The sequence below is a fragment of the Asticcacaulis endophyticus genome, assembly GCF_014652575.1.
Classification (GTDB): Bacteria; Pseudomonadota; Alphaproteobacteria; order Caulobacterales; family Caulobacteraceae; genus Asticcacaulis; species Asticcacaulis endophyticus.
Map to the genome: position 1 here is coordinate 169647 of NZ_BMZB01000002.1, position 115343 is coordinate 284989.

88 protein-coding genes, 1 pseudogene and 1 CRISPR repeat array (2 of these 90 cut by a window edge) are annotated in these 115343 nt (G+C 57.7%); of the genes and pseudogenes, 44 read left to right on the forward strand and 45 right to left on the reverse strand.

Features of this window, described 5'->3' with window-relative positions:
• Positions 1–288, reverse strand: the 5' end (the start) of a protein-coding gene (locus IE102_RS09260; RefSeq protein ID WP_189486223.1) for a hypothetical protein. The gene continues 495 nt to the left of window position 1, outside the view; 288 of the gene's 783 nt are visible here — the first part of the coding sequence; the start codon lies at positions 286–288; the stop codon falls past the left edge of the window.
• 133 nt (positions 289–421) lie between these two features.
• On the opposite strand from IE102_RS09260, the gene IE102_RS09265 reads away from it, so the two are divergent.
• On the forward strand, positions 422–673 hold the full coding sequence (locus IE102_RS09265; protein WP_189486224.1) for a hypothetical protein: 252 nt from the start codon (positions 422–424) through the stop codon (positions 671–673).
• Positions 674–686: 13 nt separating this feature from the next.
• On the opposite strand, the gene IE102_RS09270 is transcribed toward IE102_RS09265, so the two are convergent.
• Together IE102_RS09270 and IE102_RS09275 are read right to left on the reverse strand one after the other, a co-directional pair.
• On the reverse strand, positions 687–1484 hold the full coding sequence (locus IE102_RS09270) for an endonuclease (protein WP_189486225.1): 798 nt from the start codon (positions 1482–1484) through the stop codon (positions 687–689).
• Positions 1477–2844: a DNA cytosine methyltransferase gene (locus tag IE102_RS09275; protein ID WP_189486226.1), complete on the reverse strand. Its 1368-nt coding sequence runs from the start codon at positions 2842–2844 to the stop codon at positions 1477–1479. The genes IE102_RS09270 and IE102_RS09275 overlap by 8 nt, the downstream gene beginning before the upstream one ends.
• 219 nt (positions 2845–3063) lie before the next feature.
• Between IE102_RS09275 and IE102_RS09280 the strand changes: the two genes are divergently transcribed.
• A complete protein-coding gene (locus IE102_RS09280; RefSeq protein ID WP_189486227.1) occupies positions 3064–3717 on the forward strand; it encodes a hypothetical protein in 654 nt (217 codons plus the stop codon).
• A 111-nt stretch (positions 3718–3828) separates the two neighbouring features.
• A CRISPR array of direct repeats spans positions 3829–4788; the repeat unit is 36 nt; unit sequence GTTGCGGTTGGGCCTCGACGTTATTTCTGCTAAGAC.
• A 72-nt stretch (positions 4789–4860) separates the two neighbouring features.
• On the opposite strand, the gene cas2 is transcribed toward IE102_RS09280, so the two are convergent.
• The 4 genes from cas2 to cas9 (IE102_RS09300) all read right to left on the reverse strand — a co-directional run bounded on the left by cas2 (position 4861) and on the right by cas9 (IE102_RS09300) (position 9614).
• Positions 4861–5193 (reverse strand): CRISPR-associated endonuclease Cas2, encoded by a 333-nt coding sequence (gene cas2, locus IE102_RS09285; RefSeq protein WP_229807668.1) that lies wholly within the window; start codon positions 5191–5193, stop codon positions 4861–4863.
• Positions 5190–6095, reverse strand: coding sequence for a type II CRISPR-associated endonuclease Cas1 (gene cas1 / locus IE102_RS09290; protein ID WP_189486228.1), 906 nt, complete (start codon positions 6093–6095; stop codon positions 5190–5192). Before cas1 ends, cas2 begins: the two co-directional genes overlap by 4 nt.
• Positions 6096–6486: 391 nt before the next feature.
• Positions 6487–8454, reverse strand: a complete 1968-nt coding sequence (cas9, locus tag IE102_RS09295) for a type II CRISPR RNA-guided endonuclease Cas9 (protein WP_189486229.1) — start codon at positions 8452–8454, stop codon at positions 6487–6489.
• Between the two features lie 11 nt (positions 8455–8465).
• The gene (gene cas9 / locus IE102_RS09300; protein WP_189486230.1) at positions 8466–9614 is read right to left on the reverse strand and encodes a type II CRISPR RNA-guided endonuclease Cas9; all 1149 of its coding nucleotides are present in this window, start codon (positions 9612–9614) and stop codon (positions 8466–8468) included.
• A gap of 601 nt (positions 9615–10215) precedes the next feature.
• On the opposite strand from cas9 (IE102_RS09300), the gene IE102_RS09305 reads away from it, so the two are divergent.
• Both IE102_RS09305 and agaR read left to right on the forward strand, forming a co-directional pair.
• Positions 10216–13035, forward strand: coding sequence for a TonB-dependent receptor (locus IE102_RS09305; protein ID WP_189486231.1), 2820 nt, complete (start codon positions 10216–10218; stop codon positions 13033–13035).
• A gap of 373 nt (positions 13036–13408) precedes the next feature.
• Complete coding sequence (agaR, locus tag IE102_RS09310) at positions 13409–14203, forward strand: transcriptional repressor AgaR (RefSeq protein ID WP_189486232.1); 795 nt, start codon at positions 13409–13411, stop codon at positions 14201–14203.
• Positions 14204–14259: 56 nt separating this feature from the next.
• On the opposite strand, the gene IE102_RS09315 is transcribed toward agaR, so the two are convergent.
• Together IE102_RS09315 and IE102_RS09320 are read right to left on the reverse strand one after the other, a co-directional pair.
• Positions 14260–16218, reverse strand: coding sequence for an NPCBM/NEW2 domain-containing protein (locus tag IE102_RS09315; RefSeq protein ID WP_229807669.1), 1959 nt, complete (start codon positions 16216–16218; stop codon positions 14260–14262).
• A gap of 23 nt (positions 16219–16241) precedes the next feature.
• Entirely contained in the window at positions 16242–17339 is a 1098-nt protein-coding gene (locus tag IE102_RS09320; protein ID WP_189486233.1) for an amidohydrolase family protein, read from the reverse strand.
• 155 nt (positions 17340–17494) lie between these two features.
• Between IE102_RS09320 and IE102_RS09325 the strand changes: the two genes are divergently transcribed.
• The 6 genes from IE102_RS09325 to IE102_RS09350 all read left to right on the forward strand — a co-directional run bounded on the left by IE102_RS09325 (position 17495) and on the right by IE102_RS09350 (position 26056).
• Positions 17495–19606, forward strand: coding sequence for a glycoside hydrolase family 36 protein (locus IE102_RS09325; RefSeq protein WP_189486234.1), 2112 nt, complete (start codon positions 17495–17497; stop codon positions 19604–19606).
• Positions 19603–20502, forward strand: coding sequence for an EamA family transporter (locus IE102_RS09330; protein ID WP_189486235.1), 900 nt, complete (start codon positions 19603–19605; stop codon positions 20500–20502). Before IE102_RS09325 ends, IE102_RS09330 begins: the two co-directional genes overlap by 4 nt.
• A gap of 226 nt (positions 20503–20728) precedes the next feature.
• The gene (locus tag IE102_RS09335) at positions 20729–22027 is read left to right on the forward strand and encodes a D-tagatose-bisphosphate aldolase, class II, non-catalytic subunit (protein WP_189486236.1); all 1299 of its coding nucleotides are present in this window, start codon (positions 20729–20731) and stop codon (positions 22025–22027) included.
• Complete coding sequence (locus tag IE102_RS09340) at positions 22020–23186, forward strand: SIS domain-containing protein (RefSeq protein ID WP_189486237.1); 1167 nt, start codon at positions 22020–22022, stop codon at positions 23184–23186. Before IE102_RS09335 ends, IE102_RS09340 begins: the two co-directional genes overlap by 8 nt.
• 3 nt (positions 23187–23189) lie before the next feature.
• Positions 23190–24149 carry an N-acetylglucosamine kinase gene (locus IE102_RS09345; RefSeq protein ID WP_189486238.1) on the forward strand — a complete coding sequence of 320 codons (960 nt, stop codon included), beginning with the start codon at positions 23190–23192 and terminating at the stop codon, positions 24147–24149.
• Between the two features lie 86 nt (positions 24150–24235).
• Positions 24236–26056, forward strand: coding sequence for a DUF885 domain-containing protein (locus IE102_RS09350; protein ID WP_189486239.1), 1821 nt, complete (start codon positions 24236–24238; stop codon positions 26054–26056).
• A 69-nt stretch (positions 26057–26125) separates the two neighbouring features.
• Here IE102_RS09350 and IE102_RS09355 read toward each other — a convergent pair whose 3' ends face one another.
• The 8 genes from IE102_RS09355 to IE102_RS09390 form a co-directional block, all read right to left on the reverse strand.
• On the reverse strand, positions 26126–27244 hold the full coding sequence (locus IE102_RS09355; RefSeq protein WP_189486240.1) for an endo-1,4-beta-xylanase: 1119 nt from the start codon (positions 27242–27244) through the stop codon (positions 26126–26128).
• The gene (locus tag IE102_RS09360; RefSeq protein ID WP_189486241.1) at positions 27241–28794 is read right to left on the reverse strand and encodes an MGH1-like glycoside hydrolase domain-containing protein; all 1554 of its coding nucleotides are present in this window, start codon (positions 28792–28794) and stop codon (positions 27241–27243) included. Before IE102_RS09360 ends, IE102_RS09355 begins: the two co-directional genes overlap by 4 nt.
• Positions 28791–30383: a glycoside hydrolase family 43 protein gene (locus IE102_RS09365; protein WP_189486543.1), complete on the reverse strand. Its 1593-nt coding sequence runs from the start codon at positions 30381–30383 to the stop codon at positions 28791–28793. The genes IE102_RS09360 and IE102_RS09365 overlap by 4 nt, the downstream gene beginning before the upstream one ends.
• 5 nt (positions 30384–30388) lie before the next feature.
• Complete coding sequence (locus IE102_RS09370) at positions 30389–31879, reverse strand: glycoside hydrolase family 28 protein (RefSeq protein WP_189486242.1); 1491 nt, start codon at positions 31877–31879, stop codon at positions 30389–30391.
• A 211-nt stretch (positions 31880–32090) separates the two neighbouring features.
• The gene (locus tag IE102_RS09375; RefSeq protein ID WP_189486243.1) at positions 32091–35423 is read right to left on the reverse strand and encodes a TonB-dependent receptor; all 3333 of its coding nucleotides are present in this window, start codon (positions 35421–35423) and stop codon (positions 32091–32093) included.
• A gap of 133 nt (positions 35424–35556) precedes the next feature.
• The gene (locus tag IE102_RS09380; protein ID WP_189486244.1) at positions 35557–36513 is read right to left on the reverse strand and encodes a FecR family protein; all 957 of its coding nucleotides are present in this window, start codon (positions 36511–36513) and stop codon (positions 35557–35559) included.
• Positions 36491–37090 carry an RNA polymerase sigma factor gene (locus IE102_RS09385; RefSeq protein ID WP_189486245.1) on the reverse strand — a complete coding sequence of 200 codons (600 nt, stop codon included), beginning with the start codon at positions 37088–37090 and terminating at the stop codon, positions 36491–36493. The genes IE102_RS09380 and IE102_RS09385 overlap by 23 nt, the downstream gene beginning before the upstream one ends.
• Positions 37091–37416: 326 nt before the next feature.
• Entirely contained in the window at positions 37417–38397 is a 981-nt protein-coding gene (locus IE102_RS09390; RefSeq protein ID WP_189486246.1) for an alpha/beta hydrolase fold domain-containing protein, read from the reverse strand.
• Positions 38398–38491: 94 nt separating this feature from the next.
• Here IE102_RS09390 and IE102_RS09395 point away from each other — a divergent pair, with 94 nt between their 5' ends.
• A complete protein-coding gene (locus IE102_RS09395; protein ID WP_189486544.1) occupies positions 38492–39301 on the forward strand; it encodes an AraC family transcriptional regulator in 810 nt (269 codons plus the stop codon).
• Here the strand turns inward: IE102_RS09395 and IE102_RS09400 are convergent.
• From IE102_RS09400 to IE102_RS09410, 3 genes are read right to left on the reverse strand one after another with little or no spacing between them, the layout of a single operon-like run.
• Positions 39298–39924, reverse strand: coding sequence for an FMN-binding negative transcriptional regulator (locus IE102_RS09400; protein ID WP_189486247.1), 627 nt, complete (start codon positions 39922–39924; stop codon positions 39298–39300). The two genes, IE102_RS09395 and IE102_RS09400, sit on opposite strands and share 4 nt — an antisense overlap.
• The gene (locus tag IE102_RS09405) at positions 39921–42065 is read right to left on the reverse strand and encodes a S9 family peptidase (protein WP_189486248.1); all 2145 of its coding nucleotides are present in this window, start codon (positions 42063–42065) and stop codon (positions 39921–39923) included. The genes IE102_RS09400 and IE102_RS09405 overlap by 4 nt, the downstream gene beginning before the upstream one ends.
• Before the next feature lie 32 nt (positions 42066–42097).
• A complete protein-coding gene (locus IE102_RS09410) occupies positions 42098–44332 on the reverse strand; it encodes a TonB-dependent receptor (RefSeq protein ID WP_189486249.1) in 2235 nt (744 codons plus the stop codon).
• Positions 44333–44574: 242 nt separating this feature from the next.
• Here IE102_RS09410 and IE102_RS09415 point away from each other — a divergent pair, with 242 nt between their 5' ends.
• From IE102_RS09415 to IE102_RS09465, 12 genes are all read left to right on the forward strand, one after another.
• A complete protein-coding gene (locus IE102_RS09415; RefSeq protein ID WP_189486250.1) occupies positions 44575–45582 on the forward strand; it encodes a histone deacetylase family protein in 1008 nt (335 codons plus the stop codon).
• Between the two features lie 44 nt (positions 45583–45626).
• Complete coding sequence (locus IE102_RS09420; protein WP_229807670.1) at positions 45627–46052, forward strand: RNA polymerase sigma factor; 426 nt, start codon at positions 45627–45629, stop codon at positions 46050–46052.
• Complete coding sequence (locus IE102_RS17870) at positions 46049–46147, forward strand: sigma factor-like helix-turn-helix DNA-binding protein (protein ID WP_229807671.1); 99 nt, start codon at positions 46049–46051, stop codon at positions 46145–46147. Before IE102_RS09420 ends, IE102_RS17870 begins: the two co-directional genes overlap by 4 nt.
• Before the next feature lie 12 nt (positions 46148–46159).
• On the forward strand, positions 46160–47104 hold the full coding sequence (locus IE102_RS09425; protein ID WP_189486251.1) for a FecR family protein: 945 nt from the start codon (positions 46160–46162) through the stop codon (positions 47102–47104).
• A gap of 108 nt (positions 47105–47212) precedes the next feature.
• Positions 47213–49693, forward strand: a complete 2481-nt coding sequence (locus IE102_RS09430) for a TonB-dependent receptor (protein ID WP_189486252.1) — start codon at positions 47213–47215, stop codon at positions 49691–49693.
• A 77-nt stretch (positions 49694–49770) separates the two neighbouring features.
• Positions 49771–51183, forward strand: coding sequence for an alkaline phosphatase D family protein (locus IE102_RS09435; protein WP_189486253.1), 1413 nt, complete (start codon positions 49771–49773; stop codon positions 51181–51183).
• Positions 51184–51253: 70 nt separating this feature from the next.
• On the forward strand, positions 51254–51832 hold the full coding sequence (locus IE102_RS09440; protein ID WP_189486254.1) for an RNA polymerase sigma factor: 579 nt from the start codon (positions 51254–51256) through the stop codon (positions 51830–51832).
• Positions 51829–52794: a FecR family protein gene (locus tag IE102_RS09445; protein WP_189486255.1), complete on the forward strand. Its 966-nt coding sequence runs from the start codon at positions 51829–51831 to the stop codon at positions 52792–52794. The genes IE102_RS09440 and IE102_RS09445 overlap by 4 nt, the downstream gene beginning before the upstream one ends.
• 130 nt (positions 52795–52924) lie before the next feature.
• On the forward strand, positions 52925–56149 hold the full coding sequence (locus IE102_RS09450) for a TonB-dependent receptor (RefSeq protein ID WP_229807672.1): 3225 nt from the start codon (positions 52925–52927) through the stop codon (positions 56147–56149).
• Positions 56150–56223: 74 nt separating this feature from the next.
• On the forward strand, positions 56224–57612 hold the full coding sequence (locus tag IE102_RS09455; protein ID WP_189486256.1) for a purple acid phosphatase family protein: 1389 nt from the start codon (positions 56224–56226) through the stop codon (positions 57610–57612).
• Positions 57613–57800: 188 nt separating this feature from the next.
• Positions 57801–58766 carry a GNAT family protein gene (locus IE102_RS09460; protein ID WP_189486257.1) on the forward strand — a complete coding sequence of 322 codons (966 nt, stop codon included), beginning with the start codon at positions 57801–57803 and terminating at the stop codon, positions 58764–58766.
• Positions 58763–59755, forward strand: a complete 993-nt coding sequence (locus IE102_RS09465) for a Rieske 2Fe-2S domain-containing protein (RefSeq protein WP_189486258.1) — start codon at positions 58763–58765, stop codon at positions 59753–59755. The genes IE102_RS09460 and IE102_RS09465 overlap by 4 nt, the downstream gene beginning before the upstream one ends.
• Here IE102_RS09465 and IE102_RS09470 read toward each other — a convergent pair.
• The 6 genes from IE102_RS09470 to IE102_RS09495 form a co-directional block, all read right to left on the reverse strand.
• A complete protein-coding gene (locus IE102_RS09470) occupies positions 59750–60892 on the reverse strand; it encodes an ATP-grasp domain-containing protein (protein ID WP_189486259.1) in 1143 nt (380 codons plus the stop codon). The genes IE102_RS09465 and IE102_RS09470 overlap by 6 nt on opposite strands.
• A gap of 2 nt (positions 60893–60894) precedes the next feature.
• The gene (locus IE102_RS09475; protein WP_189486260.1) at positions 60895–62136 is read right to left on the reverse strand and encodes a F390 synthetase-related protein; all 1242 of its coding nucleotides are present in this window, start codon (positions 62134–62136) and stop codon (positions 60895–60897) included.
• Entirely contained in the window at positions 62120–62887 is a 768-nt protein-coding gene (locus IE102_RS09480) for an MBL fold metallo-hydrolase (RefSeq protein WP_189486261.1), read from the reverse strand. Before IE102_RS09480 ends, IE102_RS09475 begins: the two co-directional genes overlap by 17 nt.
• The gene (locus tag IE102_RS09485; protein WP_189486262.1) at positions 62884–63843 is read right to left on the reverse strand and encodes an NAD-dependent epimerase/dehydratase family protein; all 960 of its coding nucleotides are present in this window, start codon (positions 63841–63843) and stop codon (positions 62884–62886) included. Before IE102_RS09485 ends, IE102_RS09480 begins: the two co-directional genes overlap by 4 nt.
• On the reverse strand, positions 63840–64781 hold the full coding sequence (locus tag IE102_RS09490; protein WP_189486263.1) for a 3-oxoacyl-ACP synthase III family protein: 942 nt from the start codon (positions 64779–64781) through the stop codon (positions 63840–63842). Before IE102_RS09490 ends, IE102_RS09485 begins: the two co-directional genes overlap by 4 nt.
• Positions 64782–64993: 212 nt before the next feature.
• Positions 64994–65479 (reverse strand): Lrp/AsnC family transcriptional regulator, encoded by a 486-nt coding sequence (locus IE102_RS09495; RefSeq protein WP_189486264.1) that lies wholly within the window; start codon positions 65477–65479, stop codon positions 64994–64996.
• A gap of 186 nt (positions 65480–65665) precedes the next feature.
• Between IE102_RS09495 and IE102_RS09500 the strand changes: the two genes are divergently transcribed.
• The 4 genes from IE102_RS09500 to IE102_RS09515 all read left to right on the forward strand — a co-directional run bounded on the left by IE102_RS09500 (position 65666) and on the right by IE102_RS09515 (position 74423).
• Positions 65666–68476, forward strand: coding sequence for a TonB-dependent receptor plug domain-containing protein (locus IE102_RS09500; protein ID WP_189486265.1), 2811 nt, complete (start codon positions 65666–65668; stop codon positions 68474–68476).
• 105 nt (positions 68477–68581) lie between these two features.
• Positions 68582–70186, forward strand: coding sequence for an amidohydrolase (locus tag IE102_RS09505; protein ID WP_189486266.1), 1605 nt, complete (start codon positions 68582–68584; stop codon positions 70184–70186).
• Positions 70187–70214: 28 nt separating this feature from the next.
• The gene (locus IE102_RS09510) at positions 70215–71813 is read left to right on the forward strand and encodes an amidohydrolase (RefSeq protein ID WP_189486267.1); all 1599 of its coding nucleotides are present in this window, start codon (positions 70215–70217) and stop codon (positions 71811–71813) included.
• Positions 71814–71924: 111 nt separating this feature from the next.
• Entirely contained in the window at positions 71925–74423 is a 2499-nt protein-coding gene (locus IE102_RS09515; protein WP_229807673.1) for a zinc-dependent metalloprotease, read from the forward strand.
• Positions 74424–74499: 76 nt separating this feature from the next.
• On the opposite strand, the gene cyoD is transcribed toward IE102_RS09515, so the two are convergent.
• From cyoD to cyoA, 4 genes are all read right to left on the reverse strand, one after another.
• The gene (cyoD, locus tag IE102_RS09520; protein ID WP_189486269.1) at positions 74500–74937 is read right to left on the reverse strand and encodes a cytochrome o ubiquinol oxidase subunit IV; all 438 of its coding nucleotides are present in this window, start codon (positions 74935–74937) and stop codon (positions 74500–74502) included.
• Positions 74937–75602 (reverse strand): cytochrome o ubiquinol oxidase subunit III, encoded by a 666-nt coding sequence (gene cyoC, locus IE102_RS09525; RefSeq protein WP_189486270.1) that lies wholly within the window; start codon positions 75600–75602, stop codon positions 74937–74939. The genes cyoD and cyoC overlap by 1 nt, the downstream gene beginning before the upstream one ends.
• 3 nt (positions 75603–75605) lie before the next feature.
• On the reverse strand, positions 75606–77630 hold the full coding sequence (gene cyoB / locus IE102_RS09530) for a cytochrome o ubiquinol oxidase subunit I (protein ID WP_229807674.1): 2025 nt from the start codon (positions 77628–77630) through the stop codon (positions 75606–75608).
• 81 nt (positions 77631–77711) lie between these two features.
• Positions 77712–78773 carry a ubiquinol oxidase subunit II gene (gene cyoA, locus IE102_RS09535; protein WP_229807675.1) on the reverse strand — a complete coding sequence of 354 codons (1062 nt, stop codon included), beginning with the start codon at positions 78771–78773 and terminating at the stop codon, positions 77712–77714.
• 306 nt (positions 78774–79079) lie between these two features.
• Between cyoA and IE102_RS09540 the strand changes: the two genes are divergently transcribed.
• The gene (locus IE102_RS09540; RefSeq protein WP_189486271.1) at positions 79080–79514 is read left to right on the forward strand and encodes a hypothetical protein; all 435 of its coding nucleotides are present in this window, start codon (positions 79080–79082) and stop codon (positions 79512–79514) included.
• Here the strand turns inward: IE102_RS09540 and IE102_RS09545 are convergent.
• The 3 genes from IE102_RS09545 to IE102_RS09555 form a co-directional block, all read right to left on the reverse strand.
• Positions 79511–80230: an SURF1 family protein gene (locus IE102_RS09545; protein WP_189486272.1), complete on the reverse strand. Its 720-nt coding sequence runs from the start codon at positions 80228–80230 to the stop codon at positions 79511–79513. The two genes, IE102_RS09540 and IE102_RS09545, sit on opposite strands and share 4 nt — an antisense overlap.
• A 69-nt stretch (positions 80231–80299) precedes the next feature.
• Positions 80300–81004, reverse strand: coding sequence for a TorF family putative porin (locus tag IE102_RS09550; RefSeq protein WP_189486273.1), 705 nt, complete (start codon positions 81002–81004; stop codon positions 80300–80302).
• A 50-nt stretch (positions 81005–81054) separates the two neighbouring features.
• Positions 81055–82437, reverse strand: a complete 1383-nt coding sequence (locus IE102_RS09555) for a dicarboxylate/amino acid:cation symporter (RefSeq protein ID WP_189486274.1) — start codon at positions 82435–82437, stop codon at positions 81055–81057.
• Positions 82438–82641: 204 nt separating this feature from the next.
• Between IE102_RS09555 and IE102_RS09560 the strand changes: the two genes are divergently transcribed.
• Entirely contained in the window at positions 82642–84363 is a 1722-nt protein-coding gene (locus IE102_RS09560; RefSeq protein ID WP_229807676.1) for a sensor histidine kinase, read from the forward strand.
• Positions 84360–85697, forward strand: coding sequence for a sigma-54-dependent transcriptional regulator (locus IE102_RS09565; protein WP_189486275.1), 1338 nt, complete (start codon positions 84360–84362; stop codon positions 85695–85697). Before IE102_RS09560 ends, IE102_RS09565 begins: the two co-directional genes overlap by 4 nt.
• Here the strand turns inward: IE102_RS09565 and IE102_RS09570 are convergent, their stop codons facing one another.
• Positions 85698–87173: an alkaline phosphatase gene (locus IE102_RS09570; protein ID WP_189486276.1), complete on the reverse strand. Its 1476-nt coding sequence runs from the start codon at positions 87171–87173 to the stop codon at positions 85698–85700.
• A gap of 244 nt (positions 87174–87417) precedes the next feature.
• Here IE102_RS09570 and IE102_RS09575 point away from each other — a divergent pair, with 244 nt between their 5' ends.
• Together IE102_RS09575 and IE102_RS09580 are read left to right on the forward strand one after the other, a co-directional pair.
• On the forward strand, positions 87418–90564 hold the full coding sequence (locus IE102_RS09575; protein ID WP_189486277.1) for an autotransporter outer membrane beta-barrel domain-containing protein: 3147 nt from the start codon (positions 87418–87420) through the stop codon (positions 90562–90564).
• A 63-nt stretch (positions 90565–90627) separates the two neighbouring features.
• Entirely contained in the window at positions 90628–91251 is a 624-nt protein-coding gene (locus IE102_RS09580) for an alpha-ketoglutarate-dependent dioxygenase AlkB (RefSeq protein WP_189486278.1), read from the forward strand.
• Here IE102_RS09580 and IE102_RS09585 read toward each other — a convergent pair.
• On the reverse strand, positions 91248–91637 hold the full coding sequence (locus IE102_RS09585) for an OsmC family protein (RefSeq protein ID WP_189486279.1): 390 nt from the start codon (positions 91635–91637) through the stop codon (positions 91248–91250). The genes IE102_RS09580 and IE102_RS09585 overlap by 4 nt on opposite strands.
• A gap of 132 nt (positions 91638–91769) precedes the next feature.
• Here IE102_RS09585 and IE102_RS09590 point away from each other — a divergent pair, with 132 nt between their 5' ends.
• Together IE102_RS09590 and IE102_RS09595 are read left to right on the forward strand one after the other, a co-directional pair.
• Positions 91770–92450, forward strand: coding sequence for a peptidoglycan DD-metalloendopeptidase family protein (locus IE102_RS09590; RefSeq protein WP_229807677.1), 681 nt, complete (start codon positions 91770–91772; stop codon positions 92448–92450).
• A 96-nt stretch (positions 92451–92546) separates the two neighbouring features.
• Entirely contained in the window at positions 92547–93137 is a 591-nt protein-coding gene (locus tag IE102_RS09595; RefSeq protein ID WP_229807678.1) for a lipid-binding SYLF domain-containing protein, read from the forward strand.
• 89 nt (positions 93138–93226) lie between these two features.
• Here IE102_RS09595 and sodC read toward each other — a convergent pair whose 3' ends face one another.
• The 3 genes and pseudogenes from sodC to IE102_RS09610 form a co-directional block, all read right to left on the reverse strand.
• Positions 93227–93745 (reverse strand): superoxide dismutase[Cu-Zn], encoded by a 519-nt coding sequence (sodC, locus tag IE102_RS09600; RefSeq protein ID WP_189486281.1) that lies wholly within the window; start codon positions 93743–93745, stop codon positions 93227–93229.
• 258 nt (positions 93746–94003) lie between these two features.
• On the reverse strand, positions 94004–95584 hold the full coding sequence (locus IE102_RS09605) for an alpha-N-arabinofuranosidase (RefSeq protein WP_189486550.1): 1581 nt from the start codon (positions 95582–95584) through the stop codon (positions 94004–94006).
• Positions 95585–95653: 69 nt separating this feature from the next.
• A pseudogene (locus tag IE102_RS09610) lies at positions 95654–98059 on the reverse strand (beta-L-arabinofuranosidase domain-containing protein); the annotation flags it as partial.
• Positions 98060–98321: 262 nt separating this feature from the next.
• On the opposite strand from IE102_RS09610, the gene fumC reads away from it, so the two are divergent.
• The 3 genes from fumC to IE102_RS09625 all read left to right on the forward strand — a co-directional run bounded on the left by fumC (position 98322) and on the right by IE102_RS09625 (position 103851).
• Complete coding sequence (fumC, locus tag IE102_RS09615; RefSeq protein WP_189486551.1) at positions 98322–99716, forward strand: class II fumarate hydratase; 1395 nt, start codon at positions 98322–98324, stop codon at positions 99714–99716.
• A gap of 138 nt (positions 99717–99854) precedes the next feature.
• Positions 99855–103229, forward strand: coding sequence for a class I SAM-dependent DNA methyltransferase (locus IE102_RS09620; RefSeq protein WP_373295598.1), 3375 nt, complete (start codon positions 99855–99857; stop codon positions 103227–103229).
• Between the two features lie 61 nt (positions 103230–103290).
• Complete coding sequence (locus IE102_RS09625; protein WP_189486283.1) at positions 103291–103851, forward strand: PH domain-containing protein; 561 nt, start codon at positions 103291–103293, stop codon at positions 103849–103851.
• On the opposite strand, the gene IE102_RS09630 is transcribed toward IE102_RS09625, so the two are convergent.
• The 4 genes from IE102_RS09630 to IE102_RS09645 all read right to left on the reverse strand — a co-directional run bounded on the left by IE102_RS09630 (position 103848) and on the right by IE102_RS09645 (position 106600).
• Positions 103848–104843 carry a GIN domain-containing protein gene (locus IE102_RS09630; RefSeq protein WP_189486284.1) on the reverse strand — a complete coding sequence of 332 codons (996 nt, stop codon included), beginning with the start codon at positions 104841–104843 and terminating at the stop codon, positions 103848–103850. The genes IE102_RS09625 and IE102_RS09630 overlap by 4 nt on opposite strands.
• Before the next feature lie 31 nt (positions 104844–104874).
• Positions 104875–105015: a hypothetical protein gene (locus IE102_RS09635; RefSeq protein WP_189486285.1), complete on the reverse strand. Its 141-nt coding sequence runs from the start codon at positions 105013–105015 to the stop codon at positions 104875–104877.
• 194 nt (positions 105016–105209) lie between these two features.
• Positions 105210–106157, reverse strand: a complete 948-nt coding sequence (locus IE102_RS09640; protein WP_189486286.1) for an alpha/beta hydrolase — start codon at positions 106155–106157, stop codon at positions 105210–105212.
• A 44-nt stretch (positions 106158–106201) separates the two neighbouring features.
• Positions 106202–106600, reverse strand: a complete 399-nt coding sequence (locus tag IE102_RS09645) for a YccF domain-containing protein (RefSeq protein WP_189486287.1) — start codon at positions 106598–106600, stop codon at positions 106202–106204.
• A 338-nt stretch (positions 106601–106938) separates the two neighbouring features.
• Between IE102_RS09645 and IE102_RS09650 the strand changes: the two genes are divergently transcribed.
• The 7 genes from IE102_RS09650 (at position 106939) to IE102_RS09680 (ending at position 112132) form a co-directional block, all read left to right on the forward strand.
• A complete protein-coding gene (locus IE102_RS09650) occupies positions 106939–107142 on the forward strand; it encodes a DUF4169 family protein (protein WP_189486288.1) in 204 nt (67 codons plus the stop codon).
• 151 nt (positions 107143–107293) lie between these two features.
• Positions 107294–107533, forward strand: a complete 240-nt coding sequence (locus IE102_RS09655; RefSeq protein WP_189486289.1) for a ribbon-helix-helix domain-containing protein — start codon at positions 107294–107296, stop codon at positions 107531–107533.
• A gap of 306 nt (positions 107534–107839) precedes the next feature.
• Entirely contained in the window at positions 107840–110149 is a 2310-nt protein-coding gene (locus IE102_RS09660; protein WP_189486290.1) for an ATP-dependent helicase, read from the forward strand.
• A gap of 17 nt (positions 110150–110166) precedes the next feature.
• Positions 110167–110949 (forward strand): peptidylprolyl isomerase, encoded by a 783-nt coding sequence (locus IE102_RS09665; protein WP_229807679.1) that lies wholly within the window; start codon positions 110167–110169, stop codon positions 110947–110949.
• A 53-nt stretch (positions 110950–111002) separates the two neighbouring features.
• Complete coding sequence (locus IE102_RS09670; RefSeq protein ID WP_189486291.1) at positions 111003–111170, forward strand: hypothetical protein; 168 nt, start codon at positions 111003–111005, stop codon at positions 111168–111170.
• Positions 111171–111173: 3 nt separating this feature from the next.
• A complete protein-coding gene (locus tag IE102_RS09675) occupies positions 111174–111779 on the forward strand; it encodes a hypothetical protein (RefSeq protein WP_189486292.1) in 606 nt (201 codons plus the stop codon).
• Positions 111776–112132, forward strand: a complete 357-nt coding sequence (locus IE102_RS09680) for a RusA family crossover junction endodeoxyribonuclease (RefSeq protein WP_189486293.1) — start codon at positions 111776–111778, stop codon at positions 112130–112132. The genes IE102_RS09675 and IE102_RS09680 overlap by 4 nt, the downstream gene beginning before the upstream one ends.
• A 4-nt stretch (positions 112133–112136) precedes the next feature.
• On the opposite strand, the gene IE102_RS09685 is transcribed toward IE102_RS09680, so the two are convergent.
• From IE102_RS09685 to IE102_RS09695, 3 genes are all read right to left on the reverse strand, one after another.
• Positions 112137–114293 (reverse strand): serine hydrolase domain-containing protein, encoded by a 2157-nt coding sequence (locus IE102_RS09685; RefSeq protein WP_229807680.1) that lies wholly within the window; start codon positions 114291–114293, stop codon positions 112137–112139.
• A 54-nt stretch (positions 114294–114347) separates the two neighbouring features.
• Entirely contained in the window at positions 114348–114854 is a 507-nt protein-coding gene (locus IE102_RS09690; RefSeq protein WP_189486294.1) for an SspB family protein, read from the reverse strand.
• A 187-nt stretch (positions 114855–115041) separates the two neighbouring features.
• Positions 115042–115343: the end of an alpha/beta hydrolase family protein gene (locus IE102_RS09695; RefSeq protein ID WP_189486295.1), read on the reverse strand. The gene runs 952 nt beyond the window's last position; 302 of the gene's 1254 nt are visible here — the last part of the coding sequence; the start codon falls outside the window, past its right edge; it ends in the stop codon at positions 115042–115044.

Genomic DNA, 115343 nt, shown 5'->3' on the forward strand with positions numbered 1-115343 from the left:
ATTGCGCCGGTCCTCAGAATTGAGCGACGCCAAAAGGTTCTTGATTTCTTTGTGGTACTGGTTCGCCATGCTCGGATGGAACGCAATCGGCTCCTCCTTCATATCGACCAGAAACCGTTCGACTTCTTCCCGACGGGTTTCAATGCGAATGGCCCTGTCCTTCAAAGACGCACCTGGAATACCGTCCAGCACGGCCTTGACGATCTGTTCCCGTTCACGGTCGAGCTTTATCAGTTCCGCCCGATAGCCCGCAATGTTGCCGTTATGGTTACGGCGCAGTAGGTTCATATGGCGCGTGTATTCCTTACAGAAGACTTCGCATATGGGCCTCAGTCTCCATTGAATTAATGTTTGGACTTGAGACCCACCGTTGGCGGCGTTACTGTATTAATTGAAAACCTGTTTCGTAGAGGAGGCGTGCATGCCCATCGTAGTGGATATAGCGGATAGACTATATGATTACACGGATGAGGAAAAAGCAGCCGAAGCTATAGAGCAATTTCGGATTGCCTCCGGCCTAGATGCCAAAGCAGTTTTGGCAATTTGGGAGGATAAAAACGATCCACGTCGCCAGCAACTCGAAAAGGCGATGTTCGATGCCGTTGATTTGAATGGAAGCGTCAAACGAGCACAGACCAGCGTACCAGACGGCATAACTCTATCTATGGACTAGATTGTTATCCACCCTAGTTGCGATAGTTTCGAGCTGCCTTCGCATCGATTTGGTCTGCTGGAATGAGTTTGTAATGCCGTTCTTCGACGACCTTTACTTGTTCGTCATCGATTGTGAGTTCGAACAATGCAACAACGCCACCAGGCATAAATTGAGCGGCTATTGGGCGGCAGCGCATCTCTGGAAATTTCTCGTTGGAGAATGCCAGGTCTTGCGCGATCTGTACGACGCCAATCTGGTCCTTTCCACCTTTGGCCTGGACTGGAATGACATAGTGACATCCGTATTTATCGAGGCCAACATACAACTCGTCAATTTCAATCTGCCCTAGCTGCTTAACCGTTGTCCGCAGGTGGTTTTGAAGACTGTAAGTCGTAAGCCCCAGAAAGGTATCGACCAGACGGTTATATCTCACGATTGCTAAAAGTGCCTGCTCGTCGTCAAGTGCATAAGCACGAATGACTTCCGGTGTTGCATCAGGAATTGGTATACTGATGAGAGTGGTGCTTGGAACAATGCGCGTAAATTTGACAAGGCGGAAGCGATACAGCCCCTTTCCAGCACCCTGAATTACCCATTCAAGCCCTTCTGGTTGGGTCTTCAAAATTGCATCCGGAAAAGGATTTCTATACCTAAAGTAATAGGGCACATCGCCTAAATTTCTAGGAAGAACGATTTTAAGCTCAGCGGCGACAGTCTCCAGTTCCCGCCGGTCAAACGCAAACTCAGTGATGCCTTCTTTCCAGTGGTTGAAGAACAGCTTCTCTATAAGAACCTTGTACCGATTTTCTGCTGGATCAGGTTTAGCCATTTACAGCACACAACCGAATTCTATCGGCCTCGATTTCAGACTGTTTTCTTTTCTTAGCGCCACTTTTCTTGTCCCGTCTTGAATTTGGCTTTTTAACCCCAAACTGTTCCGCAGCCTCCGACATCTCCATGTACAGCAAGGCCGCGTCACCCAACTCCAGTGCTTTCGAAACCATTTTAGGATTAAGCTTCAGGGCTTCGACCACCTTTGCTGCTACGGCTCGCGCTAAGGGCGGGGGCACGGCGTTTCCAATCTGACGTGCACCGTGCCATTTAGTTGAGTGAAATCGAAACCAATCTGGAAAGCCGTGCAGTCGAGCCATTTCGCGAACCGTAATGCATCTAGCAAAATTGTAATGAATAGGACGCGGGCTAGTAAACGCACCTCTAGCGCCATCTGTTCCGGCGCGAAGAGTATTGGATAAGCCCTGTGGGGCCAGTTTAAAAAAGCGACTAATAGGCTCAACCATACCTTGATCGGTTGACCGAAAGCGGCCCTTTGAGATTTGTGTATGCACCGTTCGCGCACTCGACGTCAAAATATTAGGGTTCCAATTGCGCACGTAGCCTAAATGCCAAGAGTCATTTGTTAAGCAGCGCATTTCAGCGGCATAGGGAGACGGCTTCTTGTATGAAGAAGTTTTCACTGCGTCTATGTCACTTAAAGTTTCAAACCGCTCTGCGTCCGGAATATCCTCCAGTGCATCTTCGCAGTTCGGGCCGAAAGGCAGGCCAGGAACCATACGCTTCCGATCAGCAGGATTGGTGGTCGCCAACGGGTAGTCTGGTAGTTCAGTCCCCTTTTTTGAACCAAAAAGTATCAGCCGTTCTCTATGCTGAGGCACACCATAGCTGGAAGCATTCAATACGCGCCACGGCAACCGGACATCATATCCTTTAGCCGCAAAGGCTTCGACAAGCTCTTCTAAAAATGCGCGGTGCTTTCCAACCGTTAACCCTTTGACATTTTCAAAAACGAATGTTTTGGCATCTAACTCCGATACAAGCCTAACGAAATCCATAACGAGGCTGTTTCGAGGGTCGTCTAGTACGCGATGCCCAATCAATGAAAAGCCTTGGCAAGGCGCACCGCCGAACACACAGTCAATCTCTTCATTTTTCAGTCCAGCGGCGCGCCGAATATCAACGCCGGTTAGTTCCGCAACTGAGTGCGGAATAACTGCCGTATTTGGGAAATTGAATTTGTGGGCGGCGCAATGGATAGGATCGATTTCTACGGCTGCTACCACATCAAAACCGGCCTGCTCAAAACCGAGGCTCATGCCCCCTGCTCCAGCAAAAAGGTCTATGCCTATCGGTCGTCGCTTTTTATTGGTCGTCTTAATCGGATGATTCGTCATACCAAAAGCTTATCTGTTGTATTCAGTTTTGTCGATCGAATTTTTAGCCCCGTCCTCCCACCTTTTAAAGCGCCACGACCAGCGTTTCCATATTATCGAGACTAAGGTTGCACGCCGCTGACCAATGGAGGTGGCAAGCCTTCCGGCAATACAATTTGCCGGATTTTATTTGTTAAAAAACAATGCTAGCTTGTGTTAGATCCAATAAAGCGGCGCAAAATGACAGACCATAAGGCGAGACCACTACAGTTACATACAATCGAAAGCTTATGTGTCGATTTAATAAATGGTCACGAGATTGAGCTTACTGACGGCGAACTATTTAGTCTTAATAACCTTGATACTCGTTCGATCCTGAAATGGTACTACGGAAACAAACCTAAATGGACGGCTCGAAATTCAGAAGCCGACATTGAATCCCTTGCCGATCAGGTCGGCAAAACAGTCGCCCCCCTACCAACGGTTGGGGCGCCTGTGCAATCTGTAAAAAAGTATTTGAGGCTAGTTAAAATTGAAGCGCATCGCTTTGCTGGAATCCATTCATATGGATCTCGTGAAATTGCGCCAGAGAACTTTGTATTTGAACCGCAACACAAATTCTTCTTTGCCTTCTTATGGTGGCTTTGCGTCGATACATTTCCTGAAGGCAGAAATGCACCGGCAGCTTCCTCAAATGGAAGCCGTGGTTGGTCGTTTGCCATGCTGGATTTCCGAAGCTGGAAACCAAACCTAGCCTTGCTAAAGTTTCAACGAATTCTTATGTTTGATCGTCTGCAAGGGTGGTTCGATATCCCATACTGCGTGCATCAAGCGGCGACTAAATCCAGCCCCCGCAACCATTACTGTTATAACTCACTCGTTATAACGATCTGAGACATGAAGAAATTACACAAAAGGCCGCCCAACAAAGGCGGCCTTTTGTGCGTCTAGTGGCTTATTTTAAAGCCTGTTAAGTAAGATTTTCCATTGACACACCTGACACGTAATGCGGTTGGGCCTCGACGTTATTTCTGCTAAGACTTGCCGGGAATTGTGGGGAAGCCTATAGCAGTTGCGGTTGGGCCTCGACGTTATTTCTGCTAAGACAATTTCTGAATGCCAGTTTAAGGCGTGCGGGTTGCGGTTGGGCCTCGACGTTATTTCTGCTAAGACTGAACCGCCACTCCGGCGTCGATCAGAGGCGTTGCGGTTGGGCCTCGACGTTATTTCTGCTAAGACAGAAGCCGTCTTATATTCGACTTCAATTGAGTTGCGGTTGGGCCTCGACGTTATTTCTGCTAAGACGGGTATTTCGATCTTGCGTGTCTCGTGCTGGTTGCGGTTGGGCCTCGACGTTATTTCTGCTAAGACAAGTTTTGGGTCACGCCGATCAGCGCGGCCGTTGCGGTTGGGCCTCGACGTTATTTCTGCTAAGACGCTGGAGAACACGCCCGGCACCGTGATGACGTTGCGGTTGGGCCTCGACGTTATTTCTGCTAAGACTCAGTGATCACGCGCTGCCGGGTAAGTACGGTTGCGGTTGGGCCTCGACGTTATTTCTGCTAAGACGCTGCTGATTTCATGCAGCGGTATTTCGATGTTGCGGTTGGGCCTCGACGTTATTTCTGCTAAGACACGCGTGCCATTGCCTCAGCCGCAAGGCCAGTTGCGGTTGGGCCTCGACGTTATTTCTGCTAAGACGAAGCGGATGGTATTGAAAATTCAGCCGCTGTTGCGGTTGGGCCTCGACGTTATTTCTGCTAAGACTCATTATTGGCCGACAGCGGATCAGCATAGGTTGCGGTTGGGCCTCGACGTTATTTCTGCTAAGACCATATCGTTTCTATCAAGGCAACCGACATAGTTGCGGTTGGGCCTCGACGTTATTTCTGCTAAGACGTGTTTCATGCGGGCGATCGCATCTTGTATGTTGCGGTTGGGCCTCGACGTTATTTCTGCTAAGACAGCCCTTGTGGAACGCTTTGTTCTGCAAGGGTTTTTCTTAGGTTTAGCTCGCGAAAAGTGCCCATAAATCTCTCAAAATAGTGCCAGTTGTTCGGGATTTTTTGGCAGAAACGATTCGTTTTTGCCCCGGAAGCTGACAATCTGCTGATATTGTTTGTCGGTAAAATATAAAATATCGACCTTACCGTGAGCAGGAACAGCTTTTCCCACCTTGCGAGTGATGACTTCCGCTTTTTCTTTTGAAAATGAAAACCGTGCATAGACAGAAAACTGCACCATTTCAAAGCCTTGATCCAGCAAAAAATTCCGAAAGGCCGTTGCGCGTTTGCGTTCGGGCTTTGTGACCACAGGCAGGTCAAAAAGGGCCATAATCCACATGATTCTATACGCCGATAAATGGGTCATTGGCCACTATCCTTGATGGGTATCAAGGGCTTAGGCAGGTCGAGCTTGTCAGTTTCTTTCAGATACACGCGCGCCAGAGAATTACATAAACGCGACAGGCAAACCGACAAGGGGGTGCGGCCATTGGTGGTCTGGTAGTCCAACTGCAATACCTTAGCCAATGTCAGTTTGACCTGCGGTGTCAGTTCGTTTTCCCCCGCCGCCCAAAGGTTCTTGGCGACATAGTCTACCGCCGGGCGGAAGGGTTCCATAATGTCGTCGGCAAGTCGCAGTGCCTCTCCCCGGCTTTGATGATGGATAGAGAGGGACGGGTGTAGACCTGATCCGGCTATTGCGCGGGCAGAAGCGGCGCGTAAAACAGCATAGCCATAGTTCAGGAAGGTGTTGATGTCAGACCCGTCACGGTTTCGTCTGAAATCCTTGCCCAGCAGAAGCGGCCAGTAAGCTTGGGCCGCCTGGGCTTCCAGATTATCGGGATCGCCGGATTTGACCTGATCGGCCAGTCGATCCAGCCGCGCCGTATTTTCGCCAAAGCGTGCCAGCATCAAAGATTGCGCAACGATCTTGGCGCGCACCAACTGAGCCCATAATTGCTTGGAAACGGGTTTTGAAGCTGTGGCTTGCGCGGCTATGCGGTGGCCTTGTTCATAGTGGCCGTCGAGCGACAGAAGGACGGCCGTTGGGGCATAGTTTTTGCCGCATATGACCAGAGGTGCGCCACGTTCCGCCAATGCGGCCAAAATGGCATTGGAATAGGTCAGGCCCTGTGCTGAGGCGATAACGGCCTCTACATCGTCGATCGCGACCCTGCCCACGCCCATGTCGGAAGTGACTGTAAGAAAGCCACGCTCCAGCCCAATGCGCCGGCCTTCGGACGCCAGTTCAACAATCTGTCCAACCATAGCTTTCTGCCTGTGAAGTTACGCACATACTTATACACAGGTTGATTTAATGGAATGAGAACGAGATTCAATTTATAGGTGCAAAACACTCCTTATGCGTAAACATAAGGAGCGTCTTAGCAGAAATAACGGGAGAGGCCCAACCGCAACACAATCATATTGTTCCCAAGAAACATGATTGTAAGAGAGATAACATCCTCGTGGTGAAGTTGTTATCTCTCCTTGTTTTATCAGGCGTATTGGATCAAAATCCATACGACTGCATGTCCCCCATAGGGTGGCATGCGGTTGCACTTAGCAATAGGCGCTGTTGTGCCCGGAGTCTTCGTCTTCCAAACACCCGACTCTGAGCATAACTCACCCGTCTTAGCTTCGGTTCCAATTGGCTTTTTCAATAATCTCTTAGCTTGCCAATTTCGTTAATGGCATAAAGGCGGCATTCACGCTCTTTAAGCTTTGAAATGGTTGCTAAATCCCAACGGAAAGGATCATCAATATCCTCGTGCCGTTTTTGCAGCTCTCCACTTTCTTTATGTTCGGCTAAACGTATACGACCTGCGGACAGATCTAAAACGACCACACGTTTGATTCGCTTAATTCCATCTGAGTCCAAAAGTTCTATCAAATCGCCTTTGTGAACACGCATCATAAGTTTAGCGTCAGGATAGGTAACCTTCCATTTAGGTTCATAATTTTTCTGATTAATTTCAAATATAGATACGGAAAACCCACGCCATTTTCCAGACGCATCCTCAATGATGTCTGCATGATGATTTTCACCCGCAATCACCGTGCGGTAAGGCGCGCCCGTTTTCCGGTCTTTGATCGGAATAAAGTCTTCCTGTTTTTTCAGGATGCGCACCCGGCGTATCGGGGGGGACTGGGCTTCGCCGAATTCGGCTAATTTCTTGGCCAGAGTCTTGGCGTCCTTGCCAACCTCAGCCTTAATAGCCTGTAGTTGAGCGCGCAGATGAAGATCGCGGACCTTATCGACTTCGTTGGGGGTTAGGGCATCAATCGCCTTACGTGTGATCAGCTCCCCATCCAGTTTGTCGGCGGTGTTGTTAATCCCGTAGTTGGTATCGTTATGCAAAGCGCCGCCGGTGCCATGTTCCGGTTTGTGCGACACGATAATGGCGTCGATCTTGGCCTTGACGCGCTCGCGGAAGTCACCTCTCGGCTGGCCACGGAAGGGTTCGGGGAAACGTGTGGTGATCTTGCTGAGTTCGTTTTTGTTCTCAAAATCGGCGGCGTTAGCCGCAATTTCGTGCAGAATCCACGGATCAATGACACCAATGACGCAGGCATCTATGGCATGATGGCGGTGATCTGTGCGGTTTTTGTGATTGTCATCGCTCAGGATACCGTTCAGGCCAAAGCGCTGCCGCAGCAGGGCTGTCATCTGGCCCGTGACAATCCGAACGCCGTTTTCGCTGTTGCAGACGCTGACAAGATATTTTCGTGCCAGCACCGCCAGATGCTTGGTTTCATTAAGTTGACGCGCAGCAAAACCACTGCCCTCTTTTTCATATTTTTCCATGGCGTCTTTTTCAAAACGCCAGCGCTTATTTGGCGGTAAAACCTGAGCACGCAGCCGTATTGCCTCGTACTCATCGCCGGAAAAAGCCTCAGCCGGCGCCTTATTACGCTTGAGACGGTTGTGCATCCGGTACGAGAGCGTCTTATTGGCCATGGTATCGTCAAGCGTGCGCGAATAGGGCAAGATATGCTCAATCTCGACATCGCCGCTGAACAGATTTTCAATGCCAATGGTTTCACCAGAATAGACACAAAGTTTTGGGAAGCCCAGTTCTTCCCATAGGCGCAGCAAGCGCAGATTGGCGGAACTGTAGTCGAAACTTTCAGACTCGAGCAGGGCCTTGCGGGCCTTGTTGTCGTCTTCGAAGCCCTTTTGCTTCTTGGCCAGTTCGTCTTTTTGTTTCTGCGACATCTTCAGATCGCGCGCCAGTTCGACCAAGATCTGCTCAGGATTGCCGTAAAGCCTGATCAGGGCGTTCACCACGCGCCGAAGCTGGTTTAAGCCGACATGAACGGTCGGATTAGCGATGCGGCCATAGCGTTTTTCGTCGCTGTCTTTCGGATCGCCGGAGCCGCCCAGGGTGTGACGCTCCAGAATCTCACCATAAAAAGGTAAGCTGTCATGGACCACGCCGTCGCGCTCATCGGAATGAGATCGGCCAAGGCCACGTTCAACCGCTACATTATAAGGGACGACCTCTTTCTTAAGGTGTTCCAAAACCTTGGTCGTGGCGGTCAGGCCCAGCATGTCATGCCCATCGGGCAGGCGTATATTCGCCGTGGCCTTGGCGGCGTCTTCGCTCAGGCCATAGGTCGCCATAAGATAAGCGATCAGGGAGGTTCGCTTTGCTCGGTATTAAGTTTCAACGTGATGTCGGCACGCTGGTCGAGCGTTAGGTTTCCCCAAAGTTGCTTCAGGGGCCCTTTTTTGCTCAAGCGCGCGACCAGTTGATCACCGACCAAGCGATCAACTTTGCCGCTTTCCTCAAGCGAGGTCGTCGTATTGGCGGGTAGCTTCAAAAGTCTCCGCAAGCCGGTCTTGAAGGTAACATCTTCACCGGAAAGTAAGACAAAAGCTAGCGTGTCGCGCTCATCGAGCGTCAGGTTGCGGGGAGGGGCCTCGCCTTCTTTCAGGCGCAGGTGGTTCAGATCCTGATAGATGCGCCGGGCTTGCGATAAGGGGTGCGATTTGGCGAGGCGGGGCTCTTCGGGATAAAATGTGCACTTGCCGATAACCGGGTCTTTGAGCGGGCGCTGAAAGAACATTGTGTTATAAAGCTTATCGTGCAGCGCGTCGTTAAGGGCGGCATGGTGCACCGCTTGCGCCGCCCAAAGCGCATCGAATTCGTGCTTTAAAATATCACGGGTGGGATAAAAATCGTAAAGCGCCTTGGCGCCTACACCCTTCAGGCGGATGCGAACAGCTTCACGCTCACGCACTTTGGGCGCGGACTGACGTTTGGCGAGAAATTCGCCGTAGGTGCGGCAGCCTTGTTCTGCCAAGGCCGCGATCAGCTTTTTCTCGGCAGTTTTAATCTTGCCGCTGTCTTCGTCATTGCCCGCATCGGCGATCCGGTTGGATTGAAAGCCCCGGCGCTGATTCAGATGAAAGATCACCCGGCCAAGCTCATGCAGGCTCAGAGGCTCATCAAGGCCTTTGGAGCGCAACCCATAGGGATCGAGTTTTTCCAGCGCTTTACGCGCAGCCTCATCATCGGGCATCAGCCCTGCCCTGATCAGCAAGTCCATAAGGTAGCTGCGGCGTTGAAGGAAGCGATCACGGCGTCGTCGCATAGACCGTGGGCCGCGGCGGGCGATAGCCAGAGATTCCTTGCTTTTAGGGTCACGGCCATCTGAGAAAATCCGCACACCGGCATCGGCCAGGTCGATGGGGTTATTTTTCTGATCAAGCTCAAAAACCGCCCAGCCGAGTGAGTTTGTGCCGACGTCAAACGCGAATCTGTAGTTTTTGCCGCTCATAGCCCTGCCCATTTATAGTTGCATTTGCGAAACTTGACACAGTTTGCGCATCGTGTTCAATAGGCATTGTCTTAGCAGAGACAACGTCGAGGTCTCTCCGTTAACAAGAGAGAATTCTCACCAGATAGAGGGCGATCTACGGGTCGCCCTTTTTCATGTTCAAAGCCCTATGGCTTCAAAAGCCAATAATTAAACTGGTGCTTGGCAGGTCGCAGAATCAGTGCCGTTTTCTGATGGTTCAGAACCGGGAATTTGCCCGTATTGACATTTGAAGCTCAGGGCAAAGATCCGGAGGCCTTCGTAAAGTTCCACGTCCACAGTCTGGAGGCCTTGCGCCGCGGGGACATCCCTGATCGGTCATCTGATGTCAGCGCGCGTCGTGCTTAGATAAGGATGCGGGTTCTTATGAGTGACATTTGAGACATCTTCGCAACGAAATATCACTTTCAAATTCTTTCGTTAAGTTTCGATTTGACAGTTTTGCGAAACGGTAGTTAGCTGTTTTTTGAAATAAGGCTGCAAATCGAAAGATGTGTGACGCTTTCGGTTTCCATCGCGAGCCATGTTGTCATCTAAACGGGTTGAAATAGGGGATATCCATATGAAATGTCGTCAAACTTTTCGCAGAGCTGCACTGGCCAGCGCGGGCATTGCGGCCCTCCTGACCGCAGGGGCAGGCTTTGCCCAGAATGCAGAGCCCGCGGCCGTTCCGGCAGAAGAGGCTGATGAGGTCATTCAGGAAGTGACCATTGTCGGTGTGCGCGGTAGTATCGCGCGTGCGGTCAAGCTTAAGCGCGATGCGGCCACGGTTCAGGATTCGATCAGTGCGCTGGAACTGGGCATGTTCCCGGATGACAATGTCGCCGATTCTTTAAGCCACATCACCGGGGTATCGATTTCGCGCACGGCTGGCGGCGAAGGCCAGAGCGTGAGCGTACGTGGCCTTGGGCCGGAATATACCCTGTCGACATTCAACGGCCGTATACTGGCGACCGATGGTGCGGGGCGTGATTTTGCCTATGACGTGTTGCCGGCAGATGTCATCAGCGGCGCGGATGTTATCAAGGGCGCGGAGGCGGCCAATACCGAAGGTGCCATCGGTGGCCTGATCAATCTGCGTTCGGCCAGCCCCTTCGATAAGCGTGGCCAGCAAGGCATTCTGCGCGTCGAAGGCGACTACAACCAGATGTCCGAACTGGATGGACGCAAATTCTCCGGCGTCTACAGCAACACGTTTGGCGGTGACAAATTCGGCGTCCTGTTCGGTGTTGTGCTCGAAGAACGCGACAGCCGTACTGATGTGGCTGGTAATGACGGCGGCTGGACACGCAATGCCGACCCGACCGACGAAAGCTGGCTGTGGGGCAATGCCTGGGGTGGCAGCATTGACCCTAATGAAAACGGCGTACTCGATCCTGAAGAATATGGCCTGATCGGGCCGGGCCAGTTCCGTGTCGGCTCTATCCTTGAGAAGAAAAAACGTACCGCCTATACCGCCAAATTTGAATGGCGGCCCAATGAAGATTTCACCCTGGTCGTTGATGGGTTGAAGACTAAGCTTGATTCACCGCAGGTCGGATATCAGCAGTCGTTCTATCCGCTGTATGCGCCGGGCCGCTGGTCAAACATGGTGATCGAAGACGGTATCGTCACCAGTTTTGACATGACGAATCCTGATCCGGAGATGCGCCTTAACCCGGAACTGCTCAACCAGACGACATTCCGGGTAGTCGATACCGATCTTTATGGTGTCAACGCCAAGTGGCGCGTGAGCGATAGCCTGACCCTGACAGGCGATGTTTATAAGTCAACTTCATCGCGCAAATCAGGCGGGCAGGATAGCTATGTCGTGTTGCGCATGAACCAGCCGAACTCCGCCAGCATTTCACTGAGCGGGGCGCGTGTGCCGAATGTTGATGTCAATTTCGATGACGGCCGTGATCTGGCGACCGGACTGGCCAATGGCGCGTTCAGCGATTCTGACTTCAACACCCATTATTTCTCGCTATCCGGCGACAATATTGAGGATGAAATCACCGGCACGACCTTTGCCGCGGACTGGACGGTCGGCCGAGGCTGGATCGAAAGTGTCGAGTTTGGCGTCAGCCGTACAGACCGCAAAAAATCGCGCGATCTGGTCAATAACTCGCTGACTGGTGGTGCTGACTACTATTCCGGCAACTATGCTATCAATGTCGGCGATCTGGGCGGTGGTGTTGTGTCGCAAAGCTTTGCCTTGCCGAATTTCATGGATGAGGTGAGTTCCGATTTCCCGCGCACCTTCCTGGCGTTTGACGTCCCGGCCTATCAGGCGGCGCTGGCGGCCTATAACGGCAATGCGCGTCCGGGCGGCGGCACCTATGACTACGCGGCGGCAGCCCCTGTTTGGAACCCACTGCAAAGCTACCGCGTATCCGAGGAAACCTGGTCGGGCTTTATGCAGGCCAATCTGGCGGGCGACCGCTGGAGTGGTAATGTCGGCGTGCGCGTCGTACAGACCAACACCAGTTCTCAGGCTTGGGATGCGAAAATTCTCAACATCATCGAAAACGGCGCGTTCAACTATACGGCCGTCTATGCTGATCCAACGTCCGTTACTCAGGATAATGAATATACCTACTGGCTGCCCTCCGCTAACCTGAGCTTCAGCCTGACCGAGACCTTGCGTCTGCGTCTGGGGGCCGCGCGCACAATGGCGCGTCCGTCGGTTGAGACGCTGGCACCGACCAACACGACTGAGAGCGTATCCTGGGGGGAATTTACCCAGATCTACGGCGGTAACGCTGACCTGAAACCCTATTCCGCTGATCAGGTTGATGTGTCACTGGAATGGTACTTTGGGCCAAACTCGATCTTCAACTTTGCGGCCTTCCGCAAGCATATCGAAAACCAGATCACCTCAAGCTGGGAACCGGGTCAGGATATCGGCGTACCGGGCTACCTGTTTAACATCAGCCGGCCTATCAATGGCGATTATGCCAGAGTTCGCGGCATCGAAGTCGGTTTGCAGCACTTTATGGACAACGGCTTTGGTCTGAGGGCGCAATACACGCGCAACTGGTCGAATAGCTGGGTCGGCGGCGAAGAGCGCCCGCTCGAAGGCATTGCGCCGTCGGTTTATTCGCTGGGGCTGTTCTATGATCGCGGTCCGATCTCAGTGGGCATGAACGCTGACTATACGGATGGCTATGTCACAGCGATCAATGTGCTGGGCGGCGGCTATAACGAAGTGGCCGACGACATCACCTGGGTGACGGCCCATGCTTCGTACAAGGTAAATGACAAGATCAATATCAGTCTGGAAGGTCGTAATCTTCTCGATGAAGCCCAGACCTACAGCATCAATGGTAATCCGCTGCTGTCACAGGGCTACTATCGTTACGGACGGTCGATGAAGCTGGGTCTCAGCTACCGGTTCTGATCCGGATATACGGGCGTCGTTGCCAGAGCGCTTTTTAGTGACGACGCCCTTTTTATACCTATGCCGCACTCAAGCAGCTTCGTTAGATTATGAGCTCTCCCGTTAGGGAGAGCTTTGCTTATTGTAAAACGGCGCCAAAAACATCCCTTTATCTTTCGATTTGCAGGCATTTTTACAGGCTTGGTGTCAAAACGAAATATATCCGACATATTTACGCGTTATGTCGTGCGGTTTGGGTGGGGGGCAAAGTCTAATTAAGTTGAATTTAAAGCGCGTCATGGTAGAGAAACGAAACATACGGCGGATATCTGTTGTCCTTAGCCGGCAGGGTTTACGCTAAAACGATAAACTTAACTTAAGGCAAGGCGCTGACATGGCCGAAGGCTCTATCAAGGTTACACGCGACACCAGTGAGCGCCGCCGTCAGATTACGGCGATGCTCAAGGAGCGCGGCAGCGTCCAGGTTGTGGCCCTGTCGGATATGTTCAGCGTCTCCATGCAGACGATCCGCAAAGACCTGCATTACCTTGAGGAACACGGTATCGCGACGCGCGCCTATGGTGGCGCCATTTCGTCAGATGTGGTCAATGTCGGCGCAGAGCCTGCGATCGAGGTCAAGCAGGTCATCCATACCCAGGAAAAAGAGCGCATCGGCCAACTGGCGGCGGCCATGGTCAAGCCCGGCGACTCGATCATGCTCGATTCCGGCACCACAGCCTTGCAGATCGCGCGCTTTTTGCCGGATGATGAGGACATCACCGTTGTCACCAATGATTTCGGCGTCCTGTCGGCGCTGGTGCAGAAACAAAAGATCAAGATCATGATGCTGGGTGGGGAACTGCGCCGCAAGAACATGGCCTTTTACGGGGCGCAAACCGTGGCGTCGCTCGATGATCTGCTGCTGGATAAGCTGTTTTTAGGCGTCGATGGTTTTGATGTCGAACGCGGCATTACCACCCACCATGAGGCTGAAGCCCAACTGAACCGTAAGATGGTCGAGACTGCCCGTCAGGTGATTGCGATTACCGATTCGTCTAAATTCGGTAAGGTCTGCCTGCACCGCATCATCGACATCAGTGAAATTGATGATCTGATCACCGATGCCGATGCGCCGGACTTTATCCGCGAAGCTGCGGAAAAGACCGGCATTAAGCTGCATCTGGCTTAAGCAACGTGCAGAAAAGTGTGAGCGGTTTTCTGCACTAACGTTGCGACACCTAAAAGTTATTTCAAAAGGGCCGCGTCGCCCCAGGTAACCACCAGCGGCAGATCGCTGGTGGTGGCGCTTTTGGCGATCAGTTCAACGATTTTAACGCCCGACAGATCAGCGCTCAGGCTTTGAGCCGGTTGTCCGAAACTGGCTGTGGTTTGCGCCAGCAACTTACCGTCACCATAGACCAAGAAGGTGACTGTGTCCTTGAGGTTGCGGGTCGAATCGTCGATGCCGACCGTGGCCTCAAAGCGTTTGCCGCCAGTGCTGTTGCGCACTTCAAGCCGCGAATTGGCCAGTATGCCAATGCCGGTATCAAAGGTTTGGCCCGCAATCTGGAGGGTCTGATCATACGGTGTCGCGTCGGCCTGCGCGCCGCCCCAGCCGGTATAGGTCGGACGCTCACCGCTATTGAGCGTCTTGCCCCACTGATTGGTCATGCGGTGCACGACCGGATCGGGCTCAGGGGCGATAACGCCGTCATCCGCGACATTGATGCGGCCCGGAATTTCCGACAAAAATTCGCCGTCTGTAAGGCGGCGCTGACCGCTCGCCTCAAAGATCAGGGTCTCGCGCGGGGCCAGACTAAAGGTCGTATCCCCGGTAAAATGCGGCGCCGACTTATCCCACAGGTTTTTAAGCTGAACCGGTGCCGTATCTGAGAACTTCAAATGACCGGCGGTTAAGGTAACGTCAGCCTTGGCGAGGCCACGGTTGAACAGGGCGACCGCCTTCTTGCCGTTTGATAAGGTTTTGACAATGATCTGCACATCGTCGGAAGCATAGGCAATGACGCCCTGATGGCCGGCGGGGTCCTGATTGACGCGCACGATATCGGCATTGCCCCAGATGTTGAGCAGGCTTTGCGGAGCCTCGCGCAGGTCATAGCCGATCATCAGGGGCGCATTGATGATGGCCCACAGGGCGAAATGCGACTTGGCTTCGGTCAGGTGGTTTGCGTCGAAATCGCCGTGACCAATGAACAGCATGTCCGGGTCATTCCACCCGCCCGGCCCGGCATAGAGTGCGCGGGTCGAGGCACTATCAAAATTGTGCAGCATCCGTGTCCAGTTCGGGGTGATGTCGCCGCTAGTGCGCCACATATGGCCGACATCCTTGCCCCAGGTGCGGACATCGGCACTGCCCCAGTTACAGAGCGACAGGATGTAGTCGCCGTCCGGATTGGCGCTTTTCAGGGCCGCATCGACCTTTTCATACATGGCCCGCACGGCGGGGATATTGGTACGGGAAATGGTTGCCTGATCGATCAGGGGCGGGAAGGCGGTGTAGTCATTATCGCGCACCACAGCCGTGCCCGGCCCATAGACATTGATTCCGCAAGCATCGACCTTGATGTAATCAAAGCCCCAGTCCTTGAAATAAAGGTCAATGTCCTGCTGCTCATGGCCATAAAGGCCGACTTCACGCTCCGCCGTTGTACCTTCGGGCAGGTTGGGCGAGTGCAGGTCGTAGGCCTGCGAGCAGGCATTGCGGCCGACATCGGTATAGATACCGGCCTTCAGGCCCATGGCGTGCACCTTATCGACATAGGCCCGGAAACTGGGGTCCTTACCCGGCACGGCGGCAGACGGGAAAATCTGGGTTCTGATCTGCATCCGGCCATCGCTGGTGCGGCGCTTCAGCCACCAGCCGTCGTCGATATTAACATAGACATAGCCAAGCTTAGACAGACCACTGTCGACCAGTTTTTGCGCCGCCCCCATCACCTTGGCCTCATCGACCTCGGTGCGAAATGCATTCCAGGAGTTCCAGCCCATAGGCGGGGTTTTGGCCTGCTGACGCTCCGGCAGCGACCAGCGACCTGACGGGGCGAGGCTGTCGCGGGTGGCGCCTGCCTGAGTGGTGGCCGGTGAAGGTGCGGTCTGGGCGGTGGCGCAAACCGGCATCAGCACAAGCGCGCAGCCCAACGTGCAGCCAAGGGCCGTGGACATCAGATAGTGGCGAACGGACATGGAAGTCTCCCCTTGAATTTATTTTAGTTAGATTTCGCGCTCAGAAAGACGCGGCGCGCATTGCTGTAAAAGATCTTGTCGATGACGGATTTGGGCAGGGCCAGTCCCTTGGCGTCAGCGCTGATGTCAGCGACAGTCTGGGTTTCACCGGTCGCCAGATATGTCCAGTTCGACAGCCAGTAGTCGTGGGCGGTGGCCTTAAAGGCTTCGGCATCATCGCCGGGGTTATAGGTCAGGTCGGTGCCGTACAGGATGCGATCCTGATATTTGATAAAGAAATCGCGCACCTTGTCGTAGTCGCGAACTGATTGGTACTGGATCTGGGTCATGCGGGCGGCCAACTCAATATTGGCATTGGGATGGGCGTCCAGGAATTTGGCGGCTTCATCGACGCTCCACTCCAGGCTGGCCACGTGGGCGCCTAATACGCTGAGTTTCGGGTGGGCCTTTACCATCCGGTCGCGCGCGGCCATCAGTTCTTCATAGCGCGGCATCTCAGGGTGCAGATACATGTGGTATTCGGGATGGTTTTTGAAATATTCCCGGTCGTTATTGGTGGTCATTTCCTCCAGCGGCAGCCAGCAGTTGCGCGGTTCTCCCTGATGGGCAATCAGCGGGATATGCCTGGCCTCCAGATGGTTCAGGACGGGGTCAAAGCGCTTATCGTCGATAAAGATCAGCTTGCCGTCCACATCACGCTCGACCATGCCGATGTTTTTCCAGACCTTGACCGCCAGAGCGCCCTGCTTGAACTCAGAATCAAGATAGGCCTTGGTGGTGTCGGCCCAGCCGGGCTCGGTAAAGCCCTTCATGGTAAAGGTGGCCGCATAGTGAAAATGCTTCGGGTCGGCAGTGTGGAACTTATGGGACGCTTCGGCCTGGGAGGCGATGGACGGAAAAGCCGGGTAATCGACATTGATCGACAATATCTCGAAATTGTCGGCCTTGGCCTGCTCGACAAAGGCCGGGTCGGTGACATTAACATGGACGTGGGCGTCGAATTTGCGCACCTTGGCAAAATCCGCCACCGTATAGGTGGGACCAGCAATCGCACAGCCGGCGATCATGGTGCTTAAGGTGAGGCCCAGCAGGGTCGAAGATACACGGGTTTGAGACACCATAACAACCGATCCTTGTTCAAAAGCAAACAAAACGAAATATAAAGTTTCGTTATTCTGTCTTTTTGTTTGCCTTCTTAAAATGATTTATGCAAGACTAAAAATCCACAGCTTTGTGACGGCTGATATTTTGACCACTTTGCAGGGAAGGTGACCAGATGATTCCACACGCACATATCCAAAGGCGCAGCTTGCTTAAGCTGATGACGGGTACAATTGTGGCGTCAGGTCTGGGCCATGCCGGTCTGGCCTTTGGGGCGGACATGGTGGCGGCCAGCGCCGGTGATAAGGTGATGACGCTGGAATTTGATCAGCGCCTGTTTGGCCGGATCGTGTCGCGCCTGAACGGGCAGGCGGTGGCGTTGAGCGATTTTGCGCCGTCTGAAACCGTCACCCTGAATGTCAGTACTGACCCCAAGGTACCCGCCACCAAAACCATCGACAGCTTCAGCTTTACCGGCAAATCTCAGGCCGCCGTTCGCGATGTCCACGGTAAGGGCGTTAAACACACCATCTCCGGCGCATCGGCCGAAGGTGTGGAAAAAACACTCAATATTACTTTCTATGATCGCTATCCCGGTTTTGCGCTGATTAGCGCCACCTATCGCAACCGCACGGAGGCGCCCCTTGAGATCGCGGGCTGGCGGCTGGGTGGCCATACCCTGAAACCGACCGGGACAGGCTTCTGGTCATGGTCGGGCTCGTCCCATGCCGATCGCCGCGACTGGGTGCAGCCGGTCGGGCTTGAGTTCAATCAGCCGAATTTCATGGGCATGAATGCGTCAGACTATGGTTCCGGCACGCCGGTGGTCGATGTCTGGCGCCCGGATGCCGGCATTGCGGTCGGCCATATCGAATTGACGCCCAAGCTGATCTCTCTGCCTTTGCTGGCGACCTCAGCCGGTGCAGCCATTGCGCTCGATAGCGCCGACGCTCAGATCCTTATGCCAGGCGACAGCTTCACGACGCTGGACGGGTTTGTGACCGTGCACCGCCGCGACTATTACGCCACCCTCGATACCTACCGTAAGGTCATGGCTGATCGCGGGCTGGCAGCACCCAAGCCGACCGAGGGTTGCTATGAGGCTATATGGTGCGCGTGGGGTTATGACCGCAATTTCACCATTGCGGAGATCGAGGGCACGCTGGCCAAGGTCAAGGATATGGGGCTTAAATGGGCGGTCATAGACGACGGCTGGCAAACCTCAGAGGGCGACTGGTACATCGACGCCAAGAAGTTCCCGCGCAGCGATGACGACATGCGCGCTCTGGTCAAATCGATCCGGGCGGCGGGCCTGAAGCCCAAACTATGGATCGCCCCGCTGGCGGTCGATCCGGGCACAGACCTGTTGCGTGACCACACCGACATGCTGTTGCTGGACGCCAATGGCGCGGTGCAGAACGTGACCTGGTGGAATGCCTTTTACCTGTGTCCGGCCTATGGCCCGACGCGCGACTATACCCAAAAGCTGGTCCATAAGATCATTGCCGACTGGGGCTATGAGGGCCTTAAGCTGGACGGGCAGCACATGAACGGCGTCGCTCCCTGCCATAACCCGGCCCATAACCATAAGCACCCGAACGAGTCGGTTGAGCAAACGCAGGACTTCTGGAAGATGGTGTTTGATACGGCCATCGCCGCCAATCCCAACGCCGTGGTCGAGTTCTGCCCGTGCGGCACGTCCTACGCTTTCCACAATCTGCCCTATACCAATCAGGTGCCGGCGTCCGATCCGCTGACCTCGTGGCAGGTGCGCCTGAAGGGTAAGTCGCTCAAGGCCCTGATGGGGGCGGATGCCGCCTATGCCGGCGATCACGTCGAATTGAGCGACAAGGGGCGCGATTTCGCCTCATCGGTCGGTATCGGGGCAGTGATTTCGACCAAGTTCACCTGGCCGCATGAGGGCCGCGGCAAGGACGCCAACTTCCGGCTGACGGCTGAGCGCGAGACCGAGTGGCGCAAGTGGATCGACATCTATAACGCCCGCATGTTGCCCAAGGGGCAGTACCGCGGCGAGCTATATGACACCGGCTTTGATAAACCCGAAGCCCACGCCGTTGAAAAAGACGGTAAGCTCTATTACGCCTTCTATGCTGACACTTGGCGCGGGCCGGTTGAGTTGCGTGGTTTGGGCAAGGGGACGTACCGGGTCCATGATTATGTCAATGACAAAGCCTTGGGCACGGTGACGGCGTCTACCAACCGGATTGAGGTCGCCTTTCAGCAATCCCTGCTGATCGAAGCCATTCCGGCGGGAGCGAAAGTATGACTGACGCTGTAATCTCACCGGGAAAGCCCGCCTCAAAACGCTGGCTTTGGTTTGCGGTCGCCACCGTTGTCCTGTGGGGCGTATGGGGCGCATTTGCCGGTATCTCCGCCCAGCGCGGCTTCCCCGAAACCCTGACCTATTGTGTCTGGGCCCTGACCATGATTCTGCCAGCAGTCTTCGTCATGGCGCGCACCGGTTGGGCGCTGGACCGTGATCCGCGCTCTATCCTGTATGGCCTGATTATCGGCCTGTTGGGGGCAGGCGGCCAGATGGTGCTGTTTTACGCGGTCACGACCGGCCCGGCCTATCTGATCTTTCCGGTCATATCCTTATCGCCACTGGTGACCATACTGATGTCGCTGGCGTTCCTGAAAGAACGCACGACCTGGGTCGGCTGGCTGGGGGTGGCATTGGCCCTGATTGCCCTGCCGATGTTTGATTTTTCGCCGGAGCAGGGCTTTGCCTCGCTGCAGGGCGGAAGCTGGTTCCCGCTGGCCCTGATCATCATGGCGTGCTGGGGCGTGCAAGCTTATTTCATGAAGCTGGCCAATAACCGCATGAGTGCTGAGAGCATCTTTTTTTACATGATGCTGACGGGGCTGATGCTGATCCCGGTGGCGATTGGCATGACGGATTTCAGTAAGCCGATCAACTGGGGCTTTGACGGGCCTTATCTGGCGGCAGGGATTCAGCTTCTGAACGCCATAGGTGCGCTCTGTCTGGTGTTTGCGTTTCGTTACGGCAAGGCGATCGTGGTGTCACCGCTCACCAATGCGGGCGGGCCGCTGGTGACTGCTGTCATTTCTCTGGCGGTGGCCGGCGTTATTCCGGGGCAGCTTAAGATCATCGGCCTTATTCTGGCGTTCATAGCCTCGGCGCTTTTGGCCTTGGTGTAGCGCATCCTGCCCTGGATGACTCAGGTGGCCTGTCTTTCGGGATGGGTCGCTTTTTTTGTTTCGTATTGTTTCGTTTATTTAGATGAAATCGTAACCATCTGGTTTATATTGCCATTTATCATACAAAATCGAAATTTATTATGTTTCGTTTTCATTGTTTTCGTTGCGTTGTTCCGGGTTCTGCGTTAGGGTGAGTCCGTAATCAAGAGGCATAAGGGAGCTTTCCATGAAAGCCATGCTGGATCTGGTGGCGCGCCATAAGGCGGGTGCCCCTTACGGCATATATTCGGTCTGTTCGGCCCACCCGCTGGTGATCGAGGCGACCTTTCGGCACGCGCTGAAAACCAAAAGCGATGTGGTTCTGATCGAAGCGACTTGCAATCAGGTCAATCAGGACGGCGGTTATACCGGCATGACACCGGACGCCTTTCGTGATTTCGTCTTTGCCATTGCCGAGCGGGCGGGGCTTGAGCGCTCGCGCATCCTGCTGGGCGGCGACCATCTGGGTCCAAACCCGTGGACGAAACTGACCGCCGATGAAGCCATGACCAAGGCCGAAGTGCTGATTGAGCAATATGTCGCGGCCGGTTTTCGTAAAATCCACGCTGACTGCTCTATGTCGTGCGCTGACGACCCAATGCCTTTGCCCGAAGACACAATTGCCCACCGGGCCGCGCGCCTGATCGCCATTGCTGAGGCGACCCAAGCCCGCGTCGGCGGTGAGCCGTGCGTCTATGTCATTGGCACCGAAGTGCCGGTGCCGGGTGGGGCCTCCGAAGACCTGCCAGAGCTTGAGGTCACCACACCTGACGCTGCCTTGGCCACGATTGAGACCCACCGAGCGATCTTTGAGGAAACCGGTATCAGCGCCGCCTGGCCGCGGGTTGTGGCCGCCGTGGTGCAGCCCGGTGTCGAGTTCGATCACCATAAGGTCATCGACTATGATCGCCCCAAGGCCGTCAAGCTTAGCCGCGCCATCGAGGCCGTGCCGACCATGGTGTTTGAGGCTCACTCCACCGATTATCAGACCGCTAAAGCGCTGAAGGCACTGGTTGAGGATCATTTCGCGATCCTGAAAGTCGGTCCCGGCGTGACCTTTGCGCTACGCGAAGCCTTCTGGGCGCTGGATGCCATTGAACGCGAATGGATCGGTGAGGATGCCGAGTCGCATTTCCGTCAGGTGACGATTGAGCGCATGAAGGCCGAACCCGGCAACTGGGCGAAATATTATCATGCGACGGGGACTGAACTTCAGTTCGACTTGCAGTATAGTTTGTCGGACCGCATTCGCTATTACTGGCCCGATGCCAAAATCAGCGCGGCGCAGGAAGTGATGTTTGCTAATCTGACCCGTAATCCGCCGCCTTTGGCGCTGATCAGTCAGTATTTGCCGGAAGCCTATGCGGCGATCCGTAATGATGGTTTGAGTTTTACCCCCGCTAATCTGGTCATGGCGCATATTGGTGCGGCCCTTGACGGATATTATGCGGCCTGTACCCCGGTTCCGGAGTTGATTGATGCCTGAGAATATTACCCGACTGGGGATTAGTGAGGCCGAACTGGAACGCTTAGGCGGCCTGTGGACGGCGCGTGAAATCGTCCAGCAGCCGCACATGCTGCGTAAGACCCAAACCATTCTGATGGCCCATAAGGCTCAGATTGAAGCATTTTTAGCGCCGATCCTGTCTAAGCCCGGCGTGCGGGTTATACTGACCGGTGCGGGGACTTCGGCCTTTATCGGCGAGTGTCTGGCACCCTATCTGGCCGCAAAGCTAAAGGTGCGCGTAGAGGCGATTCCGACCACTGATCTATCGTGCGCACCGCAGCTTTATTTTGGCCCCGATACGCCGACACTTTTGGTGTCGTTTGGCCGATCCGGCAACAGCCCCGAAAGCGTGGCGGCGGTTGAGTTGGCTGACCGCTTCGTCAAGGATCTGCACCATCTGGTTATTACCTGCAATGCGGACGGCGCGTTAGCCGGCTACGGGCAGGGCACTAAGGGCCTGACCATTCAGTTGCCCGAAGAGACCCACGACCGCAGTTTTGCCATGACGTCGAGTTTCAGTTGCATGACCTATGCGGCTCTGGCCAGCCTGTCGGGCATTGAGGCGATGAATGGCCGGGTAGACGCTATTGCGAGCGCCACGGAGGCTGTTATTGCCGACTATACCGCCATGATGAAATCGGTCGCGTCCGAAGGCTATGAGCGGATCGTCTATCTGGGCAGCCATATTTTTCAGGGACTGGCGCGCGAAGCGGGTCTCAAGCTGCTGGAACTGACCAATGGCGGACTGGTGACCATGTTCGATTCACCGCTCGGCTTCCGGCACGGGCCGAAAACCATTGTCAACAACAAGACTTTGGTCGTCGTATTTTTCTCCAACAATGCCTATACCCGCGGCTATGATACCGACCTGCTGGATGAGTTGCGCCGGGATAACGACGCCGCCCGCGTCATTGCCATAACCGCACAGGGCGGGGTCAGCCTTGACGCTGCCGATCAGGTGCGCCTGAAAGGGCTTGAAGGGGCCGACGATGTCGATTTGTTGTTCCCTTATATTGCCGCCCCGCAGATTTTTGCGTTCTTTGAGGCCCTGCGTCATAATCTGACGCCGGATAAGCCCAACACCTCCGGCACGGTCAACCGGGTGGTGCAGGGCGTGCGCATTCATGAACTGGGGTAGAGCGTGGCCGCATCCTATTTTCTCGGCGTCGATGGCGGCGGCACCAAGACCGAATTTGTCCTGACCGATCAGGCGGGCACGGTTCTGGCGACTCATCAGGGCGGCCCCAGCTACTACATCCAGATCGGCTTTGAAGGTCTGCATCATCTGCTGGCCGAAGGCGTGTCTGCGGTTCTAAAAAAGGTGGGCGCGACGACCGCCGATATCGACTATGCCTTCTTTGGCCTGCCGGCTTATGGCGAGGACTCCTCAGCCCAGACCTTTCTGGATGTAATCCCCGAAGCCGTTTTAGGTCACCATCGCTATGCCTGCGGCAACGATATGATCTGCGGCTGGGCCGGGTCTCTGGGGGGGCGTGACGGCATCAATATCGTCGCGGGTACCGGCTCGATCGGCTATGGCGAACGCCAAGGCATTGCGGCGCGCGGTGGCGGTTGGGGCGAGGTCTTTTCCGACGAAGGCTCGGCCCACTGGATCGCCATTCAGGGCCTAAACGTCTTTTCGCGCATGGGCGATGGCCGTCTGCCCAAGGGGCCGCTCTATGAAATTTTCATGACTGAGCTTGACCTGAAACATGACCTCGATGTGTGTGGCTATGTGTTCGGCCGCGAAGGCCACGGCCCGTCGCGGGACAAGATCGCGGCCCTGTCCAAACTGGTCGCCCGCGCGTGTGTCCAAGGGGACACCGAGGCTAAGCGCATTTTCGACCGGGCCGGCTATGAACTGGCGCTGATCATCGACGCCATCCGGGTAAGCTTAGGTTTTACGGGCGAAGAAGAGGTGCCGCTCTCCTATTCCGGCGGGGTGTTCCGCGGTGAGGGCCTGATCCTTGAGCCGCTGAAACGCTATCTTTCGGCCCTTTATCCGCGCTATAGTCTGGTGACACCGGTCATGTCGCCCAGTCTTGGGGCTGCCCTCTATGCCGCCCGTTTGGCGGGGACACTGGCTAAGGTCTCGCAATAGGCCGACGTGGCTTAGTATCATTCACAACTTGACAGGGGTAATGCCTGTGGCAACGAATGAGGGATACCATTTGCGGGGCCATACACATGTTCGATCGCCGTCAGTTGCTTATTTCCGCCGCCGCCGTAGCGGGCGCGTCTAGCCTGCCGCTCAGGGCAAATGCCGCAGCGACAGTGAACGACACTGTAGGCGCCATGAACGCCCTATTCGACCGGATCATGCAGCATCGGTTGCAGCGCTTTCCTGAAGAGGCGACCTCTCTGGGATTGGACAAGGGGGCTCTGGCGGGGAGCAAACGCCGGCTGTCGGAGGTGTCGCTGAAGGCGCTGGAGGCAGACCGCGCTACCACGGTCGGTTTCCTGAGCGAGCTACGCGCCATCAACCGCACGGCCCTGAGCGGGATGGACGTTGTCAACTACGACACGGTCGCGTTCACGCTGGCAACCGCGGCTGAGGGGGATCGCCAATTCAATTATGGGGCTGCCTCGTCGGGGGAGCCCTATGTCATCAGCCAGTTGACCGGTTCCTATCAGCAAACCCCGGACTTTCTCGATTCTCAGCACGTGATCGCGGACAAGGCCGACGCGGACGCCTACATCGCCCGTCTGGACCAACTGGCCGGGGTGATGGACGGTGAGCTTGAGATCGCGCGCCATGACGCGGGTCTGGGCGTCACGCCGCCTGACTTCGCCATCGATAAGGCATTGGGTATGCTCAAGGGGCTGGCCGCCACGCCCGCCGCCCAATCGGTTCTGGTGCAGTCGGTGGCCGGCCGCGCCCACGATAAGGGCATAGCCGGCAACTATGCCGCTCAGGCGACAGCGATCTATGAGCAGAAGATCCAGCCAGCAATGGCCCGCCAGATCACCTTTCTGGAAAGCGTTCGGCCTGCGGCGTCGCACGAGGCGGGTGTCTGGCGTCTGCCAAAGGGCGACGAATACTATGCCGTGTCGTTGAAGGACGCGACGACAACTGACATGACAGGGGAGGAGATTCACGGTCAAGGTTTGGCGCTGGTGCAAGAAATCTCAGCCCAGATCGATGCAATCTTTAAGGCCAACGGCCTGACGCAAGGCTCGGTCGGTGCACGGCTGAAGGCGCTGGGTGCGCGTCCCGACCAGCTTTACGCCGATACGGATGAGGCCAAGGTTCAGTTGATCGCAGACCTGAACGCCAAGGTCGAAGCGATCCGCCCCAGACTGCCGCCATATTTCGGGCAACTGCCCCAGGCACCGGTCGAAATCCGCCGTGTGCCCAAGGCCATTCAGGACGGCGCGCCGCGCGGGTACTATAACTCACCGACTCTGGACGGATCGCGTCCCGGCATCTACTGGATCAACCTGCGCAACGCCGCCGAAGTGGCGAAGTTCACCCTGACGTCGCTGACCTATCACGAAGCCATTCCGGGCCATCATCTGCAACTGGCCCTGAGCGGTGAGAGCGATGCTATACCGCTCATCCGCAAGGCCGCGGGCTTTTCGGCCTATATCGAAGGGTGGGCGCTCTATGCCGAACAGTTGGCGGTTGAGATGGGCATGTATGCCGACGATCCGTTCGGCCATGTGGGCCAACTGCAAGGCAGTCTTTTCCGCGCTGTGCGCATGGTCGTCGACAGCGGCATGCACCATAAGCGCTGGAGCCGCGAGAAAGCCATCGCCTATTTTGTCGAAACTCTGGGCTGGCCGCAGACCCGCGGCGCCACCGAGATTGAGCGTTACGCCGTTTGGCCGGGGCAGGCGTGCAGCTACATGGTCGGCAAGATCACCTGGCTGAAGATCCGTGAGGCTCAGAAGCGCAAACAGGGCGGAGCGTTTGACATCAAGACCTTTCACGATACCGGTTTACTGGCCGGATCGGTGCCGCTGGCGGTGCTGGAACAATTGTATCAGAGTAAGGGTTTGATTTGATTTGGCAGGTTTCCGGCGGCCTTCGGGCATAAGGCGCACGCCCCCTCCGTAAGTTTACCGCCTGTAGGTTTAGGTTCGATCCGGCGCGCTTTGAAATGAACGGCTCATCGCATCCCACAGCGGTTTTTTGCGGAACTGATCATCGTAAGGTGTTGGCCGCAGGGGCAGGCGGTCCTCACGCGGCGTGGTGGTTTGCAGCCAGCTATATTTATCGTCCATCCCCCAGCACAGCACGTCCTTAACCGCCGTATTGGACAAGGTGAGATCGAGATAGTCTTTGGCCGTTTGAGCCACGACCTGATCGCGTTTATTGATGTCACCCAAAACCCGGCGGTCATTGACATCAAATTCGGTGACCATCAGGCCGTAACCCAGACCGGCCGCCTCCTCCAAAAACGCTGTCCATTCGGCATATTGCGGGGCATTATCGTCGGCGGTGGCGTCCCAGCCTGCGCCCTGATCGGTGCCGAGATGGCCTTGAATCCCCAGAGCATCGACCGGGATGTTGTGATCTCGGAACCAGCGCAGCAGACGGATCGCGCCTTTGCGGTGCAGGCCGTCCTTGACGCGCCAGCTCATGTAATCGTTATACACCAGCTCCATTTTCGGCAGATGTTCGCGCGCCGCCTCAAAGCAAATCCGTAGAGTATCTTCGCCCAGTATGCGGGTGAAAACATTGGCGCGGATATCGCCGGTTTTCTCATCAATGGCTTCGTTAATGACGTCCCATGAGGTCAGCCGATCACCATAGTGCGTGGTGACCTTGGCGATATAGTCCCGCAGCAGTTTTTCGGCGGCCCGTTTGGGGTTTGTCCCAAAATCGTGGGTCAGCAGCCATTTGGGCGTAAATTCATCCTTGGCCCAGAACAGGGTGTGGCCACGCAGGGGCAGTTTGTGCTTTTCACAAAAAGCCAGCATCTCATCGCCCAGTGAAAAGTCATAAACCTCCGCCGGGGTATTGCGGATGGTGTACATTTTCATCTCGTTTTTAGCGACGATGATCCGGCAGTCACGCTTAAGGATTTCAGCCACCTGTGGGTCGTGCAGACCGCCCTTAATGATCCCCGCCGCCGAGCCGAACCGGATGCCCTTGGTGGCGGCGATATCACCCAGAGACGGTGTTTGGGCTTGGGCGGGGATGGCCACCGCCGTCGCTGTTAGGCCCGCTAAAACCTCACGCCGGTTCATAGCGATATCCTCTCGTTGGCTTTGATCATCACGTTACGGGCAGGTCGGCCCGTCAGGCGCAAAGTGACCTTTTGCGGGGCCTCCGAAACCCCCAGCAGGGCCGTGGGCGCACCGGATTTATCGGTAATTAGCCGCGCCAACCCTTCAATTCGACCAAGTTTTTTGCCACCAAGGGTAAGGTCGGCCCCGCGTCCGCTGTAGCGCACCTCGGCGGTCGATTTGGCATCGGTCGGCAGGCGGAACTGCGCCCCTTTTGACGCCGCATGGTTGGGGCGGATATTCCATTCCAGCCGGTCAACCTCTTCGACCACGCCTGCCAGCCGCCAGGTGTAGTCCATCATTACAAGTGCTGCCGGTGAATAGTCCGGCTCATCGCCGTCGCGGGTAAATTCGGCGGTTAGCGGGTTCATCTGCTGACGGAAGGTCATGTCGGTGATCAGTCCCTCGCACCAGCGCTCCATCATGACGGTGAACTCAGCCGACCGGCCATAATGCCCGAACCAGCGCGGGGCACGCAGGGCGGTCAGCGCCTGCGACGGGCCGCCCCAGGTATTGGCTGTGATGGGGCGCACAAAGGAGGGGTCATCGAGCGCGATCGAGGGCAGGGGATAGGGCGCCCAGAATGCCGCAGGATTATGGATTTGCCGCGTCCACAGACCATCAAACAGGGCCTGATCCGGGACGTGCTCCCCGCACACACGGCTTAAAATGTCGCTGCGGATGCGGATGAACTGGCGGCCTGCGTCTTCGTCATAAAAGGCGGCGTCTTCGGCGACATATAGCCGTTTCAGGATCAGGTCACGGATCGTGGCGGCGCGCTCTGCCCACATATCGGCCTCTGATGTTTTACCCAAGGCGCGCGCCATCTCCGACAGGGCCTTGCGTGCGCCGTATGTGGTGGCCGACAGGTCGGGACAGAGGCGTGGCAGTTTAAAGCCTTCGGGGTAGTATTTGGCGTCTTTGTTGGGGCATTGCGGCGGGATGCCCTGCCATCTGGGGCTGTTGTCGTGGCCGGTATCGTAGGTGCAAAAGCCCTCAGTTAAGCCCGTGCCGCGGGTGTTGCGGTACTTTAAAAGCCAGCCGTCCCACATCGATGCGCCGCGATAGGCGGTCTCCAGCAATTCCTGATCGCCGGTCGCGCGCGCCAGTTCCAACGCGGTGGCGGCAATCGGCACGACCATCTGGATCTGGCCAAAGCCAGTTTCGGTCACCTTATTGTTACACGGCAATTGTCCGTCGGCGCGTTGCAACTCAAAGAAACACATATGGCTGTTGCGGGCGACATCAGGCCGAAATTTGCGGTAGACCAGCGCTTCATGCGGGCCGCATTCCATCCAGATGCCCTGATAGACCGAACCTTCGATCAGCACCGGCTTGGAATAGCGCGGCATAACTTGCGTGTTTTTAACAAGGATCGACAAGGCCTTATCATAGGCCGCCTGCCATGCGGCATTAGTCGTCGTATATTCAGGTTGCGAGGCGGATTGCGCGATTGCTGGGGCCGCCATCAGGGCGGCGGTGCTGGTCGTAATAAAGGTGCGCCGTCTCATTTGGCCACCTCATGGTCAACGCGGAACGAGTCGATATCGACATGGCCGCTCGCGCTATCTTTGTTGAAGGTGAATACCCCCGGTCGTGAGCCTTTCCACCATGAGAATTTGGCCAAGGCCGTGGGTTTGCCCAAAGCTGTAAACGCCTTGCCATCGAGGCTGTAGGCAAGGTGCGCCACCTGATCTTCACCAACCTCAGCGCGTAACATCACTGTGTCGCCGGTCAATACCGGGCCTGTGGTCTCGATCCCGGCGGAGGTAAAGGTGATCCGGTTGATGCCATTCTCACGCACCGCGCCGATCCACACCGGCTTAACGCCAAACAGGGTAAGCCCCGCCCGCTGACCGTCCGTCATGCCGGAGATATCCAGCCGTGCGGTCGAGCGCATAAACGGCCCGGTCAGCATCTGGGTCAGGGTATTGCGCGAGGTCGTCAGATGATCGGCCTGACCGGCCTTAAGGCGCAGGTATCCGGGCCGCTCGCTCAACGACCAGCGGGTGTTGTCGGGATTGTGGTTCCATTGCCATTGCAGGCCGAGTGTGGTCGAACTAAATTCATCGGACGCCTGCATCTTATCACGCCCCAGCACGCCGGTATCTGGCCGTGGATAGGTCATGACCGGCTGACCTGAGACCTTGCCCGCAATCGGCTCCCCCATGACCGGCCAGTCATCGACCCAGCGCACGGGTTGCAGATGGTTTATCCGCCCGAACGCGCCGGTCGAATTAAAATGCAGGAACCAGCCTTCGCCGGACGGCGTTTCAACATAGCCGCCCTGATGAGGGCCTTGCACCGCGGTCGTGCCGGGTTCCAGAACGACCCGCCATTCGTAGGGGCCGTAGATATCCTTGGCGCGGCCTACCGCCTGCGGGCCTTTGTCGACGCCGCCAATGGGCGCGAAGATGTAGTAAAAGCCGTTACGTTTGATGAATTTCGGGCCTTCTAAGACCGGCAGATTGACCTTATCTTCGGCGATTACCACCCCGTCATCCAGCGCGCTCAGGCCATCGGGGGCCATTTTTCGTAAAATGAGCGGCCCGGCCCCGACGCGACCGTGAACCAGATAGGCCTGACCGTCATCATCCCAGATCGGGCAGGGGTCCTCAAGGCGGGCTTGCTTAATGACATGCACAGGCTCAGACCACGGGCCTTCAGGCGTGGCGGCGGTTGACATAAACACACCCTCATCAGGTGTCGCCCAATAGACGTAGAACAGGCCGTTATGATGACGGATCGACGGCGCCCACACCCCGCTGGCGTAACGGGTACCGGTGACCGGCTTTGACTTGGTGTCGTCGATCTCAAACGGCCCCGGCATGTCGTATTCGGGCGCGAAAGGTAATTTCGGCAGCACATGGCCGATGATCGTCCAGTTGATCAGGTCGAGCGATTTGAGCACCGGTATCCCTGGCGACAGGTGAAAGCTGGACGAGACATGATAATAATCTTCGCCCACGCGGATCACGTCCGGATCGGAATAGTCGGCATAGAGGACGGGATTGGCATAGGTCGCCGTTTCAGGTGTGACGGTCGCACAGCCTGTGAGCAGCGGAAGCGTGATTAGCGCGGCGATCAGGGCGGGGACCATGCGGTTCACAGGCACACTCCGCTGACATTAGTTTTGAGGACATATTCAGGGCGTGGGTCGGTTCCGGTCGGCGTGACCTTATAGTCGATCAGGGTCAGGCCCTTGATATGGCGCGCCCACAGCCCGTAGGCCGGCGCATCACCGATACCGTCGATCATATGCGGGTCAGGGTATTGCCCGTACATTTCGCCAATCGCCGTCTCAGCCAGTACCGGTTTGGTGCTGGGGTTCTGGGTGACCTTAAAATCGCGGATGACGACATCTTCGATGCTCTTTTCGGGGATGCCGATAAAGTACGACCCGCGCGGGCCGTTATCTTCGCCGATGATACGTTCAAACAGCACGCGCCGCAAAGTCCCGATCGGGGCCGGAGGATCGCCCGGCTTGACCCGCCCGCGTTTTTCCAACCGCATGAAGATCGGGCTGCGGGCGCGGATGATTTTGACATCACTGATCAGCAGGTTCTCGGCCGTGCCGCCATCGACCATCTTCCAGGCCACGCCGGAGTCCGCGCCCACCACCTTGACGCGGCGCATGTCCTCAGACACCCCGCCGATAAGGCAATGCCGCACAAAGACATTGCGGAATAGGCTTTGGCTATCCGTACCCAGTTTTACCGCGTTGCAGGACGTAAAGAACGTGCAGTGCTCGACCAGAATGTTCTCACCGGGGCTTTGGGCCGCACCCTTAAAGCACATGGCGTCGTCGCCAGAGCTTATATAGCAATGGCGCACGATGACATGCCGGCAGCCGTCGATATCAAGGCCGTCATTGTTGAAATTGACCTGATTTTCGACCTTGATATGCTCGATCAGCAGGTCGTCGCAGTTGAGGTAGTTCTGCATCCAGCACGGCGAATCTTTTAAGGCAATGTCGCGGATATGGATGCGCTGGCAGTCGATGATGCGGATGACAAACGGCCGTCCCGGCGTGCCGTGAATGGTCTCCAGCCCCGGAAAGTTTTCTTTTGAGCCCCGTCCGTCGATTTCGCCGTGGCCGCAGATCGAGATATTGGTCAGGCCCTCACCAAAGATCAGCGACTGATGCATGCCCATATTGGTGTCCTGCACGGTCAGCCGTTTGGCGATCCGCTCAGGATAGTTGTTGAGGTCGAGGCTGCCCAGCAGGCGTGCACCCTTGGCCACTTCAAACCGGATATTGGATTTCAGGTCGATCGTGCCGGACACATAATCGCCCTTAGACAGCCTGACCGTGCCGCCGCCGCGCCGTGCCACATCATCAATCGCGGCCTGAATGGCCTGTGTGGCCAGCCCTGTGGTGTAGCCATGATCTTCGGGGGTAGCGACCAGATCCGGCCCCGACCACGGCTTCAGTCGCGCCGTCAGGTCGGTCGCCATCTGTTCAAGATCCGCGCGCAGTTTTAACGCCCAGTCGGGCATGGCACAGGCGGCGGCATGGCTTAAACCGGGCAGGGAAAGCGCCCCCGCCATAGCGGCCGCACCGGCACCAAAGCGGCGTCTTGAAACTTGTGTCATTGGGGTTTCCTCTTATTTTTATGCTGTCACTATCCCGCAAGATCGGCCGTTAAACCAAATGAAAAAAATCCGGCAGGCACCGCCCGCCGGATGTATGAGTTTACGCAGAACCGCGGGAGGACCCGGCTCTGGCGGGTGGGTGTTTTCAAAAGTAAGACGCGGAAGGCGAGCACAGGGAGTAAAGGGGTATCCCACCTTCCGCTTATCGGGATTAAAAGCGCAAATTCATCCCGAGGTAATAGACCCGGCCTTCGACATCATAGGTCGCCGTCCAGGTATTGGCATTGGCCTGAGCGCTGCCGGTCACCGGCGGGCTCTCATCGCTCAGGTTGTTGATGCCGCCGTAGACTTCAATGTTTTTCGGCAGCTTATAGGCGAACGACAGGTCAAGATAATGCTGCGCGTCCAGCACCGGATTGGTGATGGTGTTGAGTGCCGGCGGGGTGCCGCCGGAACGGAGCGGTAACAGGTAGTTATCGCGCGTAACCTCACCGATGTAGCGGTCACGCAAACTTAAGGTCAGCGGGCCGTTGCGCCAGGTGACGCGCGACACGCCTTTCCATTCCGGGATCGGCTGGCCACAGGTCGGGCCATAGGCGCCGACACATTCGTTGGTCAGGTTGGGCAGGGCCTGAAGCGGGGTGCCGGTGAATTCTTCGGTGTAGGTCCAGTTGGCGCTTAGCTCAATCCGGCTGCCGCCGTCGAACAGGCCCCAGTCGATACCAAAGCCATAGCGGCCGTTGAGGTCGATACCGGAGGTTTTAAGCCCGCCGGTATTGGCATTAGTGGTCGCCACATAGTTCGGGCCGGTGATTTCGCCGGTGACCGAGTTGCGGGTAATGCCCTGACAGAACTCGCTCGAAGCGTCACCGATGATGCGGTAACACAGATCCAGCGTGTTTTGCAGACCGCCACCCAGAGGTGCTATGGCCCCCTCAAGCTCGATGCTGAACCAGTCGACGCTGACCGCCAGACCGGGCACGGCCCGCGGTGTGAAGATCAGGCCGAAAGTATAGGTATCGGACTCTTCTTCCCCGACCAGCGGGCTACCGCCGACCGTATTGCCGATGATGGTGTTGGGCTGAACGCCGGTGCCGAACACGGCCGAGACCGGCACGCCGGTGGCAACACAAACATCGCGCACGGCCTGAGTTTGCTGGGCCACAGGCGCGCGGCTGGAGCACGGATCGGTGGCGGAAGCGAAATTCAGCGACTGACCGCCGTACAGTTCACCCACGTTCGGCGCGCGGATGGCGTGCTGGAATTGGCTTCTGAACGCGACATCATCAATCGGTTGCCATTCGGCCCCGACCGAATATGTCCATACACCGCCAACCCCTTCGAGGGTGTAATCCGAATAACGGAAGGCGCCGTTGACGTTCAGGCGTTTGGCAAAGGGCACATCCGCCAGAATGGGGGCGCGCACTTCGCCGTAGATTTCACGCACAATCGTGCTGCCCGACGTGGGTTTGGCGGCATTGAAGCCGGACACATCGCCTGAGGACAGGAAGGTATCCGGGGTATATTTGGCGTAGTTATAGCGCCATTCAAAACCGGCGTTGAAATCGACCGGCCCGGCGGGTAGGTCAAAGGCTTCGCCAGCGATATTAGCGGCAATCACCTGCTGTTCGGCGATCTGGACGTTGGTCGAATTGACCGCAATCGCGGCGGCGGCGGTGGGCGTGATATTCGGGCCGAACGGGTTCAGCACGGGGGCGGCACCGCCGACGGACAGAAGGGCCTGAGCAAAACGGCTGCGTGAGGCGCTGCCGCGCTGGCTGTCGGTGTTCTGAGTGCGGGCGTAGGAATAATAGGCATCATAGCTGAGGTTTCGTAAGAAACCCTCAGACACGCTGCCCAGATCGCCGCGCAGACCAAACGCCGTGCGGAACACGTTGCGCTCGGATGAGTTGAAGCGATTGCCGACCTCAGCCAGACGCCGCCCGATCCCAAGCACAGCCAGACCATCGCCCGGTGTGGTCGAAAAGCTGGCTGTCCCTTGCGTGATATTGGTCGTGCCGGTTTCACGCAGGTCAAGCTGGCGCACCACTTCCTGCATCTGCGTCGACAGGTAAGGATTGTTGGCGTTGATCAGGAAGTTGCCGTTCACATTGGTCGGCGCCAGCTGCATATTGACGACGTTGTTCGAGAAGTGGGCCTCGATATAGCCGGTGACTTTCTCGTTGAACTCATAGTCGATGAAGCTGTTGACCATCCAGCGGCGCTGCGGAATGATCAGGTAGTTGGCGGGACCGAGGTTGAAATCATCCTGCGGGGAGACGGCGGCGCGGGCTTGGGTACCGGTGTCGCCAAAGGTAAAGCCGCGTGAGGTGGCGCTTTGTAAGCCCGCAGCCAAAAGGGCCGCATCAAGACCGGCATTGGACTGGGCCGAACCATAGGTCGGGATGCCAAAGAAGCGGCCATTGGGGATATCACCGGAACCACCGGCGATCAGGCCGGGTCGGCCACCCGCGCTCAGGCAGGTCTGGCCGCCGGGCACGCTAAGCGGTGTACCGGCCTGACTGTCGCTCCAGCTATCGGCAGTGACACAACCATCCGACAGCGAAAAGAACGCAAAGTCACCGCGTTCACCGCGTGTGATCGAGCCACGGTTGAGGTAGTTGAGCGACACGACCGCATTGCCTTTATCATCAGCGAAATTGCCGCCTAAGGTCAGGTCAACCGTGTTGGTCGGGGTATTGGTTGGCTGATCCCAGCGCGTCTGGGCGCTGATTTCAACGCCTTCAAAATCGTCGCGCATTATGAAGTTGACGACGCCGGTGATGGCGTCCGAGCCATAAACCGCCGAAGAGCCGCCAGTGACGACTTCGGTGCGCTTAATCAGGGCGGCGGGGATGGTGTTGATGTCGGTGACCTGATCGGTGCCGGAAATCGCAAAGCGGCGGCCATTGACCAGCACCAGATTACGCTGAGCGCCAAACCCGCGCATATTGAGCGTGGCCGTACCGCCCGGCACCGTATTGGCGGTCGGGCCGTTATTTTGTGAGCCGATGAACTGCGGCGTGGAATTGAGCAGGGTTTCAATGTTCTGGGTGCCGGTCAGCTTGACCTCTTCGGCATCGACGACCGTGACCGGGGTTGGGGCCTTAAAGCCGCGGTTGGCCAGACGTGAGCCGGTAACCACAACGGTCTGAGGCTCGGCCTCCGGTTCTTCGGCGGTATCGCCTGCGCTTTGGGCCAGGGCGGGTGTGGCGGCGGTGGTGACGCTTGCGGCGTCCCGCGCCCGCAGGGATATCACCTTGCCATTGTCTGAGGCGACTTCGAGGCCGGTATTGGCGATCAGTTGATTAAGCGCTGCGCGGGGTTCCAGATTGCCGGACACGGCGCGGGTCTGGATGCCTTTCAGGCGACCGGCGGGGGCGATGATCTGTACGCCGGCTTGACGGGCAAATTCCGGAATGGTCTTGACCGCGTCTTCGGCCGGGACGTTGAAGGTTTTGGCTTGGGCATAGGCACCGGTAGCAAACACCAGTCCCAGAGTGGCCGCTCCGACAAGGAGCAGCGACTTTCTCGAATGTCTCATCCTAGGTTTTCCTCTTTTTCAGTTCGCTTGTTGAAAGGCTCGCGAACTTCTGAAACCTAGACGCAGGGGGCGAATTATTTCCGCTATGCTGATGCGCAACTTTTTTAACCCTGTTGCGCAGGGCCTTATCCGGTCAGGATTTGCGGCTGAGGCGCACCTGATTTTCGCTAACCTCAGCCGTGAGGCCAAAGCTTAAAGCCACGGCTTGCGCAAAGCCCACCGGGTCAGTCGATTGGAACAGGCCGGTGATTTCTTCGCGTGCCAGCGCCGGATCATCAATCACAATGCGGGTGTCGCTATAGCGGGCGAAGGTCGATATGGCCTCGCTTAATGTCTGGCCTTCAAACGCGATGCGCCCCTCGCGCCAGGCCAGTGCCCGCTCAACCTTATCGGCGGGCAGGGGGGCGGTGGTCAGGGTCAGGGCCTCGGCGCGGGCCAGGGTATTGGCGGTCAGCCGTAAAGTGCCGGACTGGCGGTCGCTGAGTTCGACCACGCCTTCGCGCACCATGACCAACAGCGGGGTGGCCGCAAGATTTTGCACGGTAAAGCTGGTGCCAATGGCGCGGATGGTGGCGTCACCGGCCTTGACGATAAACGGACGGGCGGCGTCCCTGGCGACATCGAACAGGGCTTCGCCATCGATCAGGTGCACAAGGCGCTGGGCGGCACTGAAACTGACCTTGACCTTTGACGCGGTGTTCAGACTGATGACCGAACCATCAGACAAGGGAATGACCTTCATCTCACCGCGGCGGGTTTCAAAAATCTGACCGTGATTCAGGGCAACGGCCCCAATACCAGCCGCGGCCAAACCCGCCGCCAGCCCGCCGCCCCACATCACCTGACGGCGCGAAACGGCCGGGGGCGGGGCAAATTTGGCGGCGTCAAAGCCGGTTCCCAGCGCCTGAGCGCGTTCGGACGACATTGAGATGGCCTGGGCACGCGCAAACGCCCCCACGCGGCGGGGATCGCCCCCCAGCCACGTCTCAAGCGCACGATCCTCCTGCGGTGATAAGGCACCCCGATCCAGCCGCGCGACCCAATCGGCCGCCGTTCTGTCGATATCCTTAGCTGTCTCGTTTGCGCTCACGCCGGGCCTGATCTTTGTTCAACTTACTACCCCATGCCCTTGACGCACGGGCACTGTCATTTCCGCCATGTGAAATCATTTTCATGAGCATGTAAATGCTGCGGCTCATGTGTTTCTCAACCGTGCTTTCGGATAAACCCAGCGTTTTGGCGACATCGCGCTGCGACAGGCCATGGACCCGGCGCAGGATAAAGACCTCACGGATCTTGCCGGGCAGGGTGGCGATGACGCCTGCCAGACGGCGCAGTTCGTCACGATCGGCGACCTGATCTTCGGGGGAAAATTCAAGGGCGGCGGCTTCGAAATAATCCAGATCGCTGACCGCCTGAAACGGCACGACCTTGGCGCGGCGGATGTGGCTGACCATGACGGAATAGGCCGTCTGGAACATGTAATTGCGCACATTGGTGATGGCCGTCACCGACTCGACCGTGATCAGACGGGCATAGGTTTCCTGCACGATGTCGTCGATTTCCAGCCCGGCAATCTTACGCCCGCTCAGCCAGCCGCGCAGGGCCGGTTCATGCGGCAGGACATGTCGCGATAACCACAGGGCACGCTCCGTAGAGACCCGCATGGCCGGGGCTCACCCAAACCAATCGATTGAAACACAAACCTGCGTCATAAATCTCATCTCCCCGTCAAGGTCCGCCGTTAGCCGGCCGGACTGGTGTCTTCCCGAAGTGATCCTGATCGGATCTTATGCTTTTTTGGCGACACCGGTGTCATGTTGCGATGATCGATGCCGACGTTTTGTTAGCGGTAACATGCGTTTTGTGATCTGTCAATTTCATATGTGATCGATTTTGATTTGTGGCTTTCCAGTACAAAAAGGGCATTCCGAAGTCGGCTAAGATCTTCGCGATCCGGGCTTCGATCGACTTACAGCCGTAAATTAAGCGATCAAAGGGCAAAAATCTTACGAAGCCACTGCGACCCGTCTTCCAGAGCTTGCGCCGCCAAAGGGGCGATGGAGACGGCCTCAAGGAAACTATGGGACGCGCCGGGGTAGATGATGGTGTGGGTATCGCCCCCGGCGGCCTGCATTTTTTCGGCCAGTTTCAGGCTCTGTCCACGCAGGACATCGCACTGGGCCACCGCGAAAAAAGCCGGCGGCAGACCGGCCATATCGCCGCGCATCGGCACGACGAACGGGTTTTGGCGCTCAGTGTCGCTGTTAAGGTAATTGTCCCAGAACACGACCATTTCTTCGGCGGTCAGCATATAGCCGTCGCCGCCGTAGCGTTCGACATCCTCCGGGGCGCAGGTGTCATCAAAGGCACCGTAATTGAGCACCAGACCTTTGAGGAGATTGCCTTCACCGCTATCGCGCAGGCTCAAAGCCGCCGCCACCGACATATTGCCGCCGACCGAATCCCCGCCGATAGCGATACGATCCGCATCGACGCCCAAGGCTTTGGCATGGTCGCGCACCCAATGAATAGTGGCCAAGACTTCGTTCAGAGCCACCGGAAAACGGGCGGCCGGGGCGTGGCTGTAGTCCACGCCGATGACCACAAAACCGCCGCGGGCGGCATATTCGCGCATCAGCCGGTCATGGGTATCAATGGAAAACAGCATCCAGCCGCCACCGTGGACATAGATCAAAACCGGCTTTGGGGTGTCTGAGGGCGGCAGGGGATCATGCAACCGTACCCTCACCTCACCATACGGCGTCGGCACACTATGTTCTTCGGTGCGCACCATGACCGGGCCGCCCTTCACCCACGGTTCGCGCACCGCTTCGGCCACGGCGCGGATCTCGGTGGGTGACAGGGTCTCAAACGGCGGATGGCTGCGGTAGGCCTCAGAGGTGATGGCGATGAAGCGCGCAATATCCGGGTCTAAATCGGTCCCTGCCAAGGTCAATGTCTGCGCCGTCATAGTGTCTGCTTTCCGTGAACTGAAGGTATATTTCTAATCAACTGTGTCTGGCGCGCTATAGAAAATAGCGCGAAAATCGTCTAATTTGGGCCATATGGTTCTTAAGGCATCGCGCAGCACCCACGGCGAAGATTATCAGCACGTCAATCGCCCGATTGCGGTGCTGATCGACGAATATCCGACGGGCTTCGTCGATCCGCCCCACGCCCATGAACGCGCCCAGCTTTTGTACGCCACCGAAGGCGTGATGACGGTGATCACCGATGCGGTCAGCTTCACCATCCCGCCCCAGCGCGGGGTGTGGATGCCGGCCGGTGTGCGTCACGAAGCCCATTGTCGTGGCCATGTGTCCTTAAAAACCCTTTATGTCGCCTCTGAAACCGATCCGCGTTTGCCGACCCGGTGCCAGAGCCTGAAGATTTCCCCGTTGCTCAGGGAACTGATTATCGAAGCCAGCCACCTGCCGATCGAATATGCCCTGACCGGACGCGATGCGCGGATCATGGAACTGATCCTGGATGAGATTGCCGAGGCGGTTGAACATCCGGTGTCGGCGCTCAATGTGCCCATGCCGTCCGATCCGCGTCTGGTGCGCATCTGCCGGGCGATCATGGACGATCCCTCAAGCGAAGATGACCTCGATCACTGGGCCGATATCGCCTGCATGGGCCGCCGTACCTTTACCCGTGCCTTTCGCCGTGAAACCGGCGTCAGCTTTTCCGAGTGGCGCCAGCAGGTCAGATTGGCCGAAGCCATCTCCATGCTGTCGCAGGGCAAGTCGGTCACTTCGGTTGCCTATGATGTCGGCTACAACAGCCCGTCAGCCTTTACCGCCATGTTCCAGCGCGCGTTCGGTGCCTCGCCCAGCCAATATTTCGACCCCAAAGGGCAACCCAGAAGCTAGGCGCGGTCGGTATTGTAGGTGCGCATGTGCTGAGTCAGGCCGTGCTCTCCTTCCTGTGCTAAACCGTTCAGAATATCCGTGAATACATCGTCGCGCTCATCCTGCCCCAGCTTGAAGGCGGCGTTTTGGGAAACGATATCGGCGCGAAAGCCGATGATGCCGCGCGCCAGCCGGTGAGCGCGCTCACCCATCTCCGCCATCGACCAGCCATTGGACCGGTCAGTTTCCATCGCGGCAATCAGGTCATTAAGATCGGCTTCGATCTCGTCGGCATCCTCAATAAAGCTCAGGTCACATTCAAATGCCGCCGACATGTAATTCCAGGTCGGAGCCTGCGTGCGGTCGGCCATCCATGACGGCGACATATAGGCGTGCGGGCCCATAAACAGGATCAGGGCGCGCGGGTGCGATTTGAGCCGTTCGACCTGCGCATTTGAACGCGCAAAGTGGCCCGCAAAGGCGATCAGCTTACCGTCAGTGTCACAACGCGGACGTAAGGGTAACGGCGTGGCGCCAAACCCGCTGCCCGCCGACACGATCCAGGCGAACGGGTGAGCTTCGATCAGGCTGACAATATCCGCATCACTGTGCGGCGCGTATTTAGACGGTTTCGGGTCCATCATGCGTCATACACACTCAGTTGCGCGAAGGCCCAGAAGGTTGCCATCTGGGCATAGATATCCGACAGGCCCGACGCGCTTTGGTGACCGGCGGTCATGTTGATCTTGAACAGGATGGGTTTATCCGAGGTCGTGTGGACGCGCAGATTAGCGACCCACTTGGCGGCTTCCCAATAGCTGACGCGGTCATCACGCACGCCGGCGGTGGCCAGCACCATCGGATAGGCGGCTTTGCGGACATTCTCATAGGGCGAGATCGAGGCGATATAGTCATAGGCGACCGGATCAGCCAGCGGATCGCCCCAGTCCGGCCGGAAGGCGGGCACCAGCGGGTGGGTGTCGTCGGACATGGTGTTGAGCATATCAACAAACGGCACCTGCGCGATCACCCCGGCATAAAGATCAGGTCGCAGGTTCATGGCCCCGCCGACCAAAAGACCGCCCGCCGACAGACCATAGGCCACGATCTTACGTTTGCGGGTATATTTGTGTTTGATCAGATAGTCGGCGCAGGCATTGAAATCGGTAAAGCTGTTGGCCTTTTTGAAGCGCCGTCCGTTCAGGAACCAGTTGCGGCCTTTTTCGGAACCACCGCGGACATGGGCGATGGCATAGATAAAGCCCTCGTTGACCAGGGCGAGGGCGGGGATCGAAAACTCCGCCTCCGATGACAGCCCGTAGGCGCCGTAGCCGTAGATCAGCAGGGGCGACTGACCGTTAAGTTTGGTGCCTGTCGGCATCAGCACGGTCAGCGGCACGGTCTCGCCATCGGGGGCGGGGGCCATCAGGCGGCGCACCTCATAGTTGGCGGGATCGAAATTGGCGATGGTCTGGCGCACCACAACGGTCTGGGTGCCAGTCGCCATGTCGTAATCAATATGTTGCGGGGGGGTGCGTGGCGATTGATAGATCAGGCGCAAAATGTGGCCGTCAAACACCTGCCCTTCGGCCACCGTCACATCATAGGCCGGTTCGTCAAACGCGACATTCGCGGTTTGACCGTCCTTAGCGACCACCACGATCTCCAGCTTGCCGTCGCGGCGCTGACGGATCACCATATGATCCTTAAACGGCGTAACGCTGAGGATATGGGTGCCTGGCGCATAGGGCCGCAGCGGCTGCCAGTCGGTGGCCGATTGACCCGGCAGGGCGGTCATCAGCTTGCCATCGACCGCACCGTCAGCATCGGTTGTAATGACCAGCCTGCCGTTCCAGTCGCACACTTCGTAATGCAGACCAACCGTGCGCGCCTGCATCAGTTGCGGCTGGGCGGTCGGCGCATCCGCCGGGATCAGCCTCCATTCATCGACATCGGGGCCTGAAATATGAATGAAGTTATAGGCATCTGACGCCATCCGCCCGATCGAGACGAACAGGGCCGGATCTTTTTCTTCGTAAATCAGGGCTTGCGCGACCGGCCCGCGGGCATTGGCGCGGTAGACCTTGGCGGGGCGGCCATATTGATCGCGCCATATCCAGAATACCCATTGCGAGTCCGACGATATGGTCAATCCCGACCAGCCATAGCCGTCTTCCCATGACCGGATGTCTCCGGTTTTGAGGTCATGGACACAGATGCGGTGCCTGTCGGAACCTTTCAGGTCTTCGGCCCAGACAAACAGGCTATGGTCGGGTGAGACTTGCGCCTCAATGACGCGGTAATAGCTTTGGCCGCGTGACCGTGCCTGTTCATCAAGCAGCACCTGCTCATCGCCGCCGCCTGCGGGTTTGCGGGCATGCACCAGATGGTCTTCGCCGGGGCGGATATAGGTGTAATAGATAAATCCGCCTTTGGGCGCGGACGGGATCGGGTCTGACGCCGCCGTCATGGCCATCATATTGACGGCAAAGGTGCCTTCCCACGCCTGAGCCGCGATCATCACCTGATCGGCATAGGCGTTTTCGGCGTTCAGATGGGCTTCGATCTCAGGGTCGAGCGGCCGCTCACCTTTCAGGAAGGCGCTGTAATTGGGGTCGCGCAGCCAGGCGTAGTTGTCGATACGCACCCGCCCAAGCTGCTCGATCCGTTTTGGCCGTATCGCGGGCAGGGGCGGGTTAAGTGCCCCCGCCTGAGCCGCGAACACAGGCAGACCCGACATGAACGCGGCGGCAGAGGCTGATACTAAAAACTGTCGCCGGTTCATGTCGGTTATCCTTGTTACGCTATCTAACTAAATCAGTACGCCCACGACAGCGAGACGCCAACCATGCGCGGACGCACGATGCCTTCGCCGATACCGTTGATTTCGGCGACGGTGCGGGTAACGCCGCGCTCATCCGAGATGTTGTTGGCAAAGACCGCAACCGTGGTCTTACCCAAGGTGGCGCGCAGACGGGCATTGATCAGGTTATAGTCGCCCTGAAGGTTTGGCGTCGCCCCCGGAATGGACGAGTTCATGTCGCTATAGCCTTCGGACACAAACTGATGGGTCAGCATCAGCACCGGGTTATAGCTGCCACCAAAACGATAGGTGGCGGTGTTGGCGACCGTCCATTCCGACGACCCGGCCAGACGCGAGCCCTTGGGCGCCGTACCTGACCACAGGATGAACAGGTCTTCGGTCAGGACCGCATCCGTGTAGGTGATGGCGGTCGACAGATCGAGGTTTTCGGTCGGCCGGAAGGTGATCGAGGTTTCCACCCCTTGCGACTTGGCCGAACCGCCATTGGCCGCATAGTTGAAGAAGTCCGGCGTTTGCAGGCGAAGCTGGATATCCTGCCAGTCCACATAGAACAGGGTCGCATCGACCAGCAGCTTATTGCCCAGCCAGTTCGTGCGCATACCCAGTTCATAGTTGACCAGTTCGTCCGACGTCGAACCCGACGGGATCGGGAAGGCGCTTAAGCCCGCCGTATTGGGCGTGCCAAACCGGAAGCCCTTGGAGACCAGACCGTAAACCATCAGGTCGTCGGATGGCTTATAGGTCAACGATGCCTTGGGCGAGAAGCCTTCTTCGGTGGTTTTCGACGTCACCGGCGTGGACGCAGGCGCGCCATAAACGCCAAAGCCAGCCGAGGTCGGTGTATCGGATACGGTCGTCTTGAACAGACGGCCACCGAAGGTCAGTTTCCATTTCGGGGCGAAGTAGTAGTTGGCTTCCCCGAACAGAGCGGTCTCGGAGCCTTCGACGCGACTATAGAAGGCGTTGAAGATGTCGTCATTAGGCGCGATGACGGCACCTGCCCCCGGCCCGAACAGCGGCGAGGCGTCAAACTGCGCAGCCGCACCAACCGAGCCCAGTTGCTCATAAAGGTCTTTGTCAGAACGGAAATAGCTGGCCCCGATCAGCCATTCAAACGTATCGCTGGGCGCAGAGGCCAGGCGGGTTTCAATGGAGCGACCCTCCGAGCGGCCACCGCTTTGGATATAGAGCGGATTGGTCAGGTTGAGGCCCAGATCAGCATTATAGATCGCGCGCAGGCCGTCGAAATCGAACTGCCAGTCCTGCGCCTTTTTTTGGTAGGAGGCCAGCCCCGTAAAGGTCGCCCAGCCCAGATCATGATCAACGCGAAGGCTGTGGATCTGAATGTCGGTATTGACGGGCTCGTCTATGGCGGTGGAGCGCTTAAGATCGCCCAGCGCCGGGATCTGATAGGACGAATCCTCGGCATCAATGGTCTGGAACAGGCTGAGCCAGGTGACGGTCGTGTCGGCGGTCGGCGTAAAGGTCAATGAGACCCGTCCTCCCGACGTGGTGATGTCGTTGGAACCGTCTTTACCTAAGCCAATATTGTCGAGATAGCCCGATTGCTTATCGTAATTGCCGACGATGCGGATGGCCAGCTTATCGTCGATGATCGGAATATTGGTCATGGCCTTAAGGCCGGGGCTGAGTTCGGCGTTTTCGGTCTGCGAAAGCGTGGCCTCAATGGCGGCGTCATAGCCGCTGGTGTTGGCGGTATTGACGATATAGTTGACCGCACCGCCCAAGGAGGCCGCGCCAAACAGCGAGCCTTGCGGGCCGCGCAGCACTTCGACGCGGTTGACATCAAAGGTGTCGATATCGGGTACAGCGATGGTCCAGCCGGGCTCGGTCAACGGCACGTCATTGAGGAAATAACCGGTGGTGCCTTGCCCCTGTGCGTTGCCGGAGGTGGTGGCAATACCGCGCAGAGTGACGTGGGAGACGCCCGGCAGGTATTTGTTAAACGTCACACCCGGCACGCGGCCGATATAGTCCTCAAGGCTCTGGGCGCCGAGGGCTTTGAGTTCATCAGAGCCTACCGCGCTGACCGAACCTGACACGGCCCGCACGCGCTCGGAGCGCTTGGAGGCGGTGACGATCACTTCGACGGTCTCTTCGGCAGCGGTGGTCTCTTGGGCCGTCGCGGCGACAGGCACGATGAAAGCGGCGGTAGCCAAAGACGCGCCGGCGAGCAGATATGTTTTTAAGTCACTCAGTTTTTTCATGATTAATCCCCTAACATGAAACGCCGTCGGGGGTGGCCCGCCGGTAGATACCGCCTTAGACTCTCCACAAATGCGAGCGCGTCTTAAGTGCGTGTGTGACGACTGTATGACGGCCCTATGAACCTGACTCAGCATGTGGGGCCAATTATTAACGCAAACGGGCCACCGCATAAGGTCGTGGTTTTCTGTGGCAAAAAGGCGCGTTACTAATATCAGGCGCTTTAATTTCAGGGTTTTTGTTCATGATCTGCATCCATTCGCCCGCAAGTACAGGCCAGAACCCGCAAAGCTTTTTCCGGCATGGCAATCTGCGCGATCATCCGGAAACGTCTGAGCGTTATCGCATTTTGCTTAAGGCCATAACAGGCCATGAGATCATTGATGCGACCGATCACGGTACGGCCCCGATCACGGCGGTGCATAGCCCTGACTATGTCGAGTTCCTGATGACGGCGTGGGGGCGGCGTCAGGAACTGGCGGGCATCACCGATCAGCTTGTCGCCACTCAGTTTCCGCGGGTCGGCATGAATGCCCGCCCTACCGGATTGCAGGGCCAGCTTGGGTTTTATCTGGGGGATACCTCAACCTCAATCCGTGACGATACGTGGTCGGCCATTGCAGGCTCGGCCCATGCCGCAGTGGATGCCGCCGATTATGCGCTTAAAGCCGGTAAGGCCTACGCCCTGTGCCGACCGCCGGGGCATCATGCCTACGGCGGCTACGGCAGCGGGTTTTGTTACCTTAACAATGCCGCCATCGCCGCCCAGAGACTGCGCGATGCAGGCGCAAAGGTCGCCGTGCTCGACATCGATGTCCACCACGGCAACGGCACCCAAGGCATATTTTATGGCCGTGACGATGTGCTGACGGTCTCCATTCATGCCGAAACTTCAGCCTATTTCCCGTTCTATTCCGGCTATGAGACAGAAACGGGAACCGGTGCGGGTGAGGGGTTCAATATCAATCTGGCCCTCGATCATGGTCTGGGCGATGAGCCTTGGCTGGCGGCCATTGCGCACGGGCTTGAGGCGATCCACGCCTACGGGGGCACGGCGCTTGTGGTGTCGCTGGGGCTTGATGCCTCTGAGCACGACCCGATCGGCGTGCTTAAGGTCACAACATCAGGCTTTGAACGTGCGGGGGCGCTGATCGCCTCAGCCGCCCTTCCGATGGCGATCATTCAGGAAGGCGGCTATATTTGTGACGCCCTGCCGCACAATCTGGCGGCATTCCTGAACGGCGCGGATTAGGCACCTCACGCAGAACTGTCACAAAATTTTGCTAAGCCCGCCGCATGGCGGATACCTGTGCAATGACGATGGCTTACGGAGGCGGCAGCTTTGATGCCTTGTCCCGCCGTCTGCGCACACCGCTGATGCAGTTCTTTATGCGCCGCACAGGCTCGCAGGCGGATGCCGAGGAACTGGTTCAGGAGTTGTTTTTGCGTCTGCTACGCCGCAAGGATCTGTTCAGTCTGCAAAATCTCGACGGTTATGTGTTTGAAACCGCCTCGAACCTGATCCGCGATAAGGTGCGGCGTGATACGGCGCGATCTAAGGATCGCCACGATGATGTCAGCGATCTCGACATTGCTGCCGACGCGCCATCAGCCGAGCAAAGCCTTGAGTCGCGCCAACGCCTGAACCGGATGCTGGCGGCCCTGGATACCTTACCTGCCCGCGCGCAAACCATTGTATCCTGCGCCGGTTTGAGGATATGAGCTATGCTCAGATCGCCAAACGGCTTGGGATCTCGATCAGCGCCGTCGAAAAACACATGGTCAGGGCGATGGACGCCCTCAAGCAAATCGACTAATCACAGGGCGTTATGGATATACCTAAAACCGCTGACGAATGGTTCGTCCGCCTGCATTCAGGCCACCCGGTGTCACCGCAGGACGACGCCGAATTTCGGGCGTGGCTGGCACAAAATCCTGACCATGAGGCTCAGTTGCGTCAGTGCGAGACCCGCTGGGCGCAACTGTCAGCGCTGTCGCTGTCGCCGGAAGTTCTGGCGCGGCGGGCGCGGGCGTTGCGTGAGACGTCGCCAATGGGGCGGCGCGGTCTGTTTAAAATGGCCGGCGGCGGTATGGCTGCCGCCCTTGTGCTTGGTATGGGGTGGACTGCCCTGACGCCCGGTGGGGCGCAGGCGGCCTATGTCACGGCCGCCGGAGAGAGACTGACCACCCAACTGCCGGACGGTTCTGAACTGACGCTGGCCCCATTGAGTGAAGCGCGTGTCGCGTTCATGGGCGGTAAGCGCGAAATAAGTCTTTTGTCGGGTCAGGCGTTCATTACGGCCGTCCGTAAGGGAGAACCGTTATCGTTCAAAGCCGGAAACTGCACCGTCGAAGGCTCAGGCTGTCAGTTTCAGGTCACGCTGGAGGACGGGCGCGCCCATGTCGTCATGGTTGGCGGGGGGGCTAAGGTCACGTCCTCCGACGGCGGCGCGCACCATCTCTGGTCAGGCCAGAAGCTTTACGACGCAGGTGAGAAAACATCGCGGGTCAGTGTTACGGATGTCCGCACAGAAACGGAATGGCGTCTGGGTCGGCTAGTGTTTCGTGATCAACCCTTGTCCGAAGTGGTTGCCGATTTCAACCGCTATTCCTCCGATCAGTTTGTGGTCGAAGATCCGGATTTGGGATCGCTTAGGTTATCGGGCTCATTTCGTTACGACGGCGTTGAGGATTTTCCCGCAGCGCTCGAAACCGTTCTGGGGCTTAGGGTTGAAGCCAACGGCCCACATCGCTGGGCCATTCGTAAAGGCTAATTACACATCCTGAGAATGTGAATTTTTTGCGACGTAGTGTGGATTGGTTAATCGGGTGCGTTCCTGAAGATGGGCCGGGTTGATTGCCCTGTATCAGGAAAGACCACGATGACTTCTAACCGTTTCAAGCCGTTTCTCATGACGTTCTGCGCGGCTGCCGCCTGTATGGTGGCGCCTATGTCGATGGCGCAGGCGCAAAGCCCGGTGGCCTTTGCCATTCAGGATCAGCCCCTTGATCAGGCCCTCATCGAATTCGCCCGCGTCGCCAATGTGCAGGTTCTGTTTACACCGGATATGGTGCGCGGTAAGCGCGCTAACCGGGTCAGTGGTACCTTGCCGGCCGATAAGGCCCTGAACGCCCTGCTTAACGGCACTGGGGTGGGCATCAAGAGCATCAGCGCCGATGGCCGCACCTTCTCACTGGGGGCCACGGCCATTGCCGAAGACGAGCCGGAACTGGTCGTCGTCACCGCGTTAAAGCGCTCATCCGCCATCGCCAGAGTTCCGGCGGCTGTGGTCGCCATGAATGCCAGTGAAATTCGTGAGCGCGGCATCAACGGCGCGGACGGTCTGGTCGACGAAGTGCCGGGTGTCTCCATCAACTATTCGACCGGTGGCACCGGCTATGGCCTTTTGAGCATCCGCGGCATCGGCGGGGCGGACGACTATAAGCCCAATGGCTCGCCTTCGGTGGCTTTGCATGTTGATGGCATCTATCAGACCTCGAACGCCTATGTCGGCATGCCGTTATTTGACCTTGACCGCATCGAGGTTCTGAAAGGCCCACAAGGCACGCTCTATGGCCGTAACACGACCGCAGGCGTCATTAACGCCCTGACCAAAGGCCCATCGGAAAGCTTTGAGGGCTACGCCGATGTTCGCGCCGGCAATTATGACTATACCCGCTTTGAAACCGCATTTGGCGGCAAGGTCAGCGAAAACTTCGGCGTGCGTCTGGCGGTCATGGCTGAGAACGGCGGCGGCTTCATGGACGGCGAAGGGGCGGGCACCCTGGCCGGTTTTCGCCCCAGCATTAGCGGCGTGGTGCAAACCCAGGTGCCTGCGGTCACCGATCCGGGTAAGCGCGAAGGCTTTGGCGATAAGGATCTGGTGGCCGCCCGCGCCACCTTTTCGTTTGATTTCGCGCCTGAGACCAATCTGACACTTAAAACCTTTGCCAGCCGCGACCGGGGCGACAGCCGCCAATATGACCGTCTGGCCCGCACTCAGGACAATACCCAGTTCAACGCCGGTGAGAATGCTGACCCCTACAGCTTCTATTCGCAGAAATACTTTACCCATGCCTATGATATCCGCGGCCTGTCGGGCACGCTGACGCACCGCCTGAAGGACAACCTCAACCTGACGGTTGTGGGCGGTGTTCAATCGACCGATCGCACCGACGGCGGCAATGGCGACGGCTCACCCTATCCCGGTTATGAGTACGCCTTTGACGAAACCTTGTCGCAGGCTTCGCTGGAAATGCGCCTGAGTGACGATAACGGCGGCAAGTTCGACTGGATTTTGGGGGCGTTTTACCTAAGCGACTCGGCTGATTTCGACTCGACCTGGACCAGCTTTACCGTGCGCTCAGTCTACGACAACAATCACGAGCAGCGCCGTAACTCCTTCGCTCTTTTCGGTCAGGGCGATTACAATGTCACCGATAAGCTGCGTCTGTCGGCGGGCCTGCGCTATACCCGCGACACGGTCGATTACAAAGGCCAGAACATCGACCATAATCCATGGGGCATCTCGATCTACAACACGACCTTTGCCACGGTCAGCGGTTTTAGCTGGGACCAGAATTTTGAGGACGACAATCTGTCGGGCCGCCTGACGGCGCAATATTTCATCAGCGATAATCTGAATATCTTCGCGTCGGCCTCTACCGGCTATCGCGGCGGCGGATTTGACGGCACCTCGATCATGACGCTGGAAGAAACCCTGCCGTTTGATTCAGAAACCGTCACCGCCTATGAAGCCGGGGCGCGCTGGTATAAGGGCCGCTTCCGGGCGTCGGCAGATGTCTTTGGTTATAAATTCAAGAACCTTCAGGCGACGACCCGTCTGGCCAACGACACCAATGGCCGTACCAACGTCGGTAAGGCGGAAACGTCGGGTATCGATCTGGCGGTTGGGGCGCGTCTGTTTAACGGCGAGACCCAAAAGCTGGATGTCGACCTGTCGGCCGCCTTCCTGGAGTCGGAAATCACCGAATACATCTCCCGTCGTGCGGCAGATGTGACGGCGACCTTGGGCGATCCCTTGCCGGGCGCGCCGGATGTTACGGCTAACCTCAGCCTGACGCACCGGGTGGCTTTCAGCGGTGGCTGGGATCTGACCTCGCGTCTGACGGTCGCGCATCACGGCGAAGAGTCTAATCGCCTGAACGCCCTGCCGAATAATACGGCTGAAGCCTATACCCTGACCAATATCCATATTGATCTGGCTTCGCCCGCCGCATGGTCGGTCTATGCCTATGGTAAGAACGTCACGGATGAGGTCTATTTCCCCGAAATGAACGGTGCGTCGCGTCTGGTGGGCGCGCCGGCGACCTATGGCCTGGGGCTGCGTTACAGTTTCTAAACTTAGTATAGTAAGCGTTGCGTAACGGCGTCCTCTCCTGATGGAGAGGGCGCCATCGCTGTTTTCAGGAGAGGCTCATGTCTGTGGATCGCCGTACCGTTATTGCGAGCGGGCTTTTTGCCGCCTCGCCCTTCAAGGCCCTGGCGCAGTCCAATGTGCATTGGGACGGAATACCGCGTCTGATGCAGGGGCCTGTGCTGGGGTGGTGCGCCAGTACGGAAGCTACGGTCTGGACGCGCGCCAGCGGGGCCTATGCCGTATCCATTCAGTACGACAAAGACCCGCGTTTTTCGTTGGCAACGACCACACCGGCCCTGACGGCGGCTGCGAGCGATGACTTTACGCAGGTGCACAGGCTGAGCGGCCTCACGCCCGGTGAGACCTATGCTTACCGTGTGCTGATCAATGGCAAACCCAACCCCGATGAGGTGGGGTTTGAGCCGCATCGTTTGCGGGCCGCCTCAGTGGGCCCCAGCCGGTTTAGGATGGCTTTTGGCTCATGTGCCAGACGGGCGCGCTATCCGGTGCAACCGATCTGGAAGGCGGTTGAACAGGCGCAGCCGGATCTGTTTATCTGGGCCGGTGATGCGGTCTATGCTGACAGTCCCGATCCGGCGGTGGTGGCCGAAGAATACCGCCGTCAGCGCGATCTGCCTGAAATCCGGCCGTTCATGGCGTCAGTGCCGCAACTGGCGATCTGGGATGATCATGATTACGGCCTGAACGACCATGACCGCAGACATCCGCACAAGGAGGGGGCGCTGCGGGTATTTAAGCAGTACTGGCCAAATCCGGTGGCGGGCTTATCCGGCGTGCCGGGCACGTTTTTTAAGCATAGTCAGGGCGGCGTCGATTTTTTCTTTCTGGATGTACGCTATAACCGCGACCCCAATATGGACCCGGACACGCCGCGGAAAACCATGCTGGGTAAGGCGCAGTTCGACTGGCTGATGGCGGGGCTGCGCGCCTCAAAAGCGCCGTTCAAGGTGCTGGTTTCGGGGTCTGGCTGGAGCGACGCCAAGGTGGTGGGGGCGGATTCGTGGGCCTCATTTACCCATGAACGTGACCGCCTGTTTAGCCTGATCATGAAAGAGGCTATCACCGGCGTGATCCTGCTGTCCGGCGATACCCATTTTGGTGAGATGAACTGCCTGCCGTGGTCAGATAAGGGCGGTTATGACCTTTATGAATTTGTAAGCTCACCTCTGGCGCAGGACACCGAAGATCTGTTTTTGGATTATCGGCCCATTCTGCGCGTCCGGCAGGCTTACCCCAAGGATGTCAATTTTGGCGTGGTCGATTTTGATTTAACCCTGTCCGATCCAACAGTGACCTTTGACCTGCGCGACGAAGGCGGTCAATCGGTATGGGCACCGGTGACAGTGCGGGCCTCAGACCTCACGCCGGGCCGGATATCGTGGCCCAAAACACTGGATACGGTGTCTAAGTTGCGCTGGGAGCGCTTTGTCGCCACGGGGCGGTATTATTAAATGTCGGGTTTTGGCTACCTTGCGCATCATCTCATGAGTCTGTCACAAAAGGCGGCTAAAGCGAGGCGGTGTGAGTATTGGCTGGAGACGCGGCGTGGAGCCTCAGCGGCATGACGATGAATGGGCGGCCATCCGCCTGATTGTGCGCCGCTATGCCCTAAGCCGGACCCGCCAGCCTGATCTGGCCGACGATATTGCGCAGCAAGCTGTGCTGAACGCCATTGAATATCAGCAAAATCATATTGTTATCAGCCTTCACGCTTTGGCGTTTCGTATCGCGGATAACCTGATCAAGGGTCATTACCGGCGGCTTAAACCCATTTCGGACATTAGTGAAATTGACGGTATGGCTTGCGCGCGCCCCTTGCCGGACCGGATCACCGAGGATCGCGCTGAAACGCGGGCCATGCTGGAGGCGCTGAATAAGATGCCGCCGCTCAGGCGCGATGTGTTTATGCGAAGGCGCCTTGATGGCCAAAGCTGCGAAGATATCGGCCGGGCCCTCAATCTTAACCCCAAGGCGATCGAAAAACATATTACGCGGGCGCTGGTCGATCTGCATGCCGCGCGCCGCAAATGGCGAGAGGTTGAAACGCCCGACAAAACTATAAAACCAGATAACGATATAGAAGAAGGGTGGGCGTCATGATCAAGGTTGTGAACGAGCCAAGCCTTTTGTCGGTTGAAGATGAGGCTGCGGCGTGGGTTGTGGCCATGATGGCGGAGACGGTGCCGGCCCATACCGAGCGTCAGTTTGAACTATGGATCAAGGCCCATCCCGATCATGCGCAGGCCTATGCGGATATGTGCGCAAGCTGGCAGGCCGCCCCGGTTGAGGACGCCCTGACGTTTAAGCGACGTCAGGGGGCCTCGCGCCAATTTATAAGCGTGGTAGTTGGTGGGGCGCTGGCCGCCTGTCTGGTGCTGGGGTTTGTGGGCGTGAATACGAGATCGGTAATGTTGCCGTCCTTTAAGCCGCAGCCGACCTATAGCGCCAGCCTGATGACCGGGCCGGGCGACATTCAGGATGTGGCCTTGCCCGATGGCACACGCATCGCCCTCAGCGGCAATTCAGCACTGACGGTGCGTTACGAAGGCCGTCGTCGTCAGGTCAATCTGACGCGCGGTGAAGCCTGGTTCGATGTCGCCCATGACGAAAGCCGCGCCTTCCATGTGGCGGCGGGCGAGGCTGAGGTCAAGGTGGTCGGTACGGCCTTTAATATCGATCTTCTGGATGCCGTAACCACCGAGGTTTCGGTCTATCGCGGTAAGGTGCAGGTGGCGGCGGGTGAGCGGTCCGTGGATCTGACTTTGGGGCAAAAGGCGATCAGTCAGAATGGCCGGATCGCGCGGTCGATGTTTGATGCGCAGGCCATACCGGACTGGCGCGAGGGCTGGTTTGAGGCCGAGGATATTGAACTGGGGCGATTGATTGCCGAGGTTAATCGCTTTGCCAAAACGCCGGTCAGGATAGCTGATCCGGACCTTGCGGCAAAAACCGTGTCCGGACGTTTCAAGGTCTCTGATCCGGCGCTGGTGTTAAGCGGGCTGAAGCAGGTCTACGGCATTGAGGTCAGGCAGGGAAAAACCGTCACGGTACTGACGAAATAAAGGGTGGGTGAGAAAATGTGTCTGATTTCATTCATAAAACATTCATAATAAATTTTGTCGGGAGCCGGGACCCGCGCGCATCTCCCCTCATGCGAGGCCGATGGGGGCCGCGTTTACCGGAGATTTAAACGTGACGACGAAATTCAGACTTGTGCAGGGACTGTCCGTGCTGGCGCTTATGGCTGGGGGGATGGCCGCGCCGCTGATGGTTCAGGCCCAGACCCAGGTTACCGCCACCCAATCCTTCAAAATTGCGTCCAAAGACCTGTCGGCAGCTTTGAAAGACTATTCAAAGGCCACCGGCCTTCAGGTCATGGTCGATCCCGATCTGGTGCGCGGGAAACGCTCGGCAGGCGTGTCGGGATCGCTGACGGCGCGTGATGCCCTGACGCAGCTTCTTAAGGGCACCGGCCTGAGCGCCGATATCTCTGGCGGCTCAGTTGTGGTACGGGCCGTGCCTGTTGTAACGGCGGCGACCTCTGGGACGGCCACTGCGGCACCGGTCGCGGATGCTGAGATCGAAACCGTCGTTGTGCGCGGTTATGCCGCCGCTATGCGCGAATCCCTCGATAACAAGCGCAAGAACAAGAACATCTCCGACCGCGTCAGCGCCGACGACATGGGCAATCTGCCGGTCGCCAACGTCGCTGAAGCCTTGGCCAAAGTGCCCGGCGTCAATGCTGTGCGCGACAGCCGCACCGGCGAAGGCGACCGCATCACCGTGCGCGGCCTGTCGACTGAACTTAACAACTACACCATGAACGGCGTGAAAATGTCGGGCGCTGGCTCGCGCGACGCTCAGTTTTACCGTGGTGTGCGCCTAAGCTTCCTGCCGCCGGAAGGCATTTCTGGCATTACGGTTCATAAGACCATCATGCCGAACATGGACGGCGATGCCCTGGGCGGCACGGTCGAAATCGACACCCCGACCGCGTTCAGCTTCAAGAAAGACACCCATATCGGCCTGTCGGTTCAGGGCGGGGTGATGGATAAGTTCGATAATCCGACCTCATCCAAGGCAGCGATTTCCTTTGCGCGTAAATTCTCGGATCGTCTGGGCGTGTTCGTGACGGCGTCCTATTCCAAGCGCAATACGCAGTTTGAGGAAAACGGCGGTGACGGCGACAGTCAGCCGCGCACCTGGTATTCCAACTCTGAGACACTGGATGTCGATTTGAACGACTTCGTGTTCCGCGGCATGCAAATCGCCACCGGCGAAACCGAAGTTGAGCGCAAAGGCCTTAACGGTTCGCTCGACTGGCGCGGTGATGACCATGAGTTCCACCTGCGCGGGACCTATAACGAATATAACGAAAAAGAGTTCTCGACGCGTCTGAACTTTCGTAACGACACGGGCCAATTCTCGCGTCGCCTGACGCAGGTCAATCTTGGCGATACGACTCTGAAATCCCCCGATCAGATGATTATCGGCAGCGATAGCCGTGGCAATATCTATGGCTACACCACGGCGCAGATCATCGACCGCCCGACGGTTAAAGTCATCATTGATGGTAAAGAGACGATGGTCGGTGATGGCGTTATCACTGATCAGGACATGACCAGCACTGCAAATGCCAACTCGCTGTATTCGCTGAATGGCGCATCCGGTGTGTGGGACCCGCAGGGCTTTCGTCTGCGCAGGTTCTGGGAAGGCAGCTATTCGACCGGGCTTTTATCGTCGCTGAACTTTGGCGGTAAGAGCCGCTTCGGTCAGTTGACGGTCGATTATGATCTGTCGGTATCAAAATCCGAAGATGAATCCGACGGCGACTACGAACTGGAATTCCGTTCAAACAAGTATCGCTGGCTGGGCAATGAAGGCGTGGGCGTCGATAGCTCCGGCGACAGCCGTTACCCGAAGTGGGTGCTGAACGATGCGGGCCTGAAGGCCGTTCATGATCCGGCGAACTATGCCTTTTCCGGTCTCGAAGCCGGGGTGTCATCGGTCAGGGAAGACCTGAAGCAGGCCCAGTTTAACCTCAACTATGAGTTCAACCATGACTGGCTGCGTAACTTCAAGGCCGGTGCCAAGTATTATAAGTCCGACCGTACCAAGTTCGAAGGCTCATTCCTGAACCTTGATATGGACGGCACTCTGGCCGATTTTGCACCGTTCTACGGCGATCCGGTCAATAGCTTGTTTGACGGGGAATATAGCGGGGATTACCGCCTCGGCATCGTGCTGGATAACGATAAGATGCTGGCGGAATTGGCGCGCGCGACGGCCGGCACCAGCACGTTCTTTGACGGTGAGGCCTTAACCCCCGATGCTGCCACCATCTCTGATGAAGACAGCTTTGGCTTTGAGGAGCAGGTGACGGCCCTTTATGCGATGGGCGAAGCCGAGTTCGGCAAGCTTCAGGTCATCGCCGGGGCCCGTATCGAAAAAACGGAAAACACGGTCCGCGCCTGGACCATGGACCCTAAGATCGGCAACGAATATAACCTGACCCAAAGTGATTTCACCAACGTCCTGCCGTCGATCCACGCCACCTATAAATTCCGCCCGGATCTGTTCCTGCGCGGCGCTATCTGGACCAGCTTTGCCCGTCCGGACATCGCCCGCATGAGTTCGGCCAACGAATATGGCTATAATGTCGATCCCGATGGTGATGGTGATGAAAACCCGACAGCGGACTGGGAACTGGTGTCGATCGCCAAGGGTAACCCTGACCTGAAGCCGATGGAAGCGATCAATTACGACCTGTCGCTGGAGTGGTATAACGGCAAGACCGGCGCCTATTCGGTCGCGGTATATTATAAGGACATCGAGAACTTCCTGTTCCGTTCGTCATCCTCCAATATCCGCAACGGTACGACCGGTGAAAACGAAGACCCGAACGGCGTGGTCATCTCCATGCCGAACAACGGCAAGAAGGCGACCGTCGAGGGCATGGAAGTCAGCGCCCGTCAGATTTTCCACTGGCTGCCGTCACCGCTGGATGGCTTTGGTATCGGCTTCAACGGCACTTTCCAGACCTCAGAAGCGGTTACCGGCCTGAGCTGGCACCCGGATGGCTATACCTTGCCGCTGATGGAGACGCCGGAGCGGGTCTTAAACCTTGAACTGTTCTACGAAAAGCATGGCTGGGAAGGCTATATCGCCGTCAATCACCAGTCTGAAATGCTCAACGGCATTCAGGATTTCGGCAACAATCCCTATGAGCAGGACTATACCTTTGTTGACATGAAGGTGCGTAAGGCCCTGACCCAAAAGGCCACCGTCAGCCTCGATGTTCAGAACATGTTCGATGAACATACCTACTGGATTTCCTACGGCCCGACCGAAGCCTCCAGCCGCGCGTTCATCAAAAACGGACGCACGATCAATCTGAGCTTCAGCTACGTCTATTAATTCCCTTATCCCCTAAACTTGCGGAGTTTCCGGCCAACCGGAGACTCCGCCTTTTGCTTTTTAAAGGCAGCTTCATGACCTCATCTGCGAAATATCTGGCCGTGCGGGCCCTGCTGACGGCGGCGGGGCTGGCCATCAGCGTGCTGGCAACGGCGCAAACCGTGCCTGCGCCTGCGCCCCCTCTGGCGGCGGCGACGGTTGAACCGGAACGGATTATCCTCAATCTCACCGGCGATCCACAGCATGAGATGGCCATCACCTGGCGCTCAGCCGCCGGATCGGCTCCGGGTAAGGTGCAGTTTGCAATATCGGAACCCGGCCCGAATTTTGTGGCCCGCACTACCGAAGTGGCTGCAAAGACCGAGGCCCTGACCCTCGATGTGCAGGAGCAGGCAGGTTTTCAGGCGACCTATAATTCGGTGGTGCTGACGGGACTGAAACCGGCCACCCGCTATGTCTACCGTGTCGGTGATGGCACGAACTGGTCGGAATGGTTTCAGTTTTCGACGGCGGGTGCGCCTGGCGATAAGTTCACCTTCATCTATCTGGGGGATGCCCAGAACAATGTCAAAGAGCACTGGTCGCGGGTATTGCGCGAAGCCTTGCGCGAAGACGGCAAGGCGTCATTTATGCTGCACGCCGGTGACCTGATCAACCGCCACGCCAGCGACCGGGAATGGGGCGAATGGTTCTCGGCCGGTGGGTTTATCCATGCGCAAACCCCGTCGATCATGACGCCGGGCAATCACGAATATGGCCGCCCGATTGATGACTCTGGGGCACGGTTGTCGCCTCAGTGGCGGGCGCAATATACCTTGCCCGAAAATGGGCCGGAAGGCCGTGACAAGCTGAAAGAAACGGCATTCTACGTCGATTATCAGGGCGTGCGAGTGATCTCGGTCGATGCGCCGCTGCTGCATGGCGATGAAGCTGAGCGGGCCGCCCAGGTTGCGTGGCTGGATAAGATTCTGGCCAATAATCCCAACACCTGGACGGTTATCAGCCTGCATTTTCCACTCTATTCGTCTGAGCCTGACCGCGATAATCCGCGCGTGCGTGAGGCGCTTAAACCGCTGATCGATAAATACAAAGTTGATCTGCTGCTGCAAGGCCATGACCACGGCTATGCCCGCGGGGCGGCACCTACGGCGCGGTCAAAGCAACACCCAAAGGATGATGCCACGGTCTATGTGGTCTCGGTCGCGGGGCCTAAGATGTATGCCGTCTCGGATCTTGCGTGGGCCGACCGCAAGGCCTCACAGACCCAATTGTTTCAGGTGCTGACCGTTGAGGGTAAGTCCCTGAACTATAAGGCGTTCACTGCCAATGGTGAGCTTTATGATGCGTTCTCGCTAACCAAGGACGCTAAGGGCCGCAAAACGCGCAAAGACCTGAAACCGGCAACCCCGGAATTGTGGACGCCGGGTAAAAAACCGCCAAAAAACGGCGACCTGTCCCAATAGTTACAGCAAAGGCGGCATATTATTTGCCGCCTTTTTTGTTGCCAATTTATAGGCTAAGTTCATGCCCGAAAAGACCAGAGGGGGATGGGCGTCAATTGAGCGGTTTTCAGTCCCCTGCGGTCTCAAGCTTAATAAGTAATCTCCAAACCGAATGTACGACCGTGAATGTGGGGGGGCATGACCTGCCTGTGACGCGCAATGACGGCGGCGACGTGACCAACTATCTGTGCTGCCCCAGTGCGGCCTATATCGATTATGCGATTGATGAGCTGCGGCATTTTTCGGCCAAACCGTGGCTTAAGGGGCTGTTGCGCGGCCTGATCGAATGTGCCCGTCCGCTGATGACGGCGTCACGGCTGGATCGGCAGGTCCAGCCCAATAATGGCCTTGTGGCCACCAACCTTTTTCCCGATCTGTCGCAGGCCGATATTGCGCAAGCCACCCGCGCCCTGACGGCCTTATATCCGAGCCATAGCCTAATCTGGCGGTCAGTCAATGATCAGTCCATGGCTCAATTAAAGGCGCGGTTTGAGGCCGCAGGATATCACGCTTTTCCCTCGCGGCAGATATATTTGTTCGATGCGCGGGCGGTGGCACCAAAGGTCAGCCGTGACGAAGCGCGCGACATAAAGCTGCTGGCCCGTGGCGACTATAACTGGACGCAAGGGCCATGGCGGCCCCAAGATTTCGACCGCATGGCTGACCTGTACCGGCAGCTTTATCTCGATAAATATACCTGGCTGAACCCGGTCTATACGCCTGTGTTCTTAGAGCAAGGCCACGCGACGCGGACGCTTGATCTGCACGCCCTGCGCAATCATGACGGACGGATCGACGGGGTTGTTGGCTTTATCGACCATGGCGATTCCATGGCAGCCCCTGTGGTTGGCTATGATACGGAACTGCCCGCCGAACGGGGCCTATACCGGCGGTTAATGGGGATTGCGATGACGCGGGCGCGTGAACGGCGGCTGTTATACAATATGAGCGCGGGGGCGGCGGGTTTTAAGCGCAATCGCGGTGGCACGCCTGCGCTGGAATATCTTATGGTCTATAATCGCCACTTGGGTCTTGGCCCGCGTCTGGCAGCGTATCTGGTGCGCAGCATTCTCAACACCATAGGTGTGCCCATTCTCAAAAGGTTTGAACTGTGACCCCGGTAACGCCCTCTTCGTGGATAGCGGTGTGTGCAGCCCGTGATCTGAAACGCACGCCGCGCCGCTTTGTCATTGCGGGGCAGGCGGTGGTGGTTTTCCGCTCCGGTCGGGACATAGCGGTCTTTGCCGACATATGCCCCCATCGTCTGGCGCCGCTGTCCGAAGGCCGTGTGATCGACGGAGGCATTGAGTGTCCCTATCATGGCTGGCAATTCGATGGCACCGGTTTGTGCCGGATGATACCGGGAGCGGTCGGGCCCGTACCGCGGGTACGTCTCGCTCCCATGGCCGTGTGTGAACATGACGATCTGATTTTCGTATCATTGACGCCTACTGAGGCCCCACCCTATTCGGGGCGTCTTAGTGGGGCGGGGAATGTCTCCGCTCTGGTCGAAAGCCGCGTACAATCAACCCTGATCGATGTCGCCGAAAACATTCTGGACGCCAGCCATACTCACTTTACGCACAAGGGGCTGCTGCGGGGGCTTAGCGCACGCAGGCACAGGGTTCGCGTCGACATTACCGGCGGCCTTGGCTGGGTTGAGGCGCGGTATGAAGGCGAGCCGCGTCAGGAGGGCCTGATCAGCCGACTGCTGGAGGGCGGGCGTGGCATCAGCATAGGCCGCTTCATGGCGCCGGGTATTGCTGAGATCGAGTTCTGGGGGCCGCAGCGCCTCAATCTGGTGACCACGTTTCACCTGCGTCAGGAGGTGGACGGGCAGGTCGCGGGCCTGGGTATCCTGTCGGGGCCAACCGAATACGGGCTGGGTTATGTTAAGGCGGCGATTTTCAAGCCCCTGTTTGCGGTGGCGCTGGCGCAGGATCGCCATATCCTTCAGGCCGCGTCGGGCAACCGGAAAGTGTTCGGTGACCCTAAGCCGGTGATCGGGCCTCTGGATATATTGCGCTCATCAATTGAGGCGATTTTGAAAGGCGAGCTTCCGCCGGTGACGCATCAGCCCGTCCGTATGATTATGGAGCTATAGCAGCGGCGTGCCGTTCCATTCGATATCAGCGGTGGCGGCGGCCTTAAGGCCTTGGCCGCTTCGGACGGCGCGAACCGTGGCCTCAAGCAGGGCCAGCATCTGCCAGGGCCTTGTGCTGCGGTCAGACGGATGTTCCAGCAGGTGGGACATGGTGGTGAAATCGCGCCACCACGGGCCAAACTGGCCACGACTCAGGCTGTCGGGCAGGCCATAGATCAGCATGGCCAGAGGCACGCCCATGGGTTGATCACCGCTCGCCGTGGCCGGATGGCCCTCAATCAGTGCCTTGGCCAGTTTGTCTTCGAGACGGAAAAAATGTGCGCCGGTTGTAGCGCGCGGATTACATTCCAGCACATGGATTTTGCCGGAACCATCGCGCCGGAAATCAAAGGAGATCTGACCCGTCCAGTTTGTGTGGCGAACAAAACCGGTGACGAACTGATCAATGACCGGCTCGGATACCGGCGCAACCATAACGCCCGCGCCAATGCCGCGACCGGCGCGGTACAGCGGCCGGTACGCCTGAAGAGCCGCCACCCGACCGTGATGGGCCACGGCGTAGACACACAGTTCTTCGCCGTTTAGGTAGCGTTGGGCGATCCATGGATCGTCCAGCGTCGGGCAAAGGTCGTCCAGGGTTTCAGGCTGCACGCGGACGCGGTCGCCAAAGCGCGACCAGATTGGCTTGAACACCCATTCGGCCGGAGAGCTGAATGTGCGCGCGTCATCCGAAGCGGTCAGTAAACGGGTTTCCGCGGCATCCGCGCCAAACCCCTGCGCCACCTGGCAAAAGCGGTACTTATTATGAACCTCAGCCAGTCGATCAAAAGGCGGGGCCAAAAGCGGAAGGGAATAGCCAAAAAGGTCTCTGGCGGCGGCCAGATAAAACACCTCTTCGCAAGTCGGCAGGATGAGATCAATGCCGTGCCGTTCAACCACCTCGGCCACGGCGGCAGCATAGGCTTTAGGCGACGTACGGGCCGGGGGCAGCGGTGCGAAGGCTTGCGCAAAACGGCTGGCGCGCGCCAGAGGAAAGCGCAGGCTGTCGGCCAGTATGACACTGTGGCCTTCTGCCGCCAGACAGCGGGTCAGGTGCAGGGCGACGGGGGCGCGGGCACCGGCGATGAGTATGCGCATCCCTATCCCTTCCATATCCTCTCAACCCGCCTGAGTTTGCGCGCCGAGGTCGAAAGGGTTTCCTGTCTGAGGGCAATATGGGCGGTGATGTTGAGCCCTGACAGCAGGTTCGATACAGCTTCTTTCGCCTTCAGCGCGGCCTCTGGCGGCGTATCGATTGGCAGGATGAGGTCTATGTCGGACGGCCCGGTCTGGTTCAGGCGAAAATCCGTGATACGCCGGTCGGCATCGACAATGGCATTGCGCAGAATATCAGGCGTTATGGTCTGGCCCGACAGTTGAAAAAGATCATCGCAGCGTCCGGCAATCTCCGTCACCGCCTGATAGGGTGAGCCGCACGGGCAGGGCGTCTGAGACAGGCGCATCAGGTCATTCATGCGGTAGCGGCACATGGCCTGTGTCGTGCGGGTGAAATCGGTAATGACGGGGCTGACGAGGTCGCTGCCCGCCACCGCTTCAAAGTCAAAGTGCATGACATCTTCGCACAGATGCAGGGTGCCATGGTCACAGGCAACACCGAGCAGGCCCTCTGTGGCCATGTAGATCTCACGCACGCGGATATGAAACCGCGCCTCGATCACCGTCTTATCAAGCGGATCAAGGACTTCGGCACCGGAAAATATGCGCCGCAGGGGCAGGTTCATCCCCTGTTCGGCCAAAGCGCGCAAAACCTTGGGCGGGGCAATGATCGTGTCGGGGCGGTAGTCCGGCAGTCTGGCAAAAATAGCCTCCAGACCATCATTCAGGTCGAAGAACCTTAAAGTCAGGCGCGGTGTTACGGCGGCGGTCTTATAGAGGGCCGAATTCAGCGGCAGGATCAGGGCGATGCGCGCCGTATCGCGCGGAAAACGCGGCAGGGTTTTGGCCAGCATAACCCCCAGCCACGCTTGCCGCTCCTGATCTGATACCACATAAAGCCCACGATTACCGCTGGTGCCGGTACTGGCGCCAATGCTGTAGCCGCGTCTTTGAGGGGCATGGCCACTGAAGATTTTCCAGCCCTCATCCGCCGTAATGCCGGGGGCATTGAGCTGTGCAAAGTTGGCCATAAGTTGCGCCTTATCCATGACCGGCAGGGCATCAAAACGGCAGTCATGGAGGTGTGCATAATATGGGAAGGCGGGCAGGGTTTTACGCATCAGGCGCTTAAGCCCGCGCGCCTGCCATCTGGCTACGTCTTCGCGAGTTTTTAAGAGTCTGGCCAGCCAGAGCGTGCGAAAAAAGGCGCTAAGAAACGGGATCATGACACAGCGCAATCTCATATCCGGCCAGACTCGCGCGACGCAGCAAAGCCATGGAGTCCGTCATGGCCGCCTCATCGTCATAGACCCACCGTGCCGGGCCGCGCGGGGGGCGATCCTGAGCTATGGCCTCACCCAACCACTGGGCATCGGCGGCATAGATCAGCTTATGCTGCGGCCACACCAGACCGCAGTGGCCGGTGGCATGACCGGGTAAATCAATGGCCAGCAGGCTGGCATCACCAAAAAGGTCGTGGCCGCGCCCGAAGGGCAGGTCGGCTACCGGAAGGTCTTCGATGGCGATCAGGCGGTCTTCGAAATCGTCGGGCAGGAGTTCCGTGAACAGGCCATGGCGCAGCTTTTGCCACATCGGTTGGGCGTTGATTTTATCCCAGCCTGCGGCGATAAAGCGGGCCTTTTCGAACCGGCGCAGTCCGCTGATGTGGTCGGCATGGAAGTGCGTCACGAAGATATATTTCACATCATCGGCCCTAAAGCCCAGATCGGTCAGAACGTCTTCGGGCTGGATCTCAAGGCGCGGGCGCAAAACCCCGGCATAGAGCCTGAGTGCCAGACTGCGGCGTCCTGTGGTCACTTCGGGCCCATAGCCGGTATCGATGACAATCGGGCCGTGACGCGGATGCACCCAGACGCCAAAGCGCACCCCAAGTTTGATGGTGCGCAGGTGGCCTTTGGCCAGAACCAGCCATTCGGGAATGCTGAGGGTCGCGCTGTTGGCGAAGACCGGTCTCATGAGGCAAGGGTCCGGCGCAAACCTTCGCTGAAATCGATCTGCGGGTTATAGCCCAGATCACGGCGCGCCGCCGTCAGATCGAGGGTCTGGCTGAACGCCAGTATGCCTACGCCGTAAGCCGTGATCGGCGGTTCCGGCTGCCCGATACGATGTCGTGCGATATATTCGGCAGCGCGCGCCGCCGCCAGTGCCAGCCATACGGGCACGGGCCGAAAGCGCGCGGTCACGCCTGCGGCCTCACTGGCGCGGGAGATGATGTGGTGAACCGCTATGGCTTCCCCGCCTGAGATGTTGAAGGTGCGGCCATTATAGCTTTGCGGGGCGTCAATGGCGCTCACGATGGCGGCCACCACATCGTCAACATGGGTGAGGTCGGTCACTGCGGCTCCGTTGCGCAGCAGGGGCAGGCGCTGTGTTTGAGCCGCCCGGATAAGCCGTGGCAGCAGGGCGGTGTCGCCCTGACCATAGATGCCACGGGGGCGTAAGATAAGGGTGTTCAGGTCTGAGGTGCGCGCCATGTCTTCTGCGATCGCCTTGGTGGCGGCATAGTCATTGACTGGCGGTGGTAGCGGGGCGTCCTCAGACAGGTTCAACTGGTCGCAAAACCGAAAGGCGACGCTGGGCGAGGATATGGCCACAAAGCGCCTGACCTTAAGTTGGCGGGCGATAGTGATGGCGTGTTGTGTGCCGGTGACATTGGCCTGTTCAAACGCCGTGCGCAGCCCCCACGCCGACGACAGGGCCGCGGCATGAACAAAGGCATCGGCCTGATCCCACGCATTAAGGGATGACGCATCGCCAAGGTCTATAGTTTCAAATTCAATCCCATCGGCGCGCAGGGCTTCGCCTTTCAGGACATCACGGCCGAGCCCCAGCACCTGATGACCAAGGCCATGCAGATGGCGGCACAGATGTCCGCCCAGAAAGCCCGTGGCACCGGAAACGACAATTTTCATAGGATCATCGCCAGTCCGCCCAGAGACATACCGGCGGAAGTGCCCAGTATCAGAGTGCGCAGACCTGCCGGATGGCGTTGCCGCGCCAGATGCAGGGCGGTCGGAATAGAGGCCGCGATCTGGTTACCGTAATCGCGCACAATGTTCATGACGATATCGGCAGAAAAACCGCACCGGCGGGTCAGGTGCGCCAGAGCGCCGGGGCTGGCCTGATGAGGCACAATCAGTTCGACATCGTCGCGCTGCCATCCGGCCTGATCCAGCAGGCGGTCCAGAAACGGCTCGAAATGGCGCAACGTCAGCTTAAACAAAGCGTCGCCTTCCATGTGAAACCGGCTGTGCCTGTCGAAAGCCTCACGATCGGTATGATAGTCATAGCGGGTGCCACCCGCCCCCAGTGAGCAGGCGTCATAGCCCGACGGATAGGTTTCCATGCGTGAGGCCAACAGGCGGCCATCGCCTTGGCCGGTGATGACAACCGCCGCCGCGCCGTCACCGAACAGGGCCGCCGTCGCCGGGTCCTGCGCCCAGGGCAGGGCGCGTGAGGCGACTTCTGAGGCGACCACCAGCGCCACCTTATTGCCGACCATGCGGCTGGCGATATCAAGCGCCGTGACAAAGCTCAGGCAGGTCGAATTGATATCGAACGCCATGCAACTACCGTCGGTTATGCCTAACCGCGCCTGTATCAGAGGCGCCGTGGACGGGATCGACTGATAGGGCACGGCGGCGGCAAACAGAATGAACTCTACATCGTTTGGCGACAGGCGGGCTTCGTTGAGGGCTGCGCGGGCCGCACTTACAGCCAGGTCAATCTGGTCTTCCTTATCGCAGACATAGCGACCATAAACCCCTGAGCGCCGGTAAAGCCATCCGGCCGGGCGTCCGATAAGGGCATCAAGATCTTCTGACAGGCGTAAGGTTTCGGGCACGGCCATGCCACTGCCTAATATTGTCAAAGGACGAACTTCCGTCACGCTGGTCCCGTTCTCAACTCTTTGGCTCGCCCCTATGGAATGCCCGCCAAACTATATGTAGCCCGCCGGTCATGGCAAGCGACTGTTTGTCCTGAATATCAGCTTTCAGGGAGGTAAACCTATGGCCCGGATATTAAAGTGGAGATATCAAGCACGGCTACTTTAATCTGTATTTATCCGTGGAATATTATCGGTGGGGTTGTCAGGTTTCTGACTTCGCGCATGACGAAACTGCTTCTAATCTTGGCAACATGGGGCAGGGTCGACAGTTCCCGGCGATAGATTGAGTCGTAGGTTTCAAACGAGGCCACGTTCAGGATCATAATAAAGTCGGTGTCGCCTGAAACAAAGCTGCAGAAAGACATGGATGGACTTCTGAGAACGGCCTGTTCAAAATCGTTCAAGGCGTGTTCTGCCTGAGAAGACAACTCAATCGAGACTATAACAATCATGCTCAGGCCAAGCGTTTTGTAATTCAGATTGACTGTGTAACCTGAAATTATGCCGGATTCTTCTAAGATTTTACGGCGACGGGCAACGGCTGTACTTGACAGATTGAGCCGCTCGCCTAACGCAACATCCGACATACGCCCGTCTTCAGTCAATTGTCGTAAGATTTTGTAATCTGTAGCATCAAGCCGCTTAGTGTCGAAATTCATCAAAAAAATCCTCTTTTGGTTCCGATTTCAAACCATATGCTAATAAATAGACTGAAATTTCCGAGATATTCAACCCATCGTCATGTTAACGTCATGTTTATAAAGTTCCGCGGCGCGTATTTGCCGGCCTAAGCCACATAAATATTACAGGAGGAAACCACACTTCGACACATAAGGGGATTTAGTATGTCGAAAACAAGGTTTCCAAAGTTACTAACGGCTACATCATTGGTCGCACTATTTACCTGCAGTTCCGTATGGGCGCAGGAAGCCCCGGCACCCGCACCGGACTCCGCTGAGGAAGAGGTGCAGGAGGTCGTGGTCACCGGCTCACGCGTTGTGCGCAACGGCTTCGCCGCCCCCACCCCGGTCAACGTACTGGGCAAGGAAGAAATCAAGGCCGAAGCCCCCGCCAATATCGCTGATTTCGTCAACACCTTGCCATCGGTTAAGGGCAGTGCGACGGCTTCCAACTCATCGGGGGCCTTGTCGAACGGTCAGGCGGGCATCAGTGCGTTGAACCTGCGGGCTCTGGGGACGGGCCGCACGCTGGTTCTGTTTGACGGGCAGCGCTCGGTGATTTCGTCCGCCACCGGCCTTGTCGACACCAATACCTTCCCGCAGTCGCTGATTGAGCGCGTCGAAGTCGTGACCGGCGGGGCCTCTTCGGCCTATGGTTCCGATGCCATCGGCGGGGTGGTCAACTTTATTCTTGATAAGAAATATACCGGCTTCAAGACGACGGCTGAATACGGCGAAACCGCCGAAGGCGATGCCGAAAACTGGAAGCTGAACGCCACCTATGGCACCGGCTTTGCCGATGACCGCGGCCATTTCCTGCTGAGCTACGAAAAGGCCAAGCAGGAAGGGGTGCATTATACGGCGCGCGATTGGGCCCAAAAGGGCTATTTCTCGATGCGTAACCCCAATACGGCGGCGGGGCAGCCCTTTTATATCGTCTCTGACGGCATTGGTTTGTCGAGCCTAACGCCGGGCGGTCTGATCACGGCCGGGCCGCTGAGAGGCACCTATTTCGGTGAAGGCGGTTCGGTCAATCAACTGACCTACGGCGCATCATCAGGCCAGTGGATGCTGGGCGGTGACTGGCAATATCCGACATCAGGCATGATCGGCACCAACAGTCTGGTGGCCGGTGATGATCGCGACAGCCTGTTTACGCGTCTGAGCTATGAGGTCACACCGTATCTGAACGTGTTCGCTCAGGCGTCCTACGCTAAATACGAAGGCCTGAGCTACTATATCCAGCCGACCACGACGGGCGTGACGATCCGCTCAGACAATGCCTATCTGCCCGCATCGGTCCGCACGGCCATGACCAATGCTGGCGTTACGTCGTTTGTTATGGGCACCAGCAACGGCGATATGCCCGCGTCTGGCAGCACTATGGAGCGCGAAACTCAGCGTTATGTGGTCGGCGCGGACGGTAACTTTGATGCGCTCGGCTTAGGCTTTAAGTGGGACAGCTATTATCAGATGGGCATCACCGATACGGTCGAAGCCCTGACCGATACCTATAACAACGCCCTTCTGACGCTGGCGACTGACGCGGTTTTCCGTCCCGGCACGACCGAAATCGTCTGCCGCTCGACCCTGACCAATCCGACCAATGGCTGTGTGCCGCTCAACCGCTTGGGTATCGGTGTCGCGGATGCCGCAGCGCTTGACTATGTGCTGGGCACGCCGACCCGTAAGCAGCGCTTTGAGCAGGATGTGGCGGCCGTCAACTTCTCGACCAGCGACATCATGGGCTGGGCCGGGCCGATCTCTCTGGCCTTCGGGGCGGAGTGGCGTCGTGAGGCGATGGATGGCTTTGTGCCGCCGCAGTACCAAAGCGGGTGGAAGTACGGTAACTTCAAGGTCTCGACCGGCTCCTACGAAGTGGCCGAAGCCTATGTCGAAGCCGTGGTGCCGATGTTCAAAGGCTTTGATCTGAACGCCGCCTTCCGCTATGCGGACTACTCGACCTCCGGCGCGGCCCGTCCGTGGAAAGTCGGCTTTACCTATGCGCCGATCGAAGACATCAAGCTGCGCTACACCATGTCGCGGGATATCCGCGCGCCGAACCTGTCGGAGCTTTACGATTCCGGCACGGCCCGCTCGAACTCGGTGGCCATTAACGGCACGTCGGTAGCCTTCGTGCAAAACCTTCAGGGCTCGACCCTGGTGGAGCCCGAAGTGGCCGATGGCATCGGTGTCGGGGTGGTGGTGCGTCCGCGCTTCTGGCCGGGCTTTGAAGCTTCGGTCGATTATTATGACATCGAAGTCGAAGGCGTCATCAGCTTCGTTACCGCCCAGCAGGTTGCCGACTATTGTAACATCAACGGTATCCAGAGCTACTGCAATAACATGATCTATAGCGGCCCGACGCTGCAGACCATCAACCTCTATTATGACAACCTCAACCGCATGCTGGCGCGCGGTATGGATATCGAGGCCTCCTACCGCTTCAATCTGGCCGATGTCTACTCCAAGGCCAGCGGGTCTTTAAGCCTGCGCGGTATGGCGACCCACTACATCACCAACATCACCGATGATGGCGTGACGGCGGTGGATTTTGCTGGCTCCAACTCCGGTTCGACACCTAACTGGGTTTACCGCATTACAGCGCTCTATAAGCTTGATCCGTGGACGATCAATCTGACGGCGCGCGGGGTCTCCGACGGGGTTTTGTCGAACGCCTATACCGAATGCACCAGCGGCTGCCCGGTCAGTGTCGCCCCTTACTACACCATCAACGACAATACAGTTGACGGGGCGGTCTATTTCGATGTGGCGGTCAACCGCGTCATCGAGATCGGTGGCGTCAAGGCCGAAGCCTATCTGTCCATCAAGAACCTGATGGATAAGGACCCGGTACTGTTGTCCAGCCCGGCAAACCTCGGTGCCGAAAATACCCCGGCCTATCTGCAAACCAACCGGGGGCTCTATGATGTCATGGGCCGCGTCTATCGCGTTGGCCTGCGGATGGAGTTCTAGCTGTAATCCCCATGCCCTGTCGTCCCCACGGCAGGGCATTTTTATTACCGGTCACGTCTGAAACGGGCGTGCATATCCTCTTTAAAATTACAGGAGTAAACGCGTATGACTGTGTCCAGACGTTTTTTGAGTGCCCTGCTGCTGGCGACCTGCCTGACAGTGCCGTCTTTAGCCCATGCCGAGGCCAGCCCCAAACTGAAAGCCGCCGCTCAGGCCGGCGTCAAGGACCGCACGGTTCTGGCCCAGCAGATGGTCGATTCGATCTATAGCTTCGCCGAGCCGGGCTTTCAGGAATATAAGACTTCTGAATATGTGACCGGTATTCTGGAAAAGAACGGTTTTACCATCACCCGTGGTGTCGCCGGTATCCCTACCGCCTGGACGGCGACGTGGGGTGAGGGCGGGCCGCTGATTGCGCTCGGTTCCGATATTGACGGGCTACTGGGCCTGTCGCAGGTGCCGGGCAATCCGGTGATCACGCCGCAGGTGCCGGGTGCGCCCGGTCACGGCGAAGGCCACAACTCCGGTATGCCGCTGGTGGTGGTGGCAGCATTAGCCGCCAAGGATGTCATGGTGGCCAACAACATCAAAGGCCGCCTGATGATCTGGCCCGGCGTGGCTGAAGAGCTGCTGGCGACCAAGGCCTTTTATGTCCGTGACGGCGTGTTCAAAGGCGTTGATGTCTCCATCTTCACCCACGTCAGCAACGATCTGGGCACTTCATGGGGGCCCATGTTGAGCGGTATGGTGTCGGTCGAATATAGTTTTAAGGGCAAGACTTCGCACTCGGCCGGCGCACCGTGGGCGGGTAAGTCCGCGCTCGATGCCGTGGAGTGGATGGATCTAGCGTGGAACATGCGCCGCGAGCATTTGCCAGTGACGCAGCGTTCGCACTACATCATCACCAATGGCGGCAGTCAGCCCAATATCGTCCCCGGCGACGCCAGTGTCTGGTACTATTTCCGGGAGCTGGATTTCGCCTCCGTGCGTAATATGTACGAGACGGGTAACACCATTTCCGAAGCGGCGGCGCAGGCGACGGGCACAACCGTGACCCGCAAACTGCTGGGCTATGCGGCACCAAACTACGGCAATAAGCCTCTGGCCGAAGCCGCCTATGCCAATATGCAAAAGGTCGGTTTGCCGCAATGGTCAGCCGATGATCAGGCCTTTGCCAAGGCCGTGCAGGAAACCAACGGCTTTAAACTAAAGCCGCTGACGACCACGCTTTCGCCTTTGTCGACGCCGGAAATGCGGGCGGGCATGAACTTTGGCGGCTCGGACGATATCGGTGATGTCATGTGGACCGTGCCGACCATCACTATTTTCTATCCCTCAAACGTGCCCAACACTATCGGCCATAACGTGACCGCGGCTATGGCTATGGCGACGCCGATCGCCCACAAAGGGGTCGTCAATGGCGCTGAGGTGTTGGCCATGACCATCATGGATATCGTCACCACCCCGTCACTGGTGAAAGAGGCCAAGGCCTTCCAGCAGAACGTGCAGTTCAAGGACGTCAAATACGATCCGGTGCTGACGGCTGAGGATACGCCGGCCATCCACCTCAACAAGGAAACCATGGAGCGTCTGCGCCCGCAGATGGAGGCGTTCTATTACAATCCGTCCAAATATAGCTCCTACCTTGAGCAACTGGGCGTCAAATATCCGGCGGTGGCCGTGCCGCCTGCCGCCAAAAGCGGTCAATAATTACACATAATCTCACGGAGTAAACTTCATGCACATTTCCAAACGCTCACTTATGGCCGCGCTGATGGCGAGCGCCCTAGTCCTGCCCGCAGGTCTGGCTCAGGCCCAGGCCAGCCCCAAATTGAAAGCCGCGGCTCAGGCAGGCGTCAAGGATCGCGCCGTCCTGACCCAGCAGATGGTCGATTCGATCTACAGCTTCGCTGAGCCCGGTTTTCAGGAATATAAGACCTCTGAGTACGTCACCGGCATCCTAGAGAAGAACGGCTTTACTATTACGCGCGGTGTCGCCGGTATCCCTACCGCCTGGACGGCGACCTGGGGTGAGGGCGGGCCATTAATTGCGCTCGGTTCCGACATTGACGGGCTGCTGGGTCTGTCGCAGGTGCCGGGCAATCCGGTGATCACGCCGCAGGTGCCGGGGGCTCCCGGTCACGGCGAAGGCCACAATTCCGGTATGCCGTTGGTGGTCGTGGCCGCTCTGGCCGCTAAGGATGTGATGGTCGCCAACAACATCAAAGGCCGTCTGATGATCTGGCCCGGCGTGGCTGAAGAACTGCTGGCGACCAAGGCCTTTTATGTCCGCGACGGCGTGTTCAAGGACGTCGATGTGTCAATCTTCACCCATGTGGCCAATGAACTGGGGACATCATGGGGCCCCGCCGGCAATAACGGCATGGTGTCGGTGGAATACACATTTAAGGGCAAGACCTCGCACTCGGCGGGTGCGCCGTGGGCCGGTCGCAGCGCCCTTGACGGGGTGGAACTGATGAACGCCGCCTGGAACATGAAGCGTGAGCATCTGCCGGTCACGCAGCGGTCGCACTACATCATCACCAATGGCGGCAGCCAGCCAAATATCGTCCCCGGCGAGGCCAGTGTCTGGTACTATTTCCGGGAGCAGACTTTTGAGTCCATCCGCAACCTTTATGAGACCGGCAATACGATCTCAGAGGCCGCCGCTAAGGCCACCGGCACGACGGTCACCCGCCGCGTTCTGGGCTATGCCGCGCCGAACTATGGCAACAAGCCTTTGGCCGAAGCCGCCTATGCCAATATGCAAAAGGTCGGCCTGCCCAAATGGTCAGCCGATGATCAGGCCTTTGCCAAGGCCGTGCAGGAAACCAACGGCTTTGCGCTGAAACCGCTGACGACCAAACTGGCACCGCTGTCGACGCCGGAAACGCGCGGGCCGTCTATGGGCGGCGGATCAGACGATATTGGTGACATCATGTGGACGGTGCCCACCATCACCATCCGCTTCCCGTCCAATATCCCCAATACTATCGGCCACAACGTCACGGCGGCCATCGCTATGGCCACCCCGATTGCCCACAAAGGGGCGGTCAATGGCGCTGAGGTTCTGGCCATGACCATCATGGATATTGTGACGACCCCGTCGCTGGTGCAGTCCGCCAAGGACTATCAGCAGACCGTGCAGTTTAAGGATATGAAATATGATCCGGTCCTGACCGCCGAAGATACCCCAGCCATCCACCTCAATAAGGAAACGATGGAGCGTCTGCGTCCACAAATGGAGCCGTTCTATTACGATCCGACCAAGTATAGCTCTTACCTTGAGCAGCTTGGTGTCAAATATCCGGCGGCGGCAGTCCCTCCGGCTAAGTAAAAACTACTCGGCCCTATCCCCTTGGTCTGGTTCTTTTGGGCCTGATCCGCGCCGGGAAGCGACGGCGCGGATCATTTTTCTATTTTGTGATTTTTATCAATGAGGTACGCGGTGCGGCACGTAAATTATCAGGTCTCAACCCTTCTGGCCCTTATCCTTATGGCGCAGGCCCCGGCTGAGGCGGTGGCGCAGACAAAACCCGCGGCGTCTGCCCCGGGCCCCGGATGGGCGGCGCAATCGGCGGCCTATAAGCGCCTTGACGGCCTGCTGCCGCTGTTTGTCGACGCGACCGGCGGGAAGGTATTTATGCAGTTGCCACCCGCTAAAACCGACGGGGTGATGACTGAGGTTTTGCACCACACCCTGATCAAGGAAGGCATGGGCTCGGCCAGCGTGCGCCCTGAGCGCGGTCAGTTCGGCCCGACGCGCCTGCTGCAATTCCGCAAAATCGGCGGCAAGGTTCTGGCTGAATATAAGACGCCGGAATTCAAGGCATCGGGCACCAAAGAAGAGGCCAAAGCCGTTGAGGACGCCTTTGCCAACTCCGCTGTTTGGGCCGGGCCGGTGGTGACAACCCTTGGCGACGGATCGGTGATCGTTGATATCACCGCCTTTCTGACCCGTGACGCCTGGGGGATGCGCGACAGCCTTAACCGCTCAGGCCAAGGCACGTTCCGCGCCGCACCTGAACTGACCTTAGCCGACACTACGACCGTCAAGGCCTTTCCCGACAATCTTGAGATGGACGCCATCTTTAGCTTCGCATCGGAAAATCCGGGCCGTGAAATCAGCAATATCGCCTCTGATCCGACCAGCCTGACCTTTACCATGCACCACAGCTTCATTCGCTTGCCGGATGCCGGTTACGTGCCGCGCGTGTTTGATCCGCGCACGGCGGAAAACGATATACTGATAACCGATTTTTCAACCCCGCTGGGGCAGGCGCTGGTGACACGGCTGGCGCGCCGGTTCCGTTTGGAAAAAACGGACCCTGCGGCGGCACGATCGACGGTCAAAAAACCGATCGTGTTTTATGTCGATAATTCCGCCCCTGAGCCGATCCGCAGCGCCCTCGTTGACGGGGCTATGTGGTGGAAGGATGCGTTTGAGGCGGCAGGCTATATCGATGCCTACCGCGTCGAGGTCTTGCCCGAAGGCGTCGATCCGATGGATACGCGCTATAATGTCATCTTCTGGGCCAACCGCCTGACGCGGAGCTGGTCTTATGGCCAGACCGTGACGGACCCGCGTACCGGAGAGATTGTGCGCGGGGCGGTCATTCTGGGCTCGCAGCGCATCCGCCAAAATATTATCATGTTCGAGACCATGCTGGGCGTCGATAAAACCGCCAAAGGTGGGCCTAACGATCCGGTCGAGATCGCTCTGGCGCGGGCGCGGCAGTTGTCGGCCCACGAAGTTGGCCATGCGCTCGGCTTTCAGCACAATTTCGCCGCCTCCGGGCAGGGGCGGACCTCGGTCATGGACTATCCGGTCGCCAAGATCGACATCAAGGGGGAGGCGCTTGATTTTGCCGACGCCTATGCGGTCGGGATCGGTGAGTGGGATAAATTCTCGGTCAATGCCCTCTATGGCGCTGAGGCGGGCCTGAAAGACCGCATCGATGCGGGGGCTGCGCGTCTGCGATTCCGTGCCGATATCGACGGACGCGCGGATTCGACCGGCAACCCTTATGCCAGTTCGTGGGACAATGGCGCCGATCCGGTGGCGGAGATCACCCACCTGATGCAGGTGCGCCGGATTGCGCTCGATGATTTTGGCTTGAACAGCTTACCCGCCAGCGTGGCGGTCAATGAACTGCGCCGCCGACTGGTGCCGGTGTTCCTGCTCCATCGCTATCAGGTGTCGGCGACGGCCAAGCTGATTGGCGGCACGGACTATGCCTATCCGGTCAAGGGCGGCGGGGCTGAGGCCGTGTTGACGCCGGTGCCGATCTCACAGCAATCAGCGGCGCTGGACGCCCTGATTGCCACGCTGAAACCGTCGGAGCTGGTCTTGACCGACGCGCAACTCAAACTTCTGGCGGCACAGACCACAGGCGATGCCGATCCGCAGTATGAAACCGAGATTTTCGGCAGCCGTATGGGCCGGTCGTTTGATCCGGGTGTCGCGACCGAAACCGCCGCCGAAGTGACCCTGTCGGCCCTGTTTGCACCCGAACGCCTCAACCGGCTGGCGGTTGCAGAAGTGCGTGACGGGGAGGCGCTGAAGCTTGAGGCCGTGCTCGACCGCATCATATCGGCGGTGTTTACGCCATCGGTTGCAACCCCGATGGAGGCCGAAGCGGCGCGCAGGGTGCAGATGCGCACCGTGTTGATGATGGCGCGTCATATCAACGGCGTGGCGCTGGGGACGACACCGGGGGCGATTGCCGGACGTAATGACGCGGTGCTGTCGCCGGTAGCCGCGGCGGTGGTCTCAGGCCGTCTTAAGGCCTTGGGGAATAAGCTCAAAAAAGCAAAGTCGAAAGATGCCTTACAAGCCGCGCAGGATATGTGGCTTGCGGAACTGATTGCCGATCCTGACGCCATGAAGTCTCTGCTGGCCAGCGGGCGCTATGATGTCCGCATTCCCCCCGGTGAGCCGATCTAAATCCTGAATTTAACGCGAAAAAAGAGCGCTGCCGGAACCGGCAGCGCTCTGAACTTTATCACGATAGGGATGGAGCCTAGCCCATGCCCCCGGCCATCATGCCGGGGTGCATATTGTGGTTGAGGTGGGTCATGACCCAGATCGTCCCGATGATCAGTATGCCCAGAATAATTGCCGTGAATACGAAGGCTGCATTGTTCCAGACCTGACTGGAGGAGGTGTCCATGTGCAGGAAGTAGTGCAGATGCACCAGAATCTGCACGACGCCAAGGATCAGGATCACCGGCACCAGCATCTGGGACGGCAGAACCTTCATCATGGTCAGGGCGAACGGGATGGCCGTCAGAATAACCGACAGCGCAAAACCGATCAGATAGGACTTTACCGAACCGTGGCTGGCGCCATGATCGTGACCGTGGTCATCTTTTTTGAGATGATCGACCGCGTGATGGTCGGCCAGTTCCGTGTGTGGGTCTTTGGCTTTGTGCAGGGTGGGCTTATCAGGGATGTGCATCAGGCGGCTCCCATGAGGTAAACGATGCTGAAAACGCCGATCCAGATGATGTCGAGGAAGTGCCAAAACAGGCTCAGCTCCATCATGCGGATGCGGTTGGCGGGGGTAAGGCCGCGGCGGAAGAGGTGAACGAACATCACACCCATCCACACAAGGCCCGACGTGACGTGCAGGCCGTGGGTGCCGACCAGGGTGAAGAAGGCCGACAGGAACGCCGAACGGTCGGGGCCTGCGCCTTCGTGGATCAGGTGGTTGAACTCATAGATTTCCATGCCCATGAAGCCCAGACCCAACAGACCGGTCACGGCCAGCCAGCCGATCGTACCTTTGAGCTTATTGGCCTGCATCGAAATCATCGACAGACCAAAGGTCAGGGACGACAGCAGCAGCAACGCCGTTTCAAAGGCCACGAAGCTGAGGTCAAATAGTTCCCGACCGTTGGGCCCGCCCGCGGTTGCGTCTTTCAGCACAGCGAAGGTGGCAAACAGGGTCGCAAAGATCAGGCAGTCACTCATCAGATAGATCCAGAACCCAAGGGTAACCTTGGCGGCTTCGTCCTGATGATGGTGATCGTCCGTGTCGTGGGCGTCGTTCGGGTTATGGTCGTAGGCGGACTTCAGTTCGTCCTTCAGGGCGTCTACAGGGTTAGCGGGATGAGGGCTCATGGATTAGGCCTCCGTCTTGAGTTTGGCGAAGCGCGCGTCTTCGATCGCCTTGATCTCATCCGGCTGCACATAATAGTCGCGGTCTTCGTTAAAGGTATGGGCAATGGCGATACCGACCATGGCCACAAACGATGCGATGGCCAGCCACCAGATATGCCAGATCAGGGCAAAGCCGAGCGGCACGCTGATCAGGCCGATCAGCAGACCGGTAGCGGTATTGCGCGGCATGTGGATTGGCGCATAGCTTTCCGGCTGAACATATGCCTGACCGGTTTGCTTGGCGTCCCAGAACGAGTCGTGGTTGCCGATCGCCGGTGTGACCGCAAAGTTATAGAACGGCGGCGGCGAGGAGGTCGCCCATTCCAGCGTGCGTCCGTCCCACGGATCGCCGGTTTCGTCACGCAGTTCATCGCGCTTGATGACGCTCCATACGATCTGAGCGATCTGCGCGGCGATGCCGACGGCGATGATCAGGGCACCGATCGCGGCCACGATCAGGTACTGCTGCCAGATGGGGTTATCCATGTGGCTCAGGCGGCGGGTCATGCCCATCAGGCCCAGCACATAGAGCGGCATGAAGGCGACATAAAAACCGATCAGCCAGCACCAGAACGAGACCTTACCCAGCCCGGTGTGCAGCTTAAAGCCGAACGCTTTCGGGAACCAGTAGTTCAGGCCCGCAATACAGCCAAACAGCACGCCGCCGATGATAACATTGTGGAAGTGAGCGATCAGGAACACTGAGTTGTGCAGTACGAAGTCTGCGCCCGGAATGGCCAGCATGACGCCGGTGGCGCCCCCTATGACGAAGGTGATGATGAAGCCCAGCGTCCACAGCATCGGCAGTTCAAGGCGTACCCGGCCGCGATACATGGTGAACAGCCAGTTGAACACCTTCACCCCGGTCGGGATGGAGATGATCATGGTGGTGATGCCAAAGAAGGCATTGACGTCGGCACCGGCGCCCATGGTGAAGAAGTGGTGAAGCCACACCAGGAACGACAGCAGGGCGATACACATGGTCGCATAGACCATGCCGTCATAGCCAAACAGGCGCTTGCGCGAGAAAGTCGCCACGATTTCCGAGAAAATGCCAAAGGCGGGCAGCACAAGGATATAGACTTCCGGGTGGCCCCACGCCCAGATCAGGTTGACGTACAGCATGGCATTGCCGCCGCCGTCATTGGTGAAGAAGTGCATACCCAGATACCGATCCAGCGTCAGCAGGGCCAGCGTCACGGTCAGGATCGGGAAGGCGGCCACGATCAGGATGTTGGCGGCCAGCGACGTCCACGTAAAGATCGGCATACGCATCAGGGTCATGCCCGGGGCACGCATTTTAAAGATGGTCGCGATCAGGTTGACCCCGGACAGCGTCGTCCCAAGCCCCGATATCTGCAGCGCCCACAGATAATAATCGACCCCGACACCGGGCGAGAATTCTATCCCCGACAACGGCGCATAGGCCAGCCAGCCAGTATGGGCGAATTCGCCCACCACCAGAGAGACGTTGACCAGAATGGCCCCTGCGACCGTGAACCAGAAGCTCAAAGAGTTCAGGTACGGGAAGGCCACGTCGCGCGCGCCGATCTGAAGCGGCATGATGATGTTCATCAGGCCAATTACCAGCGGCATGGCCACAAAGAAGATCATGATCACACCGTGGGCGGTAAAGATCTGGTCGAAGTGATCGGGCGGCAGATAACCCGCGCCGCCTGCCGATGCTAAGGCCTGCTGGGCGCGCATCATCAGGGCGTCGGCAAAACCGCGCAACAGCATGATCAGCGCCAGAATGACGTACATCACCCCGATCTTTTTGTGGTCGACGCTGGTCAGCCATTCTGACCAGACATAGCCCCATTTTTTGAAATAGGTGGTCAGGCCGATCACGAGTACGGCGGCGCTAACCATGCCGAAACCGGCACCCATGATGATGGGGTCGTGCCAAGGCACGGAGTTGATATCGAGTTTACCGAAGATAAAGCGAAGAAGCGGATCTTCGTGAAGTTCGGCGACAGGGCTGGACATGAGTTACATCACTTCAGAAAAGAAGGTACAGTTAGTATGAAGACGACCGGTTGCCCGGCCGCTTTTGTCGGTTTTTAAGGCTTAGCTGGCCGGGGTAGCGTTATCTTTGAAGGCGACGTTGCCGATGGGTTTAGCGCCTTTGACGCTTTGGCCTGTCGCGGCCGCCAGCTTCGGGTCTTCGCACTCTTCGGCATTGGGGGCCAGTTTTTTCATGACGGCCATGTTGTGGGCGTCGTCGCGGCACAGGCCGCCCTCAGCGCAACCATTCAGAACCTTGCTGAACATTAGCGGCTCAACGGCGGCAAAATAAAGCGGCTGAGGGGCGACGTTCTTTTGGTTCAGGGTTTTGTAGGCGACGGTGTCAAGCGACTGCGCTGAGGTCTTGGCGCTGGCGATCCAGGCTTCGAATTGGGCGTCGGTCATGGCCTTGGCCTTAAAGCGCATATGGGCAAAGCCATTGCCGGAATAGTTGGCCGAAATGCCGTCATAGGCACCGGCGTGATCGGCCCGCAGCGACAGCTTGGTTTCCATGCCGCTCATGGCATAGATCTGGCTGCCCAGTTGCGGAATGAAAAAGGAGTTCATCACGCTGGCCGAGGTGATCTTGAAATGGACGGGGGTGCCGACCGGCATGGCCATTTCGTTGACCGTAGCGATGCCGTACTGCGGATAGATGAACAGCCACTTCCAGTCCATGGCGACAACTTCGACCTCAATCGGGGCGATATGGCTGCGGTCGGCGGCGGCTTCTATCTTTTTGTGCGGGTCAAGCTGGTGGGTGGTGATCCAGGTCACGGTGCCGAGCGCAATGATGATCAGGGTCGGCACGGCCCACACCACGGCTTCGATGCGGTTGGAGTGCTCAAAATTCGGATCGTAGGTCGCCTTGTCATTGGAGGCGCGGTAGCGGTACGCAAACCAGATGGTCATGACGATAACCGGAACGACCGGAATCATCATGAGCAGGGTCGCCAGAATAATCAGGTCCTTTTGTTGCAGACCAATCGGGCCCTTGGGGTCCATCAGGGCCATCTCGCAGCCGCTTAAGGATACGGCGGCCAGAATGATCAGCGAGGCACCCAATGTTCTGCGGATGACGGATTGGGCGGTTCCAGCACACTTAACGGGACAGGGTAAGGACACAGATATTCACCGAGGCTGTCTCCTCAAAGAGGAGGTTTTAAATGTCAAAGTGCTTGCGTACTAATGAAATTCTGCGCGATGGCAATAGGCAAAATGTCGCAGGTGCAGCATGGGGCGGTGAAATAATTTCGCAGCAAAATTCGTCACTTATGTAAAAAAGTAGAGCGGTGGCTGTGCGGCGCATATAAAATAACTGACATATGGGTCAAATTGTCGCATATTTTACTTGCGCAAACGCTTGTTCTACCCCAACTATATGAAAACTGACGCTAATGTGAAATTTTGGCGTCGCACAGGAGACGCGTAATGACTGAGCCGTTGCACACCTACCGTTTTGGTATCATCGTAAAGACCGGGCTGTTTGTTGCCGCTATGCTGCAAATTGTCGCAGGCGTGCTGTTGATGGCGAATGGCTACATGGCCGGGGATTCGGTTCTGACGCAGTTTTCCGGCATTGTTCTGGGCATGATTCCGGTCAGCATCGCTTTGTTCGTGGTGCCGGTGCTGTGGCGCTGTGAACTGCGCGTGTTCGAAGACCGTCTGGAATATCAGGGCGTCCTGCTCGATATCGCTATTCCACGCAAGGATATCGTCGTAGCCGCCGCTGCACCCCGTCCGGGTTTTGGGATGTTCGATGTCTCGCTTGAGATGATGAACGGGCCGTTCCGTCGCCTGCATCTGGCGATCATGGCGCGCAACGAAGACCGCCTGATGAACTGGTTCCAGTCGGCAAAAGCCTAATATTTTGGGGCCTGAGTTTTTGGGCGACGCAACCACCAGACCGTGAACCCCGCCAGAAACGCCGCCATGGCAAACCAGGTGAGGGCATAGGACAGGTGGTTGTTGGTGAACTTCACCACTGTCATCCCGCCTTTGGGCCACCCGCCGGTAATCGGTGAGGCGTCCGCATCAACAAAATAATCAGCCACATGGCCAAGGCCCCGCGCCTTGGCCATTTGTTTTGTGTCGCGCAGGGACCATTGCTCGGCCACGGGATCATTTGGCGGCAAAAACAGCCAGCCCTTATCCTGCGACATGCGCACAAGGCCGGTCACGGTGACCGGGCCGGACATTTGCCCTTCAGCGCGCGTCGCCGGATCGCGACGGTCGGTCGGCACATAGCCGCGATTAATAAATATGGTAGCACCGTTTGCGGTGGTCAGCGGCGTCATTACCCAATAGCCCGCGCCCGCTTCGGTCAGGGCGTAGACCTGCACTTCTTTGTCGTGCCGGAACTGCCCCGTCACGGTGACGCGGCGATATTCGTCACGATCTTGGGTGAGGGTGGGCCACTGACCGTCTTTGGCGTCCAGCGCGATCGGGGGGCTTTGCGTGCGTTCATTGACGGCGGTAATCAGCGCATTTTTCCACATCAGCCGTTGCACTTGCCAGACACCAAGCCCGGTCAGGGCCAACACGCACAGGGTAACCAAACTCAGGGCAATAAGACGACGCACCGCAGCACCTCTTCACGGATCAGGATTGGGGCCTGATTATCATGAAATGAGGGCGGCGGTGCGGATGGCTTAAAACTTTTTCGATAATGTGATGAAGGTGGCGTCGCCGTACTTGTCGCCCAGATCGGCCTTATCGGTATGAGTATAGGTCAGGCTGGCGTTCAGGGTCTTGGTCACCGCATAGGTCGCCCCCACCAGGTAGCTGGTGTAATCCGTGCCGTTTTCAACATGGCGAAAGCCGCCCGCGGCCTGCAGGCTAAGACGCGGGGTCAGTTTATAATCCACGCCGATCTCAACAAAGTTCGCCTGCTTGGCGCGGTTGCCGTAGTTGTCGGGGCTATAGGCCAGATTGAGTTTACCAGTCAGTTTGTCCGACACTTTGCGGCTTAAGTTCACCTCATATTCCATGAACTCATCATCGATGCCGGGGCGCACACCATTATATTGCTTATAGATGGCGCGGGCGGTGATATCGGTGCCGTTGAATTTGGTTTTATAGCCGATCAGGGCTTGCGTTTGATTATCGACGCCGGTGGTGCGGTCGCGCATGGACTTGAACAGGGTGCCGACAAAGACCTTACCGTAAGCGACCTGTGCCCCGGCGATATATTGCGGCAGACCTTCGGTCTGGCTGACGCCGCGATAGATGCCGTCGGTCAGGCCCTTGACCTCAGCCGAGAACTTAAGGGTCTCGGCCTGAGCGGACAATGGCAGGGCCAGAGCAGAGATAGCTGCGAATGTAGATAAAGCCGTAGCCTTGACTGAAACCGACATGGTTTCCTCCTGATATATTTTTTTGATTATTCGGATTGAGAAAGCTGAGATTAATCCGCGCTTTTTTCACCCAGTTGCACACCGGCGGGGGCACCGTGAATCGCCAGAACCGGCTCAGCTTCTATCACCGGTTGGCCATTCAGGGCCGCGCGGAAAGTGTCCATATCGACTGACTTTTCCCAGCGGCTGACGACGACCGTGGCCACCGCATTGCCGATGAAGTTGGTCAGCGAACGGCACTCCGACATGAAACGGTCAACGCCCAGGATAATGGCCATACCGGCGATCGGCACGGTAGGGACGACCGACAGTGTGGCCGCCAGCGTGATAAATCCGGCCCCGGTCACACCGGCCGCCCCCTTGGACGACAGCATAGCGACCGACAGCAGCAGCAGTTGCTGCTCCAGCGTCAGGTGGGTGTTGGTGGCCTGAGCGATAAACAGGGCCGCCAGCGTCATGTAGATGTTTGTGCCGTCCAGATTGAACGAATAGCCGGTCGGGACCACAAGGCCAACGACGGAGCGCTTACAGCCCGCCTGCTCCATCTTTTCCATCAGGCTCGGCAGGGCCGATTCCGACGAGGAGGTGCCTAAGACCAGCAGCAGTTCGGCCTTAAGATAGCCGATCAGCTTAAAGATCGAGAAGCCGTTGGCCGCACAGACTGCCCCAAGAATGACGATGACGAACAGGGCTGAGGTCGCATAAAATGTGCCGACTAGTGCTGCCAGATTGACGATCGAGGCAATACCATACTTGCCGATGGTGAAGGCAAAAGCGCCGAACGCACCGATGGGGGCGGCCTTCATCAGAATGTGGACCATACGGAACACGGCGTGGCTGAGGGTTTCCAGCATGTTGACCAGGGGCTTGGCTTTTTCGCCGATAAAGATCAGCGAAATCCCAAACAGTATGGCGACAAACAGCACCTGCAGGATGTTGCCGTCGACAAAGGCCGAGGTGAAGGTGGTGGGGATGATGCCCATTATGAACCCGATCAGGGTCGAGTCGTGGGCCTTGGCGGCATATTCATCGACCTTGGCGTCGTGCAGGGTGGCCGGGTCGATATTCATGCCGTGGCCGGGCTGGACCACATTGGCGACGATCAGGCCGACAATCAGGGCCAGGGTCGAAAAGGTCAGAAAATAGCCAAACGCCTTGGCGGTGACTGAGCCGACCCCTTTGAGTGAGCCCATGCCCGCAATGCCGGTGACGATGGTAAGAAAAATAACCGGGGAGATGATCATCTTGACCAGCTTGATGAAGCCATCGCCCAGCGGTTTGAGCGCTTCGCCGGTCTGCGGATAAAAGTGACCGATGGCCGCGCCCAGCGCAATGGCGATCAGTACCTGAAAATAGAGGTGGGTATAAAACGGCCCGCTCTTTTTCGGCGGCGGCGCGGACGCAAGCGTGTCGGAAGGTGTAGACATAAGCATGGCAATGTTCCTCAACCTGTGTGAGACGATTTTTTGTTAAGGATCAGTTTATGCCTGCGGTGGGTGGCTGCAATTGCAGGGGTGCATTTTGTTAGTGAATTGAATTGGTTTAATATTGTTATGTTTCATCTGAATATTTGTGTGAAAATCCGCACACGCTAAATCTTCGTTGTGCGATTTTCCGCCAGAGCGTATGATCGTGATATGGATATGCCCCGGCTCAAGATCGCCCTATCGTCCCTGCGTCTGTGGGCCGGGATAGGCTGTGCGCTGCTGGCCGCCGTCGCGCTGTTGGCGACCTATGACCTGACCCGGCGCAGCGCCCTGGATGACCTGAAACGTGAGGCGCGGGTGACGGCGCAGTTGCGGGTGGCGGTCTTACAAAGTGAACTGGATAAACAACGCGCCGTGCCGGTTATTCTGGCTGACGACAGCGATGTGGTGGCGGCCTTGCGCGAGCCTGATCCGGCCAAGTTTGTGCGCATTTCGCAAAAACTGGAGCGCCTGCGTCAGGAAACCCGCGGGGCCGTCATTTATTTGATCGACGATAAGGGCGTGGCCGTGGCCGCCAGCAACTGGGCGCTGCCGGTCTCATTTGTGGGCGAAAACTACGGCTTTCGGCCCTATTTCCGGCAGGCCATGTCAGACGTGGTGGCCGAACAGTTCGCGCTTGGCACGGTCAGCGGTAAGCCGGGGCTTTATATGGCCCACAGCGTCAGCGATGGCGGCAAAGCTATCGGGGTGGTCGTCGTCAAGATGGAGTTCGACGCGATTGAGGCCAGTTGGGCGCAGTCGCCGCAGCCGACCTATGTCACCGACCGCGCGGGCAAGGTGGTGCTCACCGCCCGCCCGGAATTGCGCTTTCAGGCCCGCCCACCGGTGCGTGCTGATGAATTTGTGACCCCGGTGGCCGTGCCGGTCGATGGCTGGCAATTGCAGGTCGTAAGCGCCGCCCGTCAGGCGCTGGATCTGGCGCGCAATGCGTCCCTAATGCTGGCTCTGGCACTGGGGTTCATCGGCATGCTCATCATCTGGCAGTGGCGGCGCGTCCGCTTAAGGCAGGCGCAAGGGGCGATTATGGCCGCGCGCGAAGCCGAATACCGTCAGCGTCTTGAGGGCGATGTCGAGGCGCGCACCCGTGAGATCAGCATTACCAATGCGAGGTTGTCGGCGGAAATCCACGACCGGCGCGACGCTGAGCGCCGCCTGAGCAGCCTTCAGGCCGATCTGGTTCAGGCCAATAAACTGGCCAGTCTGGGCCAGATCACGGCGGGGGTGGCTCACGAAATCAACCAGCCCGTGGCGACCATCCGCATACTGGCCGACACTAGCGTGAAACTGTTGGCGACACCCAAAACCGCCCCCAAAACCGGCAAGGCGATGCTCAGTGACAACCTGGATAAGATCATCCGAATGTGTGAGCGCATCGGCCACATCACCGGTGAGCTACGCACCTTTTCGCGTAAGGCGACGGGTGAGGTTGAGCCGGTGCCGTTGCAGGACACGGTCACGTCGTCCATCCTGCTGAACCAGAGCCGTCTGCATGAAAACCGCGTGGCCCTGATCTGCGATCCGATTGAGTCTGACCTACTTGTCATGGCCGGGCGTATCCGGCTGGAGCAGGTACTGGTCAATCTGCTGCAAAATGCTTTCGAGGCGCTGGAAGACACGCCCAATCCGACGGTGCGCCTGACGGTTGAGGTGACGGACGATTGGGTGACGCTGAAGGTGATCGACAATGGCCCCGGCCTCAAACCCGAAGTGCTGGATCAGTTATTTACGCCGTTTGTGACGACCAAGCCCAAGGGCTTAGGGCTGGGGCTGGTCATTGCCCACGATATCTTGCGCGATTTTGGCGGCGACCTGAGCGCGGAAAGCTCAAGTGCCGGGGCTATCTTCATCCTCAGACTAAAGGTCGCGTCATGACCGGAAACGTCATTTTCATCGATGATGACCCTGATCTTTTGTCCGCACAGATTCAGGCGCTGGAGCTGGACGGGTTTTCGGTGCGTGGCTTTTCCAATGGGCCGGATGCCCTGAAGGTCATCACCTCAGCCTTTGACGGGGTGATCGTCACCGATGTGCGTATGCCACGCATGGACGGCCTGACCCTGTTCAAACGCGTTCAGGCGATTGATGCCGAACTGCCGGTGATCCTGATGACCGGTCACGGCGACGTGCCGATGGCGGTGCAGGCGCTGAAAGACGGGGCCTATGATTTCATCTCAAAACCCTTTGCCCGCGACGACCTGATCCAGTCGGTCCGCCGCGCGCTCCAGACCCGCGATCTGGTGATGGAAAACCGCCAGTTGCGTCAGGCCCATGCCGCTTTGCTCGACCGCGAAAATCCGGCTCAGAACCTGCTGTTGGGCGACTCCCCCGCCATGACCTACCTGAAGCAGGTGGTGGTGAGGGTGGCCGAAGCCGATGTCGATGCCCTGATTACCGGCGACACCGGCGTGGGCAAGGAGCGCGTCGGGCGCGCGCTTCATGCCTTAAGTGCCCGCAAGAACCGCCCCTTTGTCCATGTCGGGTGCGCGACCCTGACCGAGGACAGTTTTCAGGCCGAACTGTTCGGGATTGAGGCCGGGCATCGCCCTGGCGCGGCGCGGGTCATTGGCCGGTTTGAACGTGCGAACAAAGGCACGCTGTTTCTGGATGAGGTCGAAGGACTTAGCCTGTCGCAGCAGGCCAAGCTGCTGCGGGTGCTGGAAACGCGCGAAATCTGGCCGGTCGGCTCTGAAAGCCCGCGCAGTCTGGATATCCGCGTCGTGGCCGCCACGCGCACTGACCTGACCCAAAGTGTCAAGGACGGTCAGTTTCGCGCCGATCTCTATTACCGCTTAAGCGGGGTTTCCTTACGCGTGCCGCCCTTGAGTGAGCGCGGCGACGATATCCGGTTGCTGTTTCAGCACTTCCTGCTGGGGGCGGCGACACGCCTGAACCGCCCGCCACCCAAGCTGACCCAGGCCACTCAGGCCTATCTCAGCCGCCATGACTGGCCCGGCAATGTCCGTGAGCTGGAGCAGTTTGCCGAACTGTGCGCGCTTGGCCTCGATAGCGCCCATCTGCCCGAAGGCACGCACGCCTTGGGGCTGGCCGAACAGGTCAGCCAATACGAAGAGGCGGTCCTGCGCGAAACCCTGAGCCAGTACGCGGGCAATGTGCGTGAGGTCATCGCGGCGCTGAAACTGCCGCGCAAAACCTTTTACGATAAGGTTACCCGCTACGGCATTGTTATTGATGATTTCCGTAGCTGATTACTTTTCACCATCTATGCCCAGGGCATGGGCCATGACCTGATAGATGTAGCTCGATTCCATCACCCCGGTCAGCAGGTGGGCTTGCGGGCCGGTGGCATAGACCGGTACGTCTTCGCCGCCGTGGGCCGCACTACTCATCGGGATTAGCGACGGGTGCTTGGCGTCCGGTGCCGTAAGTTTGTCCTGTGTGAGTTCCGGATCATCCTCATGGCCATGGTCGCCGGGGCCGGTCGCATAATTCAGCACGGCGTAGGGGTGTTTATGATCATCCAGCACATTTTCACCCTCAACGCGGGCCAGCCCCAGAATCGGCTCGCCCAGGCTGGAATAGCCCGATTGCGTCAGGCCGTGGCTGTGGTCAGCGGTGACGATGATCAGGGTCTCTTCCGGATTTGTGGCCGCACGGGCGGCGGCAACGGCCTTGGACAGCTCCTCGACATCACGCAGGGCGCGTTTGGCGTCATTGACGTGGTGCCATTTGTCAATCGACGCGCTTTCGACCAACAGGAAAAAGCCCTTGGTGTTACGTTTCAGCACGCCAATAGCTGCCGAGGTCATATCGGCTAAGGCCGGGGTTTCCGGATTTTGGGCCTTATCGATGGGGGAGGGCAGATCACCGGCGGCAAACAGGCCCAGCACATGGTCGCTCGATTGCGGATCAAAGGCTTTAAGCTCGGTTTCGGTGCGCAGGAGACGCGCCGTCGGACTTTGTTTCAGCCACGCCTTGGTCAGGTCGCGGCCATCCTTGCGGCGGCCCTTTTGACTTTCCGGGGTGAAGCGGGCCAGATCGCCGCCCATGACCACATTCATACGGACATTGGCCGGGGCCTCAACCATCTGACGGGCCAGATCGATGCAACCGGCCTTAATCGCATCAGCGGGCAGTTCGGAATCTGAACGCCAGCCGCGTGTTGTGGTGTGGCCATAGGCACCGGCGGGGGTGGCATCCGTCACGCCGGAGGTGGTGACCACACCGGCCGACAACCCCATCAACCGGGCCTGTTCGGCGATGGTGATGACCCGGCCACTTAAGCCCGACGGGCAATCCTTGCGCTTGGCGGTGCCATCGACGCCGAGCGCGCCGTTGATGGTTTTTACGCCGGTGGTGATGGCCGAAATCCCGTTGGCGGAATCGGTCACATAGTCGTCGGTCGAGTAGGTTTTGGACAGGCCGGTATAGGGAAAGGCTTCAAACGCCAGCCTATAGGTCGTGCCGATTTCGCCGTGGGTCTGACCGGCCAGAATACGACCGGCGGTGACGCTGTTGACGCCCATACCGTCGCCGATAAACAGGATGACATTCTTGGCGTGTCCGACATTGGGCACACGTTTGAGCGCCTCATTAAGTGAAGCCTTGCCGTCGATGAAATAGACGTTCTGAGCCTTGTCCTTAAGCGGTGGCGCGCTCTGGGCGCAGGCCAGTGACGGCAGGATAAGGGCGGCGGCGCACAGGCCATAGAATAGATTACGCATCAGCAGATCCTAAACAGAATTACCCGCTGATTAGGCCGTGACGGCAACGCTTTTATGACACTGGTGCGCGCGGGCTGATCGCTATCATTTAAGTTGCGACACATTGTATAGGCCTTTTCACATTCAGGCCACGAACAACCAACTTGCGGCCGGTTTCTGTCCGGACGGATAGATAGGGGCCAAACTTACCCCCCATTCCCCCTCTAACGACTTTGGTCAAATCAAGATAACCGAAAGTCGTTTCATGCCCATATCCCGCTTCCGCTGCGCCACGGCGCTTGGTCTTGTTCTGACGGTGGGCGCAACACCTGTGGCGTGGGCAGATACGACGGTATCTACGGCAACCACTACGCCGGTTGCCACCTCCACCGGCGGCAATGTTGATGTCACCAGCGATGGCTCGATTACCCTGACCAGTGGCACGGCGGTCACGGTCGATAGCGACAACACTGTCACGCTCAACGGCACGGTCGAAATGTCGGGCTCAGACAGTAACGCAACCGGTGTGCTGATCAGCGGTGCCAGATCAACGACGCTCGACCTGTCCGGCACCATCACCGTCACTGATGATTACACGGCGGAGGACGAAGATGATGATGATCTGGTCGACGGGGTGTTCGCCGAAGCCACCGGTCGCTACGGGGTGCGCGCCACCGGGCTTCTGACGGGGACTGTTGATATCGACAGCACCATCACGGTGCAGGGCAATCAATCCTATGGCATCTCGCTCGAAGGCGGGCGCACCGGCGATTTTATCTTTGATGGTTCCATCTCGGTGCTGGGCGATGAGGTCGTGGGTCTTAATCTGGCGGGCACCCAGACCGGCCAAACCTATATCAGCGGCTCGATCAGTGCGACGGGTAAGGATTCATCGGCGGTCGATATCTCCGGCCTGATCGACGGGGCGCTGATCATTGACGGCAGCATTTCCGGCACCGGCTATCGCTACACCAGTATCGGTGAGGACTATCTCGACCTGCTGGAGGTGGATGATCTCTATCAGAACAAGGCTCTGGTCAGCATTTCCAACGACGTCACCCAAGGGGTGCTGATCAATGCCGGCGTAACCAGCACCGATGACGACAATACCGATGAAAACGGTAACGGCATCGAAGACACCGAAGAAGGAACCGCCAGCATTACCCAGTACGGCGGTAATGCCGCCCTTCTGATCGGCTCGGACAGCAAGGCCATCACCCTCAGCCCGATTGTGGTGGCCGATACTGCGGTTGAACCCGATGAGATCAATCACGGTCTGGATATCCGCGGTTCAATCGCCAGCTACGGCATCTATGAAGGCATAGATGCGACCGCGGTGCAGATCGCGGGGCTTGGCTATGACGCCACCATCACCAATGGCATCTCGATTTCAGGCTCGGTCGGCTCGACGGCCTATGAGGGCATAGCGCGCGGGCTGTCTTTGCTTGCCGGGGCGCAGGTCGGGCAACTGGATATATCCGGGTCTTTGGCGGCGTCAGCAACCACAACCGATTACGATACGGCCTATGGGCTGGATATAGCTTCCGGCGCCAATCTGTCGGCGCTTAATATCAAAACCGGCGGTACGATTACGGCCTATGGCTACGGCACGACCGCCAATGCCACGGCCATCCGCGACCAGTCCAATACCCTGACTTCAATCACCGTAAACGGCAGCATTACCGCCAGCATCACGCCGGGCGATGAGGACGAAGATGATGTCACCGACACCGCCGTTAATCGTGGGGTGGCCATCGACCTGAGCGGCAATACGGTGGCAACGAATCTCAACATCACCGATGAATATCCTGATGATGACGACTATGCCGCGCCCTATATTGCCGGTGATGTCAAGTTCGGCTCCGGCAATGACAGCCTGAGCTTAAGCGGCGGCTATCTGTACGGCAATGTCGATTTTGGCGCAGGCGCCAACAGCCTTAACCTTAGCGACGATGCGATCGTGCTGGGTAAGCTGACGGGGGCGGGTACGGTTGCCGTAGATATCGCCGATGCCCGTCTGGGCCTGTCGGCGGGGTCGCAGCTTAACCTGTCATCCCTGCATCTGGGCAGCGAGGCTGAGCTTTATATGGTGCTGCAAACCCAAAGCCCCGACACGCCAATCCTGATCAATTCCGGCACCACCACTTTTGATGATGGCGCAGCGCTTTACCTGTCGCTGGATGAGATCATCCAGACCCCGACCCGGTTCACTCTGTTGACCGGTTCCAATATTGACTACGGCACGCTTGACCTCGCGGACATGGATGAGAACGTGCCGTGGCTTTATAAGGTAGCCTTGGCGACCGGTGAGGCCAATACCAATCTCTATGCCGATTTCCGGGTGCGCACTCAGGCCGAGTCGGGCCTGAATGTGAATGAATATTCGGCCCTGAACGCTATTCTGACGGCGGCCGCCACCGACGAAGACACGACCACCACCATGTTGAGTGAAACCACGCAATCCGGTTTTACCAAGGTCTATACGGCTTTTCTGCCAGATTATTCCGGTGAGAATCTGCTGACCCTCTCCAAGGGCCATCAGGCTTTGAACCAATCTCTGGCCAAGCAGTCCTTCCTGCCGGATGCGGGGCAAACCCAATACTGGCTTCAGGAATATGGCTACAGCCTAAAGCGCGAACGCGGGGAGACGACCGGCTTTGAAAGCACCGGTTTCAGCTTTGCAGGCGGGGCCGAACGCGGCCTTGGCAACAATCAGGCCATCGGCGTCTATGTGTCCTACACGACGACATCGCCGCAGGACACCTATGCCACCGCCAATGAAACGACCTCGGCCGAAGACATCACGGTCGGCGGTTACTGGCGCGTCAATGCCGGTAAGCTTAAGGGCTGGGCCAGTGCGGGTATGGGCCGGACGATGTTCAAGAGTGAGCGCGAATTGCTGTCTGACTATTCCGCGCTGATTTCGACCGGCAAATGGAACGGCTATTCGTTAAGCGGCAATTTCGGCGCATCCTATGAGACATCGCTGGGGCCGGTCAGTGTGAAACCCGTGGTCTCAGTCGATTATTACGGCCTGAAAGAAGATGCCCGCACCGAGACCGGCGGCGGCTCAAGCTTTGACCTGAGCGTCGATGACCGCACCAGCCATCTGGCCAGCGCGGCGGCGATACTCTATCTGGGGCGCGCCAAAAAAGATGCTCTGATCCGGCCGGAAGCCTGGGTCGGCTACCGCAGCAATTTCTCGGTCAATATCGATAATACGGTCGCCCGCTTTGGCGACGGCACGCCCTTTACCCTGACCGGCGGCGCCATTAAGGGCGGGGCGCCGGTGGTGGGGATGCGCATTTCGGCGGGCAATGAATATGGCTATCTGTCGCTGGAGGCCGAGGGCGAAAAATACAGCGACTATGACAACTATTCGATCAGCCTGCGCACCGGCTTTAAGTTTTAGGTTTTGTGTGGCGGACGCAAATAAAGCTTGAGAACCGGCGGAATTTATGTTCACTATTTGTTCATGTTGAGGGAATGTGAACTTGGTGGCGGTCCGCCTGTACTGGGCCTGTTTGATCCACCGGCTTTGGCGGGGCTGGTTTACCGCGCAAACTATGTCGATGAGGCGCTTGAGGCAGCGCTCATGGCGGATATCGACGCCCGACCGTGGTCGCTGGAACTTGGGCGCAGGCATCAGTGGTACGGCGGCGATTATGACGATACCGAACTGGGGTTGCCGCAAGCGTACCGCGCCTCTGCGCCGCCGGATCGGTTTGGTGAGGTGGCAGAGCGGTTGTGCGCGGACGGTATTTTGCCGTCTGTGGCGACACGGTTTGGTGTCAATGAATATCAGCCGGGGCAGGGCATTGGCGCGCATATGGACCGCGACAATGAGGTGGTGGCCTCGGTGGCGATCCTAAGCCTCGGTTCCGGCCTGATGATGGATTTTGTGCGTCCCGCCGATAAGGCCCGTCAGGATGTTCGGTCGTACTATCTGCACCGGCGCAGCCTGCTGCTGATCGCGGGTGAGGCACGGTATCAGTGGATGCACGGTATCGCGCCGCGCCGGTCGGATAAGATCTGCGGCCTGATCCGTCCGCGCGGACGCAGGTTGTCGATTATGTTCCGGTGTCGGCCAGAAAGTTAGCTTACAAACGTGGTGGCGATATCCGCACCCTCTTTCAGAGTGCGGGTCACCGGCGTGCGCTCGATTACCTCAGCCAGACGGGCGCGCTGATCCTCACTCAGGTCACCGGACAGTTTCACCGTGCGGGTAATGACGGATCGATCATCGGTCTTGGTGTGATGAAGCTGAACATCTACGCCGGTCAGGGGCCAGCCCTTACGGTCGGCATACATCTTGAGCGTAATCGACGAGCAGGCCCCCAGCGCCGACAGCAGTAACTCATAGGGCGTAAAGCCCGCGCCCTTTCCGCCGAGCGATTCCGGCTCGTCGGCAATCAGCGCGCGCCCACCGGCCTCAATCTCGGTCTTAAAGTTTTCGGTGCCGATACGGGCGTGGGCCTGGGCCATGATCAAAGTGCCTTTAGAAGTTCAATATGAAAGCGCGGATGCCTTGTGACGCCCACAACCTCAGAATAATCGGCTTTATCAGGGATGCAACACTAGGCTATGACTAATGCTGCAATAGAAAGGCTTGTCGTCATGGGTATGACTGCGGCAACCGCCCGTTTTAAGCTTTATCAGGACTGGTTATCCGCGCGCACCGTAAAGCCTGCGCCGGTCATGGCGGGGCTGAACACGGCGCGGCCACTTAAGTTAGATGCGGCGGGCATGGCCGCCGAAGGCTGGTGGGCGGGAATGCCGCTCGATATCGGGGAGGGTCTGCGCATCGGCGGTTATGACGAAGACCGCGCCCTTTACGATAGCGATGTGTTTGCCGCGACGGATGCCGATGACGAACCACGCACGGTCCATCTGGCGCTCGATATCTGGGCACCGGCGGGGACTGAGGTTCATGCGCCGGTCCATGGTCGCGTCCATAGTTTTCAGGATAATGATAACCTCAAAGACTATGGCCCGACGGTCATCCTTGAGCATATGGTGTCGCCAGATTTGGTGTTCTGGACGCTGCATGGTCACCTGAGCCGTGACAGTCTTGAGGAACTCTATGTCGGCAAAGAGGTTGCGGCAGGGGATGTGATCGCGCAACTGGGCGATCCTAATGAAAACGGCGGCTGGGCCCCGCATCTGCATGTGCAGGTCATCCTCGATATTGGTGACAAAATCGGAGATTTTCCGGGGGTGTTCCGCAGGCGCGACCGCGACTATGGCCGACTGTTATGTCCTGACCCAAGACCGCTTTTGGGCATGACGTCCTCCTGATGTCATCCTTATTTATACCTTAGTATTCCGCATGGGATTCCTCACGCGGACGGATGTAGGTTGTCGTCAATTCCAACAACCCCGAAGGAACGACCTATGACGAAAACTGCTGTAATGATCGCCCCGAAAAAGACCCTGATGAGCCTCGCAATGGCTCTGGCCCTGAGCACAGCGACTGTCGCACCTGCCCTGATCGCGGCTCCTGCCGAAGCGGCCACCAAAGGCGAACTAACGGTTGAGGCCAATCAGGCTCTGAACAGCCTCTATGCCTCAAACCCGACCGCCAAGCTGATTGGCTCCAAGGCCAAGGCCGTGCTGATTTTCCCGAATATCGTCAAGGCCGGTCTGGTCTTCGGTGGCGCATACGGCGAAGGCGTGCTGATGCATTCTGGCAAGGCCGATTCTTATTATAACTCGTTTTCCGGTTCCTGGGGTCTTCAGGCCGGGGCGCAGTCCTACGGTTATGCCGTGTTCCTGATGAACGACAATGCCGTCAAGTACATCCATGATACCCAAGGTTGGGAAATCGGCGTCGGCCCAACGGTTGTGATTGTCGATGAAGGTGTCGCGAAAAACCTGTCGACCTCGACGCTTAAGGACGATGCCTATGCCTTCACCTTCAATCAGCAAGGTCTGATGGCCGGCGTCACCATCGATGGCACCAAGATTTCCAAGATCAAAGAATAGTTTTCTTCCCTGAGTAGCGTTCCCCTTAAACTTAAAGCCCTCCGGAGTATCTCCGGAGGGCTTTTTTTGTCACAAGATTTAAAAGGCGATTACTTGATAACTGCGCAGGCCACGCGGGCACCAGCGCCGCCGATCGGCTGGGTAGTGTGGTCGTCGGCATTAGCGTGAATGACCACGGCGGCGCCATCAGCATCGAGCAGGGCCGGACGGCCAGTCGCGCCCTTGACCGACACCAAAGTCGAATAGATTTCAGCCGTCGCCTTACCGTCTGTATTTGCGAAAATATTAGGCAGGTCGCCGGAATCATTGGCCTCAGCGTTCAGCAGGCCGTGGGTAACTTTCGGCAGGCCGTGTTCATGGACATGCGCGCCGGCATTGGTGAATTTCTCATCGCCGCAGTCGCCTTTTTCATGGAAGTGGATGCCGTGCCAGCCGGGGGTCAGGCCCGCGACTTCGATTTTCAGCACCACACCCTTGGGCGCATCGATGACGGTGACTGTGCCGGAAATGCCGGTGCCTTTGAACTCACCGGAGTGGCTGTCGGCCAAAGCGGTCAGCGGGGCGGCGGTCAGGGCCAGTGCGGCGGTGGCCAGCATAAATGTGCGCATAATATTACCTTTCGGAGGTGTTTTGAGGCTGAGTGTACTGATATGAGAATTATTATCAAAATACAATAAGCGCGACGGAGAAACAAAAAAGACCCGCCGGTTAGGGCGGGCCTTTTTTGTTTCTCCGCCCCATTTATGGGGAGGTGGATTTCGGCGCGTAGCGGCGAAAGACGGAGGGGTAAGGTTAGGGGCAAAGATACCCCTCCGTCTATTCGCTATGCTCATAGCCACCTCCCCATTTATGGGGAGGAGAGAATGCTACTCGACCCCGACGACCACGACCGACTTGGCCGGGACATCGAGCGTCAGCTTGCCGTTCGCGATCTTACCGCCCTTGAAGGCCGCGATGGTGACCACTTCCTTCTGGCCGGGGACGTTGTGAGCATCCAGCTTATCGCTGGTCAGCACGTCGCCGGAGACCTTTTTGGCCTTCAATGTGCCCAAGTCGATGTTGATCTTGTAGCCTTTGGTAGCGTCCATATTGGCGACACCGACATAGGTCTTGCCGTCCTTGGCCTTGGCGGCAGTGACGTTAAAGGCGGGGAAGGTTTGATCCTTGCCGTCCTTGTCCTTACCGGCAGTCAGCGTCGGGGCGGTGACCTCAACCGGCAACGGTGTCGCGTCATGGAAAGGGACGTACATCTTATAGGCATAGTAGGTCGGCGTCAGGGTCATCTTTTCCTTATCGGTCAGGATCATGGCCTGAAGCACGTTGATGGTCTGGGCGATATTGGTCATCTTCACGCGCTCAGTGTAGCGATGGAAGATGTTGAAGTTTGACGCCGCCACAATACCGTCGCGCAGGGTATTTTGCTGATACAGGTGGCCCGGGTTGGTGCCGCTTTCAACGTCGTACCAGGTGCCCCACTCATCGACATAAAGGCCGATGCGCTTTTCAGGATCGTTCTTATCCATAGCCGCGATGTGGTCCTTAAGGATCTTATCCATGCGGGTGGTTTGATAGAAGGTCGAATTCCACTGCGCGATCGGGAAGTTGGTGGCCGGGCCTTTGGTGGTCCAGTTGGCGGTCGGCAGGGTGTAATAGTGCAACGAGATGCCGTCCATTTGCTTGCCGGCGTTCTTGGTCAGCACATCCGTCCAGTTCACGTCGTCGGCATTGGAACCGGATGCGATGCGCAGGGCCGGATTGTCGGAACCTTTGTGGAAGAACGCCGAAAAGCGGCGATATTCATCGGCGTAATATTCCGGCGTCATATTGCCGCCGCAGCCCCAGCTTTCGTTGCCGATGCCAATAAACGGCACTTTGAACGGTGCGTCACGGCCATTGGCGCGGCGTTCATTGGCCAGAGTGTCTGTGCCGGATGAGGTCAGGTATTCGATCCATTCACGCATTTCTTTGGGTGTGGATGAGCCGACATTGATCGACAGGTAGGCGTCTGTGCCGACCTGCTCAACGAAATCGAAGAACTCATGGGTGCCAAATTCGTTGGTTTCAGGCGTGCCGCCCCACCAGTTGTTCTTACGCGACGGCCGCTTGGAGCGCTCGCCAATCCCGTCACGCCAGTGATATTCGTCCGCGAAACAGCCGCCGGGCCAGCGCACAACTGGCATCTTAATGGCTTTGAGGGCAGCTACCACGTCATTACGGATGCCGCGCGTGTTGGGGATGGAGGAATTCTCACCGACCCAGATGCCTTCGTAGACGCCAAGGCCGAGGTGCTCGGAAAACTGGCCATAGACATAACGTGAGATTTCCGGGCCGGGTTTGTCGGCTTTGAGGGTGGCCTCAACCGTTTCAGTCTTCGCTTGGGCACTGGCCATCAGCGGCGCAAAGGCCACTGTGGCGGTAAGTGCTGCCAGGGTTAGGGTTTTCAACATGGGTATCCTCTGGTTAAGTTTATTATATAGCTCAGGTTTGGTGGTGTCGGTGCGGAACAGGCGCACATCATAGACCGAAGTCCACTGATCGCGGTCGGCCTCGAAACGCACGGCGATCTTGGATTTTCCGGCTGTGAGGTTGGCGGGCAGGGGATAGGTCTTTGTGTTCATGGTGGTGGTTGGCTCGCCTTCCAGACGTTCGCGCACAAATGGCTGACCGTCGATCAGGATGTTAAAGTCTTTGTTGCGATCGCGGCCGGCATAGGTGACCTGAAGCGCCAGAGTGCCGGGGCGCACCGCCATCTCAAACTGGAAATAGCCGCGGTTCATCATCCGCCCACGCAACGCCAAGTGGCTGATGACGCTGGTGTTAGGTGTGCCGTCGAAATTATGATCTTTTTCCGGCTGCTGTTCACCCAGACGGATGTGGTCGACCGTTGCGGCAGCTAGAGCGGCACGCGCCTTGGCGTCGGCCTTATAGCCAACTTCAACCGTCTGCCATTCGGCAGGTGAAAACCGGCGGAAATAGACGGCGGTGCGGTTATTATGCTGCGCGAAATAAGGCCGTAGGGTTAGATCATCGGGACGGCCCTTATCGGCCAACGTATAGGCATGATCACCCGTTGCGGATTTCAGCACCCCGTCCGCCGTATCAGCCACAATCGCCGGATCATAGCCTTCCCATGCCGCACTCATCGGCCCCAGATCGGCGGCCAGCACCAGAGGGCCGCTTAAGAATGCGATCAGATTGGCATCGTCCGGCATGGCCTCATGATAGGTCGTCATGGGCAGGGTCAGGTCGATCTTATCTCCGGTTTTCAGGCCGGTCAGGGTGATGTAACCGTCCTTAGGCGCAGTGGTTAAGGCCTTGCCATTCAGGGTTAGGCTCAGCGATTTGGCCCACACCGGCACCCGCAAGGCAAGCTCCGGCGCGCCCTGTTTCGGGGCCTGCGTCACGCGGATCGACACGGTGTCTTTCAGTGGAAAGGCCGTATCCATATCGAGCTTAAAGCCCTTATCGGCCCAGTTCAGGCTTGAGGCATAGTAGAGGTTGATGGCGACGCGATTGCCCGATTTCCAGTAAATGCTTTCACCGTGTTTCGAGTGGCTTTCCATACCGGAGCCAACACAGCACCAGAAGTCGTTATCGGGCGTGGAATGCACCCGGCCAAAGCCTGAGACCAGCGGCGAGAAATAGCTGAACATCCCCGTGGCCGGGTCCTGCTGAGACATGATGTGGTTGAGGTGGGCGCGCTCATAAAAATCGAAATAGCGCGCATCGCCTGACCAGCCATAAAGATGCCGCGTCAGACGCAGCATGTTATAGGTATTGCACGCTTCGCAGGTCTGCTGATCCAGCCGGGTCGATAACTGGCGCGGCATCCCGAAATGCTCATGGTCGGAATTGCCGCCGATGACGTAACTGTGGTCTTTGGTCACCGTTTCCCAGAAAAACAGCGCGGTTTTGGCGTGGTCTGCGCCTTGCGTCAGCTCATAGATACGGGCAGCCCCGATGACCTTGGGGATCTGGGTGTTGGCGTGCTTGCCGTTCAGTTCGTCGCGCCCCTGCGCCAGCGGATCGAGCACGGCCTTATGGCACAGGCGCTGCGACAGGGTCAGCCAGCGCTTATCGCCGGTGCGGGCATAAAGCTCGGCATAGGATTCGTTGATGCCGCCATGTTCGGCGCGCAGGATCTGCTGCACCTGGTCGTCGCTTAGGCCTTCGATTATCTTGCCGAAATAATCGCCCAGACCGATGGCGACCTTTAAGGACGCTGCATCCATACAGTATTTATGGGCATCAAGCGCGCCCGCGAAAACCTTATGGTAGGTGTAAACCGGCACCCAGCCGCCGTTGAGATCAAACCCCGACGTGCGGATATCGCCCCGGCGCAGTTCCTCATAGACGACCTTACCGTCGAGCGTTTTACCACCCCGATCCACCGTGGTGCCGCCGGCATAGCCATCGCCCTGTTTGGCCTGAATCTCGGCAAGTTCGCGGGTTATATAAAGCGCGCGGTCTTTGAACCGCTCATCACCGGTTTGGGCAAACATCAGCGAACAGGCGGATTGATAATGCCCCAGACTGTGGCCCGCTATACCGCGCGCTTCCCAGCCGCCGTAAAGTGCGCCCTTGGGTTCAAGTCCTGCGCCTGTGCGGAAGTTATGCAGCAGACGATCGGGTTCCAGCGCCAGCAGGTATTTCTGGTTGGTTTCAATCGAGGTCAGGAAAATCGATGGTTTTAGCCGCACGTCACTCAGCGGAAAAGGCGTCCAGGCGCTTTTGGGGGCGGGGGCGGCCTTTGCGTGCGAAACTACGCCAGCCCCTGCAAAAGCGGTCGCGGTAAACAGTGTTGCGCGTCGTGAAAACGTGAACATCTTATCATCCCTGGTGGTCGCGTGCCTTTTGGCATTGTATTTGTCGGACATAATTGCGGAATTTTCGGTGCGGTCAACCCCTGACACAGCTTTCATGGCAAAATAGGCGGTAATTTGTATGACCAATCCTGGCTTTGAGAATAATTCTACAGGCGGCACAAAGGGTTTGCACTTTTGGGCCTGAAGTCATAGGAAATGTGCGTATTTTTGCGGAGTGCGAACTATGGGCAAGGGCTTGTTTGGCGGACTGTTCGGATCGAAAAAGTCGAATAAGCCGCCGGTTAAGACATTTGAGGCTGAATCGCCGCCCGTAGCCACGCCCGCGACCCCCGACCCAACCGTTCAAGAGGCCCCCGTCATGACCAAAACCACCCGCACCGAGACCGATACCTTTGGACCTATTGAGGTTGATAATTCGAAATACTGGGGCGCACAGGCGCAGCGCTCGCTTGGCAATTTCAAGATCGGCTGGGAAAAGCAGCCCCTGCCAGTTGTGCGGGCGCTTGGCATCGTGAAACGCGCGGCGGCCGAAACCAATATGGCGCTGGGTAAGCTTGATCCGGCCATTGGCAATGCGGTCATCGCCGCCGCCAATGAAGTGATCGAGGGTAAGCTCGATGAGCATTTTCCGCTGGTGGTGTGGCAGACCGGGTCGGGCACCCAGTCGAACATGAATGCCAACGAAGTCATCTCCAACCGCGCTATTGAAATGCTGGGCGGGGAAATGGGCACCAAAAAGCCTGTCCACCCCAATGACCACGTCAATATGAGCCAGTCGTCGAACGACACCTATCCGACCGCCATGCACGTCGCCTGCGCCGAAGAGATCGTGCACCGCCTGCTGCCGGCGCTGCAGACCCTGCGCAATGCCCTGAACGACAAGTCCGAGGCCTGGAAAGACATTATCAAGATCGGTCGCACCCACACTCAGGACGCGACGCCTCTGACCCTGGGGCAGGAGTTCGGCGGCTATACCCAGCAACTGACCAACGGCATTGAGCGCATTTCGCAAACCCTGCCGAAGTTAATGCAATTGGCGCAAGGCGGCACGGCGGTCGGCACCGGCCTGAACGCCCCGATCGGCTTTGCTGAGGGCGTGGCTGACCGGATCGCGGCCATCACCGGCCTTGGGTTCACGACCGCGCCGAATAAGTTTGAGGCTCTGGCCGCCCACGACGCCATGGTGTTTTCGCACGGCGCCATCAATACGGTCGCGGCATCGCTGTTTAAAATCGCCAATGATATCCGTTTCTTAGGCTCCGGCCCGCGCGCGGGTCTGGGCGAACTGGCCCTGCCGGAAAACGAGCCGGGGTCGTCGATCATGCCGGGCAAGGTCAACCCGACCCAGTGCGAAGCGATGACGCAGGTCTGTGTGCAGATATTTGGCAACAATGCCGCCCTGACCTTTGCCGGTTCGCAAGGCCATTTTGAACTGAACGTCTATAATCCGGTCATGGCCTATAACTTCCTGCAAAGCGTGCGACTGCTGGCTGATGCGGCGGTAAGCTTCACCGATAACTGCGTGGTCGGCATTGAGCCGCGCATCGACAACATAAAAAAGGGTGTCGAAAACTCGCTGATGCTGGTGACGGCGCTGAATGGCAAACTCGGCTACGATGCCTGCGCCAAGATCGCCAAGACCGCCCACAAAAACGGCACGACCTTACGCGAAGAAGCCGTCGGCGGCGGCTACCTGACTAATGAGGAATTTGACCAGTTCGTCCGCCCGGAAAACATGGTCTCGCCGGGTTAAGACCAACGACCAATTCAAGATAATTTACGGCGCGGTGGTTTCCATCGCGCCGTTTTCTTTTGAGTCGTTTCCCTCATAGAGGGCTTTATGACTTTATAAATCTATAAGTTGTATTTGTTCCGAATTCACGTTTAGGGGGTGGATTTGGATATTGAGGCTTTCTTAAATCGCTGGACGAAGGGCGAAGGCGGGGCAGAGCGCGCTAATTATGGACTTTTCCTAAGCGAATTATGCGATGTTCTGGGCGTAGCGCGCCCCGATCCGGCTGAGGGCGGGGCAAGGTTGGGGGAGTATCAGTTCGAAGACCCCGTCCGTTCGCGCGAATCCGAAGGCGTCAAATCGACCAAGCGCATCGATCTTTATAAGCGCGATGCCTTTATCCTTGAGGCCAAACAGTCGCATCAGAAAGCGCGCGGCCTGCCGACCGAGCAGGCCGTTCTGCCGGGGCTGGAGCCTGTGGCTCTGGGGCGGCGTGGGGCGTCGAAATCGTGGGATGACATGATGATGCGGGCGCGGTCTCAGGCCGAAGCCTATGTGGCACGCTTGCCGATACATCATACGGCCCCGCCGTTCCTGATCATTTGCGATGTCGGCCACAGCTTTGAAATCTTTGCTGATTTTTCCGGTACAGGCCGCAACTATGCCCAGTTTCCTGACCGCAAGGGTTACCGGATATATCTCGAAGATCTGCGCAACCCGGACATACGCGTCCGGCTCAAAGCCATCTGGGACGATGCGCACAGCCTTGATCCCACTCGTGAGCGGGCCCGCGTCACGCACCAGATCGCCACACGATTGGCCGCGGTGTCCAAGGTGCTGGAGACACAGAAACACCCGGCCGAAGCGGTGGCGCAGTTCCTGATGCGCTGCGTTTTTACGATGTTTGCCGAGGACGTGAAACTGCTGCCACCCGACAGTTTCAAGACCCTGCTGGAGCGTTGCCGCGAGAACCCGAAAATTTTCGTGCCGATGATGGAGGATCTGTGGGCGCGCATGGATACCGGCGGATTCAGCTCCGGCATAGGTGAGCATATCCGTCACTTTAACGGCGGCCTGTTTAAACATGCCCGCGCCTTTGCGCTGGCCAAGGAAGAGATCGGTGAACTGATCGCCGCCGCCCATGCTGACTGGCGGATGGTTGAGCCGGCGATTTTCGGCACCCTGCTGGAGCAGGCGCTTGATCCGGGTGAGCGCTCAAAACTGGGGGCGCATTTCACGCCGCGCGCCTATGTTGACCGGCTGGTCAATGTGGTGGTGATTGAGCCGCTGCGCGAAGAATGGCGCGTGGTCAGGATGGCCATTGAGGACCTAAAAGTCAGCAACGACGCAAAGACTGCGGTCATTAAGGCGCGGGCCTTTCATGGGCGGCTGTGTGAGGTGCGGGTGCTCGATCCGGCGTGTGGCACGGGTAATTTCCTGTATGCGGCTTTGGAGCTGATCAAACGGCTGGAGGCCGAGGTTTTAGAACTGATCGTTGAACTGGGTGGGCAGGAAGATTTAATCGCTGCGGTCGATCCGCACCAGTTTTTAGGGATTGAGCTTAATCCCCGCGCGGCGGCGATTGCTGAACTGGTCGTGTGGATCGGTTACCTGCAATGGCATTACCGCACCTATGACAGCCACCCCAATGATCCGATCCTGCGCGACTTTCATAATGTGGTCAATAAGGATGCGGTGCTGACCTGGGATGGCTATCCGGATGCGTTAAACGGTTATCTGAATGCCCGCCTGCCGGATTGGCCCGAAGCCGACTTCATTGTCGGCAACCCGCCGTTTATCGGCGGCAAGGACGTGCGCGAACGCTTAGGCGGCGCTTACGTCGAAGCGCTGTGGAAAGTGCATAAGGCCATGAACGATAGCGCTGATTTCGTCATGTACTGGTGGGATAGGGCGGCGGATATATTGCTGAAGAAAAAGATCAAGCTGGTCCGCTTTGGCTTTGTGACCACCAATTCGATCACTCAGGTGTTTCAGCGCAAAACAACCGAGCGCTATCTGGGTGCCAAGAAGCCCCTAAGCCTGATCTATGCCATCGCCGATCATCCGTGGACCAAGGCCACCAAGGATTCCGCAGCCGTGCGAATTGCTATGACGGCGGCACGGGCGGGCACCTATGACGGGGTTTTGGATGAGGTAATGTCGGAACGGGGTCTCGACAGCGACGATCCGCAGATAGGCTATCAGGCGGTGACCGGACGGATTAATTCTGATCTGACCGTGGGGGTGGATGTCACACAATCGAAGGCCTTGCTGGCAATGCAGGGCCTATGTTCGCCGGGTGTTAAACTGCACGGTGACGGTTTTATTGTGACGCCACAACAGGCGCAACATCTGGGTTTGGGACGGCGAGAAGGCCTTGAGCGCCATATTCGCGAATATCGCAATGGCCGCGATTTAGCCGCCAGACCGCGCGGGGTTATGGTTATCGACCTGTTTGGTCTTACCGCCGATCAGGTCAGGACGCGCTATCCAGAAGTTTACCAGCATCTTGTGCTGACGGTTAAGGAAAACAAGGACAAGGATGGCAAGGTCATAGGCCGCGATGCCAATAATCGAGACACCTATAAACTTAACTGGTGGATTTTTGGGGAGCCACGCAGGGATTTAAGGCCCGCGCTCGAAGGTTTGCCGCGCTATATCGCTACACCTGAAACCACTAAACATCGGGTATTCCAATTTCTTGAAGCGGAGATTTTACCAGACAATATGCTAATTGCCTTGGCGCTTGATGACCCATTCGTTTTGGGTGTCTTGTCGAGCAAAGCCAATATGATATGGGCGGCAGCAATGTCCGCATCGTTGGGGCCAACCCCAAGATATACCAAATCCCGCTGCTTTGATCCCTTCCCATTCCCCGATGCCACGCCAACGCAAAAGACTGAGATAGGGGAGATTGCCGAAGCGCTCGATGCCCACCGTAAGCGGGTGCTGTCCGACCATCCGCACCTGACTCTGACCGGGCTTTATAATGTGCTGGAACGCTTACGGGCAGGGATCACTCCCGATGGCCTGATGCCCGATGAGCGCCGCACCTTTGATGAAGGGCTGGTGCTGATCCTTAAGGAATATCACGACCGCCTCGATGCTGCGGTGCTGCGCGCCTATGGCTGGGCGGCGACTTTCAGCGAAGAGACGACCCTGGCCAACCTGGTGGCGCTCAATAAACAGCGCGCGCAGGAAGAAGCCACCGGGGAAGTCAAATGGCTCAGGCCAGACTACCAGATCCCGCGCTTTGCCAAGCAAACCAAGGCCAAAACCGGCCAACTGGAGCTTGAGGACATTGTGCTGGCGGCCGGTCGTCCGGCCTTCCCCAAAACGCGCGACGATCAGCCCTTTGCCGTGCTGCAACTGCTGGAACGCTCAGGCGTCATGTCGGAAGATGAGGTCATCCGCGCCTTTGACCATGGCGGCCGCCATAAGGCCCGTATTATGAGCGTGCTCAGGACGCTGGATACCTATGGCCACGTCAATCAGACGGGTGAGGGGCGATTTATTGCCAACCGCGCGGCGTGATCGGGGCTGGTCAAATGTCTTAAGCGCGGTATAGTCGGGCGTCTCAGCAAGGGGGGATGTTATGGCGCGGTATGTAGATACAGCTTTGAGTGTGGGGGAGCCAATCCTTTATGATGCCAAGGTACACTGGGCGGTGTTTCTTGAGCCGTTCACCAAATGGATCGGCACGGCGGTGGTGCTGGCCATTTTCTGGACGTTCATCGGGGGGCGCATCACCGGTGATTTAAGTGAGACCCTGGCCGATGAGCGGGCGACGCAGGCGCTGGGGTGGTTAAGTGCCTTGTCCTTCACCCATATCGTTATATTGATCGCCGTGCTGGTCGGGGTGCAAAGCCTGATCAAGGCGCTGATCTATTACTACAATTCCGACTTTGTGCTGACCGACCGCAGGGTGATCTCGAAATTTGGCCTGCTCAGCCGAACGACCAGCGAACAGCGGTTGTCCAAGGTCGAGTCGATCCATGTCTACCAAAGCTTTCTGGGGCGGCTGCTGAACTATGGCACGGTGACGGTCACCGGTACCGGCTCATCGGCCACCAAGTTTGGGCCGATGGCCGATCCGATTGGCTGCAAACGTGCCATTGAGACCCAGCTTGATCTGATTAAACCTGACGCCGGTTAATTTCCAACCCGCACCGAGCCTGAGCCCATCACGCGCTTATTAACGCTGCCGGTGACGCGGCCAAAACGGACATCGCCGGAGCCTGCGATTGAGGCATCGACATCACCGGCGCTGCCGCCAAAGTGAACGTCCCCCGATCCCGCCAGACTGATGCTGACGCGGTCGGCGTGGCCGTCGCGGATGGAAAAATCTCCTGAGCCGGCGCCGGAAATATCGACATTGCCTTCGACGCGGGCAACGACGGCGTCCCCTGAGCCGGAGGTCCGGATCGACAGGTTGCCGTTGATCGCCCCAAGGCTCAGGTCGCCCGATCCGGAATTGCTGATGCTGGCCGGGCCACCGACATTACCTGAACTGAAATCCGATGAGCCGGAGTTGGACAGGTCCAGCTTTCGGACCGGCCCCAGAGCCACATCGCCGGAGCCAGATGTCGCCACACGTGTGTCTCCGGCTGAGGTGATGCGAATGTCACCTGACCCGGAATTGGCCAGTTCAAGCGGGCCTGAGACCGCGCCCGCAGTCCACGTGCCGCAACTGGACAGGGACAGTTTCAAGGCGCGAGTGTCGCCAATCTCACCAAAGGTCGGGCTGGAAGCCGACAGGCGCACGTCGCGCGGTGTGCGGACATAGATGATGGGCAGGTCATCATAGCTGATGTTACCGACGCCCAAAACCTCGACCGTGCGGCGGCTGTAGGTCTTGCCGTCACCGATTGCCAGGTTGATATGGCTACCGCAGCTTTTGACCTTACGGTTAAGGCCGCCACTGACGATCAGCTTATCGCCTTTGTGGCTGACCGTCAGCTTAGGCAGTTTTGGGTTGTTTTTAACCTTAAGATCGATATCGGCGCGATCTTCGGGGGTGACGACGACGTGGGCCACCATGTGCTTGAGTTCCAGTTCGGTGGCCGCCTGAGCGCGCGCACTCAAAGCGGCCACAAACACAACCGGCGTGACCATGAACAGGCAGGTGATAAGGCTGGGTTTACGCATATTGATCCCTCGCGGTCAGTCAGTGGACGGATTAACCGTTATGGTCGGCAGAGGTGGCTACAGCATAGGTCGCCGGTTCAGGGGCCGCCGGGGCGGAACTAATGGTCAGGAGGGACGCGGCCATAACCAGAGCGGCGAACGAAAAGATAAACGGGGTGACAGAATAGGTCATTTTAAACATCCTTGTGTGTGGTGTTGGGGTACAGATTTGAAGCGTTTGGCTTCGGAACTGCCCCCTAAATGACGCAAGGATGGTTTGGTTTCAAATTAAATGGATGTCATGACGCCGATTTAATATATTAAACAAAATCAATGTGTTAATATGAATTTTTTGTAATGTTATAGCGCGCTTTAACCCTCTGACGTTTAAGAAAAAAGTCCTCTGGCGCGCGCATAGCTCAGGAACAGATCGTCCCATTTGGCCCTGGGGGCGTTGAGACCATAGCCGTGGCCGCCTTCGGCAAACAGGTGGGTTTCGACCTTTATGCCGTGGGTTTTGAGTGCGTCCCGTAACAAAAGCGCATTGGCGACGGGCACCGTGCCGTCATCTTCGCTGTGGACGATGAAGGCGGGCGGTGTGGCGGGGCCTACCTGTTTGTCGGTCGAAAACTGATTTACCATGTTTTCAGCCGGGGCCGCGCCCAACAGGTTGGTACGCGATCCGCCGTGCGATATGCCCTCCGCCATCGAAATCACCGGATAGATGGGCGCGAACAGGGCCGGGCGGGCGCTTAAAGCATCCGCCGTGTCGACGGCTTCATAAGCCTTATGATCAAACAGGGTCGCCAGCGACGCGCACAGATGGCCCCCTGCGCTGAAGCCAATCGCGCCTGTCCGGTCGGGATCGACGCCGTAGCTGGCATGGTGGTGGCGGATGAGTCTGATCGCGCGTTGGGCATCCGCCAGCGGGGCCAGATGAGGTGTCGCCCAGCCCTCAGCCGGCAGGCGGTAGGTCAGGATAAAGGCGGTGACACCTTGGGCCGCCAGCCAGCGGGCAATTTCATGGCCTTCGTTGTCGATCGATACAAAGCGGTAGCCACCACCGGGAATGACCAGCATGGCCGCCCCATTGGGTTTTTGCGGACGGTATATGGTCAGGCGCGGCTGAGAGACGCCGGTGACAAAGCGTTTGGTGTTGCCGGACGGGGCGGCGACTTCCTGACGGGCCGGATTGAGGTCACCTGCCGGACCCTTGGGCCACAGCGGCATGACTTCGGAACTGTCCGTTGGGCGCGTTTCGGAATGCGAACCCGTCGGTATGGTCAGGCTGGCGATCAGGCCTGCGCCCAAAAGATGGCGGCGGTCGATAGGCATCAGGTAATCCCCCGTATGTTGACGCGGGGACTTTGTCCGATGGATCAGCGCTTTTCAACCACCATTTTACCGACCGGCGCCAGGGCCAGTTGTGCCAGTTGCAAATCCTTAAACGCAAACGGCAGGCCGATAATGGTAATCGCCTCTCCGACCGCGGCGATCAGGTGAGCCAGCGCAATATACCAGCCAGCAAAGACGAACCATATAATATTGAGAAACAACCCGATGGCCCCGGTGCCGATATCGCTGCGGCCGGTGTGGTCGTCGCGGTCAACGATTTCCTTACCGAACGGCCAGAAGGCAAAGCCAGCGATGCGCCAGGCGGACAGCGCCCACGGCAGGCCGACAATGGTGATGGCCAGAAAGAACCCGCCCAGCAGCCACAGGCAGCCGCAAATGAAGCCGCCGAAGATGAACCAAAGCAGATTAAGCAGTAATCTCATGAGGGGGCTCGCTGTAAGATAAGGTGGTTGGTACCGGATGCCGACACTATAGGGTAAAGGCGGCGGTAATCACGTTAAATTTCATTTATGCGGTATTGCGGCAGGCGTATAATTAAGCCTGTAAATGACCGGTGGGGCCCTGCATATATTCTATGGGTCTACTTAAGGCAAAATCATGGAAGGGTAGAACTATGCTGCAACTGCGCGCAAGTCGCGCCGGAGAGGGTAACATGCTCACTTCATATGGTTTCGTTTTTAAGTATAAAAGTGAAGTTCTTTTTTGATTCGTGGTGCGAAAGCCGGTTTTTTGAACCTTTGTAGTAATGAGAATAGTTTTCATGTCCAATATCGTAAATCTCAACAAGGCGCGTAAGGCCAAAAACAAGGCTGATAAGCAAAAGAAGGCGGGTGAAAACCGTATAATATTTGGAATCTCAACCAAGATTAGAAATGTTGAAATAAAAAAGGCAGATTTGGAGTCAAAAAAACTGGATCAACGATTGCTAAGTCCGTTAGATGGTAATAAAAAGGACGAGTGTTAAACAATAAAGTCATGTTCTAAATTAGCCTTTACGGGCATGGTCTTATAATACCGCGCATTACCATGAATAAATGTACCTCATCCAAGTACAGTATAAACCCCAAAGAAACATACGCTGTCGTGGAAAGACGTCGTGAAGTTGGAGGAACCTCATGCCTGGTTTAAAAAAACGCTCTGTTAATCTTGCCGGACACGCCACGTCGGTGGCGCTGGAGCCGGAGTTCTGGACGGTGCTTGAGGATATGTCCAAGGAGCGCAGGGTAAGTCTGGCGGCTCTGATCGCGGACCTCGACTCCCGGCGCGGCGAATCGCTTCTGGCGTCGTTCTGCCGTCTGTCGGCGCTCGCCTTCGTGCAGGCCAAGGCGGGTGGTGCGAAGAAAAAGAAAGCCTGATTTTGCACCGCTTTTTTACCCCCTGTTAGTTTCTTAAAAAAACTTATAGGGGGTAAGGTTTGCGCTGTGTGGGCATAAACTGCGATATGATTTGGATCGCGGTTGAAAATCGGCTTATGATGCGAACAAAACATGACTCGCGCGCCGTGGAGCGTTTTCCCATCAAATGGATTCATTTGATGGGTCAGAAAGGGCGACCACAAAAATCAGAGCCTTTCATCCAAGAAAACAGATGAAGGGCTCCGGCGTGACGGTTCTGCCGCATCGGCTTTGGGAATACCCAAAGCCCTAAGCTATGGTTCATACATGAGTGCAATCCCTATCAGCGTTCAGGCATCAAGCCATCTTGGTGCGTCTGCGCCGGATTATATGAGCGGTCTCAACCCCGAACAGGCCAAAGCTGTGCGCACGGTGACGGGGCCGGTTCTGGTGCTGGCCGGGGCGGGCACGGGCAAGACGCGCGTGCTGACGACCCGGATTGCCCACATTCTGAAACAGGGGCTGGCGCGGCCGTCTGAGATCCTGTGTGTGACCTTTACCAATAAGGCGGCGCGTGAAATGCGTGAGCGGGCCGAGCGCCTGATTGGCCCTGCGGCGACCGGGCTTTATAATCTGGGGACGTTCCATTCGATCGCCGCTCAGATTTTGCGCCGTCATGCCGAACTGGTTGGTCTGAAATCGACCTTTACGATCCTTGATGACGACGATCAGGTGCGTCTGCTTAAACAGATCATCGAAGGCCGCCGGATTGATACCAAACGCTTTCCACCCAAGACTTTGGCGCACTTTATTGATCAGTGGAAGAACAAGGGGCTGACGCCCGAACAGGTTGCCAAACTGAACGATGCCAAAAAATGTGATGAAGGAGCTGATTTCGCGTTTGGAAAGGGCGCAGAAATCTACGCCGAATATCAGGATCGCCTGCGAGTGCTCAATGCCTGCGATTTTGGCGATCTGTTGTTGCATACCCTCAAGATTTTCACCCAGTACCACGAAGTGCTGGCCCAGTATCATGCCCGCTTTAAATATATTCTGGTCGATGAGTATCAGGACACCAATGTCGCCCAGTATCTGTGGCTGCGGATACTGACCAATGCGGATCGCAATCTGTGCTGTGTGGGGGATGACGATCAGTCGATCTATGGCTGGCGCGGGGCGGAAGTCGATAATATCCTGAAATTTGAGCGCGACTATCCGGGCGCGGAAGTCATCCGGCTGGAGCGCAATTACCGCTCAACTAAGCATATTCTGGGCGCGGCGGCGGGCCTGATCAAGGCCAACAGCGCGCGTCTGGGCAAGACCCTGTGGACCGAAGACCAGGGTGGCAAAAAGGTTTTGGTGCAGGGCATCTGGGATTCGGCGGCTGAGGCCCAATGGGTATCCGAAGATATCGAAAAACAGAAAAAATCCGGCCGGGCCTATCAGGACATGGCCGTGCTGGTGCGGGCGTCGTTTCAGATGCGGGCCTTTGAAGAACGCTTCCTGATGCTGCAAATCCCATACGTCGTCATCGGCGGGCCGCGCTTTTTCGAGCGGGCGGAAATCCGTGACGCGATTGCCTACCTTCGGCTGATCCAGTCGCCGGACGATGATCTGGCCTTTGAGCGCATCATCAATGTGCCTAAGCGCGGCATCGGCGATGCGACGGTGCAAAAACTGCTGATGCAGGCGCGGGTGGCGGGCCAGAGCGTGATGGCCGCCGTGCGCGACCTGATTGACACCGATGAATTGCCGACGCGCGCCCGTACCCCTTTGACGGCGTTTGTGCGCGACTATGACCGCTGGCGCGAGCTGGCCAAGACCATCAAGCATGACATGCTGCTCGATACTGTCCTGACCGATGCCGGCTATTATGACATGCATCGCGCCGATAAGGTGTCGGGGCAGTCGCGGCTGGATAACCTTAAGGAAATGGTCAATTCGATGGGCGATTTCGAGGACCTCAGCGCATACCTGGAGCATGTGGCTTTGGTGATGGAGCTTGAGCGCGACGCCGGGGCCAATTCGGTCAAGATCATGACCCTGCACGGCGCCAAGGGGCTGGAGTTTCCGGTGGTTTATTTGCCGGGCTGGGAGGAAGGCATCTTCCCGTCGCAGCGTTCAATGGACGAAAGCGGTCTGCGCGGGCTGGAAGAGGAGCGCCGACTGGCCTATGTCGGCATCACCCGCGCCCGCGAGGAGGCCCGCATCAGTTTTGTGGCTAACCGGCAGGTCTATGGGCGCTGGACGTCGCAACTGCCGTCGCGCTTTATTGATGAAATGCCGATCGAGCATGTTGAGGCCGTCTCCCAGACCGGCTACGCGCAGGCCGGTTGGACCTCGCAGGAATCGCGCTGGGATCGGGCAGGCTATCAGCCGAACTATACCAAGCGCGAAGAGCCGAAAACATTTGGCGGCAATCTGTCGGGTGTCGATATGAGCCGTCTGGAATCGCGGCCCCACCGGCCGTCGGCTCCGGCGAAACCGCAGCCGTCCAAGGGGCTGCCGGTCGGGACGCGCGTATTCCACGTCAAGTTCGGCTACGGCGAGGTTAAGGAAACCGAAGGCAATAAGCTGATTGTGCGCTTTGAGACCGGCGATAAAAAGGTCATGGACAGCTTTGTGGAAAAGGCGTGACGATGAAGATGTGGAGGATGGGCTTAGCGGCCCTGATGATGGCGAGTGGTGCACACGCCGCGGACTGGAAGCCGCTGGATGCGGGTAACACGTTGGTGGTCGATACGTCCAAGGGGCAGGTGATTATCGCCCTGTCGCCCGAAATGGCCCCGCAGGCGGCTGAGCGCATCAAGACTCTGACGCGGCGTGGGTTCTATGACGGGTTATTGTTCCACCGGGTTATACCGCAGTTTGTGGCCCAGACCGGCAACCCGAACAATAAGGACGGAGGCAAAAGCGACCTGCCGAACCTTGCGCTGGAGTCCGTATTTAATCTGAAAACCACGCCGCATTATACCGCTGCGCGGCCTGTGACCGGTGCGGTCGGCTTTATTGGGGCGACACCGTTTGCCTCGACCAATGACTATCATATCAAGACCGGTGCCGTGCGGGCCTGGGGGACGCATTGCGCCGGTGTGGTCGGTATGGGGCGCGACGATGAGCCGAAGAACTCAGCCAATAGCGAGCTTTATATTACCCTGTCGGATGTGTCGCGGCTGGATCGGGACTATACGGTGGTCGGGCGTGTGGTATCTGGCTTTGAGATTGTGAAAGCCCTGAACGCCGGTGAACCGCCCGCATCGCCGGATGCGATGGCGCGGGTCAGAGTGTTGGGCGATATCCATGAAACAGAGCGGCCCAGGCTTGAGATTATGGATGTGTCCGGTGCGGCGTTTAAGGCTCATGTGACCACGATACGTGCTGAACGCGGTGCTGATTTTTCAGTGTGTGACACCACTGTGCCCGTGCGGGCGCGTTAGGTTATTTTGAAAGCTGACTTGATTTTTTAAGGTGTCGGGCGGATATTGAACCTATGAACATGCAGGCGCCCAAATCGTTTAAAAAGGCAGACAGCCGCCCCAAGGTGCTTGGGGTGACCAAGGACGGCGTGAAAATCCTGGCCCCGCGTCGGAAAGCCACGAATTTTACCCAAACCGAACTGCGTGAGGCCGTGGCCAAAGCTTTGGCTAAAAGCGCCTGATAAATGAACTCTGAGGATGTTTTCATTAATTGTCCGTTTTCGGATGACTATGATCAACATTTCAAAGCCATAATCTTTACGGTCATTCGCAGTGGTTTCATCCCCAGATGTGCGCGTGAAGATGACGACGGGGGCGATGTTCGTTTTGAAAAGATTTGCCGGATCATTGCCGAAAGCAAATACGGCATTCATGATATTTCCAAGACTGAACTTGATGAAGCGTCGGGCTTGCCGCGCTTCAATATGCCGTTTGAACTGGGCCTGTTTCTGGGGGCGAAAAAATATGCCCCTGAACAGGTGGCTAAAAAGGCGATCATCTTTGATCGCGCGGCCTATAGGTATCAGCAGTTCATTTCCGATATAGCCGGGCAGGATATTCATGCCCACGAAGGCGATATCCGTCGATTGATCATTGACATAGCGGCATGGCTGCGCCGGGCTTCGCGGCGCAAAACCGTACCCGGAGGTCAGGTTATCGCGGATGAGTTTGATAATTTTGCGCGTGACTTACCCATTATGATTGAGGCAAAGCAATTGTCTTTAGTGGATTTGACCTATGCCGATGATGTCGGCCTTATGACCGAATGGCTGGCGCAGAAAAATCAATGACAGACTGGATCGCTTCGGGAAAAGTGCGGGCGCGGGAGACTGAGGAGGGAATTGAAATCCTGATCGACGGTCTGACGACGCAGGGGCGTTATTATAAGCCGCTGGTCTATGAATTTTTCCGTAAAGAGTGGAGAGGTGCGCGTCCGGCCTACGGCGACTACGGCGTAGAAATCCGCATGGAACATATCGGCGATCCCCCGTGGATGGACCTCGACAACCTCGCCAAGGCTTTACTGGATGCCATCAAAGGTTTTGTGTTTCACGACGACAGCCAGGTGGCGCGGCTTTTGGTCGAGCGTCATGAAGGCGAGCGCGAACAGATTCATATCAAGGTCTATGCCCTAAAGCGATAAGCCTTTAGCTCCACCAGTTCAGCGCGCCCCACATGACGAGGACAAGGCTATACAGCGCCCAGAACGCCATCAGCGCCGTGTGGCCGATCTTTTGCGTCAGCGACCAGCCATCGGTATAATACTGCGCGTCCTGCCACACCCAGAACATTAGGGCGAACTGTAGCGCCGTGCCAAGGGCGGCCAGAAACGCCAGACCCGACGCCATGCGCACCATGCCGCTCGGCCAGTTGATAAACAGGCTGGACGGATCAGAGCCAAGACCGGCCCGCCAGTCGCTGAACGCCCAGATGGCCAGCAGCCACATAAACGCAATCGCGTATGACAGCCACGCCGCCCGCGTCTGGGCCTCGGTCGGGTTGTTCTGATGGTGCTGGCGCGTCAGGCCGACCAGAACGACCAGACAACTGACCAGCACCAGCTTGGTGAAACCGCCCAAGGTCTGCGGGTTATGCACCCAGCCGATGCGTTCATAGCGCGTCATGTTCGATGAGGTCTCAAAGGCGACCGCCTTGCCGCCTTCGGGTTTGAACGCGACCCGCAGGCTGCCGGAATTGAGCCCGGTGCCGGAATTGCCGCGGTCTTCGGGCAGGAAAAAGCCGGACGTGCCTGCCGGCACATAGGCGGCCATGCCATCGCCGGACGACAGGATCATGCGGCCGTTGGTATCAAAATCCACATCGACCGTATTGATCAGGCGGGTGATAGCGCCCTCTAAGCCGCTGTAGGCGCGACGGGTTGAGGCATACTGACCGGCAATGGCGTCGTAATAGGCGCGGTGACTGCCGTAGCTCATGTCGCTGCCGGGACGAAGCGGCGCCGGGTTCGGGCTTTCGCCCTTAAGGTGGGCCAGCAACAGGTCGGGATAGGCTTCGGTCAGGGCCTCACCGGTCTGGGTGTTGGCGGCGACATAGATGCCGATATCCAGTTCCGGCACCAGAATCATATTGGCATTGAACCACAGGGTAGCCCCACCGTGGCCATAGGTCATAACGCCGGAGGGATGCTCACGCATCACAAAGCCTGACGCCCAGCCATTATAGCCCTTGGGCAGTTTCAGCAGCGGACTGCGGAAGGCATTGGCCGATGACGGGCCAAATATCTGCACGCCGTCCAGTTGGCCATTGCCGAGCAGCAGCGCCATGTAGCGCGACATATCGGCGGCGGTTGATGAGGCCCCGAGCGCCCCGGACATGGCGATGGTGTGGTCAAAGGGCTCAGTCTGCCAGGTAGCGCCGTCCCACAAAAAGCCGCTCGACAGTTTCGCCGCCAGGTCGCGGCTCATCGGCGTGGGCAGTTCGCTTAAGGAGGTCTGCGGATCGTAGGGCTCACGCAGGGTCGTGTGATTAAGGCCGAGCGGCTTGAAGATGCGGGCTTCCATCAGGCCGGGGACATCGCGCGCCTTTGAGGTCTGCACGACGGTCATGGCCGCCAGCGCCGCTCCGAAATTGGAATAGCTGGAGAACTGGCCGCGATCGCGCACCCGCATCGGCGTATGACGGCGCAGATAGGAATCGGTGCCCTGAAGATGGGTCGGGTCAAGCTGGAACAGGTGGCCGAGGCTTGTGTCCTCATAGCCGGTGGTGTGGGCCATCAGGTCGCGCATCCGCAAGGGTTTATAGCGGCGGTCCTCGCGGTAGATATCCGGCGGCAGGTAATTGGCGATGGGGCCATCAAGTTTGATGCGGCCAGCCTCAATCTCCTGTCGGGCCACGATCCAGGTAAAGGTCTTGGTGATCGAGCCTATGCGAAACAGACTGGTATAGCCGTTGGTCGCGCGGGCTGGGCTGAGGCGGTCGTAGCCATAACCCTTGATCAGCAGGGGTTTGCCGCCCTGAACGATGGCCACCGTGGTGCCGAGCACATGATCGCGCTTCATCAGGGCGGGAATAACGCTGTCGGTGAAGGCTTCGATGTCGGCGGCGCTGGCGGGCACTGCGCTGGCAACGGGAAGGTCTGGTGCAGGCGCTGTGGCCGGTTTGGGACGTGGTGCCACTTTCGGCGCAGGCTTAGCCTGAACTGGTGGAGTAATTGGCGGGGCCGAGACCTCAGCGGGCGGCGCGGCCTCCGATGGCGGTGCCGCGGTTGCCTGCAGACCCATCAGGCCGAAAACCAGACCTGCCAGCGCACCGCACAGGCCGGGGGTTTTTGAAAGGCGGGGCAAAAAACCTGGGGGCATAGGCGCGGGCATTTTTATTTTTATTCTTAAGGATAGAGGCTACTTTTTCCGGAACTGATCGAGGGAAACGACCTTCGGGCCAGCGTCTTCGGGCAGGGTATCGGGTTTGTCGGTATTGGCCATCGGCGTGATGCTGAGGTCTTGGCTTAGATCATCCTCGTCTTCATCGCCTTCAACGACGTCGAATTCGAGAATGAACTGCACGCTGGGGTCATAAAAACGCGTGATCGCGGTGTAGGGCACCACCAAAACCTTGGGCGCGCCGCCAAAGCTCAAAGTCACCGTAAACAGGTTTTCCAGCACCTTAAGGTCGCGGAACTGATGTTGCAGCACGATGGTGATATCATGCGGATATTTGGCCAGCAGGTCGGCTGGCACCTGAACGCCCTCAAAACGGGTCAGGAAGGTGACATAGAAATGATGCTCACCGGGCAGGCCTTCGGGCGTGGTCGCGCGGGTCAGCGCTGAGCGGATTACGCCTCTCAGGGCCGTCTGGGTCAGGTTTGCATAGTCCATGTGGTCCATGCTGATCTGATCGTCGCTCATTCTTATGCCTTTACGGGTATGCCATGATCGGAAAACGCCGGATGAACGGGACTCATAGTCCGGTTCACGGCCTGTTTCGAGACTTAACACAGGCATACATAAACAAAACAGCAAATTGGCGTGAGTTTGATAAAAATCCTCAAAAAAGTGTGGTCAGAAGCACAGCCCTTTGAGAGCGGGCACGGGTCTAAGGTTTGCGGGGCGTTTTGAAATGGCTATCCATAAAGTCCATGAACCGGCCCCAGTCGCTACGGGTCGTGCCATGTCGTCCGGGACGCAGGAAATAGGCAATATCGGCACTCATATCCGGGGTTTCGCGTGTGGTCTGTGTCGGGCCCTTGTGGCCCATAAGCTGATAGACCGGAGTGGCCGCGACAGCGGCTTGCCAAGCCCCTTCAGGATCAGCCCACTGGTCATCCACGCCTGCGCCCAAAAGTACCGGACGCGGCGCAATCAGGCCGATCAGTTCGTGCTGATCGACCGGCAGCC

What these genes read in the sequence shown, in the direction of transcription:
- IE102_RS09675 (WP_189486292.1), top strand. Translation starts at nt 111,174, where the DNA reads ATGAACTCTGAGGATGTTTTCATTAATTGTCCGTTTTCGGATGACTAT.
- IE102_RS09275 (WP_189486226.1), bottom strand. Translation starts at nt 2,844, where the DNA reads ATGACGAATCATCCGATTAAGACGACCAATAAAAAGCGACGACCGATA.
- IE102_RS09305 (WP_189486231.1), top strand. Translation starts at nt 10,216, where the DNA reads ATGAAATGTCGTCAAACTTTTCGCAGAGCTGCACTGGCCAGCGCGGGC.
- IE102_RS09320 (WP_189486233.1), bottom strand. Translation starts at nt 17,339, where the DNA reads ATGGTGTCTCAAACCCGTGTATCTTCGACCCTGCTGGGCCTCACCTTA.
- IE102_RS09375 (WP_189486243.1), bottom strand. Translation starts at nt 35,423, where the DNA reads ATGAGACATTCGAGAAAGTCGCTGCTCCTTGTCGGAGCGGCCACTCTG.
- IE102_RS09350 (WP_189486239.1), top strand. Translation starts at nt 24,236, where the DNA reads ATGTTCGATCGCCGTCAGTTGCTTATTTCCGCCGCCGCCGTAGCGGGC.
- IE102_RS09635 (WP_189486285.1), bottom strand. Translation starts at nt 105,015, where the DNA reads ATGACCTATTCTGTCACCCCGTTTATCTTTTCGTTCGCCGCTCTGGTT.
- IE102_RS09385 (WP_189486245.1), bottom strand. Translation starts at nt 37,090, where the DNA reads ATGCGGGTCTCTACGGAGCGTGCCCTGTGGTTATCGCGACATGTCCTG.
- sodC (WP_189486281.1), bottom strand. Translation starts at nt 93,745, where the DNA reads ATGCGCACATTTATGCTGGCCACCGCCGCACTGGCCCTGACCGCCGCC.
- IE102_RS09360 (WP_189486241.1), bottom strand. Translation starts at nt 28,794, where the DNA reads ATGAGACGGCGCACCTTTATTACGACCAGCACCGCCGCCCTGATGGCG.
- IE102_RS09405 (WP_189486248.1), bottom strand. Translation starts at nt 42,065, where the DNA reads ATGAACCGGCGACAGTTTTTAGTATCAGCCTCTGCCGCCGCGTTCATG.
- IE102_RS09625 (WP_189486283.1), top strand. Translation starts at nt 103,291, where the DNA reads ATGGCGCGGTATGTAGATACAGCTTTGAGTGTGGGGGAGCCAATCCTT.
- IE102_RS09660 (WP_189486290.1), top strand. Translation starts at nt 107,840, where the DNA reads ATGAGTGCAATCCCTATCAGCGTTCAGGCATCAAGCCATCTTGGTGCG.
- fumC (WP_189486551.1), top strand. Translation starts at nt 98,322, where the DNA reads ATGACCAAAACCACCCGCACCGAGACCGATACCTTTGGACCTATTGAG.
- IE102_RS09340 (WP_189486237.1), top strand. Translation starts at nt 22,020, where the DNA reads ATGCCTGAGAATATTACCCGACTGGGGATTAGTGAGGCCGAACTGGAA.
- IE102_RS09370 (WP_189486242.1), bottom strand. Translation starts at nt 31,879, where the DNA reads ATGACACAAGTTTCAAGACGCCGCTTTGGTGCCGGTGCGGCCGCTATG.
- IE102_RS09455 (WP_189486256.1), top strand. Translation starts at nt 56,224, where the DNA reads ATGACCTCATCTGCGAAATATCTGGCCGTGCGGGCCCTGCTGACGGCG.
- IE102_RS09435 (WP_189486253.1), top strand. Translation starts at nt 49,771, where the DNA reads ATGTCTGTGGATCGCCGTACCGTTATTGCGAGCGGGCTTTTTGCCGCC.
- IE102_RS09575 (WP_189486277.1), top strand. Translation starts at nt 87,418, where the DNA reads ATGCCCATATCCCGCTTCCGCTGCGCCACGGCGCTTGGTCTTGTTCTG.
- cas9 (WP_189486230.1), bottom strand. Translation starts at nt 9,614, where the DNA reads ATGAGCGGCAAAAACTACAGATTCGCGTTTGACGTCGGCACAAACTCA.
- IE102_RS09490 (WP_189486263.1), bottom strand. Translation starts at nt 64,781, where the DNA reads ATGGCCGTGCCCGAAACCTTACGCCTGTCAGAAGATCTTGATGCCCTT.
- IE102_RS09365 (WP_189486543.1), bottom strand. Translation starts at nt 30,383, where the DNA reads ATGGTCCCCGCCCTGATCGCCGCGCTAATCACGCTTCCGCTGCTCACA.
- IE102_RS09265 (WP_189486224.1), top strand. Translation starts at nt 422, where the DNA reads ATGCCCATCGTAGTGGATATAGCGGATAGACTATATGATTACACGGAT.
- IE102_RS09420 (WP_229807670.1), top strand. Translation starts at nt 45,627, where the DNA reads ATGGCGGATACCTGTGCAATGACGATGGCTTACGGAGGCGGCAGCTTT.
- IE102_RS09475 (WP_189486260.1), bottom strand. Translation starts at nt 62,136, where the DNA reads ATGATCCCGTTTCTTAGCGCCTTTTTTCGCACGCTCTGGCTGGCCAGA.
- IE102_RS09570 (WP_189486276.1), bottom strand. Translation starts at nt 87,173, where the DNA reads ATGCGTAATCTATTCTATGGCCTGTGCGCCGCCGCCCTTATCCTGCCG.
- IE102_RS09400 (WP_189486247.1), bottom strand. Translation starts at nt 39,924, where the DNA reads ATGATGGACCCGAAACCGTCTAAATACGCGCCGCACAGTGATGCGGAT.
- IE102_RS09330 (WP_189486235.1), top strand. Translation starts at nt 19,603, where the DNA reads ATGACTGACGCTGTAATCTCACCGGGAAAGCCCGCCTCAAAACGCTGG.
- IE102_RS09585 (WP_189486279.1), bottom strand. Translation starts at nt 91,637, where the DNA reads ATGGCCCAGGCCCACGCCCGTATCGGCACCGAAAACTTTAAGACCGAG.
- IE102_RS09280 (WP_189486227.1), top strand. Translation starts at nt 3,064, where the DNA reads ATGACAGACCATAAGGCGAGACCACTACAGTTACATACAATCGAAAGC.
- IE102_RS09410 (WP_189486249.1), bottom strand. Translation starts at nt 44,332, where the DNA reads ATGAAAAAACTGAGTGACTTAAAAACATATCTGCTCGCCGGCGCGTCT.
- IE102_RS09495 (WP_189486264.1), bottom strand. Translation starts at nt 65,479, where the DNA reads ATGAATTTCGACACTAAGCGGCTTGATGCTACAGATTACAAAATCTTA.
- IE102_RS09555 (WP_189486274.1), bottom strand. Translation starts at nt 82,437, where the DNA reads ATGCTTATGTCTACACCTTCCGACACGCTTGCGTCCGCGCCGCCGCCG.
- IE102_RS09645 (WP_189486287.1), bottom strand. Translation starts at nt 106,600, where the DNA reads ATGAGATTACTGCTTAATCTGCTTTGGTTCATCTTCGGCGGCTTCATT.
- cyoC (WP_189486270.1), bottom strand. Translation starts at nt 75,602, where the DNA reads ATGAGCCCTCATCCCGCTAACCCTGTAGACGCCCTGAAGGACGAACTG.
- IE102_RS09480 (WP_189486261.1), bottom strand. Translation starts at nt 62,887, where the DNA reads ATGAGACCGGTCTTCGCCAACAGCGCGACCCTCAGCATTCCCGAATGG.
- IE102_RS09590 (WP_229807677.1), top strand. Translation starts at nt 91,770, where the DNA reads ATGGGTATGACTGCGGCAACCGCCCGTTTTAAGCTTTATCAGGACTGG.
- IE102_RS09395 (WP_189486544.1), top strand. Translation starts at nt 38,492, where the DNA reads ATGGTTCTTAAGGCATCGCGCAGCACCCACGGCGAAGATTATCAGCAC.
- IE102_RS09335 (WP_189486236.1), top strand. Translation starts at nt 20,729, where the DNA reads ATGAAAGCCATGCTGGATCTGGTGGCGCGCCATAAGGCGGGTGCCCCT.
- agaR (WP_189486232.1), top strand. Translation starts at nt 13,409, where the DNA reads ATGGCCGAAGGCTCTATCAAGGTTACACGCGACACCAGTGAGCGCCGC.
- IE102_RS09665 (WP_229807679.1), top strand. Translation starts at nt 110,167, where the DNA reads ATGGGCTTAGCGGCCCTGATGATGGCGAGTGGTGCACACGCCGCGGAC.
- IE102_RS09640 (WP_189486286.1), bottom strand. Translation starts at nt 106,157, where the DNA reads ATGCCTATCGACCGCCGCCATCTTTTGGGCGCAGGCCTGATCGCCAGC.
- IE102_RS09325 (WP_189486234.1), top strand. Translation starts at nt 17,495, where the DNA reads ATGATTCCACACGCACATATCCAAAGGCGCAGCTTGCTTAAGCTGATG.
- IE102_RS09565 (WP_189486275.1), top strand. Translation starts at nt 84,360, where the DNA reads ATGACCGGAAACGTCATTTTCATCGATGATGACCCTGATCTTTTGTCC.
- IE102_RS09485 (WP_189486262.1), bottom strand. Translation starts at nt 63,843, where the DNA reads ATGAAAATTGTCGTTTCCGGTGCCACGGGCTTTCTGGGCGGACATCTG.
- IE102_RS09445 (WP_189486255.1), top strand. Translation starts at nt 51,829, where the DNA reads ATGATCAAGGTTGTGAACGAGCCAAGCCTTTTGTCGGTTGAAGATGAG.
- IE102_RS09425 (WP_189486251.1), top strand. Translation starts at nt 46,160, where the DNA reads ATGGATATACCTAAAACCGCTGACGAATGGTTCGTCCGCCTGCATTCA.
- IE102_RS09430 (WP_189486252.1), top strand. Translation starts at nt 47,213, where the DNA reads ATGACTTCTAACCGTTTCAAGCCGTTTCTCATGACGTTCTGCGCGGCT.
- IE102_RS09390 (WP_189486246.1), bottom strand. Translation starts at nt 38,397, where the DNA reads ATGACGGCGCAGACATTGACCTTGGCAGGGACCGATTTAGACCCGGAT.
- IE102_RS09580 (WP_189486278.1), top strand. Translation starts at nt 90,628, where the DNA reads ATGTTGAGGGAATGTGAACTTGGTGGCGGTCCGCCTGTACTGGGCCTG.
- IE102_RS09470 (WP_189486259.1), bottom strand. Translation starts at nt 60,892, where the DNA reads ATGCGCATACTCATCGCCGGTGCCCGCGCCCCCGTCGCCCTGCACCTG.
- IE102_RS09500 (WP_189486265.1), top strand. Translation starts at nt 65,666, where the DNA reads ATGTCGAAAACAAGGTTTCCAAAGTTACTAACGGCTACATCATTGGTC.
- IE102_RS09560 (WP_229807676.1), top strand. Translation starts at nt 82,642, where the DNA reads ATGGATATGCCCCGGCTCAAGATCGCCCTATCGTCCCTGCGTCTGTGG.
- IE102_RS09355 (WP_189486240.1), bottom strand. Translation starts at nt 27,244, where the DNA reads ATGAACCGGCGTGAGGTTTTAGCGGGCCTAACAGCGACGGCGGTGGCC.
- IE102_RS09605 (WP_189486550.1), bottom strand. Translation starts at nt 95,584, where the DNA reads ATGTTGAAAACCCTAACCCTGGCAGCACTTACCGCCACAGTGGCCTTT.
- IE102_RS09540 (WP_189486271.1), top strand. Translation starts at nt 79,080, where the DNA reads ATGACTGAGCCGTTGCACACCTACCGTTTTGGTATCATCGTAAAGACC.
- IE102_RS09505 (WP_189486266.1), top strand. Translation starts at nt 68,582, where the DNA reads ATGACTGTGTCCAGACGTTTTTTGAGTGCCCTGCTGCTGGCGACCTGC.
- IE102_RS09270 (WP_189486225.1), bottom strand. Translation starts at nt 1,484, where the DNA reads ATGGCTAAACCTGATCCAGCAGAAAATCGGTACAAGGTTCTTATAGAG.
- IE102_RS09550 (WP_189486273.1), bottom strand. Translation starts at nt 81,004, where the DNA reads ATGTCGGTTTCAGTCAAGGCTACGGCTTTATCTACATTCGCAGCTATC.
- IE102_RS09315 (WP_229807669.1), bottom strand. Translation starts at nt 16,218, where the DNA reads ATGTCCGTTCGCCACTATCTGATGTCCACGGCCCTTGGCTGCACGTTG.
- IE102_RS09510 (WP_189486267.1), top strand. Translation starts at nt 70,215, where the DNA reads ATGCACATTTCCAAACGCTCACTTATGGCCGCGCTGATGGCGAGCGCC.
- cyoD (WP_189486269.1), bottom strand. Translation starts at nt 74,937, where the DNA reads ATGCACATCCCTGATAAGCCCACCCTGCACAAAGCCAAAGACCCACAC.
- IE102_RS09655 (WP_189486289.1), top strand. Translation starts at nt 107,294, where the DNA reads ATGCCTGGTTTAAAAAAACGCTCTGTTAATCTTGCCGGACACGCCACG.
- IE102_RS09680 (WP_189486293.1), top strand. Translation starts at nt 111,776, where the DNA reads ATGACAGACTGGATCGCTTCGGGAAAAGTGCGGGCGCGGGAGACTGAG.
- IE102_RS17870 (WP_229807671.1), top strand. Translation starts at nt 46,049, where the DNA reads ATGAGCTATGCTCAGATCGCCAAACGGCTTGGGATCTCGATCAGCGCC.
- cas1 (WP_189486228.1), bottom strand. Translation starts at nt 6,095, where the DNA reads ATGGTTGGACAGATTGTTGAACTGGCGTCCGAAGGCCGGCGCATTGGG.
- IE102_RS09595 (WP_229807678.1), top strand. Translation starts at nt 92,547, where the DNA reads ATGACGAAAACTGCTGTAATGATCGCCCCGAAAAAGACCCTGATGAGC.
- IE102_RS09650 (WP_189486288.1), top strand. Translation starts at nt 106,939, where the DNA reads ATGTCCAATATCGTAAATCTCAACAAGGCGCGTAAGGCCAAAAACAAG.
- cas2 (WP_229807668.1), bottom strand. Translation starts at nt 5,193, where the DNA reads ATGACCCATTTATCGGCGTATAGAATCATGTGGATTATGGCCCTTTTT.
- cas9 (WP_189486229.1), bottom strand. Translation starts at nt 8,454, where the DNA reads ATGGCGACCTATGGCCTGAGCGAAGACGCCGCCAAGGCCACGGCGAAT.
- IE102_RS09690 (WP_189486294.1), bottom strand. Translation starts at nt 114,854, where the DNA reads ATGAGCGACGATCAGATCAGCATGGACCACATGGACTATGCAAACCTG.
- IE102_RS09670 (WP_189486291.1), top strand. Translation starts at nt 111,003, where the DNA reads ATGAACATGCAGGCGCCCAAATCGTTTAAAAAGGCAGACAGCCGCCCC.
- IE102_RS09415 (WP_189486250.1), top strand. Translation starts at nt 44,575, where the DNA reads ATGATCTGCATCCATTCGCCCGCAAGTACAGGCCAGAACCCGCAAAGC.
- cyoB (WP_229807674.1), bottom strand. Translation starts at nt 77,630, where the DNA reads ATGTCCAGCCCTGTCGCCGAACTTCACGAAGATCCGCTTCTTCGCTTT.
- IE102_RS09630 (WP_189486284.1), bottom strand. Translation starts at nt 104,843, where the DNA reads ATGCGTAAACCCAGCCTTATCACCTGCCTGTTCATGGTCACGCCGGTT.